Origin of the sequence: Sulfitobacter geojensis (assembly GCF_000622325.1) — a bacterium.
GTDB classification, from domain to species: Bacteria; Pseudomonadota; Alphaproteobacteria; order Rhodobacterales; family Rhodobacteraceae; genus Sulfitobacter; species Sulfitobacter geojensis.
The window spans coordinates 1-87,279 of the sequence record NZ_JASE01000001.1; the positions used below are offsets into that span (position 1 = coordinate 1).

Annotated in this window: 58 protein-coding genes and 3 pseudogenes; 26 read left to right on the top strand and 35 right to left on the bottom strand. The window is 56.4% G+C overall.

All coding sequences use genetic code 11. The features are described from left to right. The 6 genes from Z947_RS0100005 to Z947_RS0100030 all read left to right on the top strand — a co-directional run. Positions 1–859: 3-hydroxyacyl-CoA dehydrogenase (locus Z947_RS0100005; protein ID WP_025042271.1), on the top strand; the 859-nt coding region annotated here is incomplete at its 5' end. Beyond that, positions 856–1,635, top strand: a complete 780-nt coding sequence (locus tag Z947_RS0100010) for an enoyl-CoA hydratase-related protein (protein ID WP_025042272.1) — start codon at positions 856–858, stop codon at positions 1,633–1,635. The genes Z947_RS0100005 and Z947_RS0100010, both read left to right, overlap by 4 nt. Positions 1,636–1,656: 21 nt before the next feature. Continuing rightward, on the top strand, positions 1,657–2,973 hold the full coding sequence (locus Z947_RS0100015; protein ID WP_052880554.1) for an acyl-CoA dehydrogenase family protein: 1,317 nt from the start codon (positions 1,657–1,659) through the stop codon (positions 2,971–2,973). Continuing rightward, the gene (locus tag Z947_RS0100020; RefSeq protein ID WP_025042274.1) at positions 2,970–3,740 is read left to right on the top strand and encodes an SDR family NAD(P)-dependent oxidoreductase; all 771 of its coding nucleotides are present in this window, start codon (positions 2,970–2,972) and stop codon (positions 3,738–3,740) included. Before Z947_RS0100015 ends, Z947_RS0100020 begins: the two co-directional genes overlap by 4 nt. Positions 3,741–3,743: 3 nt before the next feature. Continuing rightward, a complete protein-coding gene (locus Z947_RS0100025; RefSeq protein ID WP_025042275.1) occupies positions 3,744–4,517 on the top strand; it encodes an SDR family oxidoreductase in 774 nt (257 codons plus the stop codon). A 14-nt stretch (positions 4,518–4,531) separates the two neighbouring features. Then, positions 4,532–4,903, top strand: a complete 372-nt coding sequence (locus Z947_RS0100030; RefSeq protein WP_025042276.1) for a VOC family protein — start codon at positions 4,532–4,534, stop codon at positions 4,901–4,903. Positions 4,904–4,943: 40 nt separating this feature from the next. On the opposite strand, the gene Z947_RS0100035 is transcribed toward Z947_RS0100030, so the two are convergent. The 18 genes from Z947_RS0100035 to Z947_RS0100120 all read right to left on the bottom strand — a co-directional run bounded on the left by Z947_RS0100035 (position 4,944) and on the right by Z947_RS0100120 (position 24,904). Continuing rightward, positions 4,944–6,506, bottom strand: a complete 1,563-nt coding sequence (locus Z947_RS0100035) for a hypothetical protein (RefSeq protein ID WP_025042277.1) — start codon at positions 6,504–6,506, stop codon at positions 4,944–4,946. Positions 6,507–6,594: 88 nt separating this feature from the next. Continuing rightward, positions 6,595–7,458: an acyl-CoA thioesterase gene (locus Z947_RS0100040; protein ID WP_025042278.1), complete on the bottom strand. Its 864-nt coding sequence runs from the start codon at positions 7,456–7,458 to the stop codon at positions 6,595–6,597. Between the two features lie 9 nt (positions 7,459–7,467). Beyond that, on the bottom strand, positions 7,468–9,423 hold the full coding sequence (locus Z947_RS0100045) for an acetoacetate--CoA ligase (RefSeq protein ID WP_025042279.1): 1,956 nt from the start codon (positions 9,421–9,423) through the stop codon (positions 7,468–7,470). Next, entirely contained in the window at positions 9,420–10,625 is a 1,206-nt protein-coding gene (locus tag Z947_RS0100050) for a serine hydrolase domain-containing protein (RefSeq protein ID WP_025042280.1), read from the bottom strand. Before Z947_RS0100050 ends, Z947_RS0100045 begins: the two co-directional genes overlap by 4 nt. A gap of 23 nt (positions 10,626–10,648) precedes the next feature. Next, a complete protein-coding gene (locus Z947_RS0100055; RefSeq protein ID WP_037938398.1) occupies positions 10,649–11,332 on the bottom strand; it encodes an ATP-binding cassette domain-containing protein in 684 nt (227 codons plus the stop codon). Between the two features lie 14 nt (positions 11,333–11,346). Beyond that, the gene (locus Z947_RS0100060) at positions 11,347–12,108 is read right to left on the bottom strand and encodes an ABC transporter ATP-binding protein (RefSeq protein ID WP_025042282.1); all 762 of its coding nucleotides are present in this window, start codon (positions 12,106–12,108) and stop codon (positions 11,347–11,349) included. Beyond that, complete coding sequence (locus Z947_RS0100065) at positions 12,105–13,427, bottom strand: branched-chain amino acid ABC transporter permease (RefSeq protein WP_025042283.1); 1,323 nt, start codon at positions 13,425–13,427, stop codon at positions 12,105–12,107. Before Z947_RS0100065 ends, Z947_RS0100060 begins: the two co-directional genes overlap by 4 nt. Beyond that, entirely contained in the window at positions 13,424–14,380 is a 957-nt protein-coding gene (locus Z947_RS0100070; protein WP_025042284.1) for a branched-chain amino acid ABC transporter permease, read from the bottom strand. Before Z947_RS0100070 ends, Z947_RS0100065 begins: the two co-directional genes overlap by 4 nt. A gap of 80 nt (positions 14,381–14,460) precedes the next feature. Further along, positions 14,461–15,705 carry a branched-chain amino acid ABC transporter substrate-binding protein gene (locus Z947_RS0100075; protein WP_025042285.1) on the bottom strand — a complete coding sequence of 415 codons (1,245 nt, stop codon included), beginning with the start codon at positions 15,703–15,705 and terminating at the stop codon, positions 14,461–14,463. A 379-nt stretch (positions 15,706–16,084) separates the two neighbouring features. Beyond that, complete coding sequence (locus Z947_RS0100080; RefSeq protein WP_025042286.1) at positions 16,085–16,903, bottom strand: IclR family transcriptional regulator; 819 nt, start codon at positions 16,901–16,903, stop codon at positions 16,085–16,087. A gap of 1 nt (position 16,904) precedes the next feature. Next, on the bottom strand, positions 16,905–17,936 hold the full coding sequence (locus tag Z947_RS0100085) for a phosphotransferase family protein (RefSeq protein ID WP_025042287.1): 1,032 nt from the start codon (positions 17,934–17,936) through the stop codon (positions 16,905–16,907). Between the two features lie 9 nt (positions 17,937–17,945). Then, positions 17,946–18,596, bottom strand: a complete 651-nt coding sequence (locus Z947_RS0100090) for a histidine phosphatase family protein (protein WP_025042288.1) — start codon at positions 18,594–18,596, stop codon at positions 17,946–17,948. Then, the gene (locus Z947_RS0100095; RefSeq protein WP_025042289.1) at positions 18,593–19,585 is read right to left on the bottom strand and encodes an NAD(P)H-dependent flavin oxidoreductase; all 993 of its coding nucleotides are present in this window, start codon (positions 19,583–19,585) and stop codon (positions 18,593–18,595) included. The genes Z947_RS0100090 and Z947_RS0100095 overlap by 4 nt, the downstream gene beginning before the upstream one ends. A gap of 75 nt (positions 19,586–19,660) precedes the next feature. Continuing rightward, a complete protein-coding gene (locus Z947_RS0100100) occupies positions 19,661–20,857 on the bottom strand; it encodes an acetyl-CoA C-acyltransferase (protein ID WP_025042290.1) in 1,197 nt (398 codons plus the stop codon). 22 nt (positions 20,858–20,879) lie between these two features. Next, a complete protein-coding gene (locus Z947_RS0100105) occupies positions 20,880–21,803 on the bottom strand; it encodes an SDR family NAD(P)-dependent oxidoreductase (protein ID WP_025042291.1) in 924 nt (307 codons plus the stop codon). Then, positions 21,803–22,624 carry an SDR family NAD(P)-dependent oxidoreductase gene (locus tag Z947_RS0100110; protein ID WP_025042292.1) on the bottom strand — a complete coding sequence of 274 codons (822 nt, stop codon included), beginning with the start codon at positions 22,622–22,624 and terminating at the stop codon, positions 21,803–21,805. The genes Z947_RS0100105 and Z947_RS0100110 overlap by 1 nt, the downstream gene beginning before the upstream one ends. A gap of 1 nt (position 22,625) precedes the next feature. After that, entirely contained in the window at positions 22,626–23,741 is a 1,116-nt protein-coding gene (locus tag Z947_RS0100115) for an acyl-CoA dehydrogenase family protein (RefSeq protein WP_025042293.1), read from the bottom strand. Next, on the bottom strand, positions 23,738–24,904 hold the full coding sequence (locus tag Z947_RS0100120; RefSeq protein WP_025042294.1) for an acyl-CoA dehydrogenase family protein: 1,167 nt from the start codon (positions 24,902–24,904) through the stop codon (positions 23,738–23,740). Before Z947_RS0100120 ends, Z947_RS0100115 begins: the two co-directional genes overlap by 4 nt. Before the next feature lie 138 nt (positions 24,905–25,042). Between Z947_RS0100120 and Z947_RS0100125 the strand changes: the two genes are divergently transcribed. Next, the gene (locus tag Z947_RS0100125) at positions 25,043–26,041 is read left to right on the top strand and encodes an NADPH:quinone oxidoreductase family protein (RefSeq protein WP_025042295.1); all 999 of its coding nucleotides are present in this window, start codon (positions 25,043–25,045) and stop codon (positions 26,039–26,041) included. 9 nt (positions 26,042–26,050) lie between these two features. Here Z947_RS0100125 and Z947_RS0100130 read toward each other — a convergent pair whose 3' ends face one another. After that, the gene (locus tag Z947_RS0100130; protein WP_025042296.1) at positions 26,051–26,707 is read right to left on the bottom strand and encodes a histidine phosphatase family protein; all 657 of its coding nucleotides are present in this window, start codon (positions 26,705–26,707) and stop codon (positions 26,051–26,053) included. A gap of 40 nt (positions 26,708–26,747) precedes the next feature. Between Z947_RS0100130 and Z947_RS0100135 the strand changes: the two genes are divergently transcribed. From Z947_RS0100135 to Z947_RS0100145, 3 genes are read left to right on the top strand one after another with little or no spacing between them, the layout of a single operon-like run. Next, positions 26,748–27,752, top strand: coding sequence for an NADP-dependent oxidoreductase (locus tag Z947_RS0100135; protein ID WP_025042297.1), 1,005 nt, complete (start codon positions 26,748–26,750; stop codon positions 27,750–27,752). An 11-nt stretch (positions 27,753–27,763) separates the two neighbouring features. Then, positions 27,764–28,234: a MaoC family dehydratase gene (locus Z947_RS0100140; protein WP_025042298.1), complete on the top strand. Its 471-nt coding sequence runs from the start codon at positions 27,764–27,766 to the stop codon at positions 28,232–28,234. 18 nt (positions 28,235–28,252) lie between these two features. Further along, positions 28,253–29,650 carry a hypothetical protein gene (locus Z947_RS0100145; RefSeq protein ID WP_025042299.1) on the top strand — a complete coding sequence of 466 codons (1,398 nt, stop codon included), beginning with the start codon at positions 28,253–28,255 and terminating at the stop codon, positions 29,648–29,650. Here the strand turns inward: Z947_RS0100145 and Z947_RS0100150 are convergent. From Z947_RS0100150 to Z947_RS22560, 3 genes and pseudogenes are all read right to left on the bottom strand, one after another. Further along, entirely contained in the window at positions 29,647–30,204 is a 558-nt protein-coding gene (locus Z947_RS0100150) for a RepB family plasmid replication initiator protein (RefSeq protein ID WP_240477485.1), read from the bottom strand. The two genes, Z947_RS0100145 and Z947_RS0100150, sit on opposite strands and share 4 nt — an antisense overlap. A 79-nt stretch (positions 30,205–30,283) precedes the next feature. Continuing rightward, on the bottom strand, positions 30,284–30,967 hold the full coding sequence (locus Z947_RS20580; RefSeq protein ID WP_052880556.1) for an IS6 family transposase: 684 nt from the start codon (positions 30,965–30,967) through the stop codon (positions 30,284–30,286). Then, positions 30,968–31,243: pseudogene (locus Z947_RS22560) on the bottom strand (esterase-like activity of phytase family protein); the annotation flags it as partial. A gap of 321 nt (positions 31,244–31,564) precedes the next feature. Here Z947_RS22560 and Z947_RS0100160 point away from each other — a divergent pair. The 9 genes and pseudogenes from Z947_RS0100160 (at position 31,565) to Z947_RS0100195 (ending at position 39,629) form a co-directional block, all read left to right on the top strand. After that, positions 31,565–32,869 carry an extracellular solute-binding protein gene (locus Z947_RS0100160; RefSeq protein WP_025042302.1) on the top strand — a complete coding sequence of 435 codons (1,305 nt, stop codon included), beginning with the start codon at positions 31,565–31,567 and terminating at the stop codon, positions 32,867–32,869. A 68-nt stretch (positions 32,870–32,937) separates the two neighbouring features. Next, positions 32,938–33,819, top strand: coding sequence for an ABC transporter permease subunit (locus tag Z947_RS0100165; RefSeq protein ID WP_025042303.1), 882 nt, complete (start codon positions 32,938–32,940; stop codon positions 33,817–33,819). 12 nt (positions 33,820–33,831) lie between these two features. Then, a complete protein-coding gene (locus Z947_RS0100170) occupies positions 33,832–34,713 on the top strand; it encodes an ABC transporter permease subunit (RefSeq protein ID WP_025042304.1) in 882 nt (293 codons plus the stop codon). A gap of 9 nt (positions 34,714–34,722) precedes the next feature. Continuing rightward, positions 34,723–35,763 carry an ABC transporter ATP-binding protein gene (locus tag Z947_RS0100175; protein WP_025042305.1) on the top strand — a complete coding sequence of 347 codons (1,041 nt, stop codon included), beginning with the start codon at positions 34,723–34,725 and terminating at the stop codon, positions 35,761–35,763. After that, positions 35,760–36,767, top strand: a complete 1,008-nt coding sequence (locus Z947_RS0100180; protein ID WP_156026590.1) for an endonuclease/exonuclease/phosphatase family protein — start codon at positions 35,760–35,762, stop codon at positions 36,765–36,767. The genes Z947_RS0100175 and Z947_RS0100180 overlap by 4 nt, the downstream gene beginning before the upstream one ends. 50 nt (positions 36,768–36,817) lie before the next feature. Next, positions 36,818–37,000, top strand: a pseudogene (locus tag Z947_RS21635) (IS6 family transposase); the annotation flags it as partial. Positions 37,001–37,436: 436 nt separating this feature from the next. Next, complete coding sequence (locus Z947_RS0100185; protein WP_025042307.1) at positions 37,437–38,189, top strand: amino acid ABC transporter substrate-binding protein; 753 nt, start codon at positions 37,437–37,439, stop codon at positions 38,187–38,189. Positions 38,190–38,193: 4 nt separating this feature from the next. Continuing rightward, on the top strand, positions 38,194–38,868 hold the full coding sequence (locus Z947_RS0100190) for an amino acid ABC transporter permease (protein ID WP_025042308.1): 675 nt from the start codon (positions 38,194–38,196) through the stop codon (positions 38,866–38,868). Further along, complete coding sequence (locus Z947_RS0100195) at positions 38,865–39,629, top strand: amino acid ABC transporter ATP-binding protein (protein WP_025042309.1); 765 nt, start codon at positions 38,865–38,867, stop codon at positions 39,627–39,629. Before Z947_RS0100190 ends, Z947_RS0100195 begins: the two co-directional genes overlap by 4 nt. Positions 39,630–39,931: 302 nt before the next feature. Here the strand turns inward: Z947_RS0100195 and Z947_RS0100200 are convergent, their stop codons facing one another. The 9 genes and pseudogenes from Z947_RS0100200 to repA form a co-directional block, all read right to left on the bottom strand. Beyond that, positions 39,932–43,021, bottom strand: a complete 3,090-nt coding sequence (locus Z947_RS0100200) for an efflux RND transporter permease subunit (protein ID WP_025042310.1) — start codon at positions 43,019–43,021, stop codon at positions 39,932–39,934. Between the two features lie 4 nt (positions 43,022–43,025). Next, positions 43,026–44,108: an efflux RND transporter periplasmic adaptor subunit gene (locus Z947_RS0100205; protein ID WP_052880555.1), complete on the bottom strand. Its 1,083-nt coding sequence runs from the start codon at positions 44,106–44,108 to the stop codon at positions 43,026–43,028. Next, complete coding sequence (locus Z947_RS21325) at positions 44,092–44,703, bottom strand: TetR/AcrR family transcriptional regulator (protein WP_025042312.1); 612 nt, start codon at positions 44,701–44,703, stop codon at positions 44,092–44,094. The genes Z947_RS0100205 and Z947_RS21325 overlap by 17 nt, the downstream gene beginning before the upstream one ends. Before the next feature lie 371 nt (positions 44,704–45,074). Further along, positions 45,075–48,530: a porin family protein gene (locus tag Z947_RS0100215; protein ID WP_156026592.1), complete on the bottom strand. Its 3,456-nt coding sequence runs from the start codon at positions 48,528–48,530 to the stop codon at positions 45,075–45,077. A gap of 10 nt (positions 48,531–48,540) precedes the next feature. Next, positions 48,541–67,083, bottom strand: coding sequence for a DUF7507 domain-containing protein (locus Z947_RS21990; protein ID WP_156026593.1), 18,543 nt, complete (start codon positions 67,081–67,083; stop codon positions 48,541–48,543). Positions 67,084–67,427: 344 nt separating this feature from the next. Then, positions 67,428–67,601 (bottom strand): annotated as a pseudogene (locus tag Z947_RS22275) (IS6 family transposase); the annotation flags it as partial. A 679-nt stretch (positions 67,602–68,280) separates the two neighbouring features. After that, positions 68,281–69,375: a plasmid replication protein RepC gene (gene repC / locus Z947_RS0100225; RefSeq protein ID WP_025042315.1), complete on the bottom strand. Its 1,095-nt coding sequence runs from the start codon at positions 69,373–69,375 to the stop codon at positions 68,281–68,283. Positions 69,376–69,603: 228 nt separating this feature from the next. Then, positions 69,604–70,581: a plasmid partitioning protein RepB gene (gene repB / locus Z947_RS0100235; RefSeq protein WP_025042316.1), complete on the bottom strand. Its 978-nt coding sequence runs from the start codon at positions 70,579–70,581 to the stop codon at positions 69,604–69,606. Further along, positions 70,581–71,783, bottom strand: coding sequence for a plasmid partitioning protein RepA (gene repA, locus Z947_RS0100240; protein ID WP_025042317.1), 1,203 nt, complete (start codon positions 71,781–71,783; stop codon positions 70,581–70,583). The genes repB and repA overlap by 1 nt, the downstream gene beginning before the upstream one ends. A gap of 649 nt (positions 71,784–72,432) precedes the next feature. Between repA and Z947_RS0100245 the strand changes: the two genes are divergently transcribed. From Z947_RS0100245 to ggt, 3 genes are all read left to right on the top strand, one after another. Next, the gene (locus Z947_RS0100245) at positions 72,433–72,747 is read left to right on the top strand and encodes a hypothetical protein (RefSeq protein ID WP_025042318.1); all 315 of its coding nucleotides are present in this window, start codon (positions 72,433–72,435) and stop codon (positions 72,745–72,747) included. 142 nt (positions 72,748–72,889) lie between these two features. Further along, a complete protein-coding gene (locus tag Z947_RS0100250) occupies positions 72,890–73,567 on the top strand; it encodes a nitroreductase (RefSeq protein WP_025042319.1) in 678 nt (225 codons plus the stop codon). A gap of 104 nt (positions 73,568–73,671) precedes the next feature. After that, complete coding sequence (gene ggt, locus Z947_RS0100260; RefSeq protein WP_025042320.1) at positions 73,672–75,261, top strand: gamma-glutamyltransferase; 1,590 nt, start codon at positions 73,672–73,674, stop codon at positions 75,259–75,261. A 46-nt stretch (positions 75,262–75,307) separates the two neighbouring features. Here the strand turns inward: ggt and Z947_RS0100265 are convergent, their stop codons facing one another. Genes Z947_RS0100265 through Z947_RS0100275 form a run of 3 tightly spaced genes read right to left on the bottom strand, consistent with a single transcriptional unit; the run spans position 75,308 to position 77,146 of the window. Continuing rightward, entirely contained in the window at positions 75,308–76,045 is a 738-nt protein-coding gene (locus tag Z947_RS0100265; RefSeq protein WP_025042321.1) for a CDP-alcohol phosphatidyltransferase family protein, read from the bottom strand. Next, positions 76,042–76,740: a phosphatidylserine decarboxylase gene (locus Z947_RS0100270; protein ID WP_025042322.1), complete on the bottom strand. Its 699-nt coding sequence runs from the start codon at positions 76,738–76,740 to the stop codon at positions 76,042–76,044. The genes Z947_RS0100265 and Z947_RS0100270 overlap by 4 nt, the downstream gene beginning before the upstream one ends. A 4-nt stretch (positions 76,741–76,744) precedes the next feature. Continuing rightward, positions 76,745–77,146, bottom strand: coding sequence for a diacylglycerol kinase (locus Z947_RS0100275; RefSeq protein ID WP_025042323.1), 402 nt, complete (start codon positions 77,144–77,146; stop codon positions 76,745–76,747). Between the two features lie 165 nt (positions 77,147–77,311). On the opposite strand from Z947_RS0100275, the gene Z947_RS0100280 reads away from it, so the two are divergent. Continuing rightward, positions 77,312–78,979 carry a GMC family oxidoreductase gene (locus Z947_RS0100280; protein ID WP_025042324.1) on the top strand — a complete coding sequence of 556 codons (1,668 nt, stop codon included), beginning with the start codon at positions 77,312–77,314 and terminating at the stop codon, positions 78,977–78,979. 402 nt (positions 78,980–79,381) lie between these two features. Next, a complete protein-coding gene (locus Z947_RS0100285) occupies positions 79,382–80,773 on the top strand; it encodes an oligosaccharide flippase family protein (RefSeq protein ID WP_037938395.1) in 1,392 nt (463 codons plus the stop codon). Here Z947_RS0100285 and Z947_RS0100290 read toward each other — a convergent pair. Continuing rightward, a complete protein-coding gene (locus Z947_RS0100290) occupies positions 80,770–84,702 on the bottom strand; it encodes a non-ribosomal peptide synthetase (protein WP_025042326.1) in 3,933 nt (1,310 codons plus the stop codon). The genes Z947_RS0100285 and Z947_RS0100290 overlap by 4 nt on opposite strands. 449 nt (positions 84,703–85,151) lie before the next feature. On the opposite strand from Z947_RS0100290, the gene Z947_RS0100295 reads away from it, so the two are divergent. After that, complete coding sequence (locus Z947_RS0100295) at positions 85,152–86,849, top strand: class I adenylate-forming enzyme family protein (protein WP_240477486.1); 1,698 nt, start codon at positions 85,152–85,154, stop codon at positions 86,847–86,849. Then, a partial coding sequence (locus Z947_RS0100300) for a 3-hydroxyacyl-CoA dehydrogenase family protein (protein WP_025042328.1) occupies positions 86,846–87,279 on the top strand: 434 nt, incomplete at its 3' end. The genes Z947_RS0100295 and Z947_RS0100300, both read left to right, overlap by 4 nt.

The window sequence follows — 87,279 nt, forward strand, 5'->3', positions numbered from 1 at the left end:
CCTTGCCACCAACACCTCCGCGCTAAACATCGACGAAATCGCCGCGATGACCAAGCGGCCCGAGGACGTGATCGGCCTGCACTTCTTCTCTCCCGCGAATGTGATGAAATTGCTGGAAATCGTGCGTGCTAAGCACACAGCAGATGACGTTGTCGCAACCTGCATGGACCTTGCCAAAACGATCAACAAAATCGCCGCGCTGGTCGGCGTCTGTCCCGGTTTTGTCGGCAACCGCATCCTGTTCGCGCGTCAGATTCAGGCCAATAAATTGGTCTACCAAGGCGTAATGCCATGGGACGTGGACGCCGCATTGAACCAGTTCGGTTTCAAAATGGGACCCTTCCAGATGTCCGATCTGGCGGGTCTTGATATCGGCTGGTCCAAAGGGGCCAAGACAGAAAACCCGATCCGCGATGCCCTGTGCGAACTGGACCGACGCGGTCAGAAAACCAAGGCGGGGTTCTATGACTATGACGAAAACCGCCGCCCCATCCCGTCCGATGTAACCGCTGGCATCATCAAGGATATCACAGGTGCCGAGCCATCTACGATGAGCGCGGAAGAAATCATCGAGATCTGCATCTATCCGATGATCAACGAGGCCGTGAAAATCCTCGAAGAGAACAAAGCGCAGCGCCCGTCGGATGTCGATGTGGTCTGGCTTAACGGCTATGGCTGGCCAGCGGACAAGGGGGGGCCGATGTTCTACGGCGATATGGTCGGCGCCCAAGCGGTACTGGATCGCATGGAAAAGCTGGGGGCCGATGATCCTGCCTTCGCTCCGGCAGAGACCCTGCGCAAACTGGCCGCATCTGGCGGTAAATTCACTGAAATCGACACCGGAGGGCTGAAAGTATGAGCTACGAATTCATCAAAACCGAGAAAAAGGGCCATATTCTGGTCGTCACCATGAATCGGCCCGATGTCTACAACGCGGTGCATGTGGATATGCACAACGAGATGGCCGATTGCTGGGACGCCTTCGCAGCAGATCAGGATCTGTGGGTCGCGGTCTTGACCGGTGCAGGCGACAAAGCGTTCTCAGCAGGGAATGACCTTAAGGCGACGGCGGCGGGTGGCAGCAAAGCCAAGATGACCGAGAGCGGTTTCGCCGGACTATCCTCGCGCTTCAATCTGGAAAAACCGATCATCGCGGCCGTCAACGGCTTTGCCATGGGCGGCGGATTTGAAACGGCTCTGTCCTGTGACATTATCCTCGCCTCCGAGAACGCCAAGTTTGCGTTGCCCGAAGTCAAGGTCGGCTTCTTCGCCGCCGCCTCCGGCGTGCAGCGTCTGTCACGGTATATCGGGCGGCTCGCCGCGCAGGAAATGATGTACACCGGTCGCACAATAATGGCGGACGAGGCGCTTAAGATGGGTTGCGTCAACGAGGTGCATCCGCACGACCAGCTGATGGAAAAGGCGATGGAGAAGGCCGAGCAGCTGTGCACTGTTTCCCCTTCCGCCGTCAAAGCGACCAAGCGTGTGATGAACGATATGTATGTCCGCGACGGGTTCGCAGACAGCATCGCCTTCTCGCGCGAGGTTATCGCAGACCTGAGCAAAACCGAAGATTTCAAAGAGGGCGTCAACGCCTTTGTCGAGAAACGCGCACCCAACTGGGTGAACAAGTAATCCACGCCAAGGAGGCACACTATGTCCGATACAAACTCACCACTCAGCCTGAACAATCTGGAAATGTCAGAGGGCAACAAGCCCCTGCTGAACGCCGTGATCAAACACATCCGCGAAAACGTGGATCCGATCAGCGAAGAATACCACCGTCTGGGCGATGCGCAGGAGGACCGCTGGTCCTATCACCCGCGCCAGCTGGAACTGCTGGAAGGTGCCAAGCAAAAAGCGCGGGATGCGGGGCTTTGGAACTTTTTCCTGCCGAATGCCGAAACCGGTGAGGGTCTGTCGAACCTCGATTACGCCTATATCGCTGCCGAACTGGGCAAGAACCCGCTGGCATCGCAAACGCTTAACTGTTCCGCGCCTGACACGGGCAACATGGAAGTGCTGGAGCGTGTCGGCACGCCGGAGCAGAAAGAGAAATGGCTCAAGCCCCTGCTCGCGGGTGAAATCCGGTCTGCATTTGCGATGACCGAACCCGATCGTGCGTCATCCGATGCCAAGAACATCGCCATGTCTGCCGTACTGGAAAACGGCGAATGGGTGCTGAACGGCGAGAAATATTATATCTCCGGTGCAGGTGATCCGCGCTGTAAGATCATGATTGTCATGGTGAAAACCTCGCCTGATGCCGAACCCTTCCGCCAGCAAAGCCAGATTCTTGTGCCGATGGACCACCCTGGTGTGGAAATCCTTGGGCCGATGCATGTGTTTGGTCACGATGATGCGCCACACGGCCACATGCACATCAAGTTCACCAATGTACGCGTCCCTGAAACAAACATGCTGTGGGGTGAGGGCAAGGGTTTCGAAATCTCCCAAGTTCGCCTTGGACCTGGCCGCATTCACCACTGCATGCGCTCTATCGGGCAGGCCGAAAAGGCGCTGGACCTGATGATTGAACGCGGTCTCTCCCGCGTGGCCTTTGGCAAAAAGATCGTCGATCTGGGCAAGAACATGGAAACGATCTCTCGCGCTAAAATCGAGATTGAATCCATGCGTTTGCTGGTGCTGAAAGCCGCCAAAGCGATGGACGTGCTGGGCAACAAAGAGGCCCGCATCTGGGTGTCGATGATCAAGGCGAAAGTGCCGGAGCAGGTTTGCGACATCATTGATCAGGCCATGCAAGTACATGGTGCGACAGGTATTTCCCAGTGGTCACCCCTGTCCGGTATGTACGCCCAGCAGCGCACGCTGCGTTATGCGGATGGCCCTGATGAGGTTCACCACCACGTTATCGCGCGTCACGAAGTACAAACGTACAAGGATAGCAACGAGCGTCAGGACGCGGCCAAGCAGCACACTGAAAACCGCGGCTCTGCGGGGTTCATGGGATGAGCGCGCTTTTCGATCTGACCGGCAAGGTGGCGCTGTTGACCGGCGCCTCCAAGGGCATGGGGCTGGCGATGGCCACCGCTCTGGCAGAGCATGGCGCGACGGTCGTCATCTCTGCGCGCAAGCAGGACCAGCTTGATGAAGCGGCCGAGGGCATCAATGCCCTTGGCAAGGGCAAAGCTTACGGCGTGTCGTGCAACGTGGGGTATAAAGAGCAACTTCAGGCGCTGGTTGACAAGACGCACGAGCTTGCCGGTCCTATTGACGCGGTCATCGGCAATGCGGGCGTTAACCCCTATTATGGCAAGACGTCGGAAATCCCTGATGACGCTTACCAGAAAACGATGAACGCCAACGTGCTGTCCAACCTCTGGCTGGCACAGATGGTGGCCCCCGATATGGTCGAAAAGGGATCAGGATCGATGGCGTTCACCTCTTCCATCGGTGCGTTCAAACCGTCGGTAATGTTGGGCACCTATGGCATGTCCAAACTGGCGCTGATCGGTCTTTGCCGCAACCTTGCTGCCGAATTCGGCCCCAAAGGCCTGCGGTTTAATGCAATCTGCCCCGGCCTCGTAAAAACAGAATTCGCACGTGAACTTTGGGACAATCCCGAAGTCGCCAAACGGATCGAAGAAGACATCCCGATGCGGCGTTTGGGCGATCCCGAAGACTTTGCTGGGCTTGCGGTCTATCTTGCCTCCGATGCCAGCAAATACATGACCGGACAGGCGTTGACCGTCTGTGGCGGCTCTAACATGTGGACATAAGATATGGATATCAAAGATAAAATCTGTGTTGTCACCGGTGCTGCCAGTGGCATTGGCAAGGCCCTGTGCCTGGCCTTTGCCGACGCCGGTGCACGGCAGGTTGTATGTGTGGACATGAACGGTGACGGCGCGGCAGAAACTGCCGAAGCTGTGGGCGGTGCTGCCTATACGGTTGATGTGTCGGACGAGGCCCAGATCAATGCGATGATCGAGAGTGTCGAAAAAGACATCGGACCAATTGATCTATATTGGTCGAATGCGGGTATCGCGGTCGGGGGCGGGATGGAAACACCCAACACCGAATGGCAACGCGTCTGGGACATCAATGTGATGGCCCATGTCTGGGCCGCGCGACAGTTGGTCCCCCTAATGGCGGCACGTGGCGGCGGCTATCTGCTGAACACCGCTTCTGCGGCGGGATTGCTGAACCAGATCGGATCAGCGTCTTACGGTGTCACAAAACACGCCGCCGTGGGTCTGGCCGAATGGATTGCGCTGACCCATGGGGACGAGGGCATCAAGGTCTCCGTGCTCTGTCCGCAGGCAGTGCGCACCGAAATGACTCGCGGTCACGAGGACCACGTCGCCGCAATCAACGGCATGATGGAACCCGAACCGGTTGCGCAAATCTGTCTCGATGCGATCCGCGATGAGACCTTCCTGATTTTGCCGCATGAAGAAGTGCGCGAATACATGAAGAACAAGACCAACGACTACGATCGCTGGATCGGTGGCATGCGCAAGTTAAACCGCAAATTCGCAGATAAGAAAATGTAAGAAGGAAGCCCGAGATGATTGGCTATACCACCATCGGCGTTTCCGACATGGAGCGCGCCAAAACTTTCTACAGTGAACTGTTCGCCGAACAGGGTGCGAAAGTTGTGATCGATTCGGGGCGCATCGCCTTTATCGGGACAAAACGGGGCGAACCGATGCTGGCGGTTTGCGAACCCTACAACAAGGAAGCACCGACAGCGGGCAACGGCACGATGATCGCCTTTCCGACGTCCACCAAAGAAGAAGCTGAAGCGATGTACCATCGGGCCATCAAACTGGGTGCAACGGATGACGGCGCACCGGGGCAGCGTATTCCCGACCGGTTCTATGGCGCTTATGTCCATGATCCCGACGGCAACAAGCTGTGCTTTTTCGTATTCGGTTAACAGAACGGGGCGCTGGTTAACTCCTGCGCCCCGCCTTGGGTTATCCGGCGGGCACTTTGTATTTCTTAAGCGCCTTTTCAATCTCGGCATCGACAAGCTTTTGAATGGCCTTGTCTTTCTTCAAAGCCTCCTCGGCAATTTTGCCAAGCTTGGCCTCGTTTTCGCTACCGGAACTTTTTGCGATCACCGCATCGAACCCGGCCTGAAGCGATTTGTCACTGACCTTGTTCATGACATCTGCCCACATCTTGGCCTTAAGCGTGTTGGGAATTTCCATTCCCTTGGTCGCTTTATCCCAGCGGGCGGGAAGGATTTTGCCCTGCAAGATATCCTTGTTCTTATAGGCCCACTTCTTTTGAAAGCTGCCAAGGTTCTTGACCAATCCGCCAAGCAATGCGGAATAAAGGATATTCTGAACCGCCTTGTCGAAATCCTTTTGCGTCGGGGCTTTGCCCTTCTTCACCGACTCCCCCAGCATTTTGACGGTCTCGTTGATCGCTGACTTGATGACCTCCTGACCGGAGCCTGCAAGGTAGTTGGAAATGAATTTTTCAAGCTGTTTGGTCGCCATGAACGGCACTTTGGACGCGAGGCGTGGGGCCACGGCCTTGGCCGCGTCATCGCACCAGCCCAAGGGGATTTTCGACCCTATACCGCCGGTCAAACCGCCAATTGTGCCGTCGATCACAACCGCTTGAATCGAATCCCAGGCGGTAACCTTGTTCCCGCTTGCGTGTTTGCCCAGCTCCTGACTGGCGCTTTGCAAGATCCCGACACCCGCGCCAGAAGTCACAGCAGCACCGCCGGCAGACATACCACCCGCAATCAAAACCGGTGTGGCCAAAGCCCCGACAACCGCAAAACACACCGCCGAAGAAACGCCCAAGACAACAACGGTCGTCTGGGCGGAGCCGGTGAATTCCCTCAGGAACCTTAGCAAATCGGCCTGAAACGCGTTAATCGCCTTCTCCGCTTCGGGCAGGGCTGCATCGATCAAAGCTAGATCCTTGGACGAAATGGCCCGTTCAAGTTTGCCACTGGCCGAGATAGATTTCAGCGCCAGCTTGTTCTTTGGCATCGTCACGCCGCCACCTTCGATGATGATCACCTGCGCAACCGCTTTCAAAAGACCGTCTTTCAACATTGCTGTATCCAGATAGTCCTCATAGGTGCTCATCGCGTTTTTATGACATGAAATCAGCGACTTCATATAGGGTGTCAAATTATTGATGACGTCCTTTTTGACGGCTTCGAACTCCTTTTGTGTGCATTCGATCTGCTTGCCACGGAACGTTACCTGCACGCGCGGTTCTTTCGCGGCGTCTTTCAACGCCTTCACGTATTTTGGTTTGAGCGCCAGAAACGTCCGCTGACCGGGATCAATGACCTGATCCGGTTTTTTGATCCCGATTTTCTTTTGGTATTTTTCGATGGCTTTCAGCAGCCCGGTGTCAACTTTCGGTGACGTGCCGAGCGGGCCGATTTTGTTTGCTTCCAACATTTGGCGAATGACCAGCACATCCGCAGGTTTGTTTTTGACTGGTTTTCCATCACTCTCGCGCGGGGAAAGACCCACCGGAGCGGTAATTTTAACATCTGACATAATGTGTCCCTGAATTTAAATGATATTAGGGTTGCCCAGAATGCCACATCGATCAAGTGTGGATTTCCTTACTATTCTCGCGTTCCGGTCAGGTTTTCGCCAGCGGGCGCATTAACCCTTCTTGTGCAACACTCGCCACCATCTGTCCGCTTTGGCTGTAAATCGACCCGCGGTTAAACCCGCGCGCGCCGCCTGTCCAAGGGGCGTCAAGGTCATACAGATGCCAGTCTGAAAACTCGATCGGCGCGTGAAACCACATGGCGTGATCAAGGCTGGCGGTCATTACTTTACCCTGAAACCACGTAAGCCCGTGCGGACGCAGAGAGGAGCCAAGCAAGTTCATGTCAGACGCATAGGCCAGAAGACAGTGCTGCATCTGCGCATTCTGGCCCTTGGCGGCTTCCATGCGGAACCATAACTGGTTGATGTCATCAGCGGCCTCGGGTTCGAAGAAATCGCGCGGTGCCACCTCGCGCAATTCGATGGGACGTTCGCGCAAAAAATCAGAACGGTATTTTTCCGGTATCCGCTCCACGAACTCCGCACGCAGCTCGTCACGGTTGGGCCAATCGTCAGGGGATCCGACATCTTTCATCGGGTGCTGATACTCCCAGCCGTCTTCGGCCACGTGGAACGACGCGGACATATTGAAAATCTGTTTGCCATGCTGGATCGCCACCACCCGACGCGTTGTGAAACTGCCGCCATCACGGGCGCGGTCCACCTGATAGATGACCGGAATTTTTGGATCACCGGGGCGGATGAAATAGGCATGCAGGGAATGGCACAACCGGTCCGGCACGGTGCGATAAGCCGCCATAAGCGCCTGCGCAATCACGTGCCCCCCGAAAATCCGCATGGTCGTTTCGCCACCACCGCCAATCCCGCGAAACAGGTCGACCTCAAGCTGTTCAATGTCCAGCAGGTGCAGCAGTTCTTCGGCAGGGGTCATGGCTTACTTTCAGGCGCTGGCCCGTGCTTGCGCATAGGCGATAAAGAAATCAAAGCTGTCCGGGTTGGCCATGCTGTCGCGATTGACCACCTTTGCCGGATCACCGCCAAGCAACAGCTTTTTCACCGGAACTTCAAGCTTCTTACCGGATAAGGTACGCGGCACATCGGCAATCTGGACGATTTCGTTGGGGATGAACCGCGCTGACACCTGCGCCCGAATGGCGGCATTGATCTGTGCCTTGCGGTTTTCATCCAGCGGCGTGTTTTCAGCCGTCACAACAAACAGCGGCATAAAGCTTTCGCGGCCCAGAAACTCCAGATCCACGACCAGTGAATCCATGACCCACTCCAGTCCCTCGACCGCCTGATAAATCTCGGCGCTGCCCATACGCAGACCTTTGCGATTGATCGTCGCGTCCGAGCGCCCGTAGATGACACTCGCCCCTGTTTCGTCAATCGAGATCCAGTCGCCGTGCCGCCAAACGCCGGGGTAGTCCTCAAAGTAGCTCTCGCGCAGGCGGCTCCCGTCGGTATCCCCCCAGAAATAAAGTGGCATCGAGGGCAGCGGTTCGGTACAAACCAATTCGCCGACCTCGCCCGTCAATTCATTGCCCAAGGCGTCATACGCACGCGTGGCGTTGCCCAAAGCGCGGCATTGCATTTCGCCTGCCCGCACCGGCATGCCCGGGTGGCCCAGAACAAAAGCACCGGCAAGGTCGGTTCCGCCGGAAATCGGTGCAAGCCATTGATCGGCTTTCACATCGCGGTAAATCCAGTCGTAAGCATCACCCGACAAGGGCGAACCGGTCGACCCTAACGAGCGGATCGCTGATAGGTCCACATCGGCGCGCGGGGTAATCCCCGCTTTCATACAGGTGGTGAAATAGGCGGCCCCCGCACCGAAATACGTCAGCTGTTCATCCGCAACGAAGCGCCAAAGCACGCCCATGTCAGGATGGTTTGGCGCACCGTCAAACAACGCAACACAGGCCCCCTGCCCCAGTGCCATCCACTGGGCGTTCCACATGATCCAGCCCGACGAGGTCAACCAGCAGAAACGATCCGCCGCGCTGATATCATGGTGCAGCGATTGTTTGGCCGCTTCCAGAATAATGCCGCCGTGACCATGTACAATCGGTTTGGGATTGCCCGTGGTGCCGGAGGAATAGACGATCCACAACGGGTGTTCGAATGCCACTTGCGTAGGTTCAAAAGTCACTTTGCCTTGCACCAGATCACGCCAATCCACGTGACCCTCCGGCAGCGCACCGACCACGGGCAGGGTCACAAACTGGGCAACACTCGGCAGGCCTGCGTTGATCTGGCCCAACACGTCCCGCCGATCCACGGTTTTGCCGCCATGCACATAACCGTCTTGCGCGATCAGCACCTTGGGCGCAATCTGTTTGAAACGGTCAAGGATGGCGACATGTCCCATATCGGGCGCACAGAGCGACCAGATCGCACCGATACTTGCCGTGGCAAGCAGCGCGATCAGCGCCGTCTGCGTGTTGGGCAGAATGGCAACAACGCGGTCCCCTTCAACCACGCCCATATCGCGCAGATGTTTGGCAACGGATGCCACCTGCGCGCGCAACTCCCCCCACGTCATTTCCAAGCGCTCGAAAGTTTCCGATTGCACGATCAGCGCGAGTTCATCCTCGCGGCCTTCGACGTGCTTCAGGATATTCTCGGCGTAGTTCAACCGCCCGCCGGTGCCCCATTCCATGTCCGGCATCTGGCGTTTGACCAGCAATTTCTCGGGTCGTACCGAGGCACGTACGTCGAAGAAATCCCAGATCGCGTTCCAGAACCCTTCAAGGTCGTCAACACTCCAGCGCCACATCGCGTTGTAGTCTTCAAAAGTCAGCCCTCGGGTGTCGCCGACAAAGCGTTCAAATTGTGCCATGGTCGAAGCGTTGTAGCGCTCAGGTGTCGGTGTCCACAGTGTCTTGGCCGTCATGTCAGCGCCCCCTGCACCAAGGCCTTGAGCTGCGAGCGAGCAGGGTAGGAACTGCTGGGCGCGAGTTGGGTAAAGAATACGACAGACAGCTCATGCACCGGATCGACCCAAAAGAAAGTCGAGGCCATGCCGCCCCATGAAAAGTCGCCCTTTGATCCTGGCACCCTTGCCCGTGCCGGATCCAGAACAACAGCGCCGCCAATGCCAAACCCCATACCGTCCATCGGCTGTTCGGCAAAGCTGGACGGCCCCATGGATGCAATGTCACCCGTCAGGTGATTGCGCATCATAAAGGACAGAATATGCGGTGAAACCAACCCCTTACCCCCGTCGCGCAGCATTTCAGCGAACTTTAGGTAATCGTCGATGGTGCCGACCAACCCGCCACCGCCCGAATGCATGTTGGTGTCATGATAGGGCGACCCGTCCGCATGATCCGTCTGGCGCAGACTGTCGCCGCCTTCTGCTTTGGCGTTCAAATCAAATGCTTCGCCCGCCAGCGGCGTGTAAAGCGATGCAAATCTGTCGCCTGTCCCTGCGGGGACGCGGAACCGTGTTTCTGTCATTCCCAGCGGACCCAGAATTTCCGTTTCGAAAAATGCATCAAGCGTCTGGCCGCTGATTACTTCAATCACGCGACCAATGATATCGATGCCGACGGAGTATTCCCAACGTGACCCCGGACGGAAGGCCAATGGTAGCGCAGCGATTTCATCAGCAGTTTGCGCCAACGTCCGCGCGCCAGGGCTGAAATCAAGCTTGGCGTCACGCATCGCCTTTGACACAAGGCCAGGGTTGAACGAATAGCTAAGCCCCGATGTATGGGTCAGCAACTGGTGCAAAGTGGGCACCGCGCAGGGTTCTGTCTGGGACAGATCGCTGGCATCGGGCACCAGACATCTTGTCTCCGCAAAGCTTGGGATAAAGTCCGAAACCGGCGCATCCAGATGGACCAGACCGCGTTCGACCAGCAACATCAGGCCAAGCGACGTGATCGGTTTTGTCATGGAATAGATGCGGGCAACCGTGTCGCGTTCCCACGGCAGGCTGGATGCAATATCACGCAACCCGGCTTGGGCATAGTAAACCTCGGCCCCGCCCTGCGCCACCAGCACCGAGCAGCCCGGATATTGTTGCCGGTCTACGTATCCCTGCATCCAGCCCGAAATGCGGTCAAGCCGCGATATGTCAAAGTTACCCATCGCAGCTCTCACTTTTTGCTTGGTTAGACTTCCAACCATTCCTTGCGCACATCTTCACGGTTTTTCAACTCGTCCGGCGTGCCCTCAAAGACAACTTGCCCGTGACCCATCACATAAACGCGGTCGGCAATGTCCATCGCAATCGACAGCTTTTGCTCAACCAGCAAGGTCGAGATACCCCGTTCGGCAATTGCTTTGAGCACCTCGGCGACTTTTTGCACCATCTGCGGCGACAGCCCTTCGGTCGGCTCATCAATCATGACGAAATCGGGATCACCCATCAGCGTACGGCACATGGTTAGCATCTGCTGTTCGCCCCCCGACAGCACCGATGCTTCGACATCTGCACGCCGGTCAAGGTTTTCGAACATATCGAACATCATCTGCATCGACCATCGGCCTGCGCCATCCTTCTGACCGGGCTTAAGGCCCAGCGTCAGATTTTGCCGTGTGGTCAGCCCCGGAAAGATATCGCGGTTTTCGGGCACATAGCCGATCCCGAGATTGGCAATCTCGAACGCCTTTTTGCCTGCGATCTCTTGCCCTTTGAACTTGACCGACCCTTGCGGGGCAACCTCGCCCATGATGGCTTTGCAGGTGGTCGAACGGCCAACACCGTTGCGACCCAAAAGTGCGACGATCTCGCCTTCCTGTACGTTCATCGACACCCCTTGAAGGATGTGAGATTTGCCGTAGTAGGCATGCATATCTGTAATTTCGATCAATGTTCTGCCTCCAACGCAGCACCCAGATACGCTTCTTGTACTTTGGGATCCGCGCGCACCAGTTCAGGTGTGTTTGTTGCGATAATTTCACCATAGACCAGCACGGAAATCCTGTCGGCCAGTCCAAAGACCACGCCCATGTCATGTTCGACCATGATCAGTGTTTTGCCCTCGGTCACCTTCATAATCAGGTCGGTGATATAGTCGGTTTCCGAATGGCTCATCCCTGCGGTGGGTTCATCCAACATGATGACATCCGCACCGCCCGCAATCGTGATCCCGATCTCAAGCGCACGTTGTTCAGCATAAGACAGGGTGCCCGCCGGTAAATTACGACGCTCAAGCAAATTGATCTGGTCAAGGATCGCATCCGCCCCCTCCGTCAATTTGCGGCTGTTGTTCACCAGATTCCAGAACGAGTATTTATACCCCTGCGCCCATAGCAACGCACAGCGCACATTCTCGAAAACCGACATGGCCGGAAAGATATTGGTGATCTGGAAGGACCGCGACAAACCCTTGCGGTTAATCTGATAAGGCTCAAGCCCTGCCAGATCCTCCCCGTGGAGTTTGACAGTCCCCGAAGTCGGCGGGAACCGCGCGGTGATCAGGTTGAACAGCGTGGACTTGCCCGCGCCGTTCGGCCCGATAATCGCATGGCGCTCAGCCTTACCAATCGACAAGTCGATGCCGCGGATGATCTCTGCTTTGCCAAAGCTTTTCTTCAGCCCGCTTAGCTCAAGTGCTGGAACGCTCATGATGCCCCTCCTGCTGTGTTGGCTTCATCCCATGCTTCTTTCAGGGCCGGAGCTGTGGATCTGGCAATGCCAATGCCCACGACCGCAACCGCTGCAGCAATGATCCAAGGCAGAACCGTGTGGCTGTCAAAAGTTGTCCAGAACAGCGTCATTTCAACGTCGCCTGTCGCGCCATGACGATAGTGGAAAACCATCTCGATCAAGGCACAGATGCCGAGAATACCGATCGCTGCAGGCACCAATGTCTTGACGTAGGGAAGTAACAATCCCCGCGCCTTGCCCAGCCGGTAGGCTGGCACATGCATCATGATCAATCCGGCAAGTCCGCCCGGAAAGAACATCACGGTAGCAAGGAACAATGCGCCAACATAGATCGCCCACAGTTCTGTCTGCAGGCTAAGCACAGTCTGCAAAAGCGTGAACACAATCGCCCCGATGATCGGCCCGAAGAAGAAACCGACACCGCCAAGGAAGGTCACCAGAAGGATCACGCCCGACGAGGCCGCGTTCAGGTTTTCTTCGGTCAGGATTTCATAGCTGATGGCGAACAGACCACCCGCGATGCCGCAGAAGAAACCAGAGGCACAGAAGCTGTAGAAGCGGACCCACCTTGCGGAGTAACCCAGGAATTGCGCGCGTTCCGGGTTGTCGCGGACCGCGTTGGCCATCCGTCCCACGGGTGTGCGCGAAAACAGGTACATCAGGATTGCCGATAGCATCAACCAGAAGGAAATCAGATAGTAGACTTCGATCTGTTTCAGGAATTCGACACCAAAGAACGGCAGACCATATGTCCGGTCGCCCGAAATACCTTCCTCACCACCGAAGAAGGCGACGATAATCACCGAACAGGCGGCAATCAATTCGCCAACGCCAAGCGAAATCATCGCAAAGCGTGTACCTGCGCCCGAGGTCGAGAAAGAGCCGATGAGCATGGCAAACCCCATGCCGAACAAACCGCCAAAGAGCGGCAACAGCGGCAAAGGGAAGGCGATGCTGTAATCTTCGATGTAGTTCATCAAATGCATACAGAAGAACCCGCCAAGGCCCATGTAGACCGCATGGCCAAAGGACAGCATGCCGCCCTGCCCCAGCAACATATTATACGCCAGCGCAAAGATCACCGTGATCCACATCTGGTTCATGATCGTCAGCGCGGAGTTGGACGTGAAGATAAAGGGCATGATCAGCAGCGCTATGGCGGCGATGACCCATGGCATTACAGTCAGCGACAAGGAACCCGCACGCATCCGTTCGGATGCTTTGCTTGGGTCGGTTGTGATCTGTTCTTTCGGATCTTTGGTCATCTCGTCGGTCATGATTCACGCTTTCCGAAAAGGCCCGCAGGGCGGAAGATCAGGATTAGCACCATCAGGATATACGGCAGAATATCCGCAATCTGGGGGCTGGTGACGGTCCATAGATCGCGCAGCGGATTTTCACTCATATTTTCGGGGGTCGCAAAACCAAGCCCGTTCAGAATATCCGACATCGCAATGTTGTAGGATTTGGCAAATGTGGTGATCCACCCGATCAAAAGCGACGCAACAAGCGCACCCCAAAGGGAGCCGAGGCCGCCAATCACAATGGTCACGAACACGATTGAGCCAAGTACAAAGGCCATACCGGGGAATGTGCCCAGCACCGGCCCCGCAATCACACCGGCCACACCCGCAAGCGCGGTGCCGACACCAAAGACGCCCATGAAGATCAGCGGCACATTGTGCCCCAGCGCTTCGACCGTGCGCGGATAGCTCAAAGCCGCCTGAATGATCATCCCGACGCGTGTTTTGGTCAGGATATAAAGCAGGCCGATAAAGATGCTGATCGAGATGAAGATCATAAAGATTTTATACGCAGGGATAGAATTGCCCGCGATGGAGAATGCCGTGAAATTCAGAACCTCGGGCACCGAATATGGCATCTGGTTCTTGCCCCAGATGAACTGCACCAATTCCTCGATCAACAGCGCCAGACCGAAGGTAAAGATCAGTTCGGGCACATGACCATACTGGTGGACCCGTCTTAACCCGTATCGTTCAACACCGGCCCCCATCACACCGACAACCAGCGGAGCAATTAACAGGCCGACCCAGAAACCCAGCGCCATGCTGATCTGATAGGCAAAATAGGCACCCAGCATGTAAAAGCTGGCATGGGCGAAGTTCAAAACGCCCATCATGGAGAAAATAAGCGTCAGGCCGGCCGAAAGCATAAACAACAGCAGTCCGGTCACAAGCCCGTCGATTATGTTGACGAGGATGAGTTCCATCGGTCCCCCTAAGGGTTAACAAAGAATATGAAGAGGCAAATGTCCCGCCACAGCATATGTGGCGGGACAGGACGCAGCGCTTATGGGCGCTTCATCTTACATGTTGTTTCGCTGTCCATCGACGCCATCTCGATTGTCGATTCGGTTTTCACACCGAATGCAGAGCTGTCGTAGGGGAACTCGATGTCGTCATCTGTGTGAACACCGATGTGCATGTCCTGAATCAACTGGTGATCCTGTGGACGCATGAACAGTTTACCGCCCCACATGGAATCGTATTCCATGCTTTCCAGTGCAGTCGCCACGGCGACAACGTCATCTGCTGTACCAGCTTCTTTGATCGCCTCTGCCAGCATGCCGATCGTGTTGTAGATACGGCTTTGGTCGATGTTGCCATCGGGGTGACGCTCAAGGAACGAGTTATACGCATCGCGGGCACGATCAGAACCGATAGGGTTGATGGCACCTTGAGAGATCAGACGGATACGGTCCTTGGCGCTTTCACCAAAGGCCGCGGTCATGCCGGAACCAGCCGCATAATACGTGTAAATCGGACCTTCGAAACCATTTTCGATGATCGACTTACCCAGACCCAACATGTCCGCGCCCCAGTTACCGGTGATCACAGCATCCGCGCCGGACGCCACAACTTTGCGGGCATATGGGGTAAAGTCCTTGACCTTGCCGATCGGGTGCAGTTCGTCACCGACGATTTCCATATCAGGTGATTTTTCGCCCAGCATCTTGTTTGCAGCCGCCGATACCGCCTTACCAAAGGAATAGTCCTGACCGATGATGTAAACTTTTTCGATGCTGTCATCTGCTGCGATGACGTCTGTCAGCGCGTCCATTTTGATGTCTGCGTTCGCATCAAATCGGAAGTGCCAGAAGTTACACTTGTCGTTGGTCAGCGCCGGATCAACCGCAGCATAGTTCAAGAACAGAACGCGGCTGTCGGGGTTACGCTTGTTGTGTTTGTCGATTGCTTCGGTCAGCGCGTTCGCAACACCCGAGGAGTTGCCCTGCACGATATAACGGATGCCTTGGTCGATCGCGACCTGCAGCTGGATCAGCGATTCTTTGGGGCTGATTTTATTGTCAAAACCGACAACTTCCATCATCGTCCCGTCCAACAGACCACCGCTTTCGTTTACCATAAAATCCACGGCATGTTCGAACTGGTGCAGACCGTTTGTACCGGTGCTTGCAAAAGGACCGGACAGCGGGTCGATGAAGGCGATCTTGATGTTTTCAGCAAAGGCAGCAGACGCACCAATGGCCAGCGAAAGCGCAGATACCAAGCCGAGTTTCGTTAGATTTTTCATGTGTTCCTCCCAAGGAAATAGTACGCCCCATTTTATATTTTCGGGGTCTTGATAGATTTAGAAAGAGTTGCACACCCCCTGTCAAAGTCAAGAGTTCAGGTGCTGTATTCCCCTGCGTAACTTGTGGTGCCTGGCCTTTCAAAATCTTGAATTCGGGCACTGCTCCGGGAGAAGAAAAAATAGGCACTCCCCTCAGGCACGGATCTAACTATTTATTTTATAACAGAATTTATTAAATCTCTTTGAGCTAGGATTGGGGAAACGCATCCAAGTTCTCCCAAGGACTGCCCAAAGTTTCGGCGTTCAACTTGGCAAGGAATGATCCAAAGCCAAAAAACAGAATCGTCAAATGTTACTTTATTAATTCCGCTCTGCGAAACTACTGACCAAGCGAGTCATTGCCGGATCGGATGCTTAGGGTTTCGCCCGCTTTTATCAAACGGGGCGCATAGGTATTTTCAAGCTGCTTTGGCTTCACGTGGAAAGATGGCCCCCCCACGTTAAGCCCGTAAACCCGCGCACCGCCCAGCGAGAAAACAGGCACGGCGATCCCGTTCACGTCAGACCGCCATGTCCCGTAGCCAGTGCAAAATCCCTTATCCTCGTAATGCGATTTGGCTTCTGCAAACCGTGCGCGGCCGTCGGCTTCGCGCTGCTTACTTTCGCGGCCTGCAATCTCGAATACCGCCTCGCGGGCATCGTCATGCATCCCCACCAGAATAGCCTGCCCCATACCTGAATCAAACAGCGGCAGACGGGTGCCGATACGGATCGACAGAGCAACGCCCTCTCGGGAATTGCAGGTGACCAGATAGATCACATCCAGATCGTGCTGCTCCCCCAGCGCGACGGTGATATAGGTATTCGGTCCGTCGCGCAGTTGGCGCATTTCGTATTTTGCGCGCTCGCCGATGTCTATCGCCGACAGCACACTGAACCCCAGATGCAGCACACCCGCGCTCAACCGGTAGGTTCCCGCGCGGGTGTCTGCCACCAGATAATCCAATGCACATAACGTATGGGTCAGACGAAAAATCGTCGCCTTGGGAAGACCTGTCCTCTCGGAAAAGTCCGAATTGCTCAAAGAGACTTCACCCGTGCGAAAACAGCGCAGCAACTCCAGCCCCCGCGCCAAGGCCGTGACAAAGTTACGGTCCTTCAAGTCTTCCGCGCCGGTCTGAAGTTCGTCTGCCACAATCTTATCCCCGCTTCAGCGCATCAAGCCCGTGTTGGGCGAAGATGGGCACAAATGCACCGACCTTCATTGCCCGTTCGGGGTTAGACGCATTCCCGTCCAGCGCCCGTTTTAACACGCCCTGAATGATCCCTGCCATACGGAAGAAGCAAAACCCAAGGTAGTAGCCAAAATTATCGATCCCGTTCAGCCCGCGACGTCTGCAATAGGCCGCGATGAATTCCTGATCCGATGGCAATCCCAGCGCCGCGCGGTCAAGCCCGCCCATACCGCGCCCTTCGGCGCCTGCCGGCAATTGCCATTGCATAATGACCGCTGCCAGATCCGCGAAAGGGTGACCAATCGTTGACAGCTCCCAATCAAGCACCGCGCGACAGTCCGTCGTTTCGGCATCAAAGATCATATTGTCGAGCCGGTAATCCCCATGCACCAGCGTGCGTTGCCCGTCATCTTCGGGCCGTGCTTCGACCAGCAGGTTCATCAATTCGTCCATCGCCGGAATGCTCTGGGTTTCGGACGCTTTATATTGCTTGGTCCAACGCGCCACCTGCCGTTCGAAGTAATTTCCTTCGGGGCCATAGTCACTTAGGCCGGCCGCGTTGATATCAACCTGATGCAAGGCCGCTAACACGCGGTTCATCTCGTCCGTGATACCGCCACGCTCCGCAGGTGTCAGATCGGGCATCGCCGGTTCATTAAAGTTCCGGCCCGGCACGTGGTCCATGATATAAAACATCGACCCGATGACATCGTCATCTTCGCACAGCAGATGCATCTTGCTGACCGGTACGTCCGATCCCTGCAATGCCTTTTGCACCCGGAATTCACGATCCACCGCATGGGCGGATTTCAACAAAACCCCCGGTGGTTTGCGGCGCAAAACATAATTCTTTGCCGGTGTTTTCAGCATAAAGGTCGGGTTACTTTGCCCACCTTGAAACTTGGTCACCGTCATCGGCCCCTCGAACCCCGGCAGGGACTCCTTGAGATATGCAGCAACCGCTGCTTCGTCCAAAGTCTGTGTATCTACGCTCATGCTCTTCCCTCAGCTATAGCTTAGCAGGTCCGCGCCCGAAGGCGTCATAAAATGCGGTGTCGCGTTGAATTCATGCAAACCGAATTTCGGCCCCGAAAACATGAACCGCGACATGGCGGTGTTTTTGACCTGCAAATTCAATTCCATCATGTGACGCTTGTCTGCCCCGAGGGCCATTGCGGTCATCTGCCCGATGACACCCCCGGATGAAATCACCAGAACCCGCTTGGCTTTTGTGTCGCAGGCAAAAGCGCGCGCTGCTTCGACCCGCGCGGCAAATTCGGCGTAGGTTTCAGACGCACCATCAAATGCCGCATCCTGCCATTCAAACACCGTTTCGCGCAGCGCACGAAAATGCGTTTTGCGGTCTCCTTTGACCAGATCCGGCACGTCGCCCTTGAACCGCGCGTGCAGCAGGTCACCAAAGTCATATTCGTTAAAACCTGCGTGTTCTTCCGGTGCTTGCGCAAATCCCATCGAAGAAAGCGTATCGCGCTGGCGCTTTAACGTTCCGGTTACCAGTCGGTCCGGCACCCAGCCGGTTTCGCGCAAAAGGGCACCGATAGCCTCGGATTGTTTATGCCCCAGATCGGACAGAACATCATAGTTGTCCTGCCCGAAAGAGGCTTGCCCGTGGCGAATGACCAGAAGTTCGCTCATGAAAACTCTGCTGCCAGCTTTTTGCCCGCCACAAAGTATTCATCCGCCATCCGGTCGACAATTGCACCTGCTGGTCCGACAGATTTGATCGCACCGATCCCCTGACCCGAACCCCAGATGGTTTTCCACGCTTTGGGTTTTTCGCGATCCGACCCGAAGTTCATCGAGGACGCATCCGCCTGCGGCAGATTATCGGGGTCCATGCCTGCAGCAGTCACCGATCCTTTCAGGTAGTTGCCCCACACACCGGTGAACAGGGACGAATAAACGATGTCTTCCGCACCTGAATCGACAATCATATCCTTGTATCCCTGATCCGCATTCGCCTCGTCTGTGGCGATGAACGGTGATCCGGTATAGCCCAGATCGGCCCCCATCGCCCGCGCGCCCAGCAGGGATTCACCTGTGGCAATTGATCCCGACAAGGCAAGCGGCCCGTCGAACCATTCGCGGATTTCGCGGACCAGAGCGAAGGGTGATTGCTGGCCGGCATGGCCACCGGCACCCGCCGCCACAGCCACCAGACCGTCAGCCCCTTTTTCAATCGCCTTTTTGGCAAAGCGGTTGTTGATGATGTCATGCATTACAATGCCACCACAGGAATGGGCGGCCTCGTTCACCTCGACGCGCGCGCCCAGTGACGTGATCCAGATCGGTACCTCGTGTTTCACGCAAATCTCCAGATCACGCTCAAGACGTTCATTCGAGCGATGCACAATCTGGTTTACCGCAAAAGGTGCCGCAGGGGTGTCCGGGTTCGCTTGGTTATGACGATCCAGCTCTTCGCGGATTTCGGTCAGCCAAGTGTCAAGCAACGGGTGCTCGCCCGCACCTTCGCGCGCATTCAACGCCGGAAACGATCCGACGATGCCGGCTTTGCACTGGGCAATCACCAGTTTCGGCACCGAGATGATAAACAGAGGTGAGGCAATCAGCGGAATGCGCAGCCCTTGCAGCGCCTTGGGAAGATGTGAATCGTTGCGGGCCATGGAGCCTCCAAATGCGTTCATATTGATCGTAAGGGGGCGGGTGAAACCGCCCCTCTTGTTTGCAAATCTCAAGGGTTACAGAACCTCGAACAGGCCCGCAGCACCCATGCCGCCACCCACACACATGGTGCAGACAACGTATTTCGCGCCGCGGCGTTTGCCTTCGATCAGGGCGTGGCCGACCATGCGCGCACCGGACATGCCGTAAGGGTGACCAATAGAAATCGCGCCGCCGTTTACGTTGAGCAGCTCGTCAGGGATGCCCAAGACATCACGCGACTGGATGACCTGAACCGCAAAGGCTTCATTCAGCTCCCACAGACCGATATCGTCCATCTTCAGGCCATGCGCCTTAAGCAACGCGGGCACGGCGTAGATCGGGCCAATGCCCATCTCGTCCGGCTCACATCCGGCGGCCATTACACCGACATAACGACCCAGCGGCTGCAAGCCCGCCTTTTCGGCGGCTTTCGCTTCCATCACAACAGACGCAGACGCACCATCGCTCAGCTGCGATGCGTTACCTGCGGTGATGAACTTGCCTTCTTTGATGTGGATACCGTCCTTATGCACCGGCTTCAGTCCGGCAAGGTTTTCGGCGGATGTGCCGGGGCGGTTGCCCTCGTCTTTTTCCAGCGTCACCTCGTGCGAGGAGATTTCCTTGGTCTCGCGGTCCTGGATCATCATCGTTGAGGTCAGCGGCACGATTTCGTCATCGAACTTACCCGCTTCCTGCGCGAGATGGGTGCGTTCCTGTGAACGTGCCGCATATTCATCCTGACGCTCGCGGCTGACGTTATAGCGTTCCGCGACTGTCTCTGCTGTTTCCAGCATCGACATGTAAATCTCGGGCTTGTGCTCCATCAGCCATTTGTCGGCCTTCACACGCATCTCTGGCGTTTGCACCATCGAAATACTCTCGACGCCGCCGCCAACAACAACATCCATGCCGTCCATGACAACCTGCTTGGCCGCCGTGGCAATCGCCATCATGCCAGAGGCGCACTGGCGATCCATCGACATGCCCGCGACAGTGACCGGCAGACCCGCACGGATCGCTGCTTGGCGCGCGATATTGCCGCCGGAATGACCCTGCTGCAAAGCCGCACCCAAAAGCACGTCCTGCACAGCACTCGGATCAACGCCTGCGCGTTCGACCGCGTGGGCGATGGCGTGGCCCGCCAATTCCTGTGGTGTCGTATTGTTGAAAGCGCCTCGATAAGCTTTGCCAATCGGGGTCCGTGCGGTGGAAACGATAACTGCGTCACGCATGTGTTTTCTCCTTAAATTCTGATTACCAATCCAGCTTCAGGCCGCGGGCCTTGGCTGCATTGAGTGCATATTTCTTGGTCTGGCTGAACGCGTCTTGCAGGTCTTCCTGACCTTCTGGATCATTCATTTCGGCAAATCGCGCGGCAATTGTTTCGGGCGTGTTATCGCCCTCCATCAGCGTGATGCCTTGGGTCTCGTAGACCCGGGTCTGGGCAAAACTGCCCGCACCGGCGCCCATAATAAACCGGCTCGGCGCGTCTTCACTCACCAGATACAACAAACCGGGCGTGATCGTTTCAGGTGCCAACAGTGCAGCCGCTTCGGCTGGCAGCAATTCCTCTGTCATCCGTGTTGCCGCAGTCGGCGCCAGCGTGTTGACGCGGATATTGTCCCGCGCGCCTTCCATATGCAGCACGTTCATCAGACCCATCATCGCCGCTTTGGCCGCGCCATAGTTCGACTGGCCAAAGTTGCCATAAAGCCCTGACCCTGACGCCGTAAACACGATCCGTCCGTATTTCTGTTCGCGCATGATCGGCCAACAGGCATGGGCCACATTGGCGGAACCGATCAGATGCACATCCACGACTTTGCGGAAATCCGACATCTCCATCTTGGCGAATGTTTTGTCGCGCAGAATACCCGCGTTGTTGACGGCAATGTCCACGCGGCCCCAGGCATCCATCGCTTTCGCGACCATATCTTTAACGCCAGCCTCATCCGACACATCGCAGCCGTGCGCCATCGCATCGCCGCCCATCGCTTTGATTTCGGCAACGACAGCGTCGGCTGCTTGCGAGGACGAACCGGTGCCATCACGCGACACACCAAGGTCGTTCACAACGACCTTGGCCCCCCGCTGGGCAAGACCCAAAGCGTGGCTGCGACCAAGACCAGTGCCCGCGCCGGTGACAATTGCCACCCGCCCTTCAAATGAAATCGCCATCAGTGCAGCGCCTGTTCAAAGATGTTCGGCCCTGACATCACATTGATACCACCGCTCACCGGAATGATCGCCCCTGTCACATAGGCACCGCCGCGTCCGCACAGAAACAACATACAGCCTGCGATATCTTCGTCCCGACCGACGCGCCCGACCGGCACATCCTTGCCCACCTTTTCGCGCGTGTCTTCGTCATGGGTCGCGAAGGCTGTCATCTTGGAAACAAACGGACCCGGTGCCAATGCATTCACAGTGACGTGTTTACCCGCAAGCTCCTTGCCCAGGATCCGCGTCATATGATGCACTGCGGCTTTCGACATGGAATAGGAGTAAGCGCCATCGCCCATTTCCCGTTCCCCCATGACGGATCCCACATTGATCACCCGCGCGGGATCATCCACAGAACCCGATGCAATCAACATCGGCAACAGTTTCTGCGTCAGATCAAACATCCCTGCCACATTCACATTCATCACCTTTTCCCACGCTTTGTGGGGGAAGTCGCCCAAGGGGGCGCCCCATGTGATGCCCGCGTTGTTCATTAGAATATCAAGCCTATCAGTACGTTCCTTGACGGCGGCAACCAATGCATCAACGCCGGCTTCGCTGCCTACATCACCGGCAAAACCGATCGCTTTGCCCGAAGCGCCCAAGGCGTTCAGCTCTGCCGCTACCGCTTCGCAAGCATCGCCCTTGCGGCTGGCCATCAAAACGGTCGCACCTGCACGCACCAATGCCTCGCAAGCCATGCGCCCGATGCCTGTGGCACCGCCGGTGACCAACGCCACTTTTCCGTCCAACCGAAATAGTGATTGAATATCCATCTTAGAACCCTCTCGCCGCTGCGATCTTTTCGGCGTGATAGGAATAATCCCCCAGCCATTCTGCACCCACGCGGGCACGCTTCATATAAAAGCCCATGTCGAATGCATCCGTCATGCCGATCCCGCCATGCATTTGCACACCTTCGATCACGGACAGTTTCGCAGTATCCGTCGCACGCGCCTTGGCCAGCGAAACCGCCAGCTCGGCATTTTCGGGATCATTGTCGAGCATCCGGCCTGCATTCAGGATCGCCGATGCCGTCACTTCGATTTCGCACCACAAATGCGCCGCGCGGTGTTGCAGCGCCTGAAAGCGGCCGATTTCGACCCCGAACTGTTTACGTTCCTTCAGATAGTCCACCGTCATCGCAAAGGCGCCAGCCGACAGGCCGGACATTTCAGCAGCCAACGCGGCCTGCCCCGCCTGCAATGCAGGTTTCAAAACATCCATCGCGCGATCAACTGACCCCAGAACATCATCGCCCGTTGCCTCGACATCGTCAAAAGTGATCCGTGCCGCATCGCGCGCATCAATCATATTGGACGCATCGCGCTGAATGCCCGCACGATCGGCAGGGATATCAAACAGGGTCAGCCCGCTTTCGGTACGCGCCAGAACCAGAAGGCGATCCGCCAGCGCCCCGTCGACGACAAATTGCTTTTTGCCGTTCAAACGGAAACCGTTGCCGTCCGCCTTGGCTTCCATTGCCGTGCCTTCAGGGTCAAACTTGATCCCTTCATCAACCGCCAAGGCATAGGTCGCTTCACCGCTTGCGATCTTTGCCAATGCGTCACTGGCCCGCGCATCAGAGACTTGTCTAAGCGCCGTTGCCGCAATCACAGCGCTGGATAAAAACGGTGAAACCGCAAGGGTCTTGCCCATTTCCTGCGCAATCACATTGGCCGCTGCAAACCCCATATCGGATCCGCCTGCGTCCTCAGGCACCAGCACACCGGCCCAGCCCATGTCGGCCATTTCTTTCCACAAAGCACGATCAAACGTTTGCCCCGCATCCCGCATTTCGCGGAACTTCGAAACAGGTGCAGCCCCATCGAGAAACCCGCGCGCCATGTCGGCCAGCATTGTTTCTTCTTCGGTCAGTACAAGTTTGTTCATGCCGGCAACCCCAATACACGTCGTGATACAATCGACAGCATCACCTCGGATGTGCCGCCTTCAATCGAATTCGCTTTGGTGCGCAGCCAGTCGCCTGCACGGTTGCCCAACGGACCGTCCCACTCAAGCGCATCGGACCCGCCTGCCGACATCATCAGCTCGTGCCGCTGCTTGTTCAGCTCTGTACCCATATACTTGAGCATCGCAGACGCATCGCCAGCGCCCTGCCCGGCTTCGGCCTGATCCTTGTACCGCTCCAGCGTCAGCCCGATCGACAGAGCGTCAATCTCGCAACGCATCGCATCAGCCCGCAAAGTCGCATCCATCTCTTCCATGGTGTCCGAAATTACCGCACCCAAGGCACGACCACCGCCGGACAGCCCCGCGCCACCACCGGAAATCATCTCGCGCTCGTGGGTCAGCAGATATTTCGCCACATCCCAGCCGCGGTTCTCGGTCCCGACGATCTGTTCTTTCGGAATCACCGCATCGGTAAAGAATGTTTCGCAGAATGGGGAAATACCCGAGATCATCTTGATCGGCCGCGTCTCTACACCCGCCTGTTCCATGTCGCACAGCAGGAATGAGATGCCCTTGTGCTTGGGTGCATCTTTGTCCGTGCGCACCAGTGCGAAAATCCAGTCGGCCTGATCCGCGTAAGAGGTCCAGATTTTTTGGCCGTTGACCAACCAGTGATCACCTTTGTCCTCGCCCTTGGTTTGGACGTTCGCCAAATCGGAACCCGCACCCGGTTCTGAATACCCCTGACACCAGCGCACTTCGCCGCGCGCGATTGGCGGCAGATAATGCAGTTTTTGTTCGTGCGACCCAAAGTGCAACAAAGCTGGTCCAAGCATCCAGATACCAAAGGACTGCAACGGCGAGCGCGCATTGATCGCACCCATTTCTTCGTGAAAAATCTTTTCCTGATCCCGCGTCAGACCCGCACCGCCGTATTCAACGGGCCAGGTCGGGACTGTGTACCCTTTGGCCGCGCAGCGCTCGAGCCACTGCTTTTGGGCGTCAGAGGTGAAAACCCAATTCTTGCCGCCCCAGCATATCGCGTTCTCGGCCAGCCCGCCGTCCCGCATCTCTTGCGGGCAGTTCTCTTGCAGCCAATCTCGCAATTGCGCGCGAAATTCTTCTGTCGGGTTCACAGTCATTCTTCAATTCCTCCCTAAAGACGTCACGTCAATTTGCGGACATCCATTCCGCTGTGCAGAATGGCGAACCGAATTGCGATTGACAAGTCACGACGCCACGTCCCACTTTCAGCGCAAAGCCATAGGGGGGAGAAAACGATGAAAGCGATGCTCAGTAAAGAGGTCGGCGGTCCGGAGACTTTGGTGTTGGAAGATTTGCCCACGCCGGAACCGGGTAAAAACCAGGTGCGCATCAAGGTGCATGCAGCGGGTGTGAACTTTCCCGATACATTGATCATCCGCGATATGTACCAGATGAAACCGCCCCGCCCCTTTGCCCCCGGTGGTGAAATTGCCGGCGAGGTCGAAGCACTGGGCGAAGGTGTCACACATCTGAACGTTGGCGACCGTGTTTTGGGCATGACCGGCTTTGGCGGGTTTGCCACACAGGTGGTTGCAGATGCCGGACGTGTAATCAAAATTCCCGACAGCATGCCTTACGAAGAGGCGGCGTGTTTCGTGCTGACCTACGGTACCTCGCATCACGCGTTGAAAGACCGCGCCGCGATTCAACCCGGCGAATCCTTGTTGATCCTTGGTGCCGCTGGCGGTGTTGGCGTTGCAGCCATCGAGCTTGGCAAAGCTGCGGGTGCAAAGGTGATTGCGGCTGTTTCCTCTGAAGAAAAGGCGCAGTTCTGTCGTGACCTCGGTGCGGATGAAACCATCATTTATTCGCGCGAAATGTCTGACCGCGCGACCCAAAAAGAGTTCTCGAACGAGATCAAAAAACTGGCAGGCGGCGACGGTGTTGATGTCGTTTATGATGCCGTCGGCGGCGATTACGCGGAACCTGCCGTGCGCGCATTGGCATGGAAAGGGCGCTACCTTGTTGTCGGCTTTCCCGCCGGTATCCCCAAAATCCCGCTGAACCTGACCCTGCTGAAAGGCTGTCAGATTGTCGGCGTCTTTTGGGGCGCGCATACGGCCCGCGAACCCCAAAACCACGTGGAAAACATGGGCGATTTGTTCCGCCTTTACGGCGAAGGCAAGATCAAGCCGCGCATCTCTGCCAGCTATCCGTTGGCGCAGGCAGGCGATGCCTTGAACCTTTTGTCAGACCGCAAGGTACTGGGCAAAGTTGTGGTTACAATGGCGTAACTGTGGGGCCTAGGTCCGCAAATGCGACACATCATTAAATCCACGCATGGTCATCTGCTCACCGCGGATGACCAAGCGGCTGATCGATCCGTTGTCAGCGCCATTGAACGCAAATGCGGGCGATCCCGTGGCAATGGCCAATGCCGCGGACACCACACCACCATGCACAACAACCGCGACAAGTTCGTCCGGGTGCGCCTGCGCAATCCGCAACAATCCGGCACGCACCCGCGTCTGCAACTGCGCCGTAGTTTCCGCATTGGGCAATTCGCCCCATTCATGCCGCTCGCGCGCCCGCCTGATCGCGGGGTCATTGTCGGCAGCGCGGAACCGGAATTCACCTCCGTCCCAGTCACCCAAAAAAACCTCGCGCAGATCCCGTTCAACCCGCGGCACCACGCCCAAATGTTTGGCCAAAGGTGCAGCCGTCTGATGGGTGCGCTGCATCGTTGTGACGTAAATCGCCGAAATAGGCTCTGTTTTCAGGCGTTCCCCGACCGCCACAGCCTGCGCTTCCCCTTCGGGCCGCAAGGCAGGGTCGCCCTGCCCTTCCACCATGGGGAAACTTTCACCTCGCACCGCCGCTTGCGTTTCGCCGTGCCGGATCAACAACAAATCCGCAGCACCTTTCGGGGGTGTAAACCTGTGTTGGCGTGCCTCGTTCATAATAAACCTCATTCTGTTTCAGCCCAATAGGACACATCCCATGCAAAACCGCCAGATCACCATTGCTGAACTTCCTACCGACGCGTTGACACAGGCACATTTCGCCGTGCTCGAAACGCAAATGCCAGTAGCTGGTGACGGCGAAGTTCTGCTGCGTGTCATTCTCATGTCGATCGACGCTGCAAACCGATCATGGATGAAGGGCGCGACCTATCGCGCTGCCGTACAGGCCGGCGATGCCATGCCGACCTATGCAATCTGCGAAGTGGTCGAGTCTAACAGCCCGCTGTTCGAAGCCGGGGACATTGTCGCGGCAGAGGCCACGTGGTCCGAATATGTCACCGCAGATGCCCGAAAAGTGGCGAAACTGCCCAAAGTAGAGACGCTTTCCCATCTCATGTCTGTTTACGGGATTGCCGGCAAAACCGCCTATCATGGCTTGCTGTCTGTCGGGAATCCGGTGGCTGGTGAGACCGTTCTGGTTTCAGCGGCTGCCGGTTCCGTTGGCGGATATGTCGGCCAGATTGCCAAGGCACTTGGCTGTCGTGTTGTCGGCATCGCGGGTGGGCCTGAAAAGTGTAAATGGGTCGAGGATGCGCTTGGTTTTGACGCCTGCATTGATTACCGCGAAGCTGGATTGAGCAAAAAGCTCGCCGCCGCGTGTCCGAATGGTGTTGATGTCTACTTTGACAATGTTGGGGGCAAGATCCTTGAATCCTCGCTGAATTTCATGAACGAAAAGGGGCGCGTGGTTTGTTGTGGCGCGGTCAGCCAATACGACACCGAAGCGCCCGCCGGTCCGCGTAATTTGCCCGGCATCATCGTGGTCAAGCGCCTGAAGATGGAAGGATTCATCGTAATGGATTTCGCCCATGATGACGCCAAATGTATCCGCGCAATGCAACATTGGGTCGCTACAGGCCAGATCAAAGTGACCGAAGATATCGTAGACGGTTTGGAAAATGCGCCTCAGGCGCTGATCGGTCTTTTGGCCGGCGAAAACAAAGGCAAACGCATGGTGCGCGTTGCTGCTGACCCTTCATAAGGAAGTTATTTATGTCATCTCTACAAACTGCCCTGTCCAACGCCGAACAGAACATCGGTAAAGAAGTCGGTGTATCCAACTGGATCACTGTTGATCAGCCAATGATCGACCAATTTGCCGAAACCACCCAAGATACCCAATGGATTCACATCGACCCTAAACGCGCTGCATCAGAGACGCCTTTCGGCGGCACCATCGCGCATGGTTTTCTGACGCTATCGCTTGCCAGCCGGTTTGCTTACGACTGCTTTGCCATGTTGCCCGGTCAGGTTATGGGCATCAATTACGGGATGAACAAAATGCGTTTTCTGATGCCGGTCCGCGCAGGAAGCCGGTTGCGGGGGCGCTTTACCCTGAAAGAGGTGAAAGCCCGCAGTGCGACCGATCTGCTGCGCACCAATATCCTGACCATCGAAATCGAGGGCGAAGAGACACCTGCCGTCGTGGCCGAGTGGTTGGGACTTGCCGTCTTTAAAGACTAGTTTCGCGAAGGGCACGACATGAAAACCGATTATCTTATCTCCGGCGCAGGGGCGAGCGCGCTGTCGTTTCTTGACGTGCTTTTGGCCGAAACAGACGCAACCGTTGTCGTGGTGGACCGTCGCGATGCCCCCGGTGGCCACTGGAATGATGCCTACCCTTTTGTGCGCCTGCACCAGTCGGCATCATTTTACGGGGTCAATTCCCGACACCTCGGCGCAGAACGCGGTCCCCATCAGGATATAACAGACCCTAAATACGAGCTTTCGACGAAATCGGAGATCTTGCACTATTTTCATGACCTGATGGAAAACACCTATCTGCCGACGGGTCGGGTGACCTATCTGCGCATGTCCGAGCATCTTGGCGAAGGGCGCGTGCGCCATTTGCTGACCGGCGAAATCACCGAAATCGACGTCACGCAAAAGATTGTCGAAGCGGGACGCTGGGGCGATGCGGGATCGATCCCCGCCACCCATACCCCCAGTTTCGAGATTGCAGCGGGTGCCACCTGCATCCCCATCAACGACCTGCCCCGCTATGCGCCGCGCCACAAGGCCTATACGATCATCGGCGCGGGAAAGACGGGAATGGATGCCGCAATCTGGTTGTTGGAAAACGGCGCGCACAGCGACCAGATCACATGGGTGCGGCCGAACGATTATTGGTTGTTGAAACGCGAGAGCATACTGAACCATCCCGCCCGCTTTGACAGTACGGTCAACGCCTTCGCCAAAGAACTGGAAATCGCCGCCACCGTCACCGATATTTCGCAATTCTGTGACCAGATGGAACAGAGCGGCACATGGCACCGCATCGACACATCCGTCACCCCCACACGGTTTCATGCTGCCGTCTGTTCGTCATCCGAAGCTGCGGCCTTGGCCGGCATTAAAAACGTCATCCGCAAGGGGCATGTCACACAGGTTGCCCAAGGAGGGATGACCCTTGTCGAAGGGGCTGTAACGGTTCCGCAAGATACCTTGTTCATCGACTGTAGCGCCAGCGCGGGCGTGGTCATGACGGGCGGGTTTCCTCCGGTATTTGACGGGAACACGATCAACCTTAACCTCATCCGACCTTTTCAACCTTTGTTCGGTGCCGCTTTGATTGCCCTGCTTGAAGCAAAGGTCCCTGACCCCGAAATTCGCGCCGCCTGCACCCATTCCGTCAATTTCCACGACACACCTGCGGAATATATTGCACAGATGTTGCCGGCGATGATGAACCAACAAGCCTGGTCCAAAGTGCCGGTTGTCAAAGAATGGATGGAGCGGACGCGGCTTCAGGCGATGAACCACCTGATGGCCGGTTTCGACCCCGGCGATCAGGTAAAACTTGAACTGCTCGGGCGCTTTGGCCCAGCCAGCAAGGCCGCGTTCAAAAACATTCCAAATCTGCTTGCGGCGAGTACTTAAGTTTCTTCAAACGCGTCTGGCACCATTTCCTGCCAGAATGCTTTGATAGAGATTGTATTCAGGGCAGACATCCAACCGTGCCGCTCGAAATCCGCGCGCGCATCGGCCGATTCGATCTGCGACATAAACAAGCGCCGGTCTGCATCCCGTTGTGTCGGGGTGCGCGATGCAACCAGATCCCGGATCCGTTCCAGATCTTTGGCCCGTGACGATGAAGGTGCGGCAGGTTTCGTTTCCGTTGTGAACCCGTCCTTGAGCGCCGCAGAAAGGTAGCCAACCGGATTCTTCACATTTCGCTGCTGACCGACATAGGCGATTTTCTCCGCAACGTGATCCTCGCCGTGTTGCGCGATCCATCGGCGCGCCAGTCCGCGCAGGCTCGCTTTCAAGGTGTCCATGTCGTTGGAATTATAACCGATCATCAGACACAGCGTGCGTGCATCAATCATATGGGCCTGACCGGTGGTCAGCGTGTCATAGGCATTCAACAACAGCACATTGCTGAGCTTGCGTTGCAACAGCGTCAGCTTGCCCGAAACATGGATCGCCGCCACATGCTTTTTAACCGACCCGCGGCGCAAGGTTCTGTCGCAAATATTTTGAGGTTTAAAAATCAGCAACCATTGGATGCAGTTATGCTGTGAGCGCTGCAAACTGCTTGAATGGTGAGAACCCGTTTTGACCAAGTTGGCCCTTGCGGATCATATGTGCTGTTTCAATTCCGGCCAGCGTGGATGCTGCCATATGCAGCGCCTTGAACCCAAGGATAGGCCGGGTAACTCTTTTGATAAAACGGTGGTCCTGTTCGACGACATTGTTGAGATACTTGAACTGGACAATCTTGATAGTCTTTCCAGAACCGGTGAACTTGAGGAGTACGTTTAGATTTTGCAAGCCAGCTAGATTAGCACCGCTCTTGTCGATGGCAATTCGATCTGGGACACCGTTGGTGCCAACGGCCCGCTTGAAAAACCTTCGCGCAGCGGCGGTATCGCGGCGCTCTGACAGCATGACATCAAGGGTTTGGCCATCGCGGTCGACCGCACGGTAAAGATACGTCCACTTGCCGCGAACCTTGATGTAGGTTTCATCCATGCGCCAAGAAATGGCTGTCGGCCTTTTTCTGGCTTGGGTATTTGCTGCGATCAGCGGTGAGAATTTCACCACCCAGCGGTTCAACGTGGCATGATCGATTTCGACGCCGCGTTCAGCCATGATCTCCTCAAGATCCCGATACGAGACACCGTAGCGGACATAGAAAAACACAACGTAAAGGATCACGCTGTGCGAACTTTGCGACAGAACCCAAGTTGGCAATGCCCCCAGGACGGACACTGTGGTGGGTTCGCCGCCAACGTCGAAATTGCCCAACGCCTTCGGTGCACTTGGGTCGGTGATGTCGATCATTCCGATCACACCCAGCGGGCTGTCTGTGTAAACAAGCGTCATACCCTCGCCAGAAGCGCTGATAATCTCCGCGGAGGATTCTGCCATTGCGGCGGCGTTGTTGCTGTATGTTACGAAGCTCGCCATGCGGTTAAAGTTCATGTCTGCGAGCGCGCCTGTAGCCGCAAGCGCGAAAGTCGATGTCATGCCTATAAGTCAGAATGACATTCTAGTTTCCCGATATGAATGATTTAGGGGCCACAGGATGGCGAGTTTTATGACGCTGTGATGACGTCCGTGTAACAGGCGTATGAAACTATACGACGCAGCTACGCTTTTACAAAACTCATACAAAACCTTCACAAATCCGTCACTTCGCGGCCTTAGCGGACGTTGCATGCGGACAACCTGCATCTGCGCAAGGCGGGGTTAATTCTCAACCATGGCGTTTAACGAACTTGGGCAGCATTTCGCGCCCAAAAAACAATGGCTCGCCTGACGGGCACGAGCTGACACCGGAGTAAGATCATGAAGAACATCGCGATAAGCTCAGCTGCTGCGCTTAGCATGTTGGCAAATACTGCATTTGCCGAAACCGAAATCACATGGTGGCACGCAATGGGCGGCGCCCTTGGCGAAACTGTCAATGAAATCGCTGAAGGTTTCAACGCAAGCCAAGACGAATACACCATCACGCCCGTTTTCAAGGGCACATACGAAGAAACCCTGACCGCAGGTATCGCCGCGTTCCGCGCCGGTGAGCAGCCAAACATCATGCAGGTTTTTGATGCCGGCGCTGCAACCGTTATCGCAGCCGAAGGTGCGACTGTTCCGGTACAGAACCTACTGGAAGCCAACGACGTCGGCTTCGATATCGAAGATTACATTTCCGGCGTGCGTTACTTCTACGCCGATGCGGATGGCAAGATGATCGGCATGCCGTTCAACTCCTCCTCGCCTATCATGTATTACAACGTACAGGCCCTTGAGGCAGCTGGCGTTACTCCGCCTGTTACATGGGAAGAGTTTGAAACAGTCACTGCGCCTGCATTAAAGAAAGCAGGATTCACGGCAATGTCGCAATCCCACCTGCCATGGATTTTCGTTGAAAACTTTATGTCGCGTCACGATCTTCCATTTGCAACCAACGCCAATGGTTATGACGGTGCAGACGGCACTGAAATCCTCGTAAACATTGATCCACTCAAGGCGCACTTCACTGCGCTTACTAAATGGCAGGACGCTGGTTACTTTGAATGGTTCGGCACAGGTTGGGGCGACAACCAAACACCTTTCGAAGAGGGCAAAGTCGCGATCTGGTTCGGTTCGTCGGGATCATTCGGCGGCCTGTCCAAGAAAGATCTCGGTTTTGATTTTTCTGCGACTTACTTGCCTTACTGGGAAGCGGTTACAACAGAGCCCAAGCAAACCTTCATCGGTGGCGCGGCGTTGTTTGCGATGGCCGGTCAGCCTGACGAAGAAGACGCTGCAACCGCTGCATTCTTCAAATACCTGACTTCACCAGAAGTTCAGTACATGTGGCACCGTGAAACAGGCTATGTGCCGATCACAACTGCTGCGTACGAAATGGCGACAGCAGATGGCCACTACGACCGTGCCCCCGCCGCTGAAACTGGCATTCTTCAGCTGTCCTTGGACGCCGGCGAGAACACACGCGGCTACCGCATGGGTTTCTACGTTCAGATCCGTGACGTGATGAACCGTGAATTCGGCCGCATCCTGACGGGTGAGGCATCTGTGGACGATGCCTTCGCTGCGATCGAAACTGAAGCTAACGAGTTGCTGGCTCGCTTTGCTAAAACCCAGAACTAAGCCTTTGGCTTAATTGGACGGCCGCACTCACGTGCGGCCGTCTCCCTTTAAAGACCCCCGAGGACATTATGAAAAGAGCTGGCTTTGCCACGCGTTGGCTTCCTATCTTGCTGCTATTGCCACAGTTGGCGATCATAGCTGTGTTTTTCTATTGGCCAGCCGCCCACGCGGTGCAGTCATCTTTCTATCTTGAAGACCCGTTCGGGTTCGGCTCCAGTTTCGTGGGCTTTGACAATTACACACACCTCACAAGCAGTTCCGAATACGCGCGCATTGCAAAGTTCACCTTGCTGTTCACGGTGCTTGTGACATTCTTTTCCCTCGCTCTTGCATTGCTGCTAGCCGTCAAGGCTGACAACGTCATTCGCGGAGCAAAGACCTATCGCACGCTTTTGATGTGGGTCTATGCTGTCGCGCCCCCTGTTGCAGGCTTTATTGGGCTGCTGATGTTTAATCAAAGCTGGGGCCCGCTCACTGAGTTGGCGCGATCAATCGGTTGGGATTTTAAACTGGGTGTGAACTTTGATGACACGGCGACCGCAATGGTCCTGGTCTCGGTTTGGAAACAGGTTCCAGTGAACTTCATCTTCTTTCTGTCCGGATTGCAATCCATACCCAAATCTGTGCGCGAGGCCGCATTAATCGATGCGAAATCATCCTTCCGCCGCTTTTGGGACGTGACCTTCCCGCTGCTCGCGCCGACTGGGTTTTTTCTGCTGATTATCAACATCACCTATGCGTTGTTCGACACCTTCGGCGTTGTTGATACGCTGGTGAAGGGCGAGCCAGGAAATAATCCGATGACACTTGTTTACAAGGTCTATGTAGACGGATTCCGCGGCAACGACCTCGGCGGGTCATCTGCACAATCGGTGATTTTGATGGTGCTTGTCCTTGCCTTGACGGTGTTCCAGTTCCGGCTGGTCGAACGCCGCATCCATTACACTTGAAGGGGCGAAACCATGACTGATACCACACACATTCCCATCGCCAAGCGCCCCTTGAAATGGGGCCGCGTAATGGATCATTCGATCTTAATCCTAGGCTCGTTATTTATGCTAGTGCCTTTGTTGATGGTGCTCCAGACGACAACGACGACTGACATCGAGACGATCAAGAACGGTCCGGGACTACTCATCGGGGACCAGTTCGACGACAACTTCATGGCGGCGATGTTTAAAGCCTCCGGCTTCTCTGGTGAGAATACCGGTATGCGGATGCTAATGAATTCGATGATCCTTGGCATCGGCTTTGCTGTTGGGAAGATTGTCATCGGGATGATGGCCGCATACGCCTTGGTGTATTTTCGGCTACGCTTTGCCACTTTCGCCTTCTGGCTTATATTTACCACGTTACTGCTCCCGCTCGAAGTACGCATCCTTCCGTCATACGAGATCGCGCAGCAGCTTGGGTTGCTCAACACTTACACAGGTTTGATCGTGCCGCTGATTGCGTCCGCAACGGCGACGTTCTTTTTCCGTCAGTTCTTTCGCTCTGTTCCCGAAGAGCTGGTCGAGGCGGCGCGGATAGACGGCGCAGGACCGGTCAAATTCTTCATCGATATCCTTGTGCCACTGTCGCAGACCATGATCGCAGCGATGTTCATAATCATGTTTGTCTTTGGGTGGAACCAATACCTCTGGCCGACGATGGTGACGACCGAAGAGGGAATGTACACCCTCGTGCGCGGTATCAAACAGATCACGCAGGATCTCGAAGGAACAAACGTTCCCGAATACGGACGTGCCAATATGTTGGCGCTGATTGCGATCCTTCCGCCTGTGCTGGTCGTGATCTTTTTCCAAAGCTGGTTCGTCAAGGGCCTGACTGAATCTGACAAATAGGAAGACCCAATGGCGCAAGTATCACTTAATAATATCCGCAAAGTTTACCCGAACGGGTATGAGGCTGTCGTCCCGACAAGCTTTGACATTTCAGATGGTGAATTCGTCGTGCTGGTCGGCCCTTCAGGCTGCGGCAAGTCGACATTGCTGCGCATGGTTGCGGGGCTAGAGGACATTTCCGAAGGCGCATTGTCGATCGGGGATCGCAACGTGAACCATGTCGACCCAGCTGACCGAGACATCGCGATGGTGTTTCAAAATTACGCGCTTTACCCACATATGACGGTGCGCAAGAATATTGGCTACGGGCTGAAAAACCGCAAAATCGCAGCGAGCGAGATTGAGGCAAAGGTGCAAGAAGCCGCCAAAATGTTGAACCTTACAGACTATCTGGATCGAAAGCCCAGCCAGCTGAGCGGTGGGCAGCGTCAGCGCGTGGCGATGGGGCGTGCCGTTGTGCGCGACCCTGCGTTGTTCCTGTTTGATGAACCGCTGTCCAATCTGGATGCAAAGCTGCGTCACCAGATGCGGATCGAGATTAAGGCACTGCAACGCCGTCTTGGGGTCACATCAATTTATGTGACGCACGATCAGGTCGAAGCGATGACAATGGCCGACCGCATTATAGTGCTGAATGAAGGCCGCATAGAACAAATCGGCACACCTGCCGAAATCTACCACCGCCCCGCATCGACTTTTGTGGCGAGCTTTATGGGCGCTCCACCGATGAACCTGCTCAATGCAAATTGTTCAGGTGGGAAGGTGTTCGTTGGCGGCAATATAGAGGTGGCTGCGGGCAATGCAGATGGACCCGTTGTCTTGGGTATTCGTCCCGAAGACATTGCAATTGGAGAGGCCTGCGATACCGCGTTTACAGTTGATATTGTCGAAGAACTTGGGGCGCATCGTCTTTTGCACGGCAAGCTGGACGGACAAGACCTAACCATCCATGTAGGAAAGGATACAGCCGTGTCCGCTGGCCCAATCAAGATGTCCATCGACCCAAGCGCAGTCGTTTTATTCGACGCTGAAACGGGAACGGCACTATGATCACTACGCAAGTGTTTGAATTGCCACCGATCACGGATGTAGATCGTCACAATATCCTCGCGGCGCCGCGCACAGCTGACGCGCACCGCGCACTACTCGCTGAGGTGCCCGCGATGAATGCGGTTCAGATCGGTGGAACCGCGTCGCGCATCAAATTGCCGAACCAGTTCACTGTCGCGGCATGGAACGTGGAGCGCTGCCTGTTTCCCGAAGATACCGCGGCCCATCTTGCCCCTAGCGCCTGCGACATTGTGCTATTGTCCGAGGTCGACCATGGCATGGCCCGCACAGGCCAACGCCACACCACCGAAGTGATGGCCGCCCAGCTTGGCATGGCCTACGCTTTCGGGGTCGAGTTTCATGAGCTTGATTTAGGCGGGGCAACCGAACGTGCCTTCTGCAAGGATGATTTCAATGCGCTGGGTTGGCACGGCAATGCGATCTTGTCGTCTGTGCCGTTCGAACGCACGGCCATGATCCGGCTGGATGATCACGGGCATTGGTTCGCCAGCGACATGGCAAATGTAGACACAGAGCAACCGCGACTTGGTGGTCGCATGGCTATTATTGCCATTGTTCCAACCGAAAGCGGGCCCCTGTGCGTTGTCTCGGCACATCTTGAAAGCAATGCAGATGCGGCGCATCGACATACACAAATGCGTGGTCTACTTGATGCAATTGATACCTTTGCGCCTGGCATTCCTGTCCTGATCGGGGGGGACTTGAACACTGGAAATCAATTGGCCCCCAATTTTGACTGGCGCGATGAAACCTTGTTTTCATTCGCAGAGGACCGTGGCTATGCGTGGGATTTCACCGCGCCAGGAAACACCACCCGTCCTAGTCTCATTACGCGCCATCCTGCTCGGGAAATGAAGCTTGACTGGTTTGCAGGTCGCGACTTGAAAAGTCTGGATTCCGGCGTCGTTGCGTCGACTATGGGGGACGGAAAGCCATTATCGGATCACGATTATGTTTGGTGTAAAGCTGAATTTACTGAGTGATAAGGCATTGCCAACTTGTTTGGGGTTACGTGGCTTTCTAAAAGTTTTCGATGAGCACTCCATCCATCATGCCCCGCCTGAAAGGTTACCGCTTCCCACGGGCGATCGTCGCCTATGCGGTTTGTGTCTATCACCCCTTCACGCTCAGCACGGCTGATGTCGAGGACTTGCTCGCAGAACGGGGTGTGACGGTGACCCGGGAGACCGTCCGGAAATGGGTGAACCGCTTTGGTTGTCATCTCAATAAACGGCTGCAAATACGTCGACACCTACGCCTTCGTGGATGGCAGGTTTGAGGTCCGTTCAAAGGGCCGCTCCCTGCCCTACAAAATCTTCGACATGGATCAACGCGTTACCTATGCCCAAGATCCGCGTACCGTTACGTGCTTCGCTAAAGAGCATGGCCTCACCGTTGGAAATACAGCGTCCCAGAAAGCATTAGGCCCCTCTGCGATATAGACCGCTACAAAAGCCGCTACCCACAAGTTTGCCGCACACAAAAAGGCCCTTCATGGGGTCATTGACCTTATTTCATTCTTTGAAACGTGACCCGTGAAGAAACATGTTCCTATCAAATGGCCGCGGCCGTGACGATGGACCTCTCTCTGCGACGCCCATTGAAGCGTGCGTCACGCGCGTTACCTACTGCTCGAATGAATGGAGAAAACAATGAAAAAAATATTGGCAACCGCAGCACTTGCCCTGTCGACTACTTTCAGCGCGGCGCACTCCGAAACACTGAACGTTGGCATGTCGGGCGGCTATTTTCCCTTCACGTTTGTTAAACTCGACAAGCTCCAAGGTTTCGAAGTCGACTTCATCAACGCCATCGCGGCAGAAACGGGTGACGAGGTGAACTTTGTCACGATGTCCTTCTCCGGACTTGTCGGGGCACTTGAGACGGGTCGGATTGATACCATCGCCAACCAAATTACCATCACGCCAGAGCGGGAAACAAAGTTTGCCTTCTCGCAACCTTACGTCTTTGATGGTGCGCAAGTTGTGGTCAAAAAAGGCAACGAAGAAACAATTGCACGCGTTGAGGACCTTAGCGGCAAGACTGTCGCCGTTAACTTGGGGTCGAATTTCGAGGAATTGTTGAATGAACTTCCAAACGCGGAAGAAATCGACATCCGCACTTATGAGAGCAACATCGCCCAAGACACAGCCCTTGGTCGCGTAGATGCATTTGTCATGGATCGTGTGTCTTCTGCCCAGTTGATTGCCGAAAGCCCCCTGCCCTTAGCATTCGCCGGCAAACCCTTCAGTGAAATCCGCAATGCGCTGCCGTTCCGCACCGACGAAAAAGGGACTGAGTTGCGCGATCGGTTTGATGCCGCCATTACCACGCTGAAAGCAAACGGCACATTGACCGAAATATCTGAAAAGTGGTTCGGAACTGATATTTCGGCCGTGGAGTAATTAAATGCGCGCACTCGACTTCGACTACATGTGGGACTTGGTACCTGTACTGTTGGGGTATGTTCCCCTGACGCTGTTCATGGCGTTGGTCGGTATGTTTTTCGCTCTCATACTGGCCTCCGTCATGGCGGTTGAACGGGTATTCCGCATTCCAGTGCTCGATGTCTTTGTGCGCCTTTTTATCAGTTTCTTTCGGGGCACCCCGTTGCTGGTGCAACTCTTCTTGTTCTACTACGGCCTACCGCAGGTTTTGGCGTTCTTGACCACAATTGACGGCGTCACCGCCACCATCATGGGTCTTACCTTACATTTCTCGGCCTATATGGCCGAGAGCATTCGCGCGGCGATCTTGGGTGTTGACCGCAGCCAGTGGGAGGCCTCGCAAGCAGTTGGCATGACCCAAACACAGATGATGGTTCACATAATCCTGCCCCAGGCTGCCCGCGTAGCAGCGCCGACCTTGGTTAATTATTTTATCGATATGATCAAAGGAACATCGCTGGCGTTCACTCTGGGTGTCACCGAGCTTATGGGTGCCACCCAGAAAGAGGCGGCGGGCAGTTTTCTCTATTTTGAGGCCTTTCTTGTTGTCGCTGCGATCTACTGGATCATGGTCGAATCCCTGTCCTTTGCGCAACGGCACTTGGAAACCTATCTTAACAAGGCGTATGCAAGATGACTTCAAAGGCCGCAATTTCCATCGAAGGATTGAACAAATCCTTTGGTAATACATCCGTTCTAACGAACATCTCGCTGGACATCGCGCCCGGCGAAAGGGTGGTTGTCATCGGGCCATCTGGTACTGGGAAATCTACTCTGCTCAGATGTTTGAACTATCTGGACCGACCAGACAGTGGGGCCATCCGGGTTGGCGATCTGACCGTCGACCCCGCAAACGCATCGCGCTCCGACATTTTGGCACTGCGGCGCAGAACGGCATTTGTGTTTCAGAACTACGCACTCTTTGCCAATAAAACCGCACGCGAAAATATCACCCAAGCGTTGATCACCGTGAAAGGCCAATCCAAGGCCGACGCTGTGACGCGTGCCAATGAGACGCTGCGCGAAACGGGGCTCATCGACAAGGCAGATTCTTACCCAGCCGCCCTTTCAGGTGGCCAACAACAGCGCGTCGGCATAGGTCGTGCAATGGCGCTAGACGCCGATCTGATGTTGTTCGATGAACCGACATCAGCACTTGATCCTGAATGGGTCGGCGAAGTGCTGGACCTGATGCGGCGTGTCGCCGAAAAACGACAAACGATGTTAATCGTCACGCATGAAATGCAATTCGCCCGGGAAATTGCGGATCGGATCATTTTCATGTCAGATGGACAGATTGTCGAACAAGGGCCACCTCACGAGCTGCTTGAAAACCCACAGGATTCCCGCACAAGGGCCTTTCTGCGGCGTGTTGCGAAGGTCGATTCAGACGCCTAACCAATGATCTGGTTTGCAAAAACGACCTGTTCCGCAGGATCGAATAAACCATGAGATAGAAAATCATGGCTTTTGTCATGTTAACTCGACCGGTCTTCGGATTGTCGTGCCGATTTCCTATCAAGCGACGTTGCCCGCGATTTTACACGCCTCGAATGCTTCCAGTCGGTATTAACAGATAACAAGTGCTGCGCGGCGGCGGGCTGGGACGAAGAAGAAATTGCGGGTCGCGGAATACCTTGCGATTACGCTGATGTCGGCACACCGACAACCAACGCCGAGTTTACGTAACAACACCCATCCTATGCATCTTTGCTGCGGTTAGCCGAAGCCGCCATTCCTGCATTATTTGGTGTTCTTTGGGACAGGCGCTCTGCACTGCGCTTGAAGAAGATATAATACAGCACAGGTGCCGCGATCAGGGTGAGGACCGAGGCAAAAGCCAAGCCTCCCATGATCGTCGCAGCCATCGACTGAAAGAAGGCATCGGACAACAAAGGCAACATGCCGAGGATCGTCGTTGCCGCAGCCAGAAACACCGGACGAAGACGCGAGGTTGAGGCGCTGATGATGGCCTCCTTCAGTGGCAGCGCCGGCTCGGCGGCGCGGGTCAGGTCGATTTCCTCGACCAGAACAATGCCGTTCTTGATCAACATGCCAGACAGCGACAACAGCCCTAGAAGTGCAGTGAAAGTAAAGGGCAGCCCTGTCCCCAGCAGCGCCAAACTAACACCATTGATCGCCATCGGCACCAGCAGCCAGATAATGATCGGCTGACGCAGCGCATTGAACAGCAGCACCGAGATCAGTACCATGATGATCAGGCTGAACGGCAGTTGCGCGCCCAAAGCGGCCTGCGCTTCACCGGCGCTTTCCAGTTCGCCGCCCCATTCCATCGCATATCCATCCGGAATCTCCATCGCCTCGATCGTGGCCTGCACTTCAGCCTGCACCTGTGCGGCGGTGGCACCACGGGGGATATCGGCACCGACGGTGATGACCTCGGCCCGGTCGCGGCGGTAAAGCAGCGTATCTTGCGGCGCAAAGGTGAAGCCGTCGATCACCTGCTCCATCTGCACCAGCGTATTGCCGCTTTCGGAATAGATCATGTGGTCGGCCAGCGCCAAACCGCTGTCTTGCGGCGCGCGGATCACGATCGGGATCTGCCGGTCGCGTTCGCGGAAAGTGCCCCCGCTAATGCCTTCGGTAGCGAGCTTCAGCGTCTGGGTGATGTCCGTGCGCGAAATGCCCGCATCCTGCGCACGTTTCTCAGCATAAATCGGGCGCAGCACCAACTCACGCTCGCGCCAGTCCTGACGCGGAGAGATGATGTTGTCGGATGCGGCCTGCATCCGTGCCATCGCCTCATCTGCCAGATCACGCAGCACATTGGGATCACGACCTGCGAAACGCACCTCGATCGGCGCACCGCCGCCAGGCCCGAATGCAAGACGCTTGGCGCGGAACTCGCCTTCCGGCAGTGCGGTTTCGGCGAAGGTCTCAAGCGCCTGCATCTCGGCCTCGATCACCTCGAGCGTATCGACCCTGACAATCAGATGACCATAACTCGGGTTCGGGTCTTCGGCCTGATAGGTCAACATGAACCGCGCCGCACCCTGCCCTGCAAAGGCGGTGACGGCCTCCACATCGTCTCGCGCGACCAGCCAATCCTCTAGCACGGTCAGCGCTTCGGATGTCTGGTGGATCGAGGCACCCTGCGGCAACTTGTAGTGAACAAAATAGAGGGGCGTGTTGCTGTCAGGAAAGAACTGCTGCTTGATCTGGCCAAAAAGCGCATAGCACACGGCGGTGCCCGCGATCAGGGCTACGACCACCAACCAACGCAGTTTGAGCGCCGCGCGCAAGACTGCGGCATAGCCTCGAAAAATCGCACCGTCATAGCCGCCGCCTGCGCCCGCCGTGCCGCGTTTGAAAAAGTAGTGCCCAAGAAGCGGCGTCGCGGTGAGGGCCAGCAGCCATGACAGCAAGAGCGAGATGGCGATCACGGCAAAGAGTGAGAACAGGAACTCGCCCGTCGCATCGGGGCTGAGCCCGATCCCGGCAAAGGCCATGATGCCGATGACGGTGGCACCCAAAAGCGGGATCTGCGTCTTGCTGGCAGCCTCGGTCGCCGCATCGCGCGCGCTTTGACCCTGCCGCATGGCGATTTGCATGCCTTCGGCCACGACAATGGCGTTGTCGACCAGCATCCCCATCGCGATGATCAACGCGCCCAGCGAGATACGTTCCATTTCGATCGCGCCAAGTGCCATGAAAAACAACGTACCGACCACGGTCAACAGGAGCGTCGAGCCCACGACAATTGCCGCGCGCCAGCCCATAAAGACCGCCAGCACCGCCACCACGATGGCAACTGACATGGCAAGATTGACCAGAAAGGCGTTCGAGGCTTCCTCGACTACCGTGTGTTGGCGGTAGATCGACTGGATCTCGATCCCCAGCGGCAGGCTGCCGCGCAGTTGTGCCAGCTTGGCATCCACACGTTTGCCGACTTCGACGATGTTGTCGGTGGCAACGCCAGCCACGCCGAGGGTAAAGGCCTCTCTCCCGTTGTGGCGTACCATCAGCTCCGGATCGGCCTCGCGGGTACGGTAGATGTGGGTGACATCGGCCAAATTGATGATCTGTCCCCCCACCCCGACAGAGAGGGACGCAATCTCGGAAACACTGTCGGATCCTTGCGGTCGTTGCACAAGGGTGCGCCCCCGGGGCGATTGGATCGCGCCGCCGTCGACCACTTCGTTGGCATTGGCCACCGCACCAATGATTGCGGCGGGCGGAATGCCGAGCGTGGTGCTTAGCGCGAGATCGGGTTCGACATAGATGACCTCGTTCGGCACGCCAGACAATGCAACGTCCGCCACACCATCGACCGATAGCAACTCGCGTCTGAGATAGGTGCTCAGCTCATTGATCTCGGCATCAGAATAGTCAGTCGCGGTCACGGCATAGTAAAGCCCGTAGACATCCCCAAACCCGTCATTGACGAAGGGCCGCGTGGCCCCCGTGGGCAGGGCCGATTCGGCAACCCGGTTGCGCAGTTTAGTCCAGATTTCCGGCAGTTGTTCACCATCAAAGGTGTCCTGCATATTGACGGTGATCCAGGACAGGCCGGGCTGGTTCATTGACGTGATGTCCTTGACCTCCGCCATCTTCTGGATCTGCGATTCCAGCGGCTCAGTCACCTCCAGCGCCACTTCTGCCGCCGTGGCACCAGGGTATTCTGTAACGACCACGGCGGTCTTGATAGTAAAGGCCGGGTCTTCGAGACGGCCCAGCGTGGAAAAACCCCAGATACCGCCCAAGAGACAGATGAGCATGATGATCCAAGTGTAGACCGGGCGATTGATGGAGAGGCGCGCGATGTCCATGCGATCAGTTCCCGAAACCGGTGAAGCGGCGCACGTCGGTGCCGTCTTCAAGCTGGTTTGCACCGCTCACTACAATCTCCTGTCCCTCGGACAGCCCCTCTTTGACTACAACCTTGCCGCGGTCGGTCGGGATGATTTCGACCGGTGTGCGGATCACTTTGCCCTGCCCCGCCCCCGTGGGCTCAAAGACCATCACGTAGGTCTGGTTGTCATTGCCGATGGCAATCGCCGAATTGGGCACCTCGATACTTTGCCCGCCCAGTTGGAGTATCGCGCTGACCTCGACCGAGGCACCCGGCAGCGGCACGAATTCCTGAGGCAAGTCACTGCCAAGCGTAATGGTGTAGGTCTGGCCAATCTCGGCAGTTTCGGCGTTGTATTCGCGGATCTGCATCGGGTAACTTTGCGTGCTGGCGGGGAAACTGGCGACGAAGGTCACATCGGGATCACGTCCGGCGCGCTGAAACAGGGTCTCGGGCACGTCGATCTCGACCCGCAGTTCGGACATGTCATGCAAACGCACCACCGGCGTACCGGCACTGACGGTCGAAAAATTCGGCATCATACGCGCCGCGACAATGGCATCGAAAGGCGCGTGCAGCGCCGCATGATCGAGGTCGCGCTTTGCATTGCGCACCGCGATATCGTTCAGGGTAACCGCTGTGCGGGCGTCTTCGAGATTGGCTTCGGCAACCGACGTTCCCGCCAGTTGTTCATAGCGCGACACCGTGCGCTCGGCCTGCGCCCGATTGGCTTGTGCCTGTTCTAATGCCAGCTCGAAAGGCTCCATATCCATCTGCGCCACGACACTGCCCCTTGCTACAGAAGCCCCCTCTTCCACCGGGAATTGAACGATCTGCCCGCCAACCTGAAAGGCCAGATTTACGGTTTCCCGGGCGACGACCTTGCCGAAGAAAACCCTCCGCAACTCGGCGTCGCTTAGGTTCACGGGGGCCAATTTGACGACCGGCGGCATCGCGGTCTCATCCGCCGCTGCAAGACTTGGTCCGGTCAGCGAGACGGCAAGGGCCAGAGCCGGACCGAGAAGGCGCAGTGGCATTGCAGTGTGGTTAAGTCCTGTGGCCATGATCTTCATTCCTTTGTGGTGAGCGGCCCGAAGCCTGCGGCAGGGCCGCGGTCAAGCATAGCTGGCGAAGTGTCTGGAGGTGTGTCAAAAGTTGCGCCCGGTCCTGCGTCTGCATTCCAGCACATTTGGCAGAGTATTGCAGGCAGGCCGACAAGGCACTGAGATCAAGACCGGCAGCGGCAAGCTGCGGTCGATACGGGCTCAACACCTCGGCGATGATGGAACGGAACCGCTCGGCCGATTGCGCCAGCGCTTCCTGACTTGTGGCATTGACCCCTTCGATAAAGTCCTGCGCATTTGGCGTAGTCTGGATCGTATCAAAGCCCCGCAGAACCATGCGGTCAAAGATCAGATCAAGCCGGTCGCCGATGTCCGGTGTCCGGTCCAGCTCGCTCCTGATCTCAGCGATCGCCAGGTCGGTATAGCGCCCGATCAGCCCGCGCAGCACATCATCCTTGTTGCGAAACCGATTATAGAGCGTCTGCCGCGAGACCCCGGCTTCCTTGCAGAGGTCGACCATGCTGCTGCGCTGAACCCCGTAGCGGCTGAAGACATGCGTCGCCGCATCGAGAATCGTCGTCTCCAGTTCATTCATGCGGCCCTCCTAAAACGGCGCTTTGGAGGGTGCTAATGGACAAACACACGATATTTGTCAATCTGTTTATAAGTTCTCCAGCGTCTTGTGATACGTCCTGAGTAAGGAGACATTGGTGTGAACCCGCCGCGAACGGCAGGGAGGGGTTCTGTCGCAAAGTTTTTGCGGTTGGTTGGACTGGCTCGCAAGAGGTAGGTGTAGGTTTTTGGGTGTGAAATCGAACGGCCAACCGTGACGGTTGATTTCAAAGCGAACCATTTCCCGAAGAGCGTGATCCTTTACGCTGTATTCACAATCGATTGACGTAGCACATAGGGGTTAGAGGACACCGCTGTCCCCTGCCCGGTCCCGCCTTTGCGTAGCGTGTGACCTTAGAACTTGGCGATGACGTTCACAAAGAGACCTTCGTCGTCGAAGGTCAGGTCCGTCAGATCGTCTGAGAACCGTCCGGTGTTGTACCCGACACCCACTTTGACGTTCTTGCCGATATGGCGATAGGCGGTGCCCAGCAGACCGTATTCGGCCACTCCTGCATCCGTGGCCCGCAGATATCGGCCCTCCAGCAGCAGGTCCCACTTGTGCGTCAGGTGATACCGCGCGTTCACCACGCCAAGATAGGCGTCGTTGTCAGCCAAGGGGATATCCTCGTCGGGGCTGGATTGGCCCCAGCGTCCGCCGACCTTGGCGCCCAAGGTCCATTGCTGGTTCAGATCATAGCTCATATCGAGCGACAGAACGTGGCTCACCTGACGTGGGCCGCGTTCGGTCGTGCTGTCGATCTGCTGGCCTACGGTGTCCTTGAGGAAACGGTACTTGAACAACACGTTAAGGCGATCGTTCAGCACAGGCCTGTAGGCATAGCCCATCTGCGCATCAATATATTCGCCTGACGTGATCGAGGTGCCGTCCGTATCGGTATCCGCGTAATCAACCGAGAACAGCAGGCGCTGGTCTTCGCTGATCAGATAGCGGCCGCTGGCGACAAAGAGATAGGCGTCAGAATCGCGGTTGGCGCCCAATGTCTCGCCGCGATCACGGCGGACTTCGGCACGGCCACTCAGGCTCAGCCCCTGCTCGTTTTCGTACCGCGCACCAAATGACAGCGCCTTTCGGTCGAGCGTGCCGTCGATGGCCTCCACCGTGCCGTATTCGAAATTACCGGTCAGGGTGAGCGCCTCTGTGGTGCGGTATTCCACGCCATAGGTGCTGGTCAGGGATTTGTGGCGCCCGAACATATCATAGGTGTTTTCCCCATAGACATCGACGTTTTCGCCAAGTCTGCGCCGCCCACCGGCAACGAACTGGCCGCGGTCGCGCCCTACAAGCGTCGCACCAGAGAATTCTCGCCCGGGATCAAGGGTATACCCCAGATAGACGGAGTTATCGTCTGCAGATGTGTACGTGAACAGAGCCGCACCAGCAGCGCCCAGCGAGCCGTCGGAAATCTCGCCCTCAAAGGTCCAGTTCTCAGAGAAGCGGTAGCGGATACCAGCCCCTGCACGGTCGTTTTTCTCAAGCTCGCCCGAGCGTGCCAAAGTGGACTGGCCATAGACATACCACGCGAAATTTTCGCTTTCGGTAAAGGTCGCGCGGACGGCAGCGTCTGTCCGGCTGCCGTTTTTGTTCGTGGTTCCCAGCGCAAGGCCCGGCGTGTTGCGGTCCAGATGTTCGACGCCGAAATCAAGCGTAAGACGGTCCGAGACGACATATCTGACCTCGGCACCACCCTCGCGGTCGGTCCGGCCATTTTCGTCTTCAAAGCTGTCGTAATAAACGCGGTAGCTCAGCCGCTCTGTGGGCTGCATATCGACGGATACACCCCAGAGTTCCTCATCAACAGTGGTTTGATAATCAAGCGTCGAAAAGCCCGCGTCGCGCGTCTCGAAGTAGGCGGCGATTGTGCCCGGTGTGGTAACACCGAGATCGGCGAGATCAACTTGCATGCGGGCGGCAACGCCGTCACCTGTACCGTCGACCACGCCGGCCGTCTCGCGGTTCTCGACGATCAAACCACCGTCGCTGGAGAAGCTTGAGCCAAATCCCGGCCCTTCCGTCTGGGCATATTCCAGCGCGATAAAGCTGCATTCGCTCAATTCCCACATCACATCGACCGACTGGGCGGTCTGGTCTGCGATGTCGGTCTGTTCAACCATGCCAGTGTAGCCAAGACGCAGGTTGTCGGTCACCCATGCCTCGGCGCGACCGCCGTAGGTATAGCCGTCGATGCCACCTACCGGAGGAGTGAAGGCATAGTTGGCCACCAGCACGACATCGTATTCCCCTGCCGGGTCGCTGACGACGGTCCCGGCAGCGGCGGTTCCGCTGAGCGGTTCAGTCAGGATGATCGTGCCCTGGATATAGTTGATGCGGTAATCCAGCCCCGGCGTCAGCTGGCGCGTTTCAACCACCCGTCCTGTTGTCCGGTCGCGCAGCTGGATCGACAACTGTTCTGTGTCTACGGCAATGTCCTGACGCTGCAGAAAATACACTGATCCGCCGGTCCCCATAAACGTGTCGCGTCCGGGCAAACGGTCGGGATTGGCGGCATACCCTTCGACAGAGACGCGTGATTGCCCGCGCGTAGTCGTTTGCGGGCTGCGGTAGACACCCTGCGCACCATAAAGCGTGCGTTCATCGCGCAGGTAATATCCGCCGTTGATGCGGGACTGGTAATTGCCCCACATGATGTGGCTGCCATTGCGCTCGGCGCGCACATAGAATTTGCCGTCGGTCGGGGCACCTTCTTCGAACGTGCTGTCGTCGCCGTAGACCGGATAGGCGTTCTCGCGCTGGAGGCGGATCAGGACATTGACGGGGTCTTTCTCATCCAGATCGCGGAAGATGTTCTTGAGCTCGTCCTCGCCCGTATCGACAGAGCCTGTCAGGATCCAGCCGTTCTGTGTCTTGCCCTTGGCGTATCCGGCGAGCCGACCATAGGTATAGGTCTTGTCGTACTCGGCACCCTGCGCATCCACACCACCTTCAAGGCGGTAGCCTAGGGTCACATCTGCAATGGCGGTATAGAACCATTCGGCGCGCGGGATCAGAATGTCGCGCTCGATATAGGTATCTTCGCCAGCTCCGCTGACCTGCACCGCGATAGCCTGATCGCCTGCGGGCAGAATGCGTTGAATGACAAAGCTGCCGCCTGGATCGGGGCGCACGACTTCGCCTAATGTGTTCACCACGGCACCTTCGCTCACGTCCGTTCCGCTGACTGTCACCGCACCGCCATAGACAGGAATGCGGCGGATGCCTGCGGTATCAACGCCAAGCTCGGGTGGAGGCGCAGTGAAATCCGTCTCTTCAAACCCCGGCCCCGCCGGACGGAGCGGCAGCGGCACCGTTTCGTCAAAACGGCCCTGCGCATCATAGACCCGATAGGTCATGATCAGATTATCCCCTTCGGGCAGCACAAAAGACGCATCCCCATTGGGCGCGATAGGTGTACGGCTCAGGACACGCGGGCCGCCACGTGCACCAAGATCGGTCACCCGTACTTCGCCGCGTGTGACGTAGGCGGGATAGTTCATCTGGCTGCGTACGGTAACGCTGTCGCCTGCGCGTGGCGGGCGTTCGTTGGTGACAAGCGCGGTCAGGCGCGGCTTTACCTCAAGCCCGTCGAAACGCACCTGAAGCTGCGCGCGGGCCAGGGCGATATCTTCACGCGCCTTGGTGGTGGATAACCTTGGATCGCCCGCAACCTGCTGGCCGTCGATGGCAATACTAAAGCCTTCCTGCGATTGCGCCTGCGTCGCCGCGACAAGAGCCAGCAGCGAAACGCTTGCCAGAGTCATGCGGCGTGGGGAGGTCATTATATGCTTCATGGCTCTGTCCCTACCGTGTCTTCGCAATTGTTTTTTCAATGACAAGCTTACCTGACCCAAGGCCACGCCAACGCTGACGGATCAGCGCTTCCATCGCCCGAAGCCGTTCGCGGCCCATTGTCGGTGTCTCGCCCGCTGCCAACGCATAGGTCAGGCGCAATACCGGATCGTTGTCCTTGACCCTGGAAAGCAGGTTATCGACTGCCTGGCTCAACCCCGGTTTGGGTTGTGCGGAATTGGCGGCGAATGCCTGCGCTGTCAGATCGATATCGACTATCTGGCCCTGCTCTGCACCAAAGTTCATCTTGGCGAACTTACCGGCAGTCAGGCGCACAACGCGCGGGTTTTCGGTGGTGATCCGGAAACCGGTTGGCAGCGTCCGCTCATCCACTTTCAGCATGAAGTTGCTGCCGATGTTGCGCGGCAACGCGGCACACGGCAAGGAGTAGCGGCCAAACTCGTCGGTGGTGATGAGGATACCGTCAGGCGTGACAAGCCGTACGCCAGCGATGCCCGGTTCGCTTCTGTCATCGGGTTCAGGGATGTCGTCAAGTTTGCCGAATTTCCCGTTCCCCTGATAGCTGTCTTCGATGATCGGACTGCGCAGGGTGCCGGGGCCATCCTGATACCCGTTGCCGTTGCGGTCATGGAACACGCGCCCGATGACATCGGAGCAGTCAAAGACATGTTCGGGATCAATCCTCACGTCAGCCTCTGCGATGTTGGACACGGGTCTGCCAAAGCGGTTTTCGACAAAGGTGCGGTTTGTAATAACACCAAAGCGTCCCGTGCGAACAACGCGCGCAGAGATGCGGATCTCGACTGTTTCAACTGCACCCAGATCACCGCGCCATTCAAGGCGGCGGCCATCGGCAAGCGGCTCAACCGGTGCGCCGTCAACGCGTGCACTGCCGGGAGTATAGATCAGGCCAGCAGGCAGCTGGTCGACAAAACGCGCATTGCTCAGCGCGATCTCGGACTGGTTGCTATAGGACATCACAAAGTTGACCGTTTCACCAAAGACCGCTGTTTGACGATCTGCGGTCTTGGTCGCGTTCACATCTGTGATCCGATCACAATCCCGCACCGGAATGTTGTTGTTGATGACAATCGGATCGCCCGCTTCGACAGTAAAGCTGGTGTAGAACGGGTTGGCAGGCGCGGAGCTGTCGGTCAGTAAACCGGTATCACCAGCCGGACCTGCACCGATCACACCGGGATTGTCTGGCAGGAAGGAAGACAGATCCAGATCACCCAGCGACAGCCGGTCCTGAGACGGTAGCGTTGTTGTTGGATAGGTGATGCCGACGATATAGGTGCCAGCAGCAGTCGCATAGAATTGATAGGAGCCCTGACCTCCGTCACGAACCACGGTAATCGGCCCTGACGTACCCACGCCCGTTTGCGTGAACCCGTTGCCGGAGACAGAAATCTGTCCACCGATCAGAATGCGACCATCGTTTTCACAATAAAGCACACCTGTCGGGTCATAATCCTCCCGGTCGGGAATACCGTCGCCGTCTCTGTCTGCTGTAGGTGATTCCAACCGGTCAGGGATGCCGTCTCCGTCAGTATCCGTTGTCAGAACGACAACTTCGCCCACTGCCGGTTCAAGCAGTTGTTCTGAGGCCGCAGCGGCGGTGTTCGGCGCGCCGGGTTGGCCCGTGCCTGTGGCGTAGACAATCGTCATCGTGATCGTCCCCGTCTCGCCCGGTGCCAGTACAGCGCCTTCGCCCAACAGGTTGATGTCATTCACACCGTCAAAGGCAGGGTTGGCAGTTGCTTCGCCAAAACCTTCTGCGGTCAGTTCAATCGGATAGGTCTCCGACATGAGCAATGCGGGGGACAGGAAGGCTTCCAGATCATCTGTCACCACAATATCGGTTTGCGTAATATTACCGGTGTTGGCCACAGTGATCGTAAAGCGGACCCGCTCAATGGTCGGGAACAGGATTTCACCTTCCTCAGCGGATTTCACGACCTCGAAGCGCGGCAGCGCCTCGATTTCCGCAATGGTCGGATCGCTGCCCTCGTTGTTGTCATCGGACACCCGTTCGATGGGGGCGCCATCCGGTCCGGTTGCGATACCGGTAACCACGTTGCTGAAACCGCCCGCGTCAATGTCGCTTTGTTCCAACGTGACGGTAGCGCGGTATGTCGCAATCGCACCGGGCACCAGCGTGCCACGCGGCAAGGTGGGGTCTTCGTCGGTGCCAATGTAGACAAGCGGCAAGGTGCGCGGGTTCTCGCCCTCCAGATCGGTAAGAATATCCGTTAAAGTCAGCCCCGTCAGAGCCTGACCGCCGGTGTTGGTTACGGTCACAAGGAAGGTTGATTCCTCGCCGACCATTGTGCCGACTTCTTCGACCGTCTTGAGGATCGAATAATCAGCAGGCGATCCGTCGATCAGGAAGACAGTCGGATCGTCCGTCACATTGCCGTCGTCATCAATACCGTTATCCGAGATATCAAAGGCGGAGCGGCCGAGTGGACCTGTGCCGGACACGGTTGCGGTGTTGCTTAGTCCACCGGCGTCTATGTCATCCTGTGTCAGCGTATGCGTCACCTGCCATGTGGCACTTTCGTTGGTGTTCAGCACGTTCGTCACAGCAGCTTCGGTAACTTCGGCAGTGACCGACGCACCATCCAGACGCGTCATCGTGTCGATGATGGTCAAATTGCTGATCTGCACCTGTCCGGTGTTCTGGGCGCGAATGGTAAAGACCACCAGATCACCCACATTCGTGCCGCCTGAAGATACGGTTTTGACGACTTCGAGCGCGGGCGTGCCCGGAGGCGCGATTGCAAAGACTGTCGGATCATCGGTGGTGTTCCCGTCGTCATCAATGCCGTTGTCCGACATATCAAGCACAGGACTACCCGAAGGCGCGCGCGCCACTGCCGTCACCTGATTGGACAGCCCGCCGGTGCTGATATCATCCGCAGTCAGCGTCCGTGTCGCGGTATAGGTCCAGATTTCGCCAACGCTCAGGACGTCATCATTGCCGATATCCGTTTCGGGGATACGGGCAAAAGGCGCATCCAGCGTGATCTCTGCTCCACCCAGATTGGTCATCTCGTCATTGATGATCACGTTACGCAGTGTGGCATTTCCTGTGTTTGCAACGGTGAGCGTAAAGGGCACGGCAGCGCCAAGAGCCGGGGTGATCTGCTCAACGGTTTTGGTCGCAACCAATGCCCCTTCGGTCGTGGGACCGACCAGCAAAAGCGTATCCTCATCCGAGGCTGTCAGCTCTCCGGGGGCGTCCCCGATGACCGAAGCCGTGTTCTCCAGCATGCCACTGTCCTGATCGTCCTGTGTGATCACACGCTCAAACGTACAGTCTGTGTTTACGCCATTCGGGGCCAGCGTTTCGATTTCGCAGGCATAGTTCGCGTCCATGATGTCGCTGACAACCAGATCGGTCAGCGTGACATTGCCTGTGTTACGGACTTCGAAGAAGTAGGTCAGCGTCGATCCCGGCTCTCCATATGGGGACGGCGACGCAGTTTTCGAAAGCGCAACAGACGGTTCAGGCTCTGGCGTTTCAATCACCAGTGTCTCGCTTGTGCCTACACCTTCGCCTTGCGGCGTCACGGCGCTTACCTCGGCGGTGTTCGTGATGCTGCCGGCGTCGATATCGTCCTGTGTCACCATGGCGGTGCCGGTACAGATCAGCTGTGCTTCACGCACAAGGACGTCCTGCTGACACTCGAAATCTTCAAGCATGTCATCGCGGATCACCACATTGCGCAGGGTCTGTTTGCCGGTGTTTGTCGCCGTTAGCGTATAGGTCAGCTCCTGCCCCGGTCCGACAATCGGCAACGGCGCTGCGGTCTTTTCGAGCGAGATTTCGGAGGTGATGTCTGCGATCACGGTCACATTGCTTGGCGGTGAGAAAACCTGCGTGTCGTCAGCACCGAATACGGTTTGGGCGAAAGCTTCGTTCAGGACATTGCCGCGGTCCAGATCTACCTGCGTTACGGGATAGTCGGCCGTACAGGTGACCATTTCACCGGGGATCAAATCGGGGTCGTCCACCGTTGGCGTGAAGCATTCGATCTGGCCGATAAGCGTATCTGACACAGTCACCGGTGCCGCGAAGGCGCGTTTGCCGTCGTTGGTCACGTCAAAGGAGAAGGTCAGCGTCTCGCCCAGTTCGGTAAAGGTCGTATCTTCTGGCACGGACTTCAAAATCGACAGCGACGGGATACCGCCGTTCGGAATGGTTGCCGATGTAAGCGGCGTGATGGTCGCCCCGTCCGTCGCGCTTGCGATGTTGGTCACGCTGCCCAGACGGACGTCTGTCGCCGTCACTGTATAGACACCGGTACAGGTGAACGTCTCATCCGGCAGCAGACCTGCATCGGGGAATGCGTCGCAGGTGATACCGGTTGCCGGGATCAGATTATCGCTGACCGTAATCGGCGTCATGATGGTGGTATTGCCGGTGTTGGTTGTGACGTATGTATAGGTTACCTGCGCGCCGGTGATGAACTGTTCCGGTGGAAGGTCCTGTGGAGTTTTGGTCAGCGCCAGCGCCGGTGTCTGTTGTGCAAGGATCGTTTCGGTCGCGGGATCAGAGGTCGTCCCGTCGGTTGTGGCCGTCGCGACGTTCACGATCTGACCGTCGTCGATGTCCTGCTGGATGACAGCATAGGTGCCAAGACAGGCCAGACGGGCGTCAGGCCGCAAGCCACCAAGGGGCACAGGATCACAGACAACGGAACCGCCATTATCCGTGATACGCGGATCTGACACCACGATCGGGCCGGGCAGCGTGACGTTGCCGGAGTTGAGAACGGTAAAGTTATAGGTAAGCACCTGACCAACTGTCGAATATGTAGCCGGACCGTCTGTCGCCAGACGTTTGGTCAGTTCCAGTTCAGGTTCGCGTTCGATGATAAAGGTCGCCGGGTCATCAGCGGTGTTACCGTCGCTGTCGATACCGTTGTCGGTCACATCGGTGATGGAAGGTCCAACCGGTGGCGCGCCTGTGACTGTTGCACTGTTGCGAACACCGCCTGCATCAATGTCTTCCTGAACCAGCGTGTAGAAAGCGCGGTAGCGGGCTTCTTCGCCTGGCAGCAACACTCCGGCGGATGATCCAAGCGTTGATCCGGCAAAGGTTGGCGTGCCGTTCAAGGCCAGCGGTGTGTTGTCCAACCGCGTGAGGCGGTCAGAGGCGACACCCACGCTTTGCAGGGTCACGTTACCGGTGTTGCGCACAACGATTACGAATTCCAGACGGCTGCCGACTTCGGGCGCGCCGCTGACAAGTGTCTTTTCACCCTCGATACCCGGCATAGGGTCGATCACGGTCACGGTGGGATTGTCGCCGCCATTGCCCGGTACGTCATCATCAGAAGCATCCGAGACTTCAACGCCTTCCACAGTGATCCCGCTCGCGGTGGCCTGGTTGCTGACACCACCTGCGTCGATGTCCTGCTGGGTCAGGATGTGGGTCGCACGGTAGGTCCAGATCTCTTCAACATCCAGCACACCGGCTTCACCCGCGTCACCACCTGTCAGCTGTGGCGAGCCCGAAAGCGCGATGATCGTATCGTCAAGACGGCGCAGCGTGTCATCCAGTTCAAGGTTCAGCACGCTCTGGTTGCCGGTGTTTTCAACCGTAATGGTATACGTCAGGGTTTCCCCGGCAACTGGCGGCGTTGAAGTCCCGCTCAGATCGACCGTCTTGATCGTTTCCAGCGATGGTGCGCCCTCTTCGGGTGTGACGGAACGTGTCGCACTAATCGTGATGGGGGTCGGCGTGCCGGGCAAGGTCGCGCTTACGGTTGCAGTGTTGGTAATCGGTGCACCTGCATCGATGTCATCCTGCGTGACAGTATAAAGCGCCGTAAAGCTGACGATATCACCGGGGGCGAGCCTGTCCCATGTGCCATTCGCGCCGCTGTCAGAGCTGTCGCCTTGCGGACCATCATCGGTCACCAAAGTATCGCCCGCCACATCAAGCGAGACAGTTCCCGCAGCCGAGGTATGCTGGTCATCAAGGGTCACGTCGTTAAGGGACACGTTGCCCGCGTTGGTGACGGTGTAAGTATAGGTGACCACCTGATCCACAGTCAGATCGCTGGTCGCGTTGGGTGTCTTGACCATCAACAGTTGCGGATCGGAGATCGCCTCGACGGTGACGCTGTCGGTTTCGTCGCCCGGTGTGGCAGGCAGGGGCACCTCAGCAGAGCTGACTCGCGCAATGTTTGTGATACCGCCGGCATCAAGGTCTTCGATGGTCACTTCGTAAGCGGCGGAACATTGCAGCGTATCGCCGGGGGCAAGGCCCGCGCCCGGGATCGGCGCACAGTTCACATTGGCAATTTTATCGTCCGTCACCTGCGGCTGTGCCGTCAGGGTGATGTTGCCGCTGTTGGTCACCACATAGGTGTAGGTGATCGTCTCTCCCGCTTCGGTGACTTGCGACACATCTGCCGTTTTCAGCAGGCTGAAGGCAGGCGCATGATCGGGACCGCGGACAAATAATTCGTCATCGGTAGAGGTGGTTTCCTGGCCCGGTGTGTTGGCCGTTCCGGTGCCGGTCGCACGGTTGAGGAAGCCGCCATAAACAGGGGCGCTGCCGTTCACGGCATCAACGTCCTGCTGGGTGACAACGTAAGAGACGATACAGCTGGCGTTTTCTTGCTCGGGTGCCAGTGACGGGATTGTACAGCTTGCAGGTGTTGTCGTGCGTTCGTCCTCAAGCGTGACATTGTTCAGCGTTACATTGCCTTTATTGCGCGCAGTCAGGCGGAACTGGACAACATCGCCCTCACGACTGAACGCGGGCTGGTTGGCCGACAGCACTGGTTCAACAGCTTTTTCGACTTCCAGTTCGGGTCTCGGTGCCGCAATCTGTGCGGGCACTTCGGCCGTATCAGTAATATCCTCACCCTGCGGGCTTTGTCCCATCACACTTGCTTCGTTGATGAGGGACTGTGCATCCACATCTTCCTGAAGCACGACATAGGTGCCTTCACAAATCAATGCTTCATCAGGCGCGAGCGTGACGGTGGGATCAGCAGCAACATCATCGACAGTACAGGTTAGCGTAGGCACCATCGGGTCCGTGATGCTGACCGCCAACAAGGTCTGGTTGCCCGTGTTCGTTGCCGTGATCCGGTATGTCAGGGTATCGCCCGCTTCTGCCGGGGCAGGTGAGCCGACAATCACTTTTTCCAGCTCGATGCCGGGGTTCGTTTCGCCTTCTACGACTTTGGTCGCGGCCTCTGATACAATGGCAGTTTCATTCGGTGTGCCGGGCGCAAAGGTCGTGGTGGCCAGCGCTTCATTGGTCACAGAGCCCAGATCAAGATCATCTTGCGTGACAAGATAATCCCGGAAACAGGTGAAGCTCTCTCCGACGCCAAAGACGCCTTCGGTCGCCGCATCATAACACACGAAAGGTTCGCCAATGCGATTGTCGTCAATTAAAATATTCTCGGTCAGACCCACGAGGGACGTGTTTGAAACGGTGAAGCTATAGCGGATCACATCATCCACTTCGGCAAAGCTCACGTCGCTGGGGTCAGAGTTCTTTATCAGGCTGATCGCCGGTGCCGCCCCTACGGGGTAAAGAGCGCTATCACCGGGCGACTCAATCGGCTCCGTACCGATGAAACCACTCGCCGTGGCAGTGTTTGTGGTCGAGCCAAGCTCCAGATCACCGGCAAGCAACGTATAGGTGCCCGAACAGGTAACCGATGCACCGGGCAGAAGCCGCCCGTCTGTCAGCGCAGGACAGCTTGCGTCAGCCGAAAGCGAATCGTTGATCGTGATCGGACCATCGACAGTCACATTACCATCGTTTGTGAGAATGAATTCGTAGGTGAGAACCGTACCGGTATCAAATGTGTCAGGCTGGGCGTTTGTGAGGTTTTTCTCAAACAAAAGCGCAGGCATCTGGACCGCAGGAACGGTCGCCGTAACTTCTTCGGAGATAACATCAGCGCCGTCGATGACGGTTTGCGCAGTCGCAATGTTAACCACCGACCCTGCGTCAATGTCACTCTGTTCCGCCGTCCATGTGTGGGTACAGGATACCGTATCGCCGGGTGCCACCGGGCCTGTATCACAGGGAAGGCCCGCGCCGATCTGATCGTCATTGATGGTTACGGCACCGGGTGCTGTGACGTTCCCGGTGTTTGTTACGGTAAACAGATACGTGATCTCGTCACCGACAGCAGCAAAGTTTGTGGCCGAGGCAGGCGCGATTGCCTTGGTCGCCACAAGAACCGGTGACTGCGTTGCATCAATAATCACGCCGGAAGGATCGGTTGTCACGGTTTGCGTTGTCGGATCACCGGGGTTGGCGGGGACAAGCGGCTGCGTAACAGAAGCGGTCGCAGAGTTTTCGAATGAGCCAAGATCAAGATCGCCCTGCTCAATCGCATAGTTGCCGGTACAGGTGATGGATGCACCCGGTGCCAGTGGCGGTGCGGGACAGGCCACGCCGCCCAGGCCCTGCGCCGCGATCAGCGGATCATCAATGGTCACCGGGGCAGTCAGGGTGAGGGTGCCGGTATTGGTTACGATAAATTCGAACGGGATAAGCTGATCGACAGCCGTGAAGGGCAGCACGGCCCCTGCCCCGATCTGTTTGGTCGTCGTGATTGCCGGTGCGCCGGATACATTCACTTCGGTCGGGTCGTTCTCGGTGTTTCCATCGCCCGGGATGCCGTCATCAGAATCGTCAGATACGTTGAATCCGCCTAGCGCGGTGGCGCTGACCTCGGCCGTGTTGCGCACGCCGCCCGCATCAATGTCCTCTTGCAGCAGAGCGTATGTCGCGCGGTATTCCCATGTCTCGCCGACATCCAGCACGCCGGACGTGCCGCCGTCACCGCCACTCAGCGCGGGTGACAGGCTTAGAACTGTGCCATCCCGCCGCGTGAAAGTATCGCTCAGCACGACATCGCGCAGCGATACGTTGCCGGTGTTTTGAGCGGTAATCACAAACGTGATCTGATCGCCGGCGGCTGCGGGAGTGGACAGCCCGCTGGTAATCGCGGTTTTCACCACCTTGAGGCCCGGATCGCGCGGCAGTTGAACCAGCGTCGGGTCATTTGCATTCGGGCCCGGTGTCGCATCATCCGAAGCATCGCTGATAGGTGTTCCGTCAAGGGTCGCACCGCTGGCCAGCGCTTCGTTTGTAATCTGGCCTGCATCCACATCAGCCTGCGTCATCACATAGACAGATTCAAAGACCATCGGCGTGCTGCCCACCGGCAAATCGGTTGCAGCACCTCTGCCAACAGCTGCGCCGCCGCTTATCAGGGTGGGCGCAGGAAGCGCCGCTGTGCCGCTGAAGTTGGTTTCGCTCAGCGCGATATCATAGGCGGTCACGTTGCCCAGATTGCTTAGCGTGAAGGTATAAGTGATCCGGTCGCCTTCACCGACGATACCGTCCGGTCCCAGATCCAGCGCGGCAGTCTTGACCAGACCGATCAGAGGCGTGCGCGCAATCGGCGTATCTGTCGGATCATTTGCCGCCGGATTTGCGTCTGACGTGCTGGAGACATCCTGAACGGCATCCCCTTCGGGGTCATTTGCAGTTGCCGTTACAGTATTGGACACGCCACCGGCATCAATGGCGGGCTGCGTCAGAACAAAGCGGGCGCTGTAAATCCATGTCTCGCCAACATCGAGTTCACCATCGCCGTTGCTGTCACCGCCATCAAAGGTGGGACCGCTGGTCAGATCGAGCGGATTACTGGCCGCATCGGTCAACTGGTCGTCAAGCGTCGGAGCCGTCAGGGTCACGTTGCCGATGTTTGCCACGGTGATGCGGTAGTCAATTGTGTCGCCGACACGCGGCGGATTGTTCAAACGCGGTGTCGCAACCTTGACTGTTTGCAATGCCGGCACGCGGGTCAGCGTAATATCTGTCGGTGCGTCCCCTGCCGTATCGGCGGGATCAGAGGCATCGCTGACCGCGGTGCCGTCCGTGTCGCGGGCATTTGCCGTGGCCTGATTGGTCACGATACCTTCGTCGATGTCTTCTTGTGTCAGGCGGTATGTCGCGTTGAAAACCATCGGTGTATCGCCTGCGGGCAGGTCAAGAACGCTCGCCGAACCACCCAGATTTGCACCACCGCTCACATAAGCGGGAACAGGTGCAGTGCCGGTGCCGCTAAAGCTGGTCTCAGCGATGGTTACATCAAACAGCGTCTGAGTGCCGGTGTTGCTGACGGTATAGACGTAAGTGATCGTGTCGTTCACATCGACCGATCCATCACCGCCATCATTCAGGGTCGCGGTTTTCAGCAGCGCGATACCGGGCGCGCCGGTGATCGGCACTGCGGTCGGATCGTTTTCTGCATTGCCATCGCCGCTGGAATCGCTGGCACCTGCATCATCGTCGCTGGTGTCGTTGACGGTGTTTCCTGCCAGATCAGTTGCCACAGCACGGACCGAGTTGCTGATCCCTTCAGCATCAATCGCCTGCTGGGTCAGATCAAAACGCGCCTGATAGCTCCATGTTTCGCCAACATCGAGGGAACCGTTGCTGTTCACGTCGCCGCCGGTCAACTGCGGTGCCTGATCAAGTGCCAACGGAAGGCCATCTGCATCGCGCAATGTATCTGTCAGAACGGGCGCCATCAGCGTCAGGTTGCCGGTATTGCTGACGGTGATCGTAAATCGTACCGGATCGCCCACCATAGGCGGACTTTGCAGGCTGTTGGTATCGGCGCGTTTTTCCACGACCATCGACGCAGTGGTCGGCAGAGCCGTTACTGTCGGGTCGCTCGCGTTGGGCAGGTTGCTGTTGTCGTCAGATGTGTCTTCGGCCGGATCACCCGACGGGCTGACACCATTAGCGACAGCCTGGTTGGAGATGGTTCCTGCATCCAGATCTTCCTGCGTCACACCGTATGTGGCTGTATATGTGATGGTGCCGCTGCCAACAGGAAGGTCAGGCAAAGAGGCATTGCCACCGATGGCACTACCGCCAGCGCTCAACAGTGGTGAGGGGGGGGTGCCTGTGCCGTCGAAACCGGTTTCCGCAAGCGTGATATCCAGGACAGTGACGTTGCCGGTGTTCGAAACGACATATGTGTATGTAATCGTGTCCCCGACATCGAGGCTTCCGTCACCACCATCGTCAATCGCCGCCGTTTTGACCACGGCGATCATCGGCAGGTCGTTCAGAACAACATCTTCGGAGCTGTCGGTGCCTGAAACAGGCAGCCCTTCCTGATCTTCCGCCACAGCGGTCACAGTATTGTCGAAGCCACCCGCATCAATGGCCTGTTGTGTGAGGTCATACCGCGCGGAATAGATCCATGTCTCACCTACATCCAGCAGACCGTCGTTATCGGCATCGCCCGACGTCAACGTCGGATCGAGGGTCAGATCAAGCGGCTGATTAAGCGCGTCAACAAAGGTATCATCCAGCGTTGGTGCAGAAAGGGTCTGGTTACCGTCGTTAACGACAGTGATGGTAAAGGGCACTTGCTGGCCGACAACGGCAGGGCTTGTGATGTTGTCGGTGTTCACGGTCTTGCTGACGGTCAGTGATGGATCGCGGGGAATTACCGCAACAGACGCGTTGTCCTGTGCAGACGGATCGTCCAGTCCGGCAGGCGCTGTGGCCGTGGCCGTGACGCTGTTCACAAGGGTAAAGGCCGCATCCACATCGGCTTGGGTCACTTCATATTGCGCGGTAAAGGTCACTTCATCACCCGGCGCAAGCGTGCCCCAGATGCCGGGGCCTGCATTGTCCGGTGAGGTGCCGGTTGTGTTGATATCGCGCGTCAGCGTTTCACTGTCATAGGTCAGCAATGTTGTACCGGACGCCGACAGATGGCTGTCCACAAGCGTGACATCAGTCAGGGTGAAGTTGCCGTTGTTCGTGACCACATACTCATAGGTTACGATTTCGCCAGCTGTCACGCCCTGCGTGGCGGATGGTGTTTTGACGATGCTGAGCGCGGGGTCGCCGCCGATGGGCACGGTCAGCTCTGCGGTATGCTCGGGCGCGGGGTCAACTTCACTGCTGGTGGCAACGGCAATGTTTGTAACACCGCCTGCATCAAGGTCGGCCTGAAGAACTTCGTAGGGCTGGCGACAGATGTAGCTTTCGGATGGCAGCAAGCCACCGGTGGGGAATGGCGCACAGGCAAACTGGCCGATCTTGTCGTCGTCAATCTGAGGTGTCTCGGTCAGCGTGACGTTGCCGCTGTTCACGATACGGTAGGTATAGGTGACCGTCTGACCCGCGGTGTTGATCTGGGTCAGATCCGCCGTTTTGGTCAGGCGCATGCCGGGCTCGCGGTCGGGGCCGCGGACAAATACTTCGCCGCTTTCGGTAAAGTCAGGAAGGGTCGGATTGATTGGTGTGGCAGTTGCGTTCGCCACGTTCAGGAAACCGCCAAAAATTTCCCCGCCACCTGTGTTGATGGCGTCGATATCCGCCTGCTCAACCACGTAAGAAAAGCGGCAGGTGTCAACGGTGATGCCGGGGGCGATCGGACCAACGGTACAGCTTGCAGGAAGCACATCACGCTCGTCCGTAACGACAACGCTTTGCAACGTGATGTTACCGGTATTGGTGACAGAAACAGCAAATTCAACCGTCTCACCCACGGCCGAGAAATCACTGTCAGGGCCGGTGGGACGCAATGTGCGCTTTTCAACGACCATGGCGGGCTGTGGATCTTCGATCACAACAGTTTCAGTGGCTTCGTCACCCCGCGTGACACCGTTGGGGTCAGTTCCTGATGCCGCAGCCGTGTTGCTGAAAGTTTGCGCGTCAACATCTGCCTGCGACACCTGATAGTCACCGGTACAGACAAGCGCGTCACCGGGCAAAAGAACCACGTTCGCAGGTGCAGCAGCCCCGCCGGGCGTCACGGTACAGGTCAAATCAGGGATCAGCGGATCGGTTATGGTGACACCGCGCAACGTCTGGTTGCCGCTGTTGGTGGCCGTCATGCTGAAGGTCAGGATCTGGTCAGCCGCTGCACCGTCAGGCAGCGCTGTCACCAGATCTTTGACCAAGGTAAGCTCTGGTGTTTCGGTGATGGTGACGGTGGCATCGGCGTTTGGTGATACCACGTTTGTCGGGGATGAACCGGCACTTGCGTAGACCGTCCGCCCCGTCGCGTTGTTGGTCACAAAGCCTGCATCTACATCAGCCTGTGTCAGCTCGTATGGGTGGATGCATGAGTAGCTCGCATTCGCGCCGGAGGTCGAAAGCGGCGGGACGGTTCCACTCGCCTCTGGCTTACAATCAAGGGTGCCCAGCTTGTCATCCTGAATAGTAATGGCCTCAATCAGACCGACGTTACCGGTGTTGCGCACGATATACTGATATTCGACAATGTCGCCGACCATCATCAAACCGCCTGTTACTGGCAGTGCCAGTTTCTCGAGCGACAGGCTGGGGGAGGCATCAACCGGATAAATGGCGTTATCACTTGGCGACAGCACGGGCCGGTCATCAAAGCTACCGGTGGCAGAAACAACGTTTGTCGACGATCCGAGGTCAAGATCGTTCTGGGAAACCGTATGCGTGGCGGTACACGTCAGCGTTTCATTCGGCTGAAGCTGGTTGTTTGTCAGCGTGCCGCAGCTAAAGCCTGCGGGGAATTCAATAAGGTTGTCATCCAGCGTAATCGGCCCGTCAATCGTCACGTTACCGTCGTTTGTCACCACGATGGAATAGCTCAGCTGGTCGCCCACATCGAAAGCGTTGGGGTTATTCGTTCCGGTAAAGGTTTTCTGAATGGCGAGCGATGGATCCTGAACTGCGTTGATCGTCACGCTGTCGGGCAATGATTGTACCGCAGCGCCATCGAACAGCGTGTCGGCAGTTGCGATGTTGGTCACAGATCCGTCGTTCAATGCGGTCTGGTCAGCGTTATAGACCTGCTCACAGGTGACCTGTCCCAAGGGGGCGAGCGGTGCCGTGGTGCAGGTCAGCGTGCCTGCAATCTTGTCATCATCAATTGTAATCGGCGCGGTGGTGGTGACGTTACCGATGTTGGTGACGACATATTCAAAGGTCACGGGATCACCAACGGCAGAATAGCTCGCTGCCGAACCGGTCTTGACCCGCTTGTCGATTTGCAGGCGCGGCAACTGGTCGGCTTCGATACGTACTGTATCGGACGGCGAAGTGACCGTTACCTGCGTGGCACCACCCTGCCCTTGCGGGATGACGGTTTGGGTGACGCTGGCGGTTGCGATGTTTTCGACAAAACCCGCATCAAGGTTCGGCTGGGTAATGTTTGCTGTCGCGGTACAATCAATGAAATCACCCGGCGGAATGCCTGCTGCTGGCGGTTGCGGGCAGGTCACGTTGGCAATCAGGTTATCATCAACCGTGATTTGCGAGGTCAGCGTGATATTGCCACGGTTAAACACCCGGTAGTTATAGGAGATCTGCTGGTTCAGCGTATCAAATGTTCCGGTGAGGGTTGTTGTCTTGTCGATCTCCAAGGCAGGCACCTGTGCGGGACCTTGCACCGTAACCGTGTCACTGTCGCTTACCGGCGTGCCAAGCCCGAGCGAGCTGCCTTCGACGGTGACATTATTGGTATAGCTGCCCAGATCGACGTTCGTCTGGTCAAACACCTTTGTCGCCTGCAACGCCGGTGCGCCCCCTGCGCATGTGGTCGCTTCTGCGCCGGGCAACAGATCGTCAAGGGCGCATGTAAATCCAAGATCGCTATCGTTGACTGTCAGCCCCGTCAGGGTGACGTTGCCTGTATTGCGCACGCTGAACGTGAACACTTCGCTGTCTCTGGCAGACGTAAAGATACCGTCGGTGCTGGCCTTGGTGATGACAACGGCGGCGTTTTCTGCCGGACCCTGAATAACCACTGTATCGGTTTGATCGGCCGGATCGGTAACACCGGCAGGCGCATCAACGGTGACGGTCGCAGTATTGGTAATGCTGCCGCTGTTCACGTCTTCCTGCATCGTGGTATATTGCGCCGTACAGCTGCGATCCGTGACACCCGGAAGAATGCTCGGGATAGTACAGGTATAGGGTGTCCCAAAAAACGGATCAGTGATGCTCACATTGGTCAGCGTCACGTTACCTGTGTTTTCGATGACAAAGACAAAATCGATCGGCTGATTAGCAGCGGTGAAACCCGCAGGCGCTGTTTTATCGAATGTATAGGTCGCCAGACGTTCCTCGCCCAAGACTGTTTCATCATCAATCTGGGTGTCGATTTCGGGCGACGACAGCGTCGCTCTGTTATCGACTTGCCCGCGATCGATATCAGCCTGTGAAATCGTGTATTCAAACTGACAACTCCGGTCGATTGCGTCGGGGGCCAAGGTCGCAATCGTACAGGAAAAACTTGCATCCAGAATGTCGGTGACGGTCAGATTGGTCAGCGTCTGGGTGCCTGTGTTCTCGACCTCCATCACATATGTGATCTGCTCGTCAATGGCGGAGAAAGACGTGATGCTGGCCTGTTTATCCAAAGTTGCAGTCTTGGTCCCTGCCCCCGCCGCCAGATCGGCGCGGTGATCATCGGTGTCGGTCTGCTGCGCGCCTTGCGCGGGCTGTGCCTGTACCGTGGCAGTATTGGTAAAGGTCTCGTCGTCAATGTTGGCCTGTGTGACCTCGTAGGTGCCGATACAGCTTTGCGATGTGCCCGGCGCGATGTCTGTCAGCACACAGTTCAGATCGGGGATCAGCGGATCCGTTACCGTTACACTGCGCAGCGTGACATTGCCCGGCGCAGGGTTGCTGACCGTGAAGGTATAGCTCAGCTCTTCGTCAAGCGCGCTGTAGGTTGCAGGGCCGGTCTTGGACAGCTCGACATTCGGGATCGCGGTCACAGGCACGGATGCGCTGCTTTCGTTCGACGTCACTGTGCTGGTCACGCCATTTGATACAAAGTCAAAGCTTGCCGTCGCGCTGTTATCGACACTGCCGCTGTCAAGCTCTGCCTGGGTGATGCCGTTTGCCGTGTTGTTACGCACACCGGTACAGGTAAAGCTTTGCCCCGGATCAAAGTCAGCGGGCTGGTTGCACACCGGTGGCGCGCTGAGCAGAGGATCGTTGATCACGATCGGCTCAACGATACGTGCATCGCCGGTATTTTCGATCTCGAAGGTGTAATTGATGGTATCGTCAAGCCCGTCAACAGATGCGGTGCTGGTTGTCTTTGAAAGAGAGATCGCAGGATTAAACGTGGGCGCGATAATCGCGTTGACCTGCGGCGATTCCGTTGCACCGGCTGAAGCGGTGGCCACGTTCACCACAAAACCCGCATCCACATCGTCATCGGTCAGTATGTATGGACGCGTACATGTCTGCGTCTGCCCGACCGTCAGCGGAGCGGGGAAGCAAGTAAACGTCCCGATCTTGTCATCCGTAATCTCGATCTCGGTCACGCCGATATTGGTGTCGATTAGCACGTTACCCGCGTTGCGAACCGCAAACGTATAGGTCACGCTTTGCCCAACGGTGAAGTCGCCGGGCGCCACAACAGGTGCGGTCTTGGTCAGCTCAAGAACAGGGTTCTGTACGGCAGGCACAGTCACCTGATCGGTGTTGGAGGTGACGGCAGCATTCGATCCACCAGCCTCAACCGCATTCGCCGTCGCAATGTTGGTCACGCCACCGCTGTCCAAATCGGGTTGAATGGTGGAATAGACAGTCGAGCTACAGGTCATGCTGGTCATGGGGGCCAGCGTTGGTGCGGGACAGTTAACCGTTACCTTGTCGTCGGTGACGCTCACGCTCTCAAGTGCGACATTACCTGTGTTGGTCAGCAGATAGTCATACTCAAGCGCGATACCCGTCGCGCTGAACTGCGCAGGTGATGTGCTGTCGAGTGTTTTGTCCAATGTCAGACCGACACTGCGCGTGGCGGTGACTTCGGCGGTATCTTCCTCGGTGTCGCTGTTGGGGCCGACCGTGATCGTCGCTTCTGCGGTATTCTCAACCGAGCCACTGTCGATGTCGCCCTGCAAAATCGCATAGCTGGCCGTACAGGTCACACTGTTACCCGGCGCAATCGGACCGGTTGGACAGGTCACAGTTCCAGCCAGCGGGTCCGAAACCGCAGGCGCCGCGGGGAAAGTCACATTGCCCGCGTTGCGCAGAACGATCCGGTAATTAAGGACATCACCGACTTCGTCGTATGTTGATTCAACCGCAGTCTTGGTCAGCTCCAGATCAAGGTTCACCGTAGGTCCCGGCAAGGAGACGCTATCAGACTCCGTCAAGCGGCCGTCGCGCGGGGTATCCGCGCTGACGGTAACAGTGTTCTCAAGCTCGTTTGCGGGGTCGGCCGCAAAGCTGTTCACGTCCGTCTGCGTAACACGGTAGCTGCCGGTACAGGTGAAATCATCATTCGGTTCGAGGTCTGGCACGTTGCAGGTTAGGCCGGGAATAAGCGTATCGCTCACTGTGAAATTGCTCAGCGTCACATCTCCGTCGTTGCGGATCAGAAAGCTGTAAGGCACATCTGTGCCAGCTTCTCCGAACGCGGACAGCGTGCTGGTTTTTTCTACGAACAGAACGGGCGTTGCGTCCGGCCCTTCAATGGTCAGCGTATCCGTCAGCGTGCCCAGATTACCAAAGTCAGGAACACCGACCGCTTGTGCGACATTCGTCACCTCACCTGCATCGTAGTCTTCCTGCGTGATCTGGTACGTCGCAGTACAGGTCGCGAAATCGGCGGTGCCCCCTTGCTCGGTATCCAGAATCTCGGTCTTGTCGCAGGATACAGATGCGATTTTATCATCAGTGACAGCCAGCTGGCGGATCGGCACGGAGCCGATGTTTGTGACAATATAGCTGTAGGTCACCGTTTGCCCGACGGATGTGAAATCGCTCACATTTGCCGATTTTTCGATGGTATAACCTGGCGCAACCGTAACGATGTTGTTGTTGGTCAGATTGCTGCCGCGCCGGAAATCCCAATAGTTGTCGTTGGGGTCGGAATCAAAAACCTGCGAAACCGTGCTGCCTGTTGAAAGGATATTCGACAAAAGCGCCGGATTGGTTGAGCTGAACCAGCCGGTGTTGAAGGTATTGTTGCCGAAACCCTGAACAAACCCGCTTGAGTTAACGCCGCTTGTGTCCGTGATCTCGGTCTGGACGTCCGACCAGTTACCGACAGTAAAGCCGTTGATACGTAGTGTGATGTCGTCTTCATCGAAACCGTTTACTTGCGTGTCGCCATCGTAAGCGGAAAAGCGGATATAGATATTTGTGATCGCGCCGCCAAAGTAGGTCGAACAGAGAGAGAACCCGCAATCAAGGTTAATGGGGTTGTTGATCGTAAAGGGGTTGCCCCGAAATTCAGTGGGCGTCCCGTTGTACTGGAACCCGCGAAATGCACCGGCAGGATTGGAAAACTGGTAATACGCGTTGCCGTTTGCCCCAACCAAAACAATCGCGACACCACCCGCCTGCGGATATTCGTCGGGCAACCGAAGGCTGGTTCCTGGAACGTTGCGCGTGAAATCAGTCGCCTGAGAGGGGAGCGTCGAAAAGAGCATCAATACCATAGTCAATGCCATGACCAAGATATGCCGGTTCAACAATGTCCGCATCATCGGGAGCCTACCAGTACACGCCCCAGGGGCAAAAAATCACTATCTGCGGAAAGCTGGCACCCGGTATTCTGGCACAGCCGCACCCCCGCAGCTTTACTGACTCTGTTAAAACAGAAATTTTTATTCAATGAAACGTTGCACTCCAAATTCCCCCTCAATTTAAAGACCTGTTGCTGCAAGGAGGTCACAGGTGTGTGAACTGGCGAAGTGGAACCACATTTTCCTTTAGCGGGACCTGTGGGAAAAGTGATTTGGCCAATGTAAAAAACGGTATTGCCAAGGTGGTGACGTCAGGTTGTGGAGGATTGTTAAAGGTTAGATCAAGCAGCCATTTTGGTGGTGTAATCGACCCAAAGCCGGACCATTTCTCGACTGACAATCACACCCCGCGCCGCCGACAGATATTCAGTATTCGCTATCCCCAGGGGAAACCGGTGGTACGCCGAGACAGCGTACACAATGACCTCACGTGGATAACGAAAGCCCGTCGGGCCGGGCAGGTCGGATGGAATTTTCATGGAACTGGCGTAACTTGATCAAATCCAGCCAACAACTTGGCAATTCGGCCTGAAGAGGATTGGCGTTTAGGAGTAGCGTGGTTTCGCTGCCTACGGTGTCTTGCTTATCCGGCAGTCCCCCCCTGCCCCATTGCGTGCGGATCGAGAATCAGTTCATCTTTGATTGGGGTATCGGTCTAGCTTCAAACTGACGCGACAGATTGCACATCCCATGAAATTCCTCGGCCGACCATTTGCTCGGTGACATTGGCCGACCCATTTGTCGCCATTGCTTCAGGCATTGCTCGTACAGAACCTCTATCGTCAAAGCTATCTGAAGACACGAAAGAACCTGCTTTTAGGTAACTGCAATAAGAAACCATAGTAAAATTTGATTTAACTAATTGATAAATATATGCTTTACGTGAAATTTGTGTTTGGGAACCCCGTCAGAGTAATTGAATTCGGCCCAATCGCGATTGAGACACGGTTTACGCCTAAACGATGCGCGCAATTCATAGGCAAAGGCTCGTGTCAGACTGTATATGGATCAGTCCGCCCGGCCCGATCTCTTCTGGAGGCCATGACATCTGTGGGGCGACCAACGGCAAGATTTTGCGGCTTTGCTATCATTGATTGGCTCGCGGTTCATTGAGTCTGGCGATGTGGCTTGGAAAATTGTCCGCGGACAATTGTGAAATCAAGCTGCATGATTTTGCGCTAAAACCAGACGTCGGATTAGCTTCTCTGGGCTAAAACCGTCACTTTTTGATCCAGTGGTTATTGACCTAAAATAGGCACCGACTGCTTTGATCTTGTCGTGGAACTGCATTATTGCCCAAACGGTTGCTGCAGCGCGTAAGGCACCAAGGCGCTTATGTGCTGCTTCGTAGTTTTGGGCTGTGATCCCAATCATTGGGGCGAGCGTTCGTGCGTGAGCAACAACATCATGAACGGTAACTATCTTTTTCAGTGAAAACTCGGCTGCTTCCGGACAGGCAGTCAGTAGTTCGGGGATGGTGATTGGAGCTTCTGAAGCCTTGGGAGTGTTCTGTCTTTTTTGAGTGATACTCTCTTTATTAATATGTTCTTTATTTGACTTATGATGATGCCGGACAAATTGACCGTCATTGGCGGCCATAGTTGTTGTTGAAATCGGATTTTCATCGTCGACTGACTCGGCATCAACTACTGAGATTGGGAGGTTTGAGAGGATTTGTTCACAGTCCTTGAGCGACAATTTCCGACGTAGGACACGAAAGATGCCCAGAGCGATCTCATCGTTTGGGTTGTCGGTCAGACTTGCATTGGCTGCTGCGCGAATTTTGGCGCGCAGATAGTCAATTTGCTCCCGTTCCTTCATGACCTCAGCTGCCATTGAAGCAATCTCATGCAAGCGATCAAAGAGAGGTGAGAGGTCGAAGCCAAACCGAAGCGCCGTGCCCTCGTGTCTATTGTGCTTTGTGAACCGTTTCCGATTGGGGCTGTCACGGCGAACGAGCAGGCCAATTTCTTGAAGCGTTGCGGCGTGGCGTCTGATTGTTCTGTCTGAAATGCCGTTGCGTCGAAATGTGAGTGTTGCATTCGATGCAAACACTGTGTGGTGATTGCGCTTTGGCGCCAGGCACGAAAGCATCGCATCTAAGGTCGATATCACAGTTGCGCTGAGACCAAGACGAGGCGCTGCGTTGCGGAGCGTTGCTACGACGATGTGACGCTCTGGAATAGAATTGTCCGCGGACAATATTTCACTGTTCCGCAGCCCAGTGGGTGCAGTTGCTTGTGTAAATGCCATGCTTTTTTCACGACAACCTGATGTGAAAGGCACCAATATCTCTGAAAATCAGAAAAAAGGCCGCAAATCTTCGTCAACCGAATCGGTTGTTGTTGACTAAGGCAGAGAAGCTGGTAAATCTGAAAGTGCAAAGAACAGATTGGGCTCTCCTAGGGAAACCTTGGGGGGCTCTTTCTTTTTTGGGTTGTTGGTCGTGCTCCTTTTTTAAGTTCTACTGCTCGGTCGTCATCAGTCAGACTTTTTCTCTGACTGCCACGCTTCATAGAGGCGTGTAAGCTCAGCTTCTGCGTTGTTGCGCATCCACTGGGCAAATTCTGGGGCATCAGACTTCGACAGCTTGAATGTCAAAGCACGGGCCGTTTCTTTTACTTCTGCCAAAGCCGTCCCATCACTAAGTTTGATGGTGAGGGTAGAGGGGACAGCTGGTTTGTCCGCTGCTTTAGATTTCAGCGCCTGAGTAATGGCATCACTGACCAAGCCAAAGCGGTCGTCTGAGCTCTTTGCAGCATTGAACTGAAGCGTTGCGGTGACCTGTTCAAGATTGACGCTATCGCTGCGCGACTGGTCTGCCAACTCTTCCCAACGTCTGCGTCCAATGCCATGCGCCGAGCCGATCTTCTCGATGACTGACTTAGGAATAGACCGTGCAACTTTGCTCATGCGCGACAGCATTGGCTTGTCCACAGCGAGGGCATCCAGAATGATTGCTTGCTCGTAGCCACTTGTGGCCAGCTCGGTGGCGAAAAGCGCTTTTTCAATGAAGCTGGGGTCCAAGCGTTGAGTGTTCTCTTGTCCCTGGGCAAGAATAGCCTCTTCATCAGAAAGAGACCTGACAAGTGCTTTCGCGGGGATGCCGAGCGATCGCAAGGCCCGCAATCTGCGGCGACCATAAACGATTTTGTAGTGTCCGGGTTTGTCCGCGATGGGGCGTACCATAATTGGTACTTGTTGGCCGTGTGCCTTAATGCTCTCAGCCAGCGTCACGACATCAGCATCGGTGAAGGAGAGACGGTCCTTGGGGCCGTTCTCTTCAATGACATCAACTGAGATTTCTCTTACCGCGTTGCTCGCGACATCCTTCAAAGTGGATTTAACGCCGCTCATTGCGCCGGTATTCGGGAAACGTGCCTTTTGCTCCGATTCCGAGACAACGGTCGTATCTACATCAGGCGGGGGAGGGGGCTGGAACAGGTTTCTACGGGCCATTAGTCAGTTTCCCTTCCCCAAGCTTGCTGGATTGTCTTTTCGAACTCATCCGCGACGCCATTAACAGATTCTAATATGCGTGTTAGTGTCTTCTTTACGACTTGCGAGGGATCCAGTTCATAGATGGTTTGCTGCGTCATCCCAGCGTCTGAGATCGCTGTGGATTTGAGCATCGGGGTGGTCAACACTTGATCCAAGAGAATAGATCTCAAGAAACCCGCCATTTGTGACTGTGGGACGTCGGTTGGCTCATATCGAGCGATCAAGAACTTAAGGAAATTCCAGTCGATAGGTCCCGCGGCCTCCTCAAGAGTTTGAACAGTTTCTCCAGCCATTTCAAGGAATTGCGCCATTGACGCAACATCCAACATGCTGGGAACGACAGTGATCAGAAGGCCGGTAGACGCCAACAAAGCTGTCATTGTTGTGAAGCCAAGTTGAGGCGGGCAATCAATGATGACGAGATCGTAGTCTGCTTCGACCTCGTCGAGAGCGATGGCAAGGCGTTGTGTGAATGGCGGATCAATCTTGTGCTGAAGCGCATACGCTGTTTCGGTCTCGTACTCGGATAGCAAGAGACCCGCCGGAGCGAGGTCAAGGTTGTGGAAATAGGTCTTTCGTATGACTTGGCTTAACGGAGCCGGGTCTTCATATTTGAGAGCGTCGTAAACTGTGCCGCTTTCAGCGAATTCAATCTCAGGACGGTATCCGAACATAGTGGTCAAGCTGGCTTGCGGATCCATGTCGATCGCAAGAACTCTATAGCCCCGCAAGGCGTAGCGTTGGGCCAAGTGGATCGCACTGGTCGTTTTGCTGGACCCGCCTTTGAAGTTGACAATGGAAATCACTTGAAGGGCGTCGCTCTCGCGGCGTCCCGGAAGATATGTCTCACCATTTCGACCAGTCTTCGCCATCACATGTCGGATTTGATCGATCTCTTCCGCGGTGTAGAGCCTGCGACCTCTGGAATCCGTCTCTACATCGGGGAAATCACCTTCCTGATGGCGTGTCCTGAGGTTTGACATGCTGATGCCTGTTAGCTCTGATACTTCAGCAGGGTGGAACTTGCGCAGTGCTTTTCTACTATCGGGCTGGAAGCTATTGCGCATATGGTTGTTAAGCGCTTCCGACAGGCGGGCAGCGTTCGACGCAATAGATGCGGCGATAGAGCTGGTTTGCGCGATATTTGCGTTTGAATTCATACTGCCCTCACGACCTCTTAGTGGGTCATATGTGTTTCGTCGCTAAAAGGCGTGATTTACGTCAGATTGCGACAATTGAACTCATGACACGCAACTTATCCCCAGGCAACAATTTTTTGGCCTATTCGGTGACGGGGCGCCTTTGTGTTCAGCTTTGGATGGTGAAAGCGTCCTGTTAACCTGTTGAAAAAAAACATTTTTACCAAGAGTTCCGTCTGATCAGCAAGATGTAGTAGAATTTTGTCACATGATCACAACAGATAGCAACTTGGTCTAGGTCTCGAATCGGTTGAATTTCAGGAATTTCTTAACGACCCATGTGACGACCAGAAAGCCAAAATGCTCTTCCAGGACGACTTGTAACGGGTTTTGACGGCGCTCCTAAAAGAGATGGCAGTCCAACTTACGCGCACTTTACATGGGCGAAAGTTGAACTCTTCGTCCCTCCGTAAAGAGCTCGACATACCTCTCGAGCATTATTTCTACTCAAAGTGCACTTCTTGGCGTGTGGTATGCGTCAACACCTATCGGTGTTGTCTTGTGTAGTAGGGCAGAGGGGGGACCGAGCCGTGGGTGAAGTCGGGCGATAGCCCAGCAAAACCTGCTAAGCCAGACAGGGGACGACAGGTTTGCGCGGATCAAGTCGGTGATGCGTGACCCGGATCAGATGGGCGGTGCCTTTGTCGCGATGATCTTTGAGGAGCTTGGCGATATGTTGCAATTCCCCGAAGCGCTTCGCGAAAAGGACGGCTTGCGCCTTGCCCAAGGTCTGCGCGGTGGTGCGGAGGCAAAGTTGCGTGACGTTCTGGGCGCGGGGCAGGCGAGGATGCAAACATCGACTGGCGTGACGATGCAAAAGAAAAGCGACAGCGACGGATTTATGATCCGGTTCAGCGGTAAAGGCGTATCAGACGAGATGATTAAAATGGTGATGGAAGAAGTTCAAAAGACCTTGGAAAAGTGATGCCGCTGCGTTCTCTCGGCTTTTGATAAGCAAGGACAGATTTGGCGGCAGAACATAGTGACGGGGCGTCACTTGGCGCGCGGAGGCTGGCCCTTGGGCTGGTGCAAGGCTAGCCTTTCGCAAACGCAATGGGAGGCGAAAAATGCAGTTAGATCAAGCCATGTTAGAGCGGCGCTCAATCCGGGGATTTCAGGACAAACCTGTCTCGCGCGCGCTGCTTGAAGAGATCATCACGCTGGCCAACCGCGCCCCGTCTTCGATGAACACGCAGCCCTGGCATTTACATGTCCTGACTGGCGAACCCCTGGAAAAAGTACGCGAGGGCAATTCAACCCGTATGATGTCCGGTGTGCCGCCCGTGCGCGAAATTATCGATCACGGTGCCTATGAAGGGCCGCACCGCGACCGGCAGGTCGGCATTGCCAAACAGTTGTTTGCCGCCATGGGAATCGCCCGTGATGACAAGGCGATGCGGCAGGACTGGGTGATGCGCGGGTTTCGCCAGTTTGACGCGCCTGTGTCTATCGTCGTGACGTTCGACAAATCCCTTGAGGGTGGCACGATCGCGCATTTCGATCTGGGTGCTGTGACCTATGGGCTGGTGCTTGCCGCGTGGTCGCGCGGTTTGGGTGCGGTGATTAACGGGCAGGGGATCATGCAATCGCCTGTGGTGCGCGAACATGCGCAAATCCCCGACGATCAGGTGATCATGACCTGTGTTGCACTGGGATGGCCAAACGAGGACTTCGCGGCGAATGGTGTGGTTTCCACGCGGCGCGAAGTTGACGAAATGGCGCGATTTGTCGGGTTCGATGATTAATAAGTTATTGATATAAAGCGAAAATATAGTTTTTCGCGGTGCGATATTTCAATTGTTGAACAGACTGGTTAGCCTGACCAAAAGCCTTCAAAGGACCAATCGCCATGCGTGACTTTCATGACCCCAAACGTTCCCCGATTTATGCAGCAAACGGTGCATTAGCCACCTCACATCCGCTGGCGACGCAAGCGGGGCTGGAAGTCCTTAAACGCGGCGGAAATGCGGTTGATGCCGCCGTGACTGCGGCGGCGGTTCTGGCGGTGGTCGAACCGGCCATGACGGGCATTGGCGGCGACGGTTTTGCATTGATCTCAAAACCGGGCCAACCGCTTTACGGATTGAATTCTTCTGGCCGGGCCGCTGCCGCACTTTCCAGCGAAATGCTGCGCGGGCAGGGGTGGCAGGAAATGGATGATGCCTCTGCCCATTCTGTTACCGTACCCGGTGTCGTAAAAAGCTGGGAAAGCCTGCTGGAAAGCCACGGAACCATCGGGTTGGACGCTGCGTTGCAACCCGCCATCCACGCGGCGGAGGATGGTTTTGTGGTCTACCCCCGCGTCTGGTCGGACTGGACGGATTGCGCGGCAAAACTGGCGGCGCAAGGGGCAGGGGCCAAGCATTACCTAATCGACGGCAAAGCTCCGAAACTGGGCTCGATCCACAAGCTGCCTGCATTGGCCGCAACACTTAAGGTGATCGCGGCACAAGGCGCGCGCGGGCTTTATGAAGGGGCAGTGGCCGCGGATATCGTGGCCGAGTTGCGCAGCCGCGGTGGGGTGATGACCGAAGAAGACATGGCAAACCATAGTGCTGATCCCTGCACTCCGGTCAGCGCGGGATACCGCGATATTGATCTGGCGGAGTTGCCACCGAATGGCACGGGTATCACGGCGCAGATCATTCTAAATCTGCTGGAACGTTTCGACCTGTCATCGCTTGCCCCGAACAGTGTCGAACGCTTGCATCTGGAGCTTGAAGCTGCGCGCATCGGATACGCCATTCGCGACGCGCATATCGGTGATCCCGAAACGATGGGTGTCAGTGTCGACGCGCTGATAGACAAAGCGTGGGCCAAGGGGCTGTCGGCGACGATTGATCCGGCCAAGCGCAACGCAACTTTGCCGCCAGTCGATCCGAACTTTCAAAGCGATACGATTTATCTCAGCTGCGTGGACCGCGACGGTATGGCTGTGTCCTTGATCAACTCGGTCTTCAAAGGGTTCGGTTCTGGCATCGTCACGGAAAAAACCGGTATCCATCTGCAAAACCGTGGCGCCGGTTTTCGCGTCGTTGAAGGGCATCCCAACACGATTGAGGGGGGCAAACGCCCGTTGCATACCATCATCCCTGCGATGGCGATGGCTGGGGGCAAGCCGCGCTATTGCTTCGGTGTGATGGGCGGGCATTACCAGCCTTGCGGGCATAGCCATGTAATCACCAATATGGTCGACTTCGGAATGGACCCGCAGGAGGCCTTGGACAGCCCGCGCGTTTTCTGGAAGCCGGACGGCACATTGGAAGTGGAGCCGACATTAGGGCAGGGCGTCTTGGACGGTTTGATCGCCAAGGGGCACAAAGCAGCGTTTAGCACATCAGCGATTGGCGGCGGCCAGATCATCGAGATTGATCACAACGCAGGTGTCTTGATTGCAGGGTCTGATCCTCGCAAAGACGGCTGCGCCTTGGGGTACTGATTTTGCAGGCCGGTCGCCTGTGCCGCAGCGGTTAAAGACCGGCCAGCTAGCCCTTGGTCTGGCGCTGCTGTGCTCTGTAAGAAAAGGGCAGGGACAGCAAATAAAGGCAGTTCGCGATAATCAAGGTCGGCCATGGATAGACCATCAGACACACGACCAGCACCATCGCGGCAATCACGACGATCGGCAGATGCGAACGTTTGATGCTGGCGTGCTTGATGGAGTAGGTCGGCACCGTGCTGACCGCCAAAAGGCCCACGCCAATGATATAAATGGCCCTTAACACGGGGAAATCCGAGTTCTCCCAGCCGTGCAAATACATAAAGATCGGCATCAGGGCGAGACAGGCAAGGGCAGGGGCGGGCACGCCGACGAAATATTCGTCTTTTTTCAGGGCAATATCGCTGTCATCAAGCGCGAGGTTAAATCGCGCCAGCCGCAGGGCACAGCAAACGGCGAGAACAAGCGATGCCAGCCAGCCCAGATTGGCAAAAGCCGTGTCGATATAGAGCGTGTGATACAACAGCACCCCGGGCACGATCCCGAAGTTGAAGAAATCCGCCAGCGTATCCAGTTCTGCGCCGAAGGGGCTGGCGGTATCCAGAAACCGCGCCAGTTTCCCGTCGGCAGCATCCAGAAAGACGGCCAACAGGATAAAATACAGGGCCATTTCCAGATGGCCCTCAAGGCTCATCCGCAGCGAAGTCATGCCGGCGCAAATCGCAAAAACAGTGACCACGCTTGGCACAATATGGCGCAGCTTGATTTTCGAGGTGTTGCTCATTCAGGGATACCGGGACGCTGGCGGTTGGGGTCGCGCAGATCGGCAAGAATGGTTTCACCCGCAACCGCCGTTTGACCCACAGAGACCAAAGGAGAAACTCCCTTGGGCAGGTAGATGTCCAGACGGCTGCCAAAACGGATCAAACCAAAGCGGTGTCCGGCGCCCAGCACGCTACCTTCTTGCACGAAGCAAACGATGCGCCGTGCGACCAGCCCCGCGATTTGCACCACACCGATACGTGCGCCGTCCGGGGTTTCAATGGTCAGGCTGTTGCGTTCGTTATGTTCGCTGGCCTTGTCTAGGGAGGCATTCAGAAACTTGCCGTGGCGGTACACGATATTGACCACCTTACCCGCGACAGGTGCGCGATTCACATGGCAGTTGAAAACGTTCATAAATACGGACACGCGGGTCAGTGGTGTGTCACCAAGCCCCAGATCAGCCGAGGGCACCACATCTTCGATCAGGGAAACGACCCCGTCCGCCGGTGAGATAACCAAGCCTTCCTGTTGCGGAATAACCCGTACCGGATCGCGGAAAAAGTAGTAACACCAGACAGTTGCACCGACGCCCAACCAAAACAGCGGTTCCCAGACAAAAAACAGGACAGCGGTGATTGCAGCAAAGATCGCAACAAATTTGCGCCCTTCATTGTGCATTGGCACCGCAACGATCTTGAGCATATTCATCAGCAGTCTTTCAGGTCAGAGCAAAGGAGCGGATCAAAACCGCCCCTATAAAAATACCGTTTGCGCACAGCAGGCACAGGGTTGCAAGTGACCCCAAATCTTTGGCGTCACGGGCGTACTCCTGCCAATCGGGGGCCAGATGGTCAACGATACATTCGATCGCAGTGTTCAGCGCTTCGACGGCAACCAGCGCAAGCAGCAGGATAAGCATCACACAATAATCGAAAAACCGTGCGTTTGCGAGGGCAAGCACCGCCATACAGACCGGCGCGCCAAGGATGATGTGACGAAATGCGGTTTCCTTCCAAAGCCGTCGCAAGCCGGATATGGAATAGCCGGCGGCGGCGAAAACATGGGTTATCCCGCTAACAGGTGCGGGTTTTGGACGGGGTGGCGTATCATCTGGCGTCAACGGTATCCTACCTTTTGCGGGCACTTGCAGGACACAAACCTGTCCGGCGCTGGGGGTGAACGGAACAGGGTGTCACGCGACACGCTATCGCTTTTTGCGGTGGACAAACAGCTTTGATCATCCTCAACCTAGCCAAGTTTATGTCGACAGTGAGGGGGAAGCAAAATGTCCGATGCTTTGAACGGGTACGACTTTATCGTAATCGGTGGCGGATCTGCCGGATGCTTGATGGCCAACCGCCTCAGCGCTGATCCTGCCAACAAGGTATTGCTGCTGGAAGCTGGCAAGCCCGACACCTACCCCTGGCTTCATATTCCGGTCGGGTATCTTTACTGCATCGGCAATCCGCGTGCGGACTGGATGTACAAAACCGAAGCAGACAAGGGCCTGAACGGGCGCAGCTTGCTTTATCCGCGCGGCAAGACATTGGGCGGATGTTCGTCGATCAACGGCATGATCTATATGCGGGGGCAGGCGCGTGACTATGACAACTGGGCAAATCTGACGGGCGAAGAGGCGTGGAGTTGGGAAAATTCTCTTGCCGATTTCAAGTCGCATGAAGATCACTACAAACTTGACGATGGTGCTGATCCCGTGACCGGCGACAACAGCCGCTTTTCGGATATGCACGGACATGGTGGTGAATGGCGCATCGAAAAGCAGCGGCTGCGTTGGGACGTATTGGACAGCTTTTCGGATGCCGCCGCGCAGACGGGTATTAAAAAAATAGATGACTTTAATGGGGGGGATAATGCAGGTGTCGGGTACTTCGATGTAAATCAACGCTCCGGTTGGCGTTGGAATACATCAAAGGCTTTTTTGCGCCCTGCAAAAAAGCGCGAGAACCTGACGATCTGGACCGAAGCACAGGTTGAAAAGCTGACGCTTGAAACGGCGGCTGATGGCAAGCTGCGCTGTGTCGGGGTGAAAGTGCACCGCAAGGGGCGGTCGATAGACTTGCGTGCCGCGCGCGAGGTTGTGCTTTCGGCCGGTGCCATTAACTCGCCGCAAATTTTGCAACTGTCGGGCATTGGTCCCGCGGCCCTGTTGAAAGAACACGGCGTTGATGTGGTTCTGGATCAGCCCTACGTGGGTGAAAACCTGCAAGACCATTTGCAAATCCGCGCAGTTTTCAAGGTCAAAGGCACCAACACCATGAACACGCTGGCAAATTCGATGGTGGGGAAGGCTAAGATCGGGTTGGAATATCTATTCAAACGTTCCGGCCCGATGAGCATGTCACCCAGTCAACTGGGTGCCTTTACCCGTTCAGATCCAAGCCGCAGTCATGCCAATCTTGAATATCACGTACAGCCCCTCAGCCTCGAAGCATTCGGGGAGGATTTGCACCCGTTCCCGGCCATGACTGTCAGCGTGTGCAACCTTAACCCGACCAGCCGGGGTCATGTGCGCATCGGGTCGGGCAATTTCCGCGACGCGCCGAAGATTACCCCGAATTATCTGGACACACAGGACGACCGCAAAGTCGCCGCCGACAGCCTGCGACAGGTACGCAAAATCATGTCGCAATCGGCAATGCGGCCTTATGAACCCGAGGAGTTCAAGCCCGGTGTTCAATATCAAAGTGACGATGACCTGACACGGCTTGCAGGCGATATTGCGAGCACCATTTTCCATCCTGTCGGCACCGTGAAAATGGGGCGTACAGAGGATGACACGGCGGTGTTGGACCCGCATCTGCGCGTCAAAGGTATCGCAGGGCTGCGGGTTGTGGATGCTTCTGTGATGCCGGAGATCACCAGCGGGAATACGAATTCACCAACAATCATGATCGCCGAAAAGGCCGCCCGCTGGATTTTGGCGGGCCAGTAAGCGCATGCGCCGTGCGTCAGCAACCATGCGGATAGACGGCATCAGTCTGGCATTGTGTGGCGGGTGCGAATTCGTTCGTAAGTAGCGGTAGATGTGCGACCAGCCTAAAACGGAACCGGCTTGTGCTGCTCTCCCAAAATTCAACATAAATCTGATTATGCCGCAATGCGATAGTGACAGGGCACGTTCTTAAGCGGCATTGACGAAATGCGCTGCCATGGCATGTTAGTATTGCAGTATTATGCTTTTCCTAACGGAAGATGCGGGATAGAGAAAAGCACCGCTTTCGTGTTGGCGGATGGAATGAGCGTGTGCGTATCACAAAGTCGATTGATCAGATGAGCAGGTTTCCTGCCCGGTGTCGCGGGGGGCAATCCCATTTCTGAAAGTGACAAGCACGACATCCCGCAAGGACCCAAAGCTGCAGGTGGTTTTTTTGGGACAACCCTTTTAGCACGCGCGGCGCGGGGATCGACCTGGACGGCGTTGACCTTTGTTATTTCTCAAGGCGCGCGGTTCCTTTCTAACCTGATCCTTGCCCGCCTGCTGTTTCCTGAATCTTTCGGGATCATGGCGCTGGTCACGATGATGCTGATCGGCCTGACGTTGATTTCCGATATGGGCATCGCCCAATCCATCATGCAAAGCAAACGCGGGGACGATCCCGACTTTCTGGATACGGCATGGACCTTGCAAATCATGCGCGGTGCCGTTTTGTGGATTGCCGCTTGTGCTTTGGCCCTGCCCGCCGCCGCGTTTTATGAACAGCCCGTGATTGCCTTGATGCTGCCATTGGCAGCAATTTCGCTGCTTCTGGCCGCGTTTGAACCCATTCGCGTGGAAACGGCCAACCGCCATTTGTTGATCGGCAGAGTAACTGCGCTTGATCTCGCGGCGACGATTACCGGTATCGTTGCAATGGTCGTACTGGCGTGGGTCACCAGATCAACATGGGCGCTGGTCGCGGGTTGGGTTGTGACGGCTATCGTACGCTTGGCGCTGATGTGGCTTTTCCTGCCCGGCCGCGGCAATCGGCTGCATTGGGAAAAATCTGCCGGAACCGAATTGCTGCATTTCGGGCTTTGGATCTTTCTCTCGTCCATTTGCGGTTTGCTGGTGTCGCAGGGTGACCGCGCCATTTTGGGAAAATTCCTGAGCATCGACGGGCTGGGCATCTATAATATCGGCATGTTTCTGGCCAGCTTTCCCTTGATGCTGGGTACAATGATCACCTCGCGGGTTTTGATCCCCCTTTACCGTGAACACCTGAATACCGAGGACCAGACCGCCCGAAAACGTCTGTTCAAACTGCGGTATTACCTGACCGCCCTTATGTTGGCCGTGTTGTTTGTGCTGGCGTTAATCGGACCGTGGGTCGTGCAGGTGCTCTATGACAGCCGCTATGTTGCGGCGGGCGGCATCATCGTGGCTGTGGCCAGCGTCCAGATGATTACTGTGGTGTCCCTTACCTATGACCAAGCGGCCCTTGCCACCGGAGATTCGCGCGGGTTCTTCGGTGTCAGCCTGACCAAGGCGCTGCTGAGCACCGGTGGCTTTCTGATCGGGGTTAGCCTGAACGGGCTGTTTGGTGCAGTGACGGGGCTTGGCATCGCTTTGCTGTTGTACCACCCGTTTATTGTTCTGCTCGCGCGCCGTCACAAGGCGTGGGACGGACGGCATGATGTGCTGTTTTTGCCGCTTGCGGTGCTGTTGGGGGCGCTTGCGATCTGGGTGAACTGGACAGATGTACAAGTGTTGATCCCGGGATCCGTGGGCGCGCTTGACGCGCGTTAATCCTGCGCGTTGCGACGTTTTTCCAGCAATGCCGCAATCTCTGCGCCGAGCTTTTGCACATTCGGGGGGGCAAGGATGCCCAGATGGTCACCCGGAATATCCGTCAGATCAAATCCAGCCTGCGCAATATAGGCCCACCCCAGCCCGTTGCGAATGGCCTCTTGACTGTCGAACTTGTCATCACCCGCCCTGAAAATGGTCAGCCGTTTAGTATAGGGTTGCGGTTCATATGCTTCGATGGCGATCTGGTTTGCGGCTACGAAATCGTTTACATCGCCGAATTCGCCTGCGGGAATTTTGGCAAGTGTGGCTTCCCTCGATTTCAGCCTCTGCTTTGATATATCCTGTGCCCAGGCTTCTTTGCGCAAAGAAAGCTGTTTCGCGACATAGGGCCAGCCATGGCGCAGTATTTCACCGGCATGTAGACCCACACGCGCCGCGCGACCCACACGTGCACGGCCTGCGGGCCCTTCCGCATCCAACAGGATCAGCGCCTGAACATCCCGTCCGGCCTTTTGTAACAGCTGTGCCAGTTCCAGCGTAACATAGCTGCCCGCCGAAACTGCGATCAGGGAAAGCGGTCCCTTTGGATGGTGCCGCTCGATCTGGCGCAGATAGAATTGCGCAATATCAGGAACAGTGGTGGCGGTAATTTTTGACAATAACCCTACGGTCAGGCCGAACACTGGCTGCGCATCGCCAAGCACTTTGGAAAGCGGGCGGAAATACGAACCGTTGTCGCCCAGCACGTGCACTGCATACAGCGGAGCCAAACTGCCCTTGTCCTGTATCGGAATGACAACAAGCGGGTCGGGATCCTGCGCGATCAAGGCACTGGCCACCCCTTGCGGTGTCGGGTTGCTGTAAATCGCTGTGGCATCCAGGCCCACGTTAAAGACGCGTTCAAGCTCTGGCATCAACCGCAGCAGGGACAGTGAATCACCGCCGGCGTCAAAAAAAGATGTGCGCGGCCCGATGGTGTCGGCCTGCAAGACATCGCGAAAAAGCTGCACAACTTCGGCGACCAGCGTGCCATTAACATCATCGCTGTCCATTACGACATCTGATGCCGTATCGGGCGGCGGCAAACGACGGGTATCCACCTTGCCGCCCGGCGTTTGAGGCCATGTCGTAACCTGTACAAGCACCGGTCGCATCTGCGGCGGCAAAAGGTCGGTGATGGCCGTCTTAATCGCGTCGGGCGCCATTGATCCATCGGGAACCGTACCGGAATACCATGCAACCAATTGTTGCCGGCCCGATGCGGCGGTGACCACATCCGCATGGGCGCGATCGACGCCTTCTTGCAGTTCTAGCGCGGCTTCGATCTGGCCGGGTTCAATGCGGAAACCGCGCAATTTGATCTGGCGGTCCATGCGTCCCAGATAGTGAAGTACGCCGTTCTGCCATTTGACCCGATCACCTGTTGCATAGATACGCCCGACGTCGGGGGCGAATTGCGCCTGCATGAAACTTTGCCCGGTACGGACGGGATCGCCCATATACCCCTTGGCTACCGCGGGGCCGGAAATGAACAATTCGCCTTCAACATCTTGGGGCAGCAGACTGCCATCTTTGGCCAGAACCCACGCGCGGGCGTGTGACAAGGGCCGCCCGATGGGCACTGTGTCGCCCGCCATGTCCTGTTCTGTTGCTTCATGTGTGGTGCAGGTGATCGTTGTTTCGGTGGGACCATACCCGTTTAACCAACGCACATCCGGCAAACGCGCGCGCCAGCGTTTTAGCGCCGACAATGGCACCCGTTCACCCCCTACAATGACCATTCGAACCTTTGCAGGGAACGCAGTATCCACCCGGTCAAGGACATCGGTAAGCGCAACCCAGAAACCCGTGGGCAAGTTGGTAACCGTGATCCCAAGGGTGTCGAGTTCGGCCAGAAAGGTGGGGACCGATTGCGCCATCGCATCGCTGCGCAGCACAAGTGTGGCACCCGCCAGCAACGTCGGAACGATCTCCTCTAGCGCGACATCAAAACTAAGGGCTGCAAATTGCAAAACCCTATCCTGCGGCGTGAGAGCGAAATGTGGTATGATCGCATCTGCATGTGCTGCAAGCGAACGATGGGTGACCATGACCCCTTTGGGCCGTCCCGTCGAACCGGACGTAAAGATCACATAGGCAAGATCATCACCACTGTGCGACACCCGCTTGGGCATCGCGACATCATTGTCGCGTAAACTTGTCATTTGGCGGGTGGGGGCCGCAAGCGCAGGGGCCGCGCCATCGACCAGGATCAACCGTGCGCCGCTGTCCTGCGCGATGATGTTCAGCGTCGCTTGCGGGTAAGTGGGGTCCATCGGAACAAACGCAGCGCCCGTTTTCCAGATCGCCAGCATCGCTGTGATAAATGCCGGTCCGCGCGTGAGGCAAATGCCGATGGTGTCGCCCTTTTGCACGCCCGCGGCAAAAAGGTTTGCGGCCAGTCGATCCGACGCATGCTCCAGCGCGCTATACGTCAGCGGCGCGGCGTCGGGTTGCATCAGGGCGATGTGATCAGGCTGCCGTGCAGCAATTTCTTCAAATCTGTCGATGCAGGTGGTTTTAAGTGCTGGTGCGGGATGCGCGTTTCCTGCAAGGGCCATCATGTGCTGCCGGGTGTTCGCGTCCAGCATACTTACAGCAGACAAAAGCGACTGCGGCGTTGCGCTGTCCAGCCCGACCAGAAATTGCTGCATCGCTTGGCCTAGGCGCAGGCCATCGGGCACCTGCACGGGGTCATATTCAATGACGACCTTTAACTCTTTGCCCATGTACGCGGCAACGGAAACCGCAGTGTCACCTTCTTCGTGCAGCTCTACTTGTCGGTCAAGCCATGCGCCGCCACGGGCCTTGAGCTGTTCATCAAGCGTGCCGAAATCGAACATCAAAACGGAATCAAACAAGGACCGCCCTGGCGCAAGTCCAAGACGCCGGCTGATGTTGGTTAAAGGCGTGTGTTCAAAGGGGCGCAGGGCAATCTGTTCCGCGCGCAGCTGTTCAAGCAGATCGCCAAGCTGCGTAGCGGGATCAAGACGTAGGCGCATCGGCACTGTGGTGATAAAACACCCCGCTGCGTCGGCAGATCCCTCGACCATGTGGCGCCCGTTTCGGGTCGCGCCGAACACCACCTCGGCCTGACCGGTAAGCCGTGCCAGTACAATACCCCACGCGGCAAGGATGACTGTACTGCTAGTGACATCTGTTAAGGCTGCAAGTTCAGCAACCCTGTCTGTCTGTTCCGCACTCAGCTGGAAAACGGCTTCTTTCTTGCGATCCGCCTTCGCCCCCCCCCGCAATAAACCTTCGGTACCTTCCCAACCGGCCAGACTTTGCGCAAAGTAATCCTCGCCTTGGGTGTGATCCAGCTTGGCCAGCTTGCGGCAATGGGTTTCAAACAGATCTTGATGTACGAGATGCGGCGCGGGCAGCGCGTCACCCGATTTGATCCGGGCGTAGCGGTCAAATACTTCATCAAGCAACGGCGCAAAGGTGCGGCCGTCCAGCAGGCTGTGCGGAAAACTCCAAACCAATATGGAACGCTTTGCGCCGGTATGAAAAATGGAAACCCGAAAGGCAGGGGCACAGGTTGCGTCAATTCCTGCGGTGCGGTCCTGATCCAGAAACTGCTTTAACGCCGCTGCGCTCTGAGCGGGATCGCGGTCGTGCCAATCCTTCACGGTGGGAACAACGGTAAAAGGCGCTGTGCTATATTGTCGGGGGCCACCGTCCGCGTTGTCTATAATCACATTGCGCAGCGCCGGGTGCGCCGCTGCCAGTTCCGACCACGCTTGCCCCATTGCCTGATCGTCCAGCTGTTCGGATGAAACATGTACGACAATCTGTTCGACATAATGCCAAGGACGTTTGGCCAGAGCCGAGCTGGCATACATGCTATGTTGAAGGGGCGTGAGGGGGTAGGCAGAAACCATACAAAACACTCCTTTCAAACATCGAACTCGGGTCAAAAATTATCGTTGCACAAATTTCCACTTAATTACGCTGCAACAATCCCTCTCTTCAAGCCACCAGTGACGCGGTTGGCCAATCTGTCGGTGGTCCGTTAATTTATGAAGGGGTGAAATTTCACGCCCACACCAGAAGGCGCGGTTACATTTGACCAAGATCCGGCAAAAGAGTTCAACGCGCAATTTCTTGTGACTTACCGTAACTCTTGCCGGTTTGGCAAAACACTGGAACCATCCAAACATAAATAGGATGCAAAAAATGGAATGACGTTCCGTTCTGCGGTATTGGCATGGCGGGATTTCCTGCCTAGTCTCCCCGAACAGAGTCGGCAGCGTTCCGTAAGTGACATGCGCCGGCGGGCTACCTTGGGAGGGGGAACCATGCAAAACAACCTTTGGCTGCAATGACAGCGATGACACCTGAAGACGCAGTGCGCCATGTGGTCGCGACAGATCCGGTATTTGCAATCGACAACGTCGACATACGCGGCGTTACGGTCAAGGCGTTCCGCAACATACCACCAACAGTTCCGGGCTTGATGGCTGCCGGCTGGGCGCGCCATGGCGACGGAAAACTGGAATACATCGCTTATGAGGGCGAAAGTTATTCTTACGCGGATTATACACGATCGGTGAACCGCATGGCCCATGCGATGCGCGATACCCTTGGCTTGGGGCAAGGTGACCGGATTGCAATTGCGATGCGCAATTATCCTGAACTTCTCAAACTGGTGCTTGCGGTTTCCTCAATCGGCGGTGTTGTGGTCTTTGTGAACGCATGGTGGACGACTGAAGAACTGGAATATGCCCTGCGTGATAGCGCGGCCAAAGTGGTCTTTGCCGATGGTCCGCGCATGGACCGGCTTAAGCCGCTGGAACAACCGCTGGATTTGACCCTGATTGGTGTGCGCGACGGTGAAGGGCAAACAGCCTATGATTACGCCACACTGCTTGAAGGTGCCGGAAGTGATCAGGCACCGGACGTCAGCATCAATACGGACGATGATTTCGCGGTCATGTATTCATCGGGCACGACGGGCCATCCAAAAGGCGTCGTGCAAACCCATCGCGGCGCAGTCAACGCGGTGTTCAGCTGGTTGATGCAATCTGTCATTGCACCGTTGATTGACCCCCCTGCCCCGGATGCGCCCGAACCGCCGCGCCCGTCTGCTTTGGTGGTTACGCCGTTGTTTCACGTCACTGCAACGCATCCGCTGTTTCTGCTCAGCTTGCCTGCCGGGGCCAAAATCACCCTGATGCACAAGTGGGACGCAGAAGAAGCGGTGCGGTTGATCCGGGATAATAACATCACGCGCTTTTTGGGCGTGCCGACCCAATCCGCAGAATTGATGGAAGCTGCCAAACAGATGGGCGAGCCGCTGTCGAGCATGGATTACCTTGGGGCCGGCGGTGCCAAACGTCCGGCTGCACAGGTCGCACAGTTGGCAGAAGCCTTTCCCAACGCAGGTATCGCAACCGGTTGGGGGATGACTGAGACAAACGCGCTTGGCATCGGCATGATCGGCGATGATTACAAAGCGCGGCCGGAATGTGCGGGCAAATTGCATCCGCCCGTTCAGGAATTGCGGATGCTGGATGATCAGGGCAACGATGTGCCTAACGGCACGATCGGCGAGATTACGGTGAAGGGACCGCACATCATGCGGTGCTATCTGAACAAACCAGAAGCCACTGCCGAAACGGTCGTCGACGGCTGGCTGCGTACCGGAGATCTGGGTGTGCTGGATGACGAGGGATACGTCACCATTCTGGACCGCAAGAAAAACATCATCATCCGCGGCGGTGAAAACATTGCCTGTCTCGATGTGGAAGGCGCGTTGCACCGTCACCCCGATGTGCTCGAAGCGGCTGCCTTCTCTGTTCCCGACGACCGGTTGGGAGAAATCGTAGGTGCCGCCGTACAGCTGCGCGATGGCACCAGTCTGACGAAGCAGGACATGGCCGCCTTCCTTGATGGCCACCTCGCCAAGTTCAAAATCCCTGTGCATCTGTGGGTGCAGCATGATGTGCTGACCCGCGGTACCACTGATAAAATCGACAGACGCGCGATCCGCACGGCCTGTCTCGACAACCAAGAGGCTCAAGTATGAATACCCCGACTGATGAAGAAATTGGCGCCTACATTGCCGCTGCCGGACAGGCCGCATGGGAAGTGCCGGACCTGCCCCAGGATACGCCCCGCCGTGAGGTGAAAACCGTCGGTATCATTGGTGCGGGCACCATGGGTGGCGGCATCGCGATGAACTTTGCCACGGCCGGCTTCGAGGTAAAAATTGTCGACACCTCGCAAGAAGGACTTGATCGTGGGTTGGCCGTGGTGCGTGGCAATTATCAGCGCTCGTCCGACAAGGGCCGCTTCCCCCAAGATGAAGTCGAGGCGCGCATGGGCCGCTTCCACGGCACGCTTGCAATTGCCGATCTGGCCGACTGTGATCTGATCATCGAAGCCGTGTTTGAAAACATGGACCTCAAGCGCAAGATATTCACCGAGCTTGACGCCGTGATGAAGCCCGGTGCGAT

Bases quoted from the DNA above. Each gene is read 5' to 3' on its own strand.
- Z947_RS0100010 (WP_025042272.1), top strand. From the start codon at position 856: ATGAGCTACGAATTCATCAAAACCGAGAAAAAGGGCCATATTCTGGTC.
- Z947_RS0100015 (WP_052880554.1), top strand. From the start codon at position 1,657: ATGTCCGATACAAACTCACCACTCAGCCTGAACAATCTGGAAATGTCA.
- Z947_RS0100020 (WP_025042274.1), top strand. From the start codon at position 2,970: ATGAGCGCGCTTTTCGATCTGACCGGCAAGGTGGCGCTGTTGACCGGC.
- Z947_RS0100025 (WP_025042275.1), top strand. From the start codon at position 3,744: ATGGATATCAAAGATAAAATCTGTGTTGTCACCGGTGCTGCCAGTGGC.
- Z947_RS0100030 (WP_025042276.1), top strand. From the start codon at position 4,532: ATGATTGGCTATACCACCATCGGCGTTTCCGACATGGAGCGCGCCAAA.
- Z947_RS0100035 (WP_025042277.1), bottom strand. From the start codon at position 6,506: ATGTCAGATGTTAAAATTACCGCTCCGGTGGGTCTTTCCCCGCGCGAG.
- Z947_RS0100040 (WP_025042278.1), bottom strand. From the start codon at position 7,458: ATGACCCCTGCCGAAGAACTGCTGCACCTGCTGGACATTGAACAGCTT.
- Z947_RS0100045 (WP_025042279.1), bottom strand. From the start codon at position 9,423: ATGACGGCCAAGACACTGTGGACACCGACACCTGAGCGCTACAACGCT.
- Z947_RS0100050 (WP_025042280.1), bottom strand. From the start codon at position 10,625: ATGGGTAACTTTGACATATCGCGGCTTGACCGCATTTCGGGCTGGATG.
- Z947_RS0100055 (WP_037938398.1), bottom strand. From the start codon at position 11,332: ATGCATGCCTACTACGGCAAATCTCACATCCTTCAAGGGGTGTCGATG.
- Z947_RS0100060 (WP_025042282.1), bottom strand. From the start codon at position 12,108: ATGAGCGTTCCAGCACTTGAGCTAAGCGGGCTGAAGAAAAGCTTTGGC.
- Z947_RS0100065 (WP_025042283.1), bottom strand. From the start codon at position 13,427: ATGACCGACGAGATGACCAAAGATCCGAAAGAACAGATCACAACCGAC.
- Z947_RS0100070 (WP_025042284.1), bottom strand. From the start codon at position 14,380: ATGGAACTCATCCTCGTCAACATAATCGACGGGCTTGTGACCGGACTG.
- Z947_RS0100075 (WP_025042285.1), bottom strand. From the start codon at position 15,705: ATGAAAAATCTAACGAAACTCGGCTTGGTATCTGCGCTTTCGCTGGCC.
- Z947_RS0100085 (WP_025042287.1), bottom strand. From the start codon at position 17,936: ATGAGCGTAGATACACAGACTTTGGACGAAGCAGCGGTTGCTGCATAT.
- Z947_RS0100090 (WP_025042288.1), bottom strand. From the start codon at position 18,596: ATGAGCGAACTTCTGGTCATTCGCCACGGGCAAGCCTCTTTCGGGCAG.
- Z947_RS0100095 (WP_025042289.1), bottom strand. From the start codon at position 19,585: ATGGCCCGCAACGATTCACATCTTCCCAAGGCGCTGCAAGGGCTGCGC.
- Z947_RS0100100 (WP_025042290.1), bottom strand. From the start codon at position 20,857: ATGCGTGACGCAGTTATCGTTTCCACCGCACGGACCCCGATTGGCAAA.
- Z947_RS0100105 (WP_025042291.1), bottom strand. From the start codon at position 21,803: ATGGCGATTTCATTTGAAGGGCGGGTGGCAATTGTCACCGGCGCGGGC.
- Z947_RS0100110 (WP_025042292.1), bottom strand. From the start codon at position 22,624: ATGGATATTCAATCACTATTTCGGTTGGACGGAAAAGTGGCGTTGGTC.
- Z947_RS0100115 (WP_025042293.1), bottom strand. From the start codon at position 23,741: ATGAACAAACTTGTACTGACCGAAGAAGAAACAATGCTGGCCGACATG.
- Z947_RS0100120 (WP_025042294.1), bottom strand. From the start codon at position 24,904: ATGACTGTGAACCCGACAGAAGAATTTCGCGCGCAATTGCGAGATTGG.
- Z947_RS0100125 (WP_025042295.1), top strand. From the start codon at position 25,043: ATGAAAGCGATGCTCAGTAAAGAGGTCGGCGGTCCGGAGACTTTGGTG.
- Z947_RS0100130 (WP_025042296.1), bottom strand. From the start codon at position 26,707: ATGAACGAGGCACGCCAACACAGGTTTACACCCCCGAAAGGTGCTGCG.
- Z947_RS0100135 (WP_025042297.1), top strand. From the start codon at position 26,748: ATGCAAAACCGCCAGATCACCATTGCTGAACTTCCTACCGACGCGTTG.
- Z947_RS0100140 (WP_025042298.1), top strand. From the start codon at position 27,764: ATGTCATCTCTACAAACTGCCCTGTCCAACGCCGAACAGAACATCGGT.
- Z947_RS0100145 (WP_025042299.1), top strand. From the start codon at position 28,253: ATGAAAACCGATTATCTTATCTCCGGCGCAGGGGCGAGCGCGCTGTCG.
- Z947_RS0100160 (WP_025042302.1), top strand. From the start codon at position 31,565: ATGAAGAACATCGCGATAAGCTCAGCTGCTGCGCTTAGCATGTTGGCA.
- Z947_RS0100165 (WP_025042303.1), top strand. From the start codon at position 32,938: ATGAAAAGAGCTGGCTTTGCCACGCGTTGGCTTCCTATCTTGCTGCTA.
- Z947_RS0100170 (WP_025042304.1), top strand. From the start codon at position 33,832: ATGACTGATACCACACACATTCCCATCGCCAAGCGCCCCTTGAAATGG.
- Z947_RS0100175 (WP_025042305.1), top strand. From the start codon at position 34,723: ATGGCGCAAGTATCACTTAATAATATCCGCAAAGTTTACCCGAACGGG.
- Z947_RS0100180 (WP_156026590.1), top strand. From the start codon at position 35,760: ATGATCACTACGCAAGTGTTTGAATTGCCACCGATCACGGATGTAGAT.
- Z947_RS0100185 (WP_025042307.1), top strand. From the start codon at position 37,437: ATGAAAAAAATATTGGCAACCGCAGCACTTGCCCTGTCGACTACTTTC.
- Z947_RS0100190 (WP_025042308.1), top strand. From the start codon at position 38,194: ATGCGCGCACTCGACTTCGACTACATGTGGGACTTGGTACCTGTACTG.
- Z947_RS0100195 (WP_025042309.1), top strand. From the start codon at position 38,865: ATGACTTCAAAGGCCGCAATTTCCATCGAAGGATTGAACAAATCCTTT.
- Z947_RS0100200 (WP_025042310.1), bottom strand. From the start codon at position 43,021: ATGGACATCGCGCGCCTCTCCATCAATCGCCCGGTCTACACTTGGATC.
- Z947_RS0100205 (WP_052880555.1), bottom strand. From the start codon at position 44,108: ATGGCCACAGGACTTAACCACACTGCAATGCCACTGCGCCTTCTCGGT.
- Z947_RS21325 (WP_025042312.1), bottom strand. From the start codon at position 44,703: ATGAATGAACTGGAGACGACGATTCTCGATGCGGCGACGCATGTCTTC.
- Z947_RS0100215 (WP_156026592.1), bottom strand. From the start codon at position 48,530: ATGAAGCATATAATGACCTCCCCACGCCGCATGACTCTGGCAAGCGTT.
- Z947_RS21990 (WP_156026593.1), bottom strand. From the start codon at position 67,083: ATGATGCGGACATTGTTGAACCGGCATATCTTGGTCATGGCATTGACT.
- repC (WP_025042315.1), bottom strand. From the start codon at position 69,375: ATGGCATTTACACAAGCAACTGCACCCACTGGGCTGCGGAACAGTGAA.
- repB (WP_025042316.1), bottom strand. From the start codon at position 70,581: ATGGCCCGTAGAAACCTGTTCCAGCCCCCTCCCCCGCCTGATGTAGAT.
- repA (WP_025042317.1), bottom strand. From the start codon at position 71,783: ATGAATTCAAACGCAAATATCGCGCAAACCAGCTCTATCGCCGCATCT.
- Z947_RS0100245 (WP_025042318.1), top strand. From the start codon at position 72,433: ATGCGTGACCCGGATCAGATGGGCGGTGCCTTTGTCGCGATGATCTTT.
- Z947_RS0100250 (WP_025042319.1), top strand. From the start codon at position 72,890: ATGCAGTTAGATCAAGCCATGTTAGAGCGGCGCTCAATCCGGGGATTT.
- ggt (WP_025042320.1), top strand. From the start codon at position 73,672: ATGCGTGACTTTCATGACCCCAAACGTTCCCCGATTTATGCAGCAAAC.
- Z947_RS0100265 (WP_025042321.1), bottom strand. From the start codon at position 76,045: ATGAGCAACACCTCGAAAATCAAGCTGCGCCATATTGTGCCAAGCGTG.
- Z947_RS0100280 (WP_025042324.1), top strand. From the start codon at position 77,312: ATGTCCGATGCTTTGAACGGGTACGACTTTATCGTAATCGGTGGCGGA.
- Z947_RS0100290 (WP_025042326.1), bottom strand. From the start codon at position 84,702: ATGGTTTCTGCCTACCCCCTCACGCCCCTTCAACATAGCATGTATGCC.
- Z947_RS0100295 (WP_240477486.1), top strand. From the start codon at position 85,152: ATGACACCTGAAGACGCAGTGCGCCATGTGGTCGCGACAGATCCGGTA.